Raw genomic sequence first — 115,343 nt, 5'->3', positions numbered from 1 at the left:
AGGTTTTACATTTAGGCCGTCCGCTGCAACGACCGTCATCGGACCGCCTGCAAAATTCAGCCAAAAATAACTGGAGGCGGAACCATTGATAATGCGCAGTTTTACCGTTTGTCCCGGCCCGAACTGTGTAAGTTGCTGGTCTGTTTTACCGTTAACAAGAAAGCGATCGTACTTAACATCCAGCAGATCCATCGCTGGCATGCGCATCCAATCTAGTTTTAAACGGTCACCAAGATAGCCCTGGGCAAATGCACCGCCATAACTCAAGACACTCCCTTTTTGTATCGAGAACCAATCCGTTCCCCGCTTCAGCATTCGGAGCACTTCTTTAGGCTGATAGTTCGTCCAATCCGAAAGCATAAGCACCTGTTCTTTCACCTGATCCTTTTCTGCTTGAGGCTCAATAACAATGGGGCCGTAAAGACCAGCCTGCTCATCCAGTTCCGTATGGGTGTGATACCAGTAAGTACCCGTCTGATGAAGCGGAATGATATTGGTATAGGTTGTGCCAGCCGCTATCGGCACTGTGCTGATGTAGGGCACACCATCGTATTTGTTAGGTACCAACAGCCCATGCCAGTGTATCGAAGTTTCTTTTTTGCGCAGGTTGTGTACCCGGATAACGGCAGTATCTCCCTCAGTGAATCGGAGCACAGGGCCAGGAATCTGACCATTGATGGCAAGCGCTTTTACCTTTTTGCCTGCATAAGCTGCAACCGTGTCATTGATGTAAAGATCGTATGTAACGCGCTTGCCAACATGTATCAGGTGATCATTTAATGAAGAGGAAGTACTCTTAATTGTGTCTCCCGGTCGCGCCTGCATACTTTGCATATTCATCTCCGAAGACTTTTCTGGATGATTCATATCCATCCCTTTCATTGGATGATCCGGCATTGCCATATCCGTATCCATCATATCATGATCTGACATCGGCTTAACACGATTCGATTCGGCTTTAGAGCGTCCGCCCCCGAAATGCTGCATGTTCAGACTTTTCGTATGGCCCATGCTTTTCATTGCTTTGTCAGTCTTCTGTTTTGAAGTACTTTTTTTATTCTTGCCTTTAGCGTAAGGCAGGGGCTTCTTAGCCATTGGAGCCTGCTTGCCACTCATATTCATGCCGGGCATGTTATGCTGCTGTGCATTTGCCTGAGCTGTTAGTACCAGAAGCCATATAGAAATTAACGTTTTAATGCTTTTCATAGTAGTGTCTTTATACTTTATCAAGTGATTTACGGGATGGATCGCCACAGGACTTGTATTGACGGGGACTCATGCCAGTAACACTCTTGAATTGTGCGGATAAGTGTGCACTACTGCTGTAACCCATACTGTAAGCGATCTCCGTAATGTTAAGCTCACCGTATTGTATTAATTCCTTAACCTTCTCTATCTTTTGTTGGATAATAAATTTCTCAATGGTCGTATCCTCTGATTCAGAGAAAAGACGACTGAGATAGGCGTAGTCTTTACATAGTCGATCAGCTATTGATGTCATGATATTTCCCTGGATTTCACTTAGGTCACCCTGGTGTACGATTTCAATAACAACGTTTTTTATTCGCTCAATAAGCTTATCCTTTTCCTTATTGATGAGCTCAAAGCCTGATACCTTAAGCATAGAGGTCAAATGGGATAATTGGCTTTCATCCGGGTCAGGATGAATATTGGCCGTGCCTAGTGTAATAGCATCGACGGATAACCCTAAACTTTCCAGTTGCTGGCGTACGACCATAATGCAACGGTCGCAAACCATATTCTTAATAAATAGTGTCATGTGTTAATTCAAGCTAAATGATAGACCATAGGAGTGTCCCGCCGCAGTTGGGAGTCGCGGCAATGCTTGAATCAAATAAGAAGGGTACGATGGGATATGTATAGCGGAATACTTGGTGAACGCGGGGGTCCGGTTGCATCCGGCCAGCGAACTAATACTTTACTGTATACAGGTACGGGAGGTAACTGTATACCAATATGGTATGATATGATGAACTCCTGGACGATCATTTGAAGTTCATCGTAGTTACTTAGATTTTCTTTTACCACGTACAGGCCATGGTCTTTACTGCAGCAATCACAATCTTTGCCTGATCCGCAATCATCTTTGTGCTTACCCTTTTCCTTAGAATGAATATCCTTGTCATGATCATCATCATGATGTTCATTCACTTCATGCTCGTGGTGTTGTTCGGTAGCTATTTTGGGCCCGATTAAAAAAACTTCAGTGCAATGTAACACGCATGCAAATGCACCTGTTGTTAATAACAGGTAAAACGCAGCGAGACTTATTGCACCTAGTTTTCTCATCCAATAATACTACACAAAATCGTTACAATTGTTCCACTTAATTGAAAAAACTCAGTATTGTCCGATATGAGTTATTCAAATAAAAGGCTGCTTACAAAAGCTAGCCATGATTACAATTTTTCTGCCTGGTAGCCTTTCTCTTTCAATGCACTGATGATTAGTTCAGGGGACAGATCAGTCTGCGCCTGAACTGTTAGGATCTTATCCGGGTTAGTAGTATCTACTTCCCATTTTTCCACACCTTTTAATTTATTCATTGAAGGAGTTACCGTAGCGATACAGCCGCCGCATTTGATATTGGTTTTAAATTTTAAAGTTTCCATGATATTATTCAAATAGTTATTATAAACTGAGTTTAGAAAATCTGAGCCGTAAACTGTTGCTGACCACAGATACAGAGCTTAACGCCATTGCTGCACCTGCAATCATCGGATTCAGTAAAAATCCGTTCAGGGGAAAAAGTATTCCTGCTGCAACCGGAATGCCAATGACGTTATAAATGAATGCCCAAAACAAATTTTGCCGAATCGTTCTAACTGTCAACTTGGACAGCCTTAACGCTTTTGGAACCTGTCGCAAATCAGCCGAGACCAGCGTAATCTTAGATACATCTATTGCGATATCAGAACCTTTGCCCATTGCAATAGAAACATCAGCCTGCACGAGCGCCTGGCTATCATTGATACCATCGCCAATCATGGCTACAGTTTTTTGTTGGGCCTGTAAGGCTTTGATAAACTCTGCTTTATCGTTCGGTAAGGCCTCCGCCTGGAACTGCTCAATGCCTGCTTTGCGTGCAATTGCGGCTGCCGTTTGTGCATTATCACCTGTCAGCATGTATACCTCGATGCCCTGTTTTTTCAACTGGCTGATCGCTTCTGCTGAACCACTTTTAATTTGATCGGCGATGGCCGCAAAGGCAATAATCATTTCGGAATTCATAAAATAGACAACCGTTTTCGCATCATTTAGGTACTCGTCCGCTTTATCCGTTAAATAGGGTGAACATTGCAGGTTTTGCTGTGTGGCCAATTTCGCTGTGCCAACCCGGTATAATTGTCCTTTATGATATCCTTCAACACCATGACCGGTCAGGCTGCTGAATTCGCGTATTTTTACTGCGACAGCTCCATCTGCTTTCAGGTAAGTAACGAGTGCTTCAGCTAGAGGATGTTCTGACTGCTGTTCCAGTCCCAGGAGGATAGCTTTCAGCTCTTCAGTGTTTTCTAGACCTTCTGACCATACAAGGTCGGTCACCACAGGCTTACCTTCTGTTATTGTTCCGGTTTTATCCAGAACAATTGCATTAACTTTATAAGCGAGTTCTAGCCCTTCTGCATCCTTAATGAGAATGCCGGTTTCAGCACCTTTTCCGATACCTACCATAATTGCAGTAGGTGTTGCAAGGCCTAAAGCGCAGGGACAGGCGATGACTAATACCGTTACCATGGACAGCAGTCCATGGGTAAGTGCATGTTGTCCGCCAAAAAGAAGCCATGCTACTAATGTGACAAGTGCGATCAATAGAACGACCGGAACAAAGACGCCTGCAATTTTATCAACCAGCTTTTGAACCGGAGCTTTCGAACCCTGCGCATCCTGTACGAGTTGTATAATCTGAGCAAGCAAGGTGCTGCTACCCACTTTTTCTGCAACAAATTGAAAGCTGCCTTTCTGGTTCACCGTTCCGGCAAATATACGGTCACCGGCATCTTTTTGCACGGGTATCGGTTCTCCTGTAATCATACTTTCATCCACAAAGGAATGCCCTTCCGTTACAGCACCATCTACCGGGATTTTTTCACCTGGTTTAACAAGAAGGCAGTCACCGATCTGCACTTCTGAAACAGGAACCTCTTTTTCTCCTTCTGCTGTAATCAGCGTTACTGTTTTAGGCTGTAAGCCGATAAGTTTTTTAATAGCAGAAGAGGTATTAGATTTAGCCCTTTCCTCTAACAGTTTGCCGAGCATGATGAAGACGATTACCACTGAAGCGGCTTCGTAATAAACATGTGGATGAAGCCCTCGTTGATGCCAAAACTCTGGATTGAACGTATTGAATACGCTGAAAAGAAAAGCAATGCCCGTACTCATTGCGACAAGGGTGTCCATATTTGCACGGCCATGACCAGCCTGGTTCCATGCGTTCACGAAAAAATTACGCCCGGCAATAAACAATACGGGAGCTGTAAGCGCAAGCATGATATAGTTTGCATAAGGTATCGTCATGAAAACCATACCAATTAAAACAACCGGTATTGTTAGTATCGTAGCCCAAAGCAGGTTTCGCTTCAGCTGTTTGTAATGACTCTGCTGGGCTTCCTTTTGTTTTTCCTGAGCATTGATCGTATCAATGATGAGATCGTAACCAATGGACTGGACTGATTGCTGAAGACTGCTTGGTTTAACGACGTCCGGATGAAATGCTACTTTCACGGATTGAGTGGCGTAATTCACTTCCGCCTTTTCAACTCCAGTCTGAGCACCAATCATAGATTCCACACTGGCTGCGCATCCCGCGCAGGTCATGCCTGTAACGGGAAATGTAAGTGTTTCTAATTGTGCTGCCATTTGTATTGTTTAATTAACGTTACAAAAGTACCAGCAGCGGTACGTGTTGACTTTATAGTATTTTGTGAAAAATTTACAGAATTTCTGCTAAACTTTTTTTTAGTCAGCATAATTTTTATAACCTTGATTTGTTAATCCAAGCCGGTTGTAATCAATTTCCTTATTTATGAACAATTACTTTATCACCCAAAAGCCGTATTCAATTCAAGACCGTAAAGAATCCAAAACTATTGACCTCGTCAATAAAGGACTTCGATTTTTAAAAACGGGACTTCACATTAAACAACAGGACACCAGTGTGGACATGAACACCGTTGAACAACGGATCAATTATTACCACCTGATCGATTCCGTTATTGCCTACAACGTACCAGGAGAAGTTATTGAATTGGGTTGTTTCACCGGCCAATGTGCAATATTATTTGAAAAGGTTATCGAGCAAAATGGATCAGACAAGAAGTTGCACCTGTTCGACAGTTTTCACGTTCCCTTTACTTTCAAGGGTAATGTCGAGGAAGAATTAAAAGAAAACTTCCGGCTTGCCGGGCTTAAACAGCCGATCATTCACAAAGGGGACTTCAAGGATACCTTACCGAATGAGTTACCTGAAGGGATCGCATTTGTACACATAGACTGCGGATTTGGGGGCGATAAATATGCTCACCGTGATGTAATGCTTCACTGCTTCGAAAGCATCTACCCGAGGATGGCTAAGAATGCCGTATGCATTCTAATGGATTATTATGACCCAGAGGAGAATGCTCAGGGCATAGATATCAACCCTGGCGTCAAACTAGCCTTCGACATCTTCTTTAAGGATAAACCTGAAAAAATTGTTGCCCTATTCGGTGAGATGTATAATCACGCATACTTCAGAAAAATGTAATTGGCAGAAACGTAATGATTTTGGTATCTTTGAGTAGTCAATAAAGTGGGCACCTAACTAAGCACCTGAAGATTGACTTTCTTTGTAAATAGCTGATAATAAGCACATTTTAGAAATAGGTTCGAGCCCAGGTGGGCGCACAAATCTTACCTTAAAAGGTGTAAAAACCCCGTAAATTGAATGATTTACGGGTTTTTTTGCTTTTAAACTCCTCATTTTATCTCAAAAAAACGCAAGGTTCTCAATACCTATTCCGTAACCTGTTTTGAATTTTTAGCTTTGAGGTATAGAAAAGTGGTTTAAAATTCTGTATATCAATATTTTAAGCTTAATAAAATTGGGGTAAAAATGCGTGATTTTGAACCTTTTCATACCTAAAAAGCTGTGGTTTTTGGGTCAAATTAATACCAATTTAAACAGATAAAATGAAGGTTATGAAAGCAATGAACACTTTCGGGGTTCAGTTCATCATCCGGCTGGACAAGTTAAAGGATGGAAAAGCCCCTATTTATGCACGCATTACGGTAAACGGCGAAATTATTCACTTTGCCGTAAAGCAATGGATTGATCCAAAATGCTGGGATCAACGTAAAGGGGCCGGGAAAGGCAATAAGGACGATGTGAAGATTATCAATGGTGGGCTTGACCAGATCAGATTGAGCCTAGGCAACTGTTATCAGCAAATACTACTCAAAGGTAAGCTTGTGACTGCTGGAGCCATAAAGGATGCATTTTTCGGAAATGATGGAGAAGAACCAAATACACTTACTCGTCTGTTTGAATATCACAACGAGCAGGCTAACCAAACATTAACCTGGAGTACGCTCAAGCACTATTATGTGACGCAGCGTTATCTTCAAAAATTCATTGAGGCCAAACTCCGTAAACGCACAATTCTCCTACAAGAGATAAATTACAAGTTTGTAATAGATTTTGAGCATTTCCTAAGAAGCCACAAACCAGTCGATCATCAAAAGCCTCTAAATAACAATGGTGTGATGAAGCACCTGATCCGTTTAAGGAAGATGACCAGTCTCGCGCTAAGGCTTGACTGGATCAATAACGACCCTTTCAAGAACTACAAAATGAAACACGAACGGGTTGATAAAGACTTTTTGACCTCGAGAGAGTTACAACTGATTGAAGAAAAGGAATTCACTATTGAAAGACTACAGATAGTGAAGGACATTTTTGTTTTCTGCTGTTATACCGGGCTAGCTTACGTAGATGTAGCCAATTTGACGGAGAGTAATGTTGTTAATGGTATAGATGGAGAAGAATGGATAAAAACGCTGAGACAAAAAACTACTATCCCGGTGAACACACCGCTTTTAGGCGTCGCTAAGACAATCATCTGCAAATACCGAACTCATTATCGCTTAACTAAACTGGATCGTGTATTTCCTTTGTTCTCCAATCAAAAAGTTAATAGTTATCTAAAGGAAATTGCAGATACCTGTGGTATCAAGAAGAATTTAACTTTTCATGTAGCCCCGAACCACAGCGATTTGTACTTTACAATAATGCGGTTGTTTCGTACATTTACAATAATTGATACATTTACGCCATGGCAGAGACTTTACACATAGGAAGAAAAATCAGTCGGATTCGAGAGCTTCGCGGAATGAAACAAGAAGCTTTAGCTGCTGAATTAGGTATCAGCCAACAAGCTGTTTCTAAGATTGAGCAAAGCGCTGATGTCGAAGACGTAGCGCTTAATAAAATTGCATCTGCTTTGGGCATTACGAGTGAAGCAATTAAAAGCTTTACTGAAGAGTCTATATTTAATTACTTTAATACTTTTAATGATAACAGTGGCGCAGGTGCCTGGAGTTCAAACGGAACTTTCAATTTCAATCCTATTGATAAATTAGTTGAAGTATTCGAAGAGAACAAAAAACTTTACGAACAGCTGTTAGCTAGTGAGCGAGAAAAAATCGGGCTTCTAAAAAACTCGAAATAGTATCAAGCTCCGCAAGGGGCTTTTTTTATTTGCTATCATGCCCTTCAAGTTCATTTATTAGAAATGCATATTTCTGCATTTCTAACTTTCTTCAATTATAGAAATGTTCATTTCTACAAATGCAGAAATCTATTTTTCTATATCTCTACATTTGCAGGCTACGTATGGAATTAGTTAAATTGTTTGTTGGCGGCTTCCCGCTGGAGATCGACGAACTGGAGCTGGCCAAGTTGTTCGGCCCTCATGGTGACATCAGCACCATCAAGATAGTTCGTGATAAGAAAACGCGTATTTGTAAAGGCTATGCCTTTATCGAAATGAATGACCGGAAAGGAGCTGAAGCGGCTGCTGAAGCACTGGATGGCGCTGATATGAACGGGAAACCGCTCACCGTAAAAATTAATGAGGAACCCGCTGCAAAACCAAGCTATGCGCCTAAGCCCTTTGCTCCGAAAAGACAGCCTGTTTATCAAAAGGTATCGAGGCCAGGCACCGAGGAAAGAAAGAAAAGGCCAAGAAAAGCTTTGTGAACAAAGCCGTTACTAACCTAACCTTTGCCCTTTCCTCTTCTTACGCTTACGCTTGAACTCGTTCAATGCACTTTGATCCATATCACCAGCAGGGTGATCAGTGCCGAGCAAACTCCCGATAAAATCGCTACCAGGTAAAGCCTGATGACCCACCTGCTGCCAACCTTGTTGTTGGCTTTGGATATCTGTTCCGCGCTGTATACGATACTTTTGATTTGGAACGCCATATTGGTTGCCTGGCTGTCCATCAGCTCCAGCCGCCGGCTGGTATCTGCTATCTTTTGCTCTGATCTGATCCTGTAATTTTCCAGCGCTCTGCTGTATATCTTTTCTATTTCCGGCAATAACTTTTGTATCTGCGTGAATTCCGGTTGCTGTTCCTCTTGGGACGGATTTATCTGTTCTTGCTGATCGTTGCCAGTCTGTTGTCCTAACATTTGCCTGGTAAATTGCTGTGCGATCTCTTTCTTGTTCATAACTGATAGCATTTTTAATGGCCTGCCATTTATAAGCATTACCTAATTGAGCGCCTTTGAACTGCATTCCTTCATAGCCGTAGGATATGCCGCTCACAAAGCCGGTGCTGGCTTGGTTAAACAATACGTTGATTCCTTTAGATTCCAGCGCCTGAATGAATTGTGCTGTATCCGGCTTCCTACTGAGCACATCTTTAATGATCTCCTGTAACTGCATTTTGGAGGACGGTAAATTCGTTCGCTTCATCATTTCCAGTTCATTCTTCGTCATAGCCCTTTCCTGCGCTTGCCTGCTTGAGATGACCTCCGTCAGGCTATGCTGCTTTTCCAGCTTTCTTAAGACTTGCTCGCTGCGCTGGTAGTCCTTGCTATCAGATACCACTTGTCCGTCGTAACCAATGCGGTTAACTAGAATATGCAGGTGCGGATGATCGGCATCGTAGTGCCGGAAGATGGCATATTGGTGCTGGTCGAATCCCATGTTGTTCAAATATTCATTTGCAATCATGTTCATTTGTTCATCGCCCAGATTCTCGTTTAGCGGAAAGTTGAGGGAGGTATGATAGAAGTACTTTTGCAGGTTGGGTCTCAGCATTCTGACCAAAGCCACCTCACGCATGATAGAATCCTCTTTGCCCGATGTAAAAGTCATATCCAGGACTTTCGCCTTACCTTGTTCAACCTTTTTCAGATTGTACCGTAATGCGCCCCTAAACCCTTTTCCTTTTACCTGGTCGGCTGTCATTTCATTAAGCAGTTAAGTAGGTCCTTTTGCGTTTTGATCAAAGCGCTCAATATGGTTACGAAAGCTGGTGATAGTTTACCAGTGTTCAGTTGCTTAACCGCCTGGTTCAAGTTAACACCGATCTTGTGCAGCTCCCGGTACAATTCGGCGTTAAGCGGTGACAGCTTGATGGCAGGGAACCTGCCAGTAAAAGCTTTCTGCCTGATCCAGTTCGCCGGTGTCATTGCTGACGCCTGGGCATAGTGGCAAACCATATTGTTCTCTTCTTTTGTCAGTCGGATATTGACCTGTATGATCCTTTTATCCTCTTCCTGTAATGCCGGTCTTCCCATGATCTTTGATTTTAAACGAAGTGCAAAATCTTGTTTACCTCCGAAGGAGCAAGCCGTTTAAGCGTAGCGAAAACATGGCTTGCTCCTAAACGCTGAACACACTTCTATTTACTGAAACTGATCCGTTTGCTTTTCACTTCACCCTTTAATACCTTCATGATATCCTCGTAATTGTAATACAGGATGCCGCCGATCTTGGTGAAGGGAATGGTGCCGTTATCCCTGAGCGTTTGTAAAGTATTGCTGGAAATCTTGAGCAGGTTCTTGACCTGGTAACTTTTTAAAAACTTCCTTGGTTCTTCAGTCGAACCGCCAGTTATCAGCGCTTTCATTTGACTCAGCAGTCGTTCGCCGAACTCCTGCAAGTCTTCCTTCGTGATGATTTCTGCTGCCATAATTATTCATTTACTGATATTAAACTCAAACCTAAATTCCTGTCAGATGCTCCACAAGTACAACTTTAAAGTTGTACCCATCAACAAAGTTGTACCCTTCATTTAGAAACGGCTGACAACCTGCTACAACCTTGTGAGCTTTTTCATCCTGCGTTTGTTTAAGTACAAAGGTGCTGACCTGATATAAATAAATATCACACCTCATGTACGAGGTAGGATGTTTTATACAAAAATGAGTTGAAGAAATTGGAATTTACTCCGAGTTTATCCGAGTCGGATTAGAGCTTTTGATGTTATTAGTCGGCGACATCGCCGGCTTAAGACCACTTCGGTTAGCTGGTGCTAGCGCGTTCCCTGAAAGTATTACTCTTACCGTTGTTCCGGTAGGAATTAATGGACATACTTTTTTTGCTGCTTTTTGTCTTTCTCCAGTTCTCTAAGTTCGGGCTGCCGAGTCCAATCGCCCGGTCAAACGCAGCTGTTACATAAGTTATTCATTACCAGCATTAGCTAAGTAATTTTTCAAATTAATTAAGCGATCAAGTGTCAGATGATCGTTTATAAAGGGCAGTACCATTTAATCACGTTCCGGTAGAGCTATTCAGCCGATCTCAATTGATATTATTCAGCCGGACGCGACCTAGTATATACGTTTAACCGGCCTTTCTTTTCCGGGAAACTGCTGACGTAATAACCCTTGATTTGCAAAGCGCTCAATAGGGATTTATTCAGCAGTGTATCGGCCATTTTAGGCTGGCGGTAGTTCGGTAGCTCCGCGTAATCTTCGCTCATATGGCTAAGCAGTTCTCCTGTTTGTGCTTCGCTCAGCGTGGGCAGGTATTTTAGCAGTAGGTGTTTTCTAAGGTCATTATCCTCACTGTAAGAGAACACCAATAAGAGCTTGGATTGCGCGATCGAAGGCATAAAGCCCGTCCTCAGCAGCAGGCGGGTAACAATAGCGGTGAGTTCCGGGTCGTGCGCGAGTTCACCAAAGTCAAGTTTTTGGATCAAGATTTCGTGTTGTGTGCTCGACAATCGCTCGGAAGCGAGTAACAATCGGTAATCCAAGTCTTTCAGGGCAAGGTTCTCCACTTCATCAAAGAATGATTCCAGGTTGTTTTCCGCATAGACGAGTTGCAGGCCGGCATGACTGGCTTGCAGGAATTGGTACGTTTCAACGCTAAAATTCAGACGGTCCGCGGACAGGATAACTTCCACTTGCTCACGGTTAAGTGCGCTGAGGTCCGGATCGGTGTAATAGAAACCAAGTTGGGGTAATAATTGTCTTTTCGCCGGCACGGCAATGGCCGGACTGACGAGCACCTTTAAGCCAAAAGCTTCTAACATTTTTTCTTCTACGCCGGAAACTTCGGCTAATTTTGCTTTCGCTAACTGCGCATAGTTCTCCGGCAGGTTCATAAAAGCCGCCATTTCTGCGGTAATAGATTTACCGGCCGCATAAACCGGGTAAAGGTTCGCCCAAGTAGCAACGATGCGGGATAGCCGCAAGACCTCAGGCCAAAGTTCCGGTGGCGCCTTGTCAATGGTCCTTAACCGGCGTTCGCTTTTTTCCAACACACGAACCCTTTTTTCTAGGCTGATCTCTTCTTCTTTGATCAGGTACGAAATAGCGGCTTCTGATTCCATGGTATTGTCAGGCAGTTCGTCAAACACATTGTCGACGTAATAACCGGGATATTCATGCACATAATCGAGCAGTACCGGAATATTTGCCACCATTATGGTCGTCAGGTTTTGCGTCCGAAGTTTGACCGGGAGCTCATCCTGCGGGCTAAAGTGCCCCACAATCAGTTCGACCATCATAGGGTTGAGCTGGTACCAGAAATTTTCGAGCACGTCGTTAAATAAAGGCTCCTGCGTAGCCTGGGCATCCAGCATAAAGAAACTAATATTGAAGTGCTTTAGGATCGCTCTAGTCTGATCCTGGACGAGATAAGTCTGGCACCAGGTCAGGAAGTCAGGCATCTCTTCGATCGTGCACTTCAAACAGTCCTGCTGGTTCATAGCCGTTAAAGTGGGCAGGGGTGCCTGCTGCAATAAAAGCCCGAGGTAGTTGCGCCGGGTTTCGCTCGTCAATTGGTCCTCTGCGCTTACCCATAGCAGAAGCGTGGCCAAAGCGCCAGTAGGCGCATGAATGCCGCTTGTTGTTTTCCCAACCTGAAATAATCATGAATAAAGGTCCCTGCAACAGTGTCGGCAGGATTAAAAAGACTGCTAAATTGCAACAGTCGGTCGTTCCCATCAGCGGGTTGGGCTAACAGCGTGTCGACTAGCGTGATATTGAGAATGCTGGGATGCCCGAAGTCGCTGACATCTAACCGGTTGATCAGTTCTTCCGTTTGGCTTAGCGCGGTATCGAAGGACAAACGGCGCTTTTCCTTAACCGCAAAAAAGAAATCATAGTCTCGCTGGGTCAGGCTGCCCGGGTAGAAGTGTGATAAATAATAATTATAATCTTCATTCAGGTAGTCATTCGACACCAGATAATTGAGCAAGCTATTCTTCCCCAATTCGGCATCCAGTTCCGGAAGCGAACGGATGGCAAAAATATCCGCCAGGCGATAAGCCCGGATATGGTCAAGTTGTAATTGGACTTTCTTAAGTTCTTGCTGCAGTTCGTCGCTTTTGTACTTTTGCCGCAGTGCAACTTCGTGTTCCCTTTGCTGGTAGCTGATGATCGGGTCGACTTGTTTCTCGATCACTGCAAAGCTCTGGCCGATATGCTGTGCGTAACCACTGGCTTTGTAATAACGGATATTCGACACCTTCGTAAACTGGGCGAATAATTGGTCATCCTCCGTTAGCGTTTTAAGGTCAAATGAGTTTTGCTCGATATATAATTGTCCACCAAAGTCGGTCAGTGACTCGATGATCCGGCCGATATAAGCTAGGCGCAATTCTTTTTTATCCCGGAGGAACGTGAAGCTCATGGTCTTTATCTGGCCTTCGAGTTGGGCCTTTTTGTCCAGCAGTTCCTGGCTCAAGATCTCAACAAATCTTTCTTTACCGTTGAGCACTTTAAAAGCGATGCCCTTACGCCGGTGTAACTGTGCGAACAGCTTAGGATACTTGTTCTTGAAGATCATCATCGCTAGCAGCTGACCATAGCTGCCTGCCGTAGTATGAAGCCGAGTCCGGTAAAGCTGAAACTCGTTAACGGTGTTGAGAAGCAGGCGCATGTCACTGATGTAGGCAGCGACATCGCTGATGAACGACGCCGGGATATTGCTGCGGTCGATCTCCAGTTCGGCAAGGCGGTCCGAGAACTTTTCGGACGAGTTCTGGTGATCGATCACAGGGATTACTGGAATGATATAGTCGAAAAACTTTGTTCGCTGCTCATCGCGGAAAACATCGTCCTTTAAGGCATAAATAAAGCTTATTTTACGGCCGACCTGGCGGGAATAATTAAGTAAGTTGTTCAGTTCACGCAACTGCACAAAGACCTCAGGGTCATCAAAGCGGTCCAGGTCTTCGATGATCAGGACATTGTATCGGGTCGCTTCAAAAAAATACAAGAGTTCATCCAGGTGGCGGTTAAGGATAGACGCATCGCTGGCCGGGGCGATCTCCACCTCCCCGCTGGTGAGATTGAACTTGTGGAATTTCGAGTTGTTATACAGGCGAAGGACGATGTAGCAGGCATAGCAAGCCCCGCATGCGACGAATGCCAGCAACAACATCTTCCACACATCGGGCGGCCAGGTAAAATAAGCTTTCCACACGGCTGCGGTCGTGAAAATCTTTTCGTGCCAGATTAGGTACGCAACCGTTGCCGCCCAGCACACCATGGCGACCGACCGGAACAGCAGGACACCGCCCGGTAAATTTTTGATTCGTTTAAAGCGCGAGAAAGGAATCTGCTGGTGGCGGACGTGGTAAAACAACTGTTGTAAAATGCTGTATTCGATCGAGGCGATATTCGGTGTTTCGCCGGCGTCACTAATTGCTTTGTTGCCAGGTATCACTGGCTGCGCGGCCTGCTCCTTATTTTCCTTAAAGCTGGCGAGCGAAATATTAAGGTAATGGTATTCCGGGTGGGTGAGCTGAAAAGAGCGCAGGATACTGCTTTTGCCGGATCCATAAGGCCCTGTAAGCGCGATATTTTTCGTGTCCGTATCCTGAACGCATTGTTGCAGTAGCTTGATATAAGGGTCATCGAGATCGACTTTGGCAAAAGCCGCCAGATTGCGAAAGGTCGTAGTGGTTGAACTTCCTGCTTTTTTTGCTAGAAATGCCCCAGCCAGTTGTAACAGCCTGGACGCCCAAAGCAAAAAATTCAAAAACGGAGGCTTCAGCCTTAAAAGGAGATTCTTAAGGACACGGAAATAGCGGAAAATAAGCAGTATAAAAAGGAGATTGATCGACAGAAGGTACAAAAGGTCATGCATAGTGATCGGCTTAGTTGATAAAGATACCAGAATTTTGCTATCAAATACAGCCTTGTTTACGGCGCAAAATTGGCCGTAACTTTTATATGAGGATCTTGAATAAGATGCGGGTGGCCAGAAATCTTTTGTCACAAGCGTTTTCAAGCTGATTGCTCATTAATATGATATTCTGACGAGCTATCGTCGTTAGCAAAATGAAACTTCACGTTAAAAAAAATATTTTGAATTCAGTAAACTCGCTCAAAATGCCGATCGTGCTACTAAATAATATTAAGGTGCTTTAGAGAGAACTGCGCGCAACTGGATTGCAAGCTTAATAAAATTTGCAGTATGTCATGATGAAATCGCAAGACGTATATTGTATGTTTTACTTTTTGTCGATTGAACCGCAATTCTAGGTGTCCGAATTTTCAAAAGACGGTTAGGGCCGGGTTGCGTCTCTGGCGAATATAATCTTAGGAGATTAATCAAAAGTCTGCTCTTTTTTCAGATATTAGACCACCTTATCATTACATATGAAGCCAATTGATAAACTCATAGATCTTTTAAAACAGGACAAAGTAATTCCGGTGATCGGTGCCGGTGTCTCGTATGCTGCTGCTGAGATTCCGGGTTGGACTGGTGCTATCGAGAACGGTTTAAATTTTGCAGAAGATCGCCATGTCAGATCAGAAGAAATCGCTAAAACGCGCGTACTTTTAGCCGCTGGCGATCTGGTCGGAGCTGCAGATGAGTTGAAAAAGGTTTTGAACGCACCTGGTCACCCCTACGCTGATTGGTTGGAGGATCTTTTTGGAAATCCTAAAACTCCATCTTTGAAACTTTTGAACAACATTCATGACCTGTGTCCTTCAATCATATTGACGACTAACTATGACGATCTGCTTTCTGCCCCTTATAAAGTAAACAAGAAGAAAATATTTGACTGGACCCATCATAGTGAAATACCGAGAGCACTTAATAAAAAGGAAGAGTTCATCCTTCATCTTCATGGCGTTTACCAAAAACCTGAATCTATTATTCTCAGTTCGACAGATTACAAAAGCCTGGCTGGTAAGAAGGGTTATAAAACAATCCTGCAGAGACTTTGGTCGGAGTATCACTTTTTATTTATTGGCTGTAGCCGTGATGGTATTTTGGATCCAGACTTTAGCACGGTTATCGATTTTATGAATAAATGGTTCCCGGCCGTGCCACACGAGCATTATATCCTGATGAGGGAACCGGAATTAGCAAATGGCAGCCATTCCGAGTTATTAAAAACAGCGAATGTACACACCATAATTTATGGGAAGGAATACGATGATCTCCCTGTTTTTCTGAAAGACATCAATCCCAACCAGGATAAGATGGTGGGCCGTTTTAAAAAATTCGGAGAAGAAGTGGATGCTACCCTACAAAGGTTATCTGCTTCCGGCAAACTCACAGATGACCAATCCGCTGTCGATCAGTTTGTAAAAAACAGCTTACCTGATAAAGCCTACTGGTTGGATTCAGCAGAGTTAAAAACCCTTGAAGATGCTTTGAGAAATCATAATCTTGAATTAAATAATAAGCGACAACAACTGGCATCTACTCAAGCACTCACCCGAGGCCTGGTGAGTGTTACCAAACTGGAGGAACTCATTGAATTATGGAACCGACACTCTAAAAATATCCCCTTATTGCTAAAAAGTGACATGATAGACACAGCGCTGCTTGCTCACAGTTTCCTGAAAGCTTTTCCTAACGGAATGTTAGATGATATCAAGCACCGCGCCTGGGGAGCGATACACGGTCAGTTCTTCGATCATAATTTTAATCAGTTTATAAGGGAAGCAAAACTTATAAAAAAGAGAACAATACCAGATGCAGAAGAAATATTTGCGGATCGCTACTTTTTCGAAAATCTCAAAAGGATCCTTCAGTCATTAAAAGGTTTACTTGACCTCGATCCTGAAGCGGTTTTCCCTGACCTAGCTAAAGCTATGATCACGCCCGATTCAGATTACCAATTGCTTTTTTTGGCAAAACAGGAGATTAGTTTACGAAAAGCTGATTACCCTTACGAAGTTAAAGCTGCCTTACCGGGTGAAAAAACACTTCCTTTTGAAGATGCTGTTCTAATGCGAATTGGTGATCAGCACTTTGTCGTTGGCCATACTTCGCAGCATTGCTTTCGTTGGGATCCGAACAAAGACCTGTTTCCACAAACTTTTTTTACTGCTGAGGTCGGTGAAGGAATAGGCCATGTGAAGAATTTGCAATCGTCCGGGCGGGTAATCACTTATATTTTTACCGATCACAGACTATTGACTTTTCAAGACATGGAACTTGTTGAGGAATCTAAAATAAACCGAACTTTCGTTAATGTCTTACTATTACCGGACGGGAAAAGCTTTTTAGGATCCAAGTCTGTAGCCTCTAACGTTACGGGTGATTTTATATTTGGTATTGATAGCAATGGTTCCATTTCACCATTGCTATCGATCGTGGAATTATGGAAAAGGCTGTCAGATATGGAGCCGGTAAAAGGCCTTATTGACAGGCTACCTGAAGGGCAAATTCCGTCTTTCACTAAAGCAACGATACATGGCACGAAAACAAGACCGGCAACCTGGTTCGGTGAACAGGTGATCGTTTTGACGGCGACTTTAACGATAGATTATGGCAAATCTTCGTTTATGATCATCTTCCGTTATGAGGAAGGGGAGCTAAAAATATTGTCCCGTGTCTTTTTCCCGGAAAAAATTTGCTACTCCTATGCTTTGATCGAGCAGGCTGACCGAATGGATCTTGTTGCCGGCTACCTTGCTATGGGCAACTTTTCTCTGATTCAATATTTTGAAGGGATCAATACCAAATTGGATACAAAAGCAGAGGGCCAACCCGCTATTTTGAAAAGGGTGGGCTATAAGAATTCGGACATCTTATCCGTTCAACAAATTGCCTCTAACCGGATCGTAGCTATTAAAGAAAGTGACACTTTGTATGAGGTTGACCTGCCATCATTAACGAATCGTTCTATGCCGGTGGAAAATTTGATCCGGGTAAATTTAATAGCGCAGTAGTGTCTGGTAAAAGTTTATGGAAATCAAATTGATCGTAAACAAACCTGACAACATTTCAACGGCGTTGAAAAACGAAGCGATCGATCTGATCGCAAGTGGCGGACAGATCAGATATAACTATGCCAAAGCTGGTTTGCAACGTGCGGGGCTGATCGCGCTTCTTGTGTCGGACGATTTGATCATAGCGACAGCTTGTTTTAAAAACCCAAACGCAAGCTACAGAGATGATATTTTCAATATGGCTATGGTGCCCGATTTAAACAGGTCTTACACTTATGAGTTAGGTTATATTGTTACCAGAAAAGGTTATGAAGGTTGTGGCTCCTGTCAAAAGCTTTTGAAAGAACTATTCCCGCTTATTAGCGGCCATGCTATGTTCGCCACTACCCGAAAACCGGAGATGGTGCATATACTTAAGAAAATGGGGTTCCAACAACGAGGAGGCATCTATAAAGAAGATCTTATTCTGCTTACTTATAAATGATCTTCGATCGCTAAACTTTGATCATCCCTCAAATGAAAAATAATGACGCTCAATTTCAACTGCCTTCAAAGCGAAGGTTCTCTTTTACAGAACGCCTCGAATCCTTAGATACCTGGTTAATTGTTACGATAAGTGCTGTGCTGTATGTCACAGCGGTAATGCTTTTTTCCGGCATTGAATATTCGATCGGGACAAAAGGGAGCTTCAAAGATGAGATATCCGGATTTTGGGAATTGGTCTATTTCAATTTCGTATCCATATTGACGATCGGTTATGGAGATGTATCACCCTTGGGCTATGTCAGAGTGCTAACGATCATTGAAGCGATCATCGGTCTAACCATCTACACTTTGAGCATTTCCGTAATCACACTGAAACTTTTGTTACCCGCCAGGCATACGATCATATTTTCAAAATATGCCTATTACAGCACAGACGATATGGCGTTTATGATCATCTATCTGAATACGGCTAAACGCTTTATAACGAACCTCGAAACATCCTGGTATTTTAAACTGAATGAAGATTGGAAAACTGGTTCACCCAGCCGTGTTCCTTTTATAACAAAATCGGTGCAGACATTTTATCTTGCGTACGGAATGCCGGTCGAACCCTTAGTAGCTCAACTACACTTATTTGACTGTCTTCGAGTTGGCTTATCGGGCGATCTTGGAATGACGCGTTATTCGACCTATGTACAATATGACCTCGAGGATATCTTAGTAATAAAAAACCGGGACGAGCTAAAGAATTACGAAGGTTTTTACCGGGTTGACGAGCATTGGCGTTCTGACGAATTTTCCTCTTATTTTCACTACCGGCCAAAAAATGCGGCAACGCTCGCAGAAAGCTTAAGATCGCGTGCCTCCTGACTTGATCATTAGACAAGCCTGATACGTTGATGAAGTTATTTTGATGACGGAAGATCAAATGATTGAATTAGAAGACACAATAAATAAGAGATTATATCCTTGGAGGCAAAATTTGTATAATGAAAATGTCTAAAATTTGAAGTATTGACGTATAATTAAGTTTGAGTGGTATATTTTATATTCAATTGAGATTATTCATTTGATTTGAGCGGGTCTGTAGCGAGACCTCTTTTTCAAAAGCCGATATATTAGTGCGATAGGGGCTGAAAATGGTCAAGTTACATTTCCTTCCCTTTCTATTCAAAGTGCCCTGTACATTGTTAGTGAACTTTATTACCATCGTTACTTCCGAGATACGCAAGCCAATAATCTTCGCAGTTAATCACAAAGAAGCACTTATAGATATAAACCAAGGCTTTTTTTTAAAGATTAAATGTGTATCTTTAATTATAAAAAAGAGGTGGTTACCTAAGTGAACACCTGCTTTGATTTGTTTCAATTACAACGTTGAAAATAAGCGATTTACAAGCATAGGTTATCGTCCTGCCATTCCGACTGATACCAAATTTAAATGGAGTAAAAACCCGCCAATCACACTGATTTGCGGGTTTTTTGTTTTAATTTCCACCAAAAACACTAATCAATATCAAGGAAGATGTGAGCAAATACGCGAGTAATTTAAAGGCTTTACTTTTACTTACATAAATAGACTTAATATGAGGAGCAGTAATACATTTGGTATCCAGTTTGTAATCAGGCTGTCCAAGCTACAAAAAACCGACTCTGCCACCGTATTAGCGCATATATCTGTTATTAAAACAATGAAATAAATTTAAATTTCTTGTTTACAACGTTTAATCAAATAAGTAAGCGTATATTACCACACCTATCTCTTTTACGACACCTTAGGCGTTACCCTTAACTGATTCAGGTAATTTTTAAGCTTCACACCGAGTCAGCTAAACATTAATGATAAATCCAACTTCATCTGCCGGCAACGCAGATAAAAACCAACCTATCCTGGACAAGCAAATCAACTTATTCTTGTTCGACCTGAAAAACGAAGCAATGGAACTCGGTTTCAAACAGGGAGAACATTGGGCGCTTACCCTTTCTACTGCTCTGGAAATCGCCGATCTGAGAAAAAATAACCACAAGCTGATCATTCTGCGTTTACAACCCGAAGAATTGCTCAATGTGTACCAGCACGTAAAAAGAAAGCTTAATCAGGAGCTATCAAGTACCGACGCAGTATTAACTGCCGGCTATCTTGAACACAATGGCAAGGGCTTTCTGGCAGCTTACCCGGTAAGAAACACCCGTTAGATCCTAATCAAATACTATGGCTTTTTTAGATCATGTGCTGCACCCTCCCTCGTATGGCTGGCAAGACGATAGGGGTGAGTTGCAACGCCCCAGCGTAACCACAATTCTGCGGGAATTTTTCAACAGGCTCAATATATTTGCGGACCGCAAGAACTGGCTGGCTTTTGTAAGCTGGTTCAAGGTCTTTTGCCTGCTTCCGTTCTTTTTACTCTTTGTTTTCCAGTTTTTCAGCTGGTGGATGCTTTTGGCCGCGTTTGTTTACGGAATGGTCATCATGGGCACCCATGGTACGGTGTGGCATCACCGCTATTGCACACATGGTGCCTACCGCTTCAGCAACGGTTTCTGGCGCTTCGTTACGCGACAACTAACGCTCAATATCATACCTGAAGAGATCTACGTGATCTCTCACTATGTGCACCACGCCAAATCAGACCAGCCCGGCGATCCCTATAATGCTGAGGGCGGCTTTTGGTACTGCTTCCTGGCCGATGTCAACCATCAGCCTATCGCAAGAGATCTGAGTGAAAATGATTATAAGCGGGTTACCCGTTTAATGGCGCATACCGGTGTTAAGGGAAATACTTACCGGCAATACCAGTACTGGGGGTCATACGCCAGGCCGCTTGCAACACTCACTACCTGGCTGCTCAACTGGTCATTCTGGTACGGCATATTTTACCTGGCCGGCGGATATGCTTTAGCGTGCTCCTTATTTGCTGCAGCCGGTGTTTGGGCTGTTGGGGTACGAACCTTTAACTACGATGGCCACGGTCATGGAAAGGACAAGCAACGGGAAGGCATCGACTATAACAGGGCCGACCGATCAATCAACCAATTATGGCCCGGACTAGTCGCCGGGGAATGGCATAACAATCACCATCTTTACCCCAAAAGTGCCCGCAGCGGCTTCAAAACTTATCAACTGGACATGGCCTGGCTATACATTCGTCTGCTGCATTGTGTGGGTGCGGTAAGCTATTACCGGGATGATAAACAAAACTTCGTTACTAAGTACCTGAAGCGGTGAGGCAACTCAAGATCACGCCCACGATCACCTCACGCGACAGCCGTGCATTGGAGCAGTATCTGAATGACATCAGCAAGATCGGTATGGTTACGGCTGATGAGGAAGTCACGCTCACCCGCATGATCCGGAAAGGCGATCAGGCAGCACTGCACAAATTAACCGGGGCCAACCTGCGCTTTGTCGTATCTGTATCGAAGAAATTCCAAAATCAAGGTCTTTCCCTTAATGACCTGATCAATGAGGGAAACCTTGGATTGATCAAGGCAGCGCAGAGGTTTGATGAATCGAAAGGTTTCAAATTCATTTCCTATGCGGTATGGTGGATACGTCAGGGCATCATGCAGGCCATTGCCGAACAATCACGGGTGGTGCGTTTGCCAGCCAATCAGATCGGTGCCCTAAGCAGGCTGCATCGTCAGGCCTCGCAACTGGAGCAGGAATTTGAGCGGGAACCCACCATCGAAGAAGTAGCGGTCGTCATGGAGCTACCTGCAGAACGCATTGCTGATCTTATGAGTAAATCACGCCGTTCGCTATCGCTAGATGCTAATCTTAATGATGAAAGTGAAAGTTCCTTGATGGATCTGCTGGCAGCAGAAGGTGAAGCTACTGACGAGCTGCTCATACGGGAGTCCTTGTCTGTCGCCTTGAAAGACGCATTAAAGCACCTGGCGAAACGTGAACAGGAAATTCTCGTCCTTTTTTTCGGTATCGGCCAGGAACAGCCTTATACCCTCGAAGAAATTGCTAACCGTTATCAGCTTACCCGTGAGCGGGTAAGGCAGTTAAAAGATAAAGCACTTCATCAGTTAAGGCACTATGCTAAAAAGCGAGAGATGTTTAAGTATCTTTAAATTGACCTAATGATATGCAGGGCTGTTTATTCGTTGTCTGACGTCTACTACGGCATTTCCAACTGTCCGTATCACTTCCCTGAGCTTGGGCGTCGTAACATTAAACTCCCGGCTCCACATTTCAAATGTGTACTCATCATCAATATCGATCTAACTCTTGTCCGGCGTATTTATTCAAACCTCCTGTTCATATTGGCTAATCTTTAGTATATTTTTATACTACTAGAAATTAGGGATGTATCAAAGAAAACAAACAATAAGTCGCAAGTTTGACCAGCATCTGGACGCGATTGATAACTAAAAATAGCGGATCTTTTTATTGTCTTTTCGATCCTGTCTGCTATCGTCATCAAGAGGACAAACCGCAGCACTATTTGTTTAATAAATAATTTGCAGTAAAGTCTCGAAATACATTCCGGTAAATGCGATCTTCCTCTAATGGGCACAACCTTTAATTTTGAAAACATCCGTTGCTCTAAACTCATTGGCACTTCACTTTCCGATTTGTAAGCATTCAGCATTGTTATGTATTTAAAATGTAAAATACTGAAAATTAGAACATTTGTTCCACCTTGCGTGAAAACTATTGGACAGGCAGATGGTTAGACTTGAATGATAATAGCCATTAATATTCGCGCAGCTTCAATCCTATCAGGTATCTGGAAATGGTTATTGTTTCATGCCTTATTCGTTATAGCCGTTTATTATTGCATGCTGCATTACCAGTTGCAAATATCCATGGCAACGATCATATCGATGATCGGCATAGTGCTATCTATCTTAATGGGTTTTCGCATCAGTTCCGCTTATGACCGCTGGTGGGAAGCACGTAAGATCTGGGGAGCACTGGTGAACGACTCCAGGACATTGATCAGACAACTTATTGTTTTTACGTTAGAAACTAAAGTTACAGGAAAACACTTGCAAAGTATGGCTTATCGCCAGATAGCCTTTCTTTACGCTTTAGGCCAGCGTTTAAGAGGGCAGCCAGACTTTTCTGTGATCGCTTCGTTTTTATATACAGATGAATGGGACGATCTGGTAAAACGGGAAAATTTCCCTAACTTGTTGTTATTGCACAATTTATATGCGTTCAAAAAATTAGAATCAGAAGGCCATATCACCAATTTTGATATGCTGAGATTGGATGAGACTACTGCCCGCTTGACAGACAGTTTAGGGGGCGCTGAACGGATAAAAAATACCCCGTTTCCGATACCTTACAGTCATTTCACCAGCTTTTTGGTACATTTATTTGCTATGTTACTTCCCTTCGGCATGGTAGAGACATTCGGTTACATTGCGATCCCTATAGCAATATGCGTCATTTTTATATTTATGATCATTGAGCAAATTGCCATTGAAATTCAGGATCCCTTTTCAAATAAAGAAAACGATATTCCTGTTACGGCCATTGCCAATGCGCTCGAAATCGATATTAAGGAAATGTTAGGGGACCGAGTATTACCTTTTAGAAATAAGGCGCATGATGGAATTATCATGTGATAGCACCATGCCTTGAACAATGGTCTAACGACCTGATCCCCCTTATAAGCGGACGCTACTTAGTTCTGCTAGAACTACATGTTCTGGTAGCTGTAAAACAAAGAGTCATGATATACCGAACAGGATTTACACTGAACGACAACGGCATTGAACGTTACATCCAGGTGGAAACGATACTTGCTTTTTACGAGCAGCAGTTTGTTAATACCGGTAAACATCTTTTATTTGAAGATGAGATGTTTATAGGGAACGTCACCCTGGATAATGTCGCTTATACGCTTCTGGGTTTCGATAATTTCGATGATGCTGCGAAGGCCGCTATCAAAAAATTTTTGAAAGAATTGATTGTTCCGCACCAGCAAGAACTGATGTCAGCGTTTGGTTTCGGCATACAGTCGGCAGATGAACTGATTTTTTGTGAGGTGATATTGAAAGACAAAGGCATTTATACTGTTTGGATGAATGGATCGCAGGTTGCTGAGTTAACACAGGACAGCAAATGCAATTGGCAACAACTTACGGGTGAAAAATTACGGTCATCTGTGTTCAGAGAGATCACTGAGAAGGTAGAGGGTTATTATAATCAATTTTAGCTTGTTGCCTATGTTGCACATATTAAAAGCCGGCGGCCGAAGAGTAATATATATTTAATGGCGGCCGTAACAAAACGGGCTCCGGCCAGTTGTACTATAACACACGCAGCAGACACTTTCAAATCATCATCGCTGCAGAAAACAATAATTATCATGAGTAAAGACAAAAAGAAAATGCCTAACGTGGTAGGAAAAAAAATGCCGTCAGACTACCAGACAGGTAAATCGGCATCACCTGCACCGCAGATCATTGCAAACAAAAAGAAAAAATAACATGAGCCAATCAAAAAGTCAGCCGGCCCTGATAGGGTCATGAAAATGCAGTATGCGGCAGGCGTATTTTGTGCCTGTTTGTTACTGCCAACCATCATCATAGCGCAAGATGCCTCTAATACCATTCCCAAGCAAAGTCAGCAACGTGATACAGCTCAACAAACTGATCTAATCGATATCGGCAAAGCGCTCTTTCACATCAAACCTCAGAAAACGCGAGTTCAGCGCGGAAAAAAGATATATTTCTCTGTTTTACCTGTACCTGGTGCAGTACCTGGAGGAGCAGGCCGGGCGTTGATCACCAGTACCACCGCCGGAACCTATTTGGGGCCGCAAAGTACTACCAATCTTTCCAGTGCCAACTTTGCACCTTATTGGAATTTTAAAGGACGTTTTGGTATTCCATTACGTACCAGCATTTGGCTGCCCAACAATACCTGGAATATTCAGGGCGATATCCGCTTATTGGTTTATCCACAATACACCTGGGGACTTGGGAGTGCTAATAATTACCAAAATAAAACATTGGTCAATCAGAATTATATCCGCTTCTACCAAACTGCACTCAAAAAAATTACGCCTTATTTTTATGCCGGCGGCGGTTATAATTTAGATTACCACAACAGCATCAGCAGTGACGACCCAGGTATAGACCTTCAGCAATTTACACATTATAACTATGGTACGCAAAGCAGCTCTTTATCCTCAGGGGTAAACCTGTCTTTGCTATACGACACCCGGAACAATTCGATCAATCCGCTACCCGGCTCTTACCTGAATATAGTTTACCGCACAAACCCCACATTTTTAGGGAGCGATCAAAAATGGAACTCGCTTTATATTGATGCAAGAAAGTATCTGCCTTTAGACCGCGACAACCCAACCCGACAAAACACACTTGCTTTTTGGTCTTACTTCTGGACAGTGTTTAACAGTAATGCCCCATATCTGGACCTTCCGGGCATAGGCTCAGACCCTTATAATAGGTCAGGCGAGGGATTAGAGCAAAACAGATACCGAGGCAGATCACTGGTATATCTGGAAAGCGAATACCGGCGCGATATTACCGGCAACGGGCTACTGGGATTTGTTGCGTTTGTTAACGTTACCACAGTAAGCGGTTCGGGTTCTCTTTTAAGATCGTGGCATCCGGCCGCAGGCACTGGCTTGCGCATTAAATTCAATAAAGGCTCCAATACCAATATAGGGATAGATTATGCCTTCAGTAAAGGTTACAGTGCAGTATTGCTGAATCTGGGCGAAAAGTTTTAATAGTAAGTTTAAATAAGTAATACCATGGAAAAAAACTGTTATATAAAATACTTTAAGGTAAGTAAGAACGATACAGCGGTGATGGAAATATCGACTAACGATTTTAAGCCGGTAGCTTTGAACCGTTTTAAGCGGGAAATGCCGGTCTTTGTTCAGCCAGATAATCTTAACATGGGACAAGGGTTTAACTATTCTCTTCTATCTGAAGAGGATAGGTTCTATGGATATTTGGAGAAAGCCGTGGCAATGGAAAGAGCAAAATCGGGAGCACTTATTTACATTAATTCGATGATCCGTGAAATTGAAGCCGGTATTGCCAAGCTTATTAAATACAGGATTGACCACTACGACGACCTTAACAAAAACCTGCTTGATGAGAATATAAGAAAGTTTTGCCAGGCAATGCATATTAAATAATTACGCTGATCTCTGCCGATAGTTCCTTATAAATAAGCGTAGGATTATAGGGTGCAGGTAGTGTCCACCTGATCTAAACTGGTCATTTATAAAATTCGGTTACGGCCGGCTTTTTGCACTATATGTTAAAAATTATACTATGGAAATCAAATCATCATCATTAAAAAGCAAGCAACAGGTCACTAATGATCTAAAAGAAATACTCGAGTTGGTCAACGACGGAAAGGAAGGATATCAATCCGCGGCAGAAGCCACAGAAAACCCTGAATTACAAGCACTGTTTTCCAGGATCTCCGGAGAACGCATTGTCTATGCTGCTGAACTGAAAGAACACATCGCACTGCACGGTGAAGATGCCGATAATGAAAATGGAGGCATATTAGGTGGTTTACATCGTGCCTGGTTAAATGTCAAGCAGGCATTCAGCAGTAGAGAAGACTACGCAATATTGACTGCGATAACCACCGGCGAACGTGCCGCTATTGACAAATATGATATGTGTATCGCTGACTATGCCGATCACGCGGATCACTTAAAGTTGCTTACCGAACAACGGGACGGCATTCAGACTGCGCTAAGAGAAATTGAACAGCAAATCGTTAAAGCGAACAACTGATCGCCATTGCTTTTTAATATTGTAAGGGGTAATCATGAAATGCTGATTAATTTTCTTGCAGATACTTGTTATATAAGCCGAGCAAAAGCCCCGAATGGGGCTTTTTCGCTTACCGAGCGTAAGCCTTTTATGGCCTGATTAATGTTCACTAATTACAATATAAAGGACTTGACAATCATCCATAGATATTTAATTATAATTTGAGTTTTACATTTTTAATTAATTTGTATACCATTAAACAGGCATAGTAGTTTCTTGGCACAAGTACGCTTACACCCTTTATTAATTTAAATGCCAAAAGAAGTCGTAAAAATAAGGTGAATGACGGAATCAATGAATAGGGCTGATAACGGGCTTTGCAATTATCCCTGGCGGGGCAAACTGAAATAAAAAGTACTGCCTTTTCCCAGCTTGCTGTTGACGCCGATCTTGCCCCCATGTCTTTTGATGATCTCCGCACAAATGTATAGCCCCAATCCTAAGCCTGAATACTTACTGCCCTTATTTTCGATTTGGTAATAGCGGTCAAATAAATAAGGTATCTTATCGGTTTCAACGCCTGGCCCTTGGTCGGTCACCTCTACAAATATCTCGTTTGGCTTTCCTGTAATATTTACCAATACCTGTTTGCTGTCTGGCGCATATTTGATCGCGTTGCTGATAAAGTTATTGATCACCTGCTCGATCCGTCCAGCATCGGCAAATATGGTAACGCCTTTGTCACCAACTGTTAAAATTTCATATTGCTGATCAATACGTATGTGATGCACACAATCACCAATTAATTCATCCAGATCAACAAGCGTCTTATTCAAATGCAGCTGGCCATCGTTGAGCTGACTGACATTCAGCAATTCTTCAACGAGGGTATTGACCTTGCCGACATTCCGGTTTGCTTTCTCAATTAAGCCAGGCAGCATTTTATTAGCCGGATCAGCTTTTAGCCGGTCCATTAACTGCAGGATCGCTTTTAAGCTGGTGATCGGTGTTTTCAATTCATGACTGGCGATGTTGATGAAGTCATCCTTCTTCTTCATTGCGTTAATATGGCCATCTATATTTGCGCAAGAGCCGAACCAGTTCGTCAGATTGCCCTGTTCGTCTAAAAACTTTGCACCTCTCAACAGATGCCATTCGTAAGCGCCTTTTGTATTGACCACTCTTACTTTCGCTTCCAAGTCACTGCCGGTGGCCAAACTGGCGCGCCAGCTATTTAAAAAGTTCCGGCGGTCTTCCGGATGCATTTTTGAGAGAATGAAGGATGCGCGTGTTTCCTTACCGTCGCAGTCAAAGTATTGGCAAAATCTGGCATTAACATAATCAAGCGTACCCTTCGCTGTGGCCGTCCAGATGATCTCCGGAATTAGATCGGCCATAAATGCCAGTCGCTTCCTTTCACGTTCAGCGATCCGTTTCGCCTGCAACAGATCTTTCTCATATTGCCTGCGTTCAGCATTGCTATTAAGTACGCAGTTGACCGCCGCCAATTTGCCTGTATTATCCAGGACTGCGGAAGCATTTAGCAATACGGGAATAACCGTGGTGTCTTTTCTGAGGATCTCGTAACTTAATTCTTTAACGGATTTGTCTACGCCTGCCAGCGGCATAAAGAACATCTCGAAATGCATCTGGCCACCTTTGGGCAGCAGTCTGCTGAATTTTTGACCAATTAGCTCAGTTGCATTATAACCCAGCCAGGTAAGTAAAGTACGATTGATCTTGATGATGATGCCTGTGGGTGAAATAGAAAAATACCCGCAGGGCGCTTTATCGTAAAGCTCAGCCACATCGATGAGCGACGCGAGAAATTCCTGTTGCTCACTTTGTGACCGATCCATATTAATTGAATAGAAGATAATTTTTGATAAGCGAAATAGTTTCTGCCGGCTCACTGATATGCGGGCAGTGGCCCGTAGCATTCATTAGCACAAGCGTGTTGCCGGGCATATGCTGCTGCACATAATGTCCTACAGAAGTTGGCGCAATGATATCATCCGCACATTGCAGCGTGAGGCTATCCACCGTTGCGTTGGACAGATCGGCGCGGTTATCTGCGAAGAACGTCGCACGGGCAAAGTCGCGCGCAATATCGGGGTCGTTGGAACAAAAGCTGCCGGTCAGGAACTCACCAAGTTCAGGACGGTCAGGATTACCCATTATCGCAGGTGCCATGGCGCCTGACCAGCCCAGATAATTGCTATCCATGAATTCAAATAAGCCTTCCAAATCTTTTTCTTCGAAACCGCCGGTATAATCTTCGGTGTTCAGATATCTTGGCGAGGGACCGATAAAAATAAGTTTAGCAAATAATTCCGGCCGCTTATTGGCGGCAAGTAAGCCGACCATGCTGCTGACAGAATGGCCAACAAAGACCACTTTGCTCAATTCCAGCGCATCACATACATCCAAAAGATCCTGCACATAACCATCCAGGCTGTTGTACTTGACTTTATCATACTGACTAATATCTGACTTACCGGAACCCGTGTAATCGAAAAGTACAACTTTGTAATCGGAAGTGAAAGAGCCTACCACATACTGCCAGGCATGCTGATCACAGCCAAAGCCATGCGCAAACAATATCACCTGTTCGCTCTCACCGATAACATTCACATTATTACGTTTGAGTACTTTTTCTTTCACGATGTTGTCCGATCCGCTGTTAACTGATAAAGATAAAGTTAATTATTACAAATAAAAGTCAGGCATGGGCAAGTGACCGCACTTTGGAAGACAAGTGATCCATGTCAAATGGCTTTTTAATGTAATCATTTGCCCCGCATTCAGTACACACTGTACTGATGTTCATTTCGGCTGATAGCAGGACAATGGGAATATGGCGGGTTGATTCCTGAGCTTTTAAGCGGAGGCAGATCGCTGCACCTTCCTGGCCACCCGCGCTTAAACGAAGATCCAACAGGATGAGGTGCGGCGCCATTAGCTTCAGATCTTCGATTTCCGCACCTGTTTCAGAACGGAAAACCTTATAACCTTCTAATTGGAAGATCAATTCGAGTATGTCTAAAATATCTGTATCGTCTTCAATGATCAATAGTGTTTTTTGCTGCGGCTCGTTATCCATGTACAGGTAGTCACAATTATCGCTCCACGTAATGTAATTAAAGGTACTAATAAAGAATAAAGCGGAAAGTCCATGTAATGCGCTGCTTCGAAATGACTACGCGACGGATCGATTCAGCTGCTAACAAAAAAAGCACCTGTAGTAACAGGTGCTTTTACGAAAAATTGTATGTTGGGTTTAAATCACTTGTACATTGATCGCATTCAGACCCTTGCGGCCTGTTTCGACTTCATAACTTACGCGGTCGTTCTCATTGATCTGATCTATCAGACCAGTTGAGTGAACGAACAGGTCGTCACGATTGTCGTTTTGTGAAATAAATCCAAACCCTTTTTGAGTGTTGAAGAATTTCACGATTCCTTCTTGTTGCATATTATTTATTTTAGTAAGTGAGCAAGGTAACCATAATAAACGGCAATATGCTTTTATTTTTAAATAAATATTTGAAAATCAATAAATTAATTGAAAAGCGATACGCCTTGTGGCTTTAAGCAACTTCTAATAAGCTAATCGCTTCTTCATTGTCTTGCTGTGCCGCCAGATCAAATACTGATAAACCACGGCTATCCACAATGATCTGGCGCCTGCGCCATCTACAAGTAACCAACGCACCAGTTCGGGAGGTAGGCCAAAACGAACATTAAATTCCCAATTGCGGACAGCAAATCTTTCAAATTCGACAAAGGGGTGAAAATAGATGTTTGACCCGATCATGTTTATCGAACTTAATTATTAAAACCACGAATGCCTTATATAGCATACTTCATTATTTATAAAATATCTAGATTGCATAAATTGATTATCTTAATCAAATTTGCGTCAATCGCTGTTAAAATTATGTGAGTAAAGAAGTGGGTTGTTTTGAAAATATAAATTAACTTATTGATAAGTTGTTATTTGCGTAAAGGATTAATCCTCCTGCCCTAACTAATGATTGCTTTTTCTAGCTTTATCTTAGAACCTCAATAGTCTTCAACAAATTTCGTGCGTTGATTATAAGTTCTGCTTACCTTAAGGGAACTATTGAGCTTAACATCTACCAAACCAGTTAGCTAAAAATTATTACTAATTCCGCGTAAATCATGAACTGCAATAAGGGATGTGCAAAACACTTTTGGGCATTTGTATTTTCGGATGTTATCACTTACCTTGGATTTAGATAGCTATACCCATACATAGTCTTGAAATTCTACATAAGAATAACATTTGAGTTGACTATATTTGTGTCGTAATGGTTACGAAACCTATTCCGTAACCTTGATGTTTTCAAGATATTTAAGTGTTTGATTATCAATTTACTATAAGATAAGGTTCGAGCCCAGGTGGGCGCACAAAAGCAGTTTTTCAAGAATTGCAAACCCTCTAAATCAGCGATTTAGAGGGTTTTTTATTTTATTCTGGTCCTTTTCAGTCCTTACGAATGCACGCTTTGGAACACCAATCCGGCCCCCCGAAAGTAGTTATTACATTTGGGGGTCAAGAACGTGTTAAGTGGCTGCTAGATAAGATATTATATCTTTAAATAAAGATCGTAATGAATCCAAAAGGACTGGAATTCTAACCACACTTTCGCCTTTCCTGGCCCCTGAAAATGACGATTTCGGGATGTAATTAATCATTTATTCATTTAAAAACTGTAAAAGATGAAGACATCACAGTTGTTTGGTGTGCATTTCACCATCAAAAAAGAAAAGGCGAAGGACGGCGTAACGAACGTTTATGCAGCCGTTACCGTCAACAAAGAACGTGTTCGATTCGCATTAAAACATCAAGTGAAGGTCGACAATTGGGACTCGGGTCGTGGCGGTCTAAGGATAAAGGTCCCCGAAGCCAAAGAGACCAACGCTTACCTTGAACAGGTCAAATTCACGATCACAACCTATTACCAGCAATTACAGATCGCTGGCAAGGAAGTTACGCCACAACTACTTAAGGCTATGTTCCTGGGCGAAGATACTGAGCAAACCTATTCGCTCAGCAAATTGATGGACTACCACTACGAGACCGCCTCTGCCGCCCTCACGTGGAGCACACTCAAGCATTATGCTGTAACCCGCCGGTACCTGGAGAAGTTCCTGAAAGAAAAGCGCAATACGACCGACATCAGGATCAATGATGTCGACTACAAGTTCATTATTGACTTTGAGACCTATCTCCGGAACCATAAGCCCAAAGATCATCAACGGCCGATGAACAACAACGGCGTAATGAAACACCTGATCCGCCTGCGTAAAATGACGACGCTCGCGTTAAAATTGACCTGGATATCCCGTGATCCTTTCAAGAATTATAAGTTCAGGTATAAAAAAGTTGAGACCGCCCTCCTCAATCAAAAAGAACTTGATTCCATCAAGGTAAAAGATTTTGCTGTCGACCGGCTGAACATCGTTCGTGATCTATTCGTTTTCAGTTGCTACACCGGGCTATTTTATGTGGACCTGATGAACCTGAAGGAGAACAATATTACTACGGGTGAAGATGGTGCGCAGTGGATCAAGTTATTCCGCCAAAAAAGCGACGAACCGACCAATATCCCTATCCTTCCCGTCGCCCAGCAAATTTTGGAGCGTTACCGTCACGGTGACCGCGCGGAGATCACAGGTACGCTTTTCCCCAATCTGTCTAATCAAAAGGTTAACAGTTACCTGAAAGAGATCGGCTTTATGAACGGGATCAAAAAGGTACTCACATTCGGTGTCCACTACGATAACCCTTTCTAATAATGTTCCGATCGAGACGGTTAGCAAAATGATGGGCCATACCAAGATCGCCACCACCCAGATCTATGCCAGAGTACTGCTGAAGAAGATCAGTGATGATATGGGACAACTTAAAAAGATCATTGAGAACAATCAGGGCAGCACAGATCATGATTGATCAAACCAGTTATTGCGAATAATGCAACAACTGATCCAAAGCAGGCTATGATTAAACCATGGAGACAATCGAATTTCCAGTCCAATTACTCAATAACGAAATTATGCACAACGATCAGATCATTATATATCAGGACGCCGGCGGCGGCGCCACAGTTGAAGTTAAATTGAGGGATGATACCCTATGGTTAACCCTTAACCAGTTAGCAGAACTTTTTGAACGTGACAAATCAGTCATATCCCGACACCTTCGAAATATATTTTTGGAGGGTGAACTTGACCGGAACGCAATTGTTGCAAAAAATGCAACAGTTCAAGCGAGGGAAACCGAAACGTAGTTCGGGATGTGGAGTATTACAATTTAGACGCAATCATATCATTAGGATACCGGGTAAATTCAAAACGGGGAACACAATTCCGCATTTGGGCTAATCAAACCTTAAAAGATCATCTGATTCAGGGTTATACGATTAACGAACGGAAATTGAAGGATCAGTCGGCTCAATTTGATTCTCTTAAACAAGCCGTAAATCTCTTAGGGAATGTTATAAAGAACAAAGAACTTTCCAGTGAAGAAGCTGTCGGTCTTTTAAAGGTGGTTACCGATTACAGTTATGCACTTGACGTACTCGATAAATATGATCACCAACAATTATCACTTGATGGAACGACAGACTACCAGCTATTTGTTGCAACATACGAAGAAGCTATTAAAGCTATTGATGACCTTAAGATCGTTTTTGGGGAAAGTAGTTTGTTCGCAAATGAAAAAGATGATTCCTTTAAAGGATCCATTGGTACAATTTATCAATCATTCGACGGTACAGAGTTTTACCCCACCATTGAAGAGAAAGCAGCCAATCTTTTATATTTCGTTGTCAAAAATTATTCTTTCTCTGACGGGAATAAGAGGATCGCAGCTTACCTTTCGAAGCGATCTTTAGTTCAATGGCAAAGCCACCTTGCAATTGATGCAGGTGGCTTTTGCGGCTTAGATGACGAACTAAGCCGGGGGACCTCTCAAAAAAACAATTGGTTAGTAAAAGCTTTTTATCGCACGATCGCCGTGTTTAAATATTAAAAATCAAAGTCTATAGCCGCCGCTCGCCTCAATTACCTGCGCGGTTACCCAACGGCCCTCATGTGAGGCAAGAAAGGCAACAACAGATGCGATGTCTGAAGTTTCTCCGAAACGGCCAAGTGAAGTATCTGCCTCAATAGATTTGACCATATCCGAATTTTCGCGTACCGCAGCGTTCATATCCGTTTTGGTCCAGCCCGTAGCCACTGAATTAACGGTGATCCCGCGTTTGCCCAATTCCATCGCTAAGGCATGGGTTAGCGTATTGATAGCAGCCTTGGCCATCGAATAGATCGGGACCATTGGCAAGGGGCGTGTGGCGAGACCTGACGAAATATTAATGATACGGCCACCATCTGATAAACGGCTTTGTGCCGCCTGGGTCATAAAAAACGGCGCGCGTGCATGTACTGCGAACATGGTATCAAAGCTTTCCGGTGTGGCGTCAGCCAAACCGCCCCAGCCTGAGTTTCCTGCATTATTTACCAGGATATGCAACACATTGCTGCCAGTACGGCTGGTCAGTTCGGTATCCAGTTGCTCAAATAAGGCTGGTATCGCTGAAGCGTTCACCAGGTCAGCGAAAAGCGCGAATGCTTTGCCGCCCGCTTGCTCGATACCCGCAACCACTTCTTCCGCTGCATCCTTACTTGCATTGTAGGTAACGGCCACCAATGCGCCATCTGCGGCAAGCCTTTCAGCGATCGCACGGCCAATGCCGCGTGAACCGCCTGTTACTAATGCTGTTGTATTGGCTAATACCTTACCATTCTTTAACTCATTTTCTTGTGCCATAATATGTTTTTGATATGTTGTGACAAATTTCCGCAATGCCATGCTTTTCCATTTTGCCGTTTTGCGGGAATACTTTGCCGAATCTGGTATTGCTGCTTTTTAGTACCTGCCTTGCGTGAATTCCTCGTATAACTTTAGATGGATCGGTGGAAGGATATCAAGGCGTCCGCCTACAGGGGTCTTCCGTTCGGTCTCTTTAAGCAGTTGTTGTGCGGCAGTTGGCCTCAGCGGATCAACGAATGTGGTCTGATAGATCCTGCGTGCGTCGGCGTCGTTAGACCCCTCCGGAACAACAGGCGCATATGGCCAGTAATAGATCGGCGTCATCGGTTCAAATCGCCAGCTTTCGGCAAGTGTGCCCGCATCTACGGTATCATAACCGATCTTATTGGTGAACTGCTCGACCGCAGCTTTCGCCGCCTCATCATCACCAGCAATAGGAATTGTCGTACGGCCGGGGTCATTTTTGGGCCTTGCATGCAGGGCGATATGTGGATATGGAATATTGTTGAACGCTTTCACGACCTCCGATCCGATCAGGTGTTGCTGTACCAGTTCACTCGAAGTGAACTTATTATTATCCAGTTCCTCGATATTGTAACCGATGGGATAATAATTCATGGTGTCGATCACGATCTTTCCTGATAGTTTGTCGGCAGGTAATGATCTGTAGTTCGGTAAAGGTATCGTGGCAACAATAATATCCGCTGCTCCGATTGCCTCGCTGATGCTACCGGCTTTTGCCAGCGGACCCAATTCTGCGACAAGTGATTTCAAACTTTCCGGCCCACGCGTGTTACTGAGTACGACGTAAATACCCGCCCTTACCGATAAACGGGCAAGCGTCGTACCGATCTGTCCTGTGCCGATAATGCCTACCGTTCTGATCTGATGATCGTTCTTTGATGTTTTTATTTCCTCTGACATAAGATATGAATTTATAGGATGATAAGAATGAGTAAGCCGGAGAACCTGCGGTTTCCGGCGTTACTGTTTGTTATTGGGGTATCCGGGATATTCCTTTGTACTTACCCGCCAACGGTTTATTTCAAGTGGTACTGGATAAAGCCACCGTCGATCGCGATATCTGCACCGTTGATATAACCGGCAGCTTCGCTGGCCAGGAATACCACAGCGCCTGCGATCTCGTCAGCGGTACCAACACGTTGCAGCGCAGTGGTCGAAGCCAGGTAGGCCTGAGCTTCCGGCGGTGCAACCGAATCAAGACCCGGAGTAGCGATCGGGCCTGGGCTAACGATATTTACACGGATCTTTCTTGGCGCAAGTTCGTTCAATGCTACATCAGCGATCTTATTGATGGCCGCTTTGGTCGCTGAATAAACAGCGGTCGCAATAGCTGAACCTGTTGCCACACCTGAAGAGGTGAACGTGATCGATGCCCCGTCAGCCAAATGCGGGATCAGCTTTTGCAGCGTGAAGAAATGGCCTTTAACGTTGGTATTGAACTGTATGTCAAAGTCCGCTTCGGTAACGTGCTCGATCGGTGCGAAAGCGGCAACACCTGCGTTCAGGAATAATACGTCGATCTTTACGCCGCTATCGGCGATCGCTTTTTCCAAAGCAGCGATTCCGTCGAATTTCGAAGTATCGGAGACAACAGTTTTCAAGTTTGCGCTGCCGATCTCGTCAGCAGCTTTTTTCAGGTTATCTGCATTTCTGCCGGTGATCCAAACATTAGCGCCCTGACCGATAAATTGTTTTGCGGTGGCTAAGCCAATTCCCTGACTACCACCGGTTATTACTACATTTTTGTTTGATGAACTCATTTTCTTGATTATTTAATTAACGATGCAAACATAGGTCAACTCAATTTATTTTCGTTACTTTGTAACCTAAAGTAACGGTATATTTGAGGTAACCAAGTAACTTATGACAGAAGAAATTTGCCACAAACGCGACATCCTTGCTATCCATGATGCGATGGATGTACTCAACGGAAAATGGAAGATCTCCATCATTTCCTCTATGTGTTATTACAATGATCGCCGGTTCTCCGAGATCTTAAATGACCTGCACGGGATCTCCAATAAACAGTTGAGCAAAGAGCTCAAAGACCTGGAGGAGAACAAACTGGTTAAAAGAACAGTCCTGGACACAACGCCTGTATCGGTAAAATATAACCTGACCGAATATGGCTGGTCCCTACAAAACCTGATCTATGATCTTTCCGATTGGGGTAAAACACACCGTCAGGTCGTATTACGCGAGTCTAAGGAAACTCCGCAACAAAACGCAGTAACTGCCTGACAGCAGTATATGGAACAACATGGCGATGGCTGACCCCATGCTGTTCCGTACTTTGGCTAAAAGCGCTTACTGATCAATTCCATAAACACCGCGATCTGTATCTGCGGCAAACGAATGTGGCTTATACCAGGTTCTCGCGGAATATCGGGCCCGGTTGTGCCTGGATTACAGACACGCCGAGGCGGATAAGCGTTTCATCCCCGTTATACTCGTGGTTGGCAACACGGTGCATCAGTACACCCAGTTGCTCAATGGCACGTGCTGATTTCAGTTCGCCAGTATTCAACGGTGTGAAACCGGCATCGACGATCAGTCCGCGTGCTGCTTTTCCGGCTTCCGCATCGTCGCTTGCGTAAAATATGTTGGGTTTTACCGGGTTATCTTTCCATGCTGCCGGTTCCAGTGTTGGTGCCGGTAGGATGTTAAATGCTTTCACCACTTTCGCGGTCGGGATGCGTGACTGCAAGGTTTCAGCGGTCGAACTGTTCTTCATGAATTCCAGGTCGTGATAATGAACGAACTCTTCAGTAACGCCCAGCGGGTTCATGGTCTCGATCACTATCTTGCCGTTGAGGGCATCACCGGCAGCTTCCAGTACAGCTTCCAGGCGCGGCCAGTAAACTGAAAATAGCAGGACATCGCCAAACTCGGCAGCTTCCCGTATCGTGCCATAACGGGCTTTTTCTCCCAATTCTTTTAAAAGTGGTTCCAGGTTCCAGTAATCGCCATCCTGTGCAATGACCAATTCATGTCCGGCTGCTACCCACGCCCTGGCGAGTCTTGAGCCGATGTTTCCGGTATTCAAAATTCCGATCTTCATCTTATTTTTCTTTTGGTTTATTGTGTTCTTACACATGTTCTTTTCTAATGTCAAAGGTCAGCATACCCGCCGTTTCGGATTTTGCCGTTTTGAGGGAATACATTGCCGACTTTTCGAGTTTTGTAAAAACAATGTCATCAGGAAGTTCGCTCATCGGTAGGCGGCTCATGCGCCGCAGTGATCTCCGCTTCCTGCTCGATAGCCTCGACCGTCTGATGGCTTTGCCCCAGGAACAGGAATACCGTCAGGGCGGTTACCAGGGTGATGCCGCTTAACAACCAAAGCGCAGCCGTAAATCCGTTATTGTAACCCAGCAAGAGCGTTGTTTGATCTACCTGCGGGACCAGTGCTGACGCGCCTTTTAAATTTCCCGTAATCAAAAGCTGGGCTACTGCATTGGCCTTGCTATTGACCGCCGTTCTCAGGTTGGTATTGATCAGTGCGGAAAGACACGCTGTTACGATAGCCAGGGCAACGCCTTCGCCAGCTACACGCGAGGTACTGAAGATGCCGGTCGCCATGCCGGCGCGTTCTTTCGGGACCACGCTAACGGCGAGGCCGTCCATCAATCCCCAGGGCAGGCTGATGCCCACACCGACCGTTAACAAGGGGCCGATCAGCGCGACCGGGTCGGTGCCCGCAGGGTGCTGGCTGAGCCAGTAAAGACCGGCAGCAGAGATCGCCAGCCCGGCACCGCAAATGGTCGCCGGGGCGAACCATCTGGTGAGCAGGCCTGCCACGATGGGCAGGATGAGAAAAGGTGCGGACAGGGCGACCATCAACTGGCCGGCGGCAAGTTCATCCATTCCTTCGATACCCACAAAACGAACAGGCAGCAGTACTAAAAGCGCCACGAAAGCGAACGACGGCGCGATCGCCAGTAACTGCGCGCCCACAAAACGCGGGAAAAGGAACAGGGACAGGTCCAGCATCGGGCGTTTGGAAGCCCTTTCTATCAGTACAAAAATGCCGAAGAGTAAGCCTGATCCACCTAAAAGTCCGGCCACCAGCGGATGCGACCATCCGCTTTCCGGTCCTTGTATGATACCGAAGGTAAAAGCTGACAGTGCGAGCGTAAAACTGATCGCACCTTTCCAGTCCAGCCCGGCGGCCTCCGGGTCACGGGATTCCCGCATGAAAATAGCTGCAAATAATAAGGCGAGTACAGCAAGTACCAGCACGAACACAAAAATGGCCGGCCAGCCGAAGTGCGCGATCAGCCATCCGGCGGCGATCGGTCCGAACGCAAGCCCGATGCCGATACTGGTGCCCACGATACTGAAAGCCCTTAACCTTGCTGATCCGTCAAATTCCTGCGCCAGAGAAGCAAAGCCACCTGCGAAGGCAGCAGCTGCACCCAAACCTTGTAAAGCACGTAGTATATCGAACCACAGGATGTTGGCCGAAAATGCAAGACAGATCGAGAAAAAACCAAAGATGGCCAGTCCCCAAAGCAACAGACGTTTACGGCCATAGTTATCTGCTAAAGCGCCCGCAGCCATTAGTGTACTGCCGAAGGTTAGCAGAAAGGAGTTGATCGCCCAGTTCAGTTGTATCGGTGTGCCGCCGAGCGAACGGCTGATCGCCGGTAAGCCGACAGCGATCCCGGTGAAACAAAATGGGGTGGCGACCGCTACGCAGCAGACCGCTATCAGCAATAGATCCCGCGCGGGTTTGGCGATACGGCATCGTTGGCGTTATTATTTTCGGTTGGACTGATCATATTGACATCATTTATTTGAAACGATGTCAAATTTCCGGATGTGGCAACAACAGCATTTTGCCGTATTGAGGTATTACTTTGCCGTAACTCGACGGTAACAAAATAAAAAACCTTCAGGATGGATCATCCCGAAGGTTTAACGCTACACCCGCAGCGTATTTGAAATTGAAAATAGGCCCTTAATTAAAAGACTTTCTGAACTCCAGCGGAGACATATCGGTCTTTGCTTTGAACAATTTCGTAAAGGAAGAAGGGTGACCGAAGCCGAGTTCATAAGCCACTTCACTGACAGACATATTCGTTCCCGACAGCTTTTCCTTTGCTTTCTCAATGATCTTCTGATGGATCACTCCCAACGCGCTCTGACCAGTCACCGAGCGCACCATATCACTGAGATAACTCGGCGAAACATTCAGTTTCTCGGCAAGGAAGTGAACGGTTGGAATGCCTTCGCTCAGTGTTTTATCACCATTCAGGTATCCGTCCAGAATATCATCCATTTTTTGCAGGAGATCATTGTTGACGACCTTGCGCGTAATGAACTGACGTTTATAGAACCTGTTCGCGTAGTTCAGCAACAATTCGATCTGCGCGATGACTACATCCTGGCTGACATCATCGATCCGGCTGTTCAGTTCATCTTCGATGTTCTGAAAAATGGTGATGATCGTATTCCTTTCTTTATCGGAAAGGTGCAGCGCCTCATTCGTATTGTAGGAGAAAAAGCCGTACTGTTTAATGGTTTTCGCGATTGGATAGTTCCACAGAAAATCGGGATGAATCAGCAGCGTATACATCGACCAGTCATCCGCCACATCGTAAACACAAGGGCTGATCACCTGGGTTGGCGCGACGAAGGTCATTCCGCCTTCCGAATAGTCATAATGGCCTTGTCCGTATTTGGACTTACCACTCATGCCAATATTTAAAGTGATACGGTAGAAGCCCGAGACAACGGTACCCGGAAAATTGTTTTTTGGGATCTGGTGTTTCGGCCAGTCGATCAGACTGATCAGCGGATGCGCCGGAACAGGCAGGCCATGGTCCCGGTGGATCTCCGAAAGCGTTCTGGTGTTTACCGTAGCGGTTCTTTCCTTTTTCATGATTTATAAATTTAAAGCATTAACCTTGAATGTTTTAATTGCAGGTTAATATTTACATTTCCTAAACTTATCTGCCGTGGATGTTCGGTCCCTCGATCAGCGCCGGTGGTTTTACTTCTTTCGGCAGATCATAACCTTCGCTGAAAAGGTAGTTGGCCAGATCAAGTGAGTTGTCAGCGGTATCCCAATGCGTCACCAAACCGTTCTCGATACGCAGCAGGAAAGTTTCTACTGAAGTACCGCCCTGACCGCTTGGCTTGATACCGTAAAATTCTTCACCATCATGTTTCCAGTGCAGGTTGACCGTTACTAGGCCTCTGTCACCGGCCACATAATGATCGATCAGGTCGACTGTCGGACGGAAAGCAGCGTGAAATGCTCCGGCAAATGATTTAAGCGTTTCTATTCCTGCTAAGCCGCGACCGGCCGGGCTGTTTAGTTTCACATCCGGGTGTATCACACCATCCCATTGCGCCAGATCATTGTTTGCGAATGCTTTATAGATTTTTAGCGTCAGTTCGTTGTTGTTATTCTCTTTAGCCATGATATCTAAGATTTGTTTATTATCCAAAGGTCTGTATCATAGCACATTTTCATTTTGCCATATTGCGGTATTGCATTGCCAAATTCTGTGATGCCGAGTTGCATTTGCCAGAAAATCGCATAATGCATATTTCTCCTTCTTCTTCCGTGATTTCAAGTTTTGAATTTACATCAATCCTTTTATAATACTCTTCAAGCAAAAAGTTGCACTTCCGCTAATGCAGTTATATTACGGTTTTTATCCAAAAGGCGTAAAAATGCCTGACGCTCCATAATGCCGTTTGTTATAGGTATCAAAAACGCAAACACACCCTACGGTAAAATGAAGGCAACAACAATTTTTCTTATCACATTCCTGGTTATGGGACTTTTCGCAGCCTAGATCAACCCGCATTTTTTGTTTAATTCGTTAAGCTTTATTTACGGTAAGGTGATCAAAACGGACAGGGAGACCGCCGATTCGGTCCTGATGCTGGCTAATATCATGCGCTATGCCCTGGGCAGCAGTGAAAGCCTTGATGGTAAAGTGAATATCATGGATGAACTTGAGCACCTGAAGAATGTGGTGGAAATCAATCAGCGCCGTCACGACCATCATTTGAACATCAGGTACGAAGAGCAGATAGATGACCAGTCAATAAGCATTCTTCCGTTGGTGCTGATCACGCTGGTAGAGAACGCATTCAAGCACGGCTATCTGCATGATCCTGAACATCCCTTACAGATCAGGGTAAACACCGCTGTCAACGGACTCACTTTTGAGATCGGGAACAAGAAAGGCAAAGGGATCAAGGAACTGTCTAACGGCGTCGGCCTGCAAAACATCAGACAACAGCTGAAGCTGACTTACGGTGAAGGCTGTAGCTTTGTGATAGCAGACACCGGCTTAACTTTTAGTGTAACTTTACATATAAAATTCGAGTATGATCGATTGCGTTATTATAGACGATGAGCAGCACGCAATAGATCTGCTTCTTCAACATATCAGCCAGGTGCATTTTCTGCTCGTGGTGGGTACGGCGACAAATCCTGTCAAAGGATTGGCCATGATCACGGATCTGAAACCCGGCCTTGTTTTTTTGGACGTGCAGATGCCTCAGCTTACCGGGATCGAAATGCTTAAGCTTATCAGTAAGGACAGCCATATCATTATGACCACTGCATACAAGGAATATGCTATCGAGGGTTTTGAACACCAGGTTGTCGATTACTTGCTGAAACCCGTTCAGTTCCTTCGATTTTTGAAGGCCGTGAACAGGCTCTGGACAATCCACAGCAGTCTTCGACCGGCAACAGATCAGGATCATTATGTGTTTGTCAAAACCGAACAAAAGGGAAAACTACTTAAGATCGACGCACGCAGGATTACTTATATTGAAGGTCTGAGTAATTACGCGATCATCCATATGGACGATCAAAAAAAGATCATTACTTATCTAAAGCTGAAAGAGCTTTCAGAAAGTCTTTCGGCAAGAGGGTTCGTAAGAGTGCATAAATCCTATATCATTTCGCTCAGCCACCTGACAGCAGTTGAGGGCAACATGGTCAGAATTTTGAACGAAGAGCAACCCATTACGATCGGTGATGCTTACAAAAAGGCTTTCTTTGACTTTATTAATACCAAAATGCTATCGCTGCCGCCGCCGGATAACAGTTTCAATTAATTTAGTGGAGATATTGAACTATCACGTTTAAGAATGCCCTGCGGCTCGCTTAATCTGCACTGCGATCATTACAAAACATCTTTGATACGGGAACCTACGGTGGAACAGCATCCAGTGACTACGCTATGCCCGGCCGTGACCGAAGCATCGATCAATTGCCCGATGACATACCACTATAAAATTTATTAAAATTAAAAAGACGATTAACTATATGAACACATTAATAAGATACGGGAAAACTAACCTAAAAACAATATTGGCGATTACTTTGATGGCCATAAGTACACTTGATGCATCTGCGCAAAAAGATGTCGTTGTCAACGCTTTTAAGAAGTATGGTCTGGATCAGTCAATGTTGGACCCGATGAATTTAAGGTTACCTACAGATCGTACTTTTGAACTTAAAGAGTCGACCACTACCGCTGGTAAAACGAAGGTGCTTATCGCTAATTTCAACCCTGCTGCATCGGGCCGCGAGCAATGGAAAGTTGTTTCTGTTGACGGTAAAACACCCTCCTTGTATGAAAGCAATACTTTCCGCAATGCCAGGAAAAAACCGACCGTTGACAAAGCAGTAGAAACGAGTTTCAAGATCGAAAGCGAAACCGCGGACAATTTGGTGATCAGCTACAAATTGGATGCAGCTTCAATCCCGAAAGATGCAGGATTTTTAAAAGATTGCAGGGCGTCTTTGACGATCGACTTAAAGACCAAAGAACTCCAGCAACAACAGATCATCAATGAAAAGCCGGTCAAGATCGGTGCGCTGACCGCAGATAGATTTCAGATCACAACGAACTATTCATTTGATAAGATAAGCAAGCGATATCTACCACTGAAAGATGCCCTTAACATGGAAGCGAAATTTTTGGGTAGAGCGGTTACTACACAGGTAGAAACCGTTTATTCCAATTATTCCAATGCTCGTTAGAAAAAATACTTCTTCGTACGAATAATATTTGCGCCAGTACTGACCCGATGCCGCCATATGGACATCGGGTTAGCTGGCTTATATCGGAAGGGCTCAGTTTGCTTTAAGCCCAGCGATCCGACCATTGGTAAATTCCGAAGGTTGTTACTACAAAATATCAAGATCCCGGGCTACGAAGTAGCTTGGCACTAAAGGACGGAAACCTGTTCTATTGCGCAGTTTGGAAATATCCTGCACGCCCTGGAACGGATCGTCAAGCGGGCCCTCATCAATACCAAAAGTTCCTTCCATCTGGCCGATAGAATGAGCCAGCTCATATAACGTTATCGGGGCATCGTCGGCCACGTTAAATATCTCTCCGTCCAGGCCTTCGGTGTTCAGCAGTAGGATCAGCGCCTGTGCAACATCGAGATGATGTACCATGTGCATGCGTGAGCCTGAATGCATCTTGAGCTTGCCAATGTAAGGAATGATCTCTGCGATGTGCGGGTCGTTGTCACCGTAAACGAAGCCAAGCCGCAGCACACGAACGTCAAAACTCTGGTTTTGGTGCATACTGATCAACTCCCTTTCTGCGGCTATCTTGCTGGAAGCGTAAGCACGCGGGTCATTGATGTCTACTTGTTCATCTTCTCTTGCTGGCCGACGATAACCTGAACCATACACATTGGAGGTGCTGGTAAATACAAAACGTTTGACACCCGCTTCCTGCGCGGCCTGCGCCAACGCGATACTACCTTCACGATTGGTCTTTATAATACCTTCGTTATCTGTAAAGGTACGGAACAGTGCGGCGAGGTGGATCACCGCATCCATCCCCGCTACCGCAGGTGGCAAGGTCGATGGTTCATACAGATCACCGGTAATGGCTTTTGCACCAAGTCCGATCAATTCTGTTGCTTTCGATCTGTCCCTTACCAGTATAGATACGTCATAGCCTTTGGCTAAAAGGCGCGGCACCAAACGACTGCCTACTTTCCCTGTTGCTCCCGTTACTAAAATTTTCATTTTGAATGATTTATTGTTACAAGGCAAAGTTGCATGCAAAAAAGCCTGGTTGACCAATCAGTATCAATCCAATAATTATGAATTTCAAACCTTACGGAAACTGTTCGGCGTGCTGCCGGTGAGCCGCTTGAAATAATTGTTAAAGTAGGCTGGATAATCAAAACCAAGCGCGTAGGCGATCTCTGCCACACTCCAATCGCTATGCTGTAATAGCGCTTTAGCTTCGGCAATGATTCTCGCCGCTATATGTGCGGTGGTAGACCTGCCGGTCGTTTCTCTGACCGACCTGTTAAGGTAATTGACGTGTACCGTAAGATTGCTGGCGTAATCTTTCGGGCTGCGTAACCTTAATGGCTCGTTGCTCCGTTCTATAGGGAACTGTCTTTCGAGCAGGTCGGTGAATAAATGCGCAATCCGGCTTGCGCCATTCCTGAACGTTAGGGTTGCCTGTGCAGGCTGGATACGCAACGCCTCGTGAATGATTAGCGAGATGCTGCTTCTGATCAGATCGCCTTTGTAAAGGTAGTCGCTTTCGTAAACAGCCAGCATTTTATTAAACAGACCGTTCATAAAGCTTGCTTGTTCCACGTTCAGGGGCACAACCGGATCACCGCCTGTTCTGAAAAGCGGTGAATCGTGTAGCTCTCGGCTATTAAGGAAGGTTTCGGTAAAGATGCAGGCATAACCACTCGTGCGGTTGATACGCCGGACAAGAGCATGCGGTACACGTGGATTAACAAAAAAAAGAACCGTCCCTTTGATGTCGAGTAGCCGGCCACCAAAATCGATGGTCATGTCCCCATCGATCAAACCCATTTTGTAGAAGTCACGCCGTCCGGCTCTGACCGGTACCTCTGTTGAGGCAGGAATGGCATGAACCTTAAAACCTTTTAGTCTCAGGTCGGCAAGATCCAGTCCTGGAATTTCCGCGTTTTCGGGTTTTGACATTTACCAAAGTTACTAAAATCAATCTTTTCCCACTCGCATTTTGAGTACATCAGAAAGCGTGATAAATGTCACGCTCAAATTGCGTCAAACTACTTCGTTTCAGATGTGCCGTTGCTTGCAATTTTGTGTCACGCACTTCATGAGAAGGTGCACATTATTTAACAATAATCATTGAATAGATGAAAACGAGCACAGGCAACAATGCACCTTTATTCTATCAGGATGCAAGCTCCATGGCCGAGCTGATCCGCAAGAAAGAGATATCGCCGGTGGAGGTAGTGAAAGCACACCTTGATCGGATCGCAGCCATCGATCCTGAAATCAATGCCATCGTCGCCATCGCAGATACTGCGATGGATGAAGCAAAAAAGGCCGAAGCAGCGGTATTGCGCGGCGATGAATTAGGCCCCCTGCATGGTGTGCCTTTTACCGTTAAAGACTCCATCGACACGGCTGAGACTTTAACCCAAAGGGGTTCACCGATCTTCAAAGGCCGTATTCCGCAACAAGACGCCACCAGCGTGTCACGTATGAAAAAAGCAGGTGGTATTTTATTGGCAAAGACGAACTTACCAGAGTTTTCTTATTGGATAGAAAGTGATAACCTGCTGTCGGGCAGATCAAATAATCCCTGGGATCTTTCACGTACACCGGGCGGCTCCAGTGGTGGTGAGTCTGCTGCTATAGCGGCAGGGATGTCGCCTTTAGGATTGGGCACAGACTTGGCGATCTCGGTTCGCGGCCCGGCCGCACAAACGGGTATCGTTTCGCTCAAAGCAACCCATGGCCGTATCCCGATGACCGGCATTTGGCCAAGAGCGCCCCGCCGTTTCTGGCATGTGGGTCCTATGGCGAGAAGTATTCGGGACCTCGCATTGGCCTTTTCACAATTAGCAAGACCGGATGGTTTCGATGCCTATTCTTCCAGTACCGCAAACTTTAACAGCGGCATTGCTCAGTATCCATATCGGCCATTGCGCATTGGCTGGATGGTTGGGCCTGGTTTCGGGCCTGTTGATGCAGAAGTTGCAGCTACGGTTAAAGCGGCGGCCAAAGATTTACAGGATCTTGGGCTTACGGTCGAGGCTGTCGGAATACCTGCTTTGGAAAAAGACTTTGCGCTTGACGTTTTCAATCGCTTGCATGTGATGGAAATGAAACCAGCGTTCCGCCAGGCTACTGCCGGCCGTAGTGATAGCGAAATTTACAAGATGGCTAAAACAATGCTTTCATTACCGGATACCTCCATGGATGACTATATCGATGCTGAACAAGCGGCAGAACGCATCCGGGATGGGTATGCTGCATACTTCCAGCATTACGATGCTCTAATAACGCACGTATTGCCAATACCGGCCCACAAACATGGTGAATCTGAATTTGTGATTGACGGCCAAACGGTTGATGCAACCTATTTACAAGGCGCAACCGTGCCGTTGAACGTGACTGGTTTGCCGGGTATCTCGATGCGGTTCGGAACGAGTAAAGAGGGCTTACCCATCAATGTACAGATCGTGGGAAACTGGTTAGCAGAACCTACCATCCTGCATATTGCCTCATTGTTGGAAAGCGTCAGTACGGTGCGTGATCTGCATCCGAATTTCTAAATTTTTTAATTGCATAACATTGTGCGTTATAAGATCCCATAGACCCTTCGGATCAAACCGAAGGGTTTTTATTTCGCTTTACGAAATCTTTCCGAACCCGGCTGAGCGTTTCCCTGGAGATACCCAGATAAGACGCTACCATGTGTAAAGGGACTTTATTGAAAACTTTTGGATATGTTTTTTGATACTCCAGGTATCGTTCTTCAGCGGGGCTGCTGATCAGCGAAAAGATGCGTCGTTGACTCATTTCGAACGCTTTTGCATTCAAACGGTCAAAAAATAGTTTAAACGCCGGGATATCGTTCATTAGCTTCTCCCAGTCATCTTTATTCCAGATGATCAGCGTGCTGGCTGATAATGCTTCAATATTATAATCGGAGGGTGTGCCGTTGTTATAACTTTCAGGGTCAGTCATCCACCAGTGCTCAACACCAAAACGGACAGTATGGTCGGTGCCATTCTTATCGTAACGATAGAGCCTGCAACAGCCGTCAGCAATAAAGCACATGGATCTCCAAACTTCGCCATCGTGCAAAACTGATTGCCATTTGCGGATCTTTTTTATTTGTGCAGCCTGTTCGATCCGGGCCATTTCCTCGTTGGAGACCTCAGCAAACCCGCGCAGATATTTTTCGAAGACCTCGAACATACGCTCAAAAATAAACAATAGCTTGAGTCCCGGAAATGATTAATGAACTTAGATATACTTATCGAAGCGAACAATTCAGGCAATGAAACTGATCGGCATGCGCCTGACCGGCTTTGGATCAATACAACGTAAGTACTGCATAACAAGTAGTTAAGATTAGACTTTTTCTGTAGGTGGCTGTATTGGTGCACTATGTCTGATGAGTAATAAAGGCTGCCGTATTTATTAAATAATTAGAGTAGCGCTTCCTGAACAGCAAGCTTTTGCTCAGTTACGGTCCTATACATGTGTCCCCAGTCAGCCATAGCGTTGATCACATCATGCATCGTTTTTCCTAAATCAGTTGTATGGTATTCCACCCTTGGCGGCACTTCAGGGTAAACTACCCTCGCAATAATGCCATCTTGTTCCAATTCACGCAGTTGCGCGACCAGCATACGTTCAGATATCCCTTCGATTGACTTCTTTAGTTCGTTATAACGCATTGTTCCGTGCATTAAACGACATAAAATAGCTGGCTTCCAGCGACCGCCAATGATGCGCAGTGTATTAGCCATCCCACAACTGTCGGTTATCCGTCTTTCATTTATGGAGTTTGTTGAAGTTTCTTTTCTCATACTTACTTTTTTGTTAGTACCTAACAATTTATGCTTTACTTACAAATATAAAAGGTTGCTTGTACGTTTGTCCATTATTTTATAAAAACAAACATCATCATGAAAAAATTAGCGAACAAAGTAGCATTAGTTACCGGGGGAAGCCGCGGTATAGGAGCTGCCATAGTACAACGATTAGCATCTGAAGGAGCCAGTGTGGCATTCACTTACACCAGCGATAGTTCTGCTGAAAAAGCCAGTGCAATAGTTGCCGACATCCAGGCGTCAGGTGGTCGCGCTTTGGCTATAAAAGCCGACAGCCGCCAACCGGAGGCGGTAACCGGAGCTGTAAAAGCAACCGTAAACGAATTCGGCGGATTGGATATCCTGGTCAGCAACGCCGGCATATTTTTCGCCAAAGATGTCAGCGAACTGAGCGTAAGCGATTATGACGAAATGATGGATATCAATGTCAAAGCTGTCTATGTAGCGGCATTGGAAGCTATTAAGTATCTCAAGCAAGGTAGCCGCATCATCACTATTGGTAGTAATATGGGCGATACCGCCATCATGCCGCAGACCCTATTATATACCATGAGCAAATCTGCATTACAAGGCTTTACCCGGGCATTAGCACGCGACCTTGGACCTAAGGGGATTTCTGTAACCCTTGTTCAGCCTGGGCCGACAACTACCGATATGAATCCTGATAATACGGAGTTTTCAGACTTTTTGCGCTCTAGAATGGCAATGCCTGAATATGGAACTGCCGAAAATATTGGTGCATTAGTGGCCTTCCTGGCTGGTGAGGAGAGTAAATATATTACCGGATCATTCATTACCGCAGACAGTGGTTTTAACGCCTGACGAAATCGGTCGTCTGCGATCATTTTTTTAAAATGAAGGCAGCCTTGCTCAAGGGCCGCCTTTTTTTCAATCATACACTTATATGGAAACAGATACTGTTGACCCTCGCCGGTGGATGGCGCTGGCGGTATTGTTGACCGGCACATTATTACCGCCGCTTGATTTTTTTATCGTTAATGTAGCGCTGCCAACTATTCGGACAGACCTCCATGCATCCACCGGGGATTCCCAGTTGGTGGTATCGGTCTACGCTGCTGCGTATGCCGTCACATTAATACTGGGTGGCCGGTTAGGGGATATATATGGAAGAAAGCGGGTGTTCATTTTCGGCATGCTCGGTTTCGGCGTTACATCTGCTTTATGCGGCTTTGCACCATCGCCGGCCATATTAGTAGCCGGCAGGTTGTTACAAGGCGTGGCGGCAGCCATCATGGGTCCGCAATCGCTGGCATCCATACATGCCCTTTTTCCTCCAAAAGAAAAGAACCGGGCATTGAGCTTTTATGGCGCAACTTTTGGACTGGCATCCGTGGCCGGACAGTTGTTGGGAGGTGTGCTGGTATCGGCTGACCTATTCGGCCTGGGCTGGCGAAGTGTGTTTCTCATCAACTTGCCGGTAGTTGTTCTTGCCATACCGGCCGCCTTAATCTTCCTAAAAGAAAATCGTGCTGAAAAGTCCGATGTACTGGACGTTCCGGGTGCCATATTACTCGCTGCCGGACTGCTGGCATTCGTGCTTCCGCTTATAGGGGGTCGTGAAAATCACTGGCCATGGTGGTGCTTGATCTTGCTGATCATAAGTGTCCCTTTGCTATTGGCATTTTGGTATTATGAAAAAAAGAAGGAATCCAGAGATGCCTCGCCGTTGGTGTACCCATCTTTATTCATGAAGAGCGGATTAAGACGGAATCTGGCTGCAGCCTTCTTTTTTTATGCCCTGGCTTCTTTTTTCTTGATCTTTGCAGTGTATGAGCAGGATGCTCTGGGGCACGACACGCTGGCGACAGGTTTGGCCATTTTACCGCTGGGAATCGGTTTTTTTCTTGGTCCATGGTGCAGTCCCGCAATAGTTAGCCGGCTTGGTTCCCGAACGGCAGCATTCGGAATGATCCTTGAGATTACCGGACTCATTTTCACTGTTGGACTTTCCCTAAATGGAATTACGTCATATCTTTTTCTGCCGCTTTTTATTATAGGGCTTGGACAAGGAATTGCCATCCCGGCGCTAGTGCGCTTGAACGTTGACCAGGTTGATCCACGCTTCTCAGGTTTGGCGGCAGGTCTGGTAAGTGCCACTTTTCAAATAAGCGCTGCCGTCTTCGTTGCGTTGATCGGTGGGCTCTTTTTTACGCTCGCACAGGACGGCGCAAACGCGTCGGAAATTCAATTTAGTTTTGGCATAGCCATTTCAGTCATCGGATTTTCTTTAGCAGCGGCAGCGATGCTATGTTGGAAACGTTAGTGCAGAAAAACATAGGGTCAGAATCCATATTTCAAATTAAAATCACCGTTGGTAAGCTTGTCTACTCAGGAAACCGCCATGTTTTTTTGGCGGTTTCCTAATCGCGGGACTTGGTATTGCAGTAGACCGATAATTACCCGGTCACCTTCAAAGAATCGATGAGATCATTCTTTAGGCCTAAATGAAATTTTAGTACGATCGGGCTTCCGGGAAATGTACCTGAAACCTCGGCGGTTAATACACCGTTCGAGCCCGACTCATCGTATTGAAGCGGTTTCATGACAGATTTATATCTATCATTAGCATCTTCGATCCATGCCCGTATCTCTTCTTTACCAGTATGGACCTTGCCTTCGTCATGAACGATGGCGGTCTCGGTAAAACACTCTTTGTACGCTTCGCTGTCGTAAGTGTTCTGTGTTTCTACAAATTGCGCTACTAATTGCGGTAATTCCATGATCTTTATTTGATTAAATATTTATTTGAATTTTTAAATGGTTGGTACTGTCCCCCCGTCAATAACGAAATTTGTTCCTGTTAAGTAATTGGCCCTCGGTGATACCAGGAAGCCAACCAGCTCGGCTACTTCCTCCGGCTCGGCGGGCCTGCCGTAAGGTATGCCACCCAATGCATCCATCACACCTTGCTGCGCTTCTTCTACCGTGCTATTTGCATTTCTTGCAATTTCGCCCAAAAAGGCTACCGATGCTGCGGTATTGATCCATCCCGGCGAAACCGTCAGCACGCGGACTCCTTTTGGTGTAACTTCTTTTGATAAACTTTTACTATAATTGATCAGTGCTGCTTTTGAAGCTGCATACGGCAAGGTAGAATCGTAAAGCGGCAATATACCCTGAATGGAAGCGATATGAATTATAACACCGCTTTTCTGCTCGATCATTTGCGGTAAAAATCCCCTGTCAAGCCTGACAGGAGCCAGTAAATTAGCTTGCAGGGTTGATAACCAATCCTCATCATTCAATGCAGCAAAACCACCGGCAGGTGTGGATGAAGCACCAAGGTTATTAATCAGGATATCCAGCCTGCCATATTTTGACAGCACTTCGCTGATCACTTTTTGCGTATCTTCTGCCTTGCTCAGATCCGAAGGGATAAAATGCAGGCTGCTGTTCTCTTGTTCCGGAGTGTTCCTCGCAGTTATAATGACCGTTGCACCAGCCTGTAATAGTCTATCTGCAATAGCCTTTCCGGCGCCTTTAGTACCACCTGTTACCAAGGCGATCTTTCCGGATAATTCATTACTGTAATTGATTTCTTGTGTCATGATTTTAATTGTTATTGTTTGATTGTGCAAATCTCAACAGTACACGAGTATCAAACAATTACGGGGTTACGAATCAAATACGGATAAATTTGTCCGTATTGCACACCAATAAAGGCTGTTGTATATTTGTACTTATGTACGTTAAAAAGATCGCCCCGTCTCTTAATTGCGGCCTTGACCTGATAGGTGAGGTGCTGTATGGCAAATGGAAGATCCGCATCCTGTGGTTTATTCATCAAGGCCACTTACGGCCCAGTGAATTGCAGCGGAAGATACCCGACGCAACACGCCGGGTGCTTAATGTACAGTTGAAAGAGTTGGAAGATCATGAACTGGTGACCAGAACCATCTATCCGGTAATGCCTCCCAAAGTAGAATATGGTCTTACAGAATTCGGCAAAACGTTGATCCCCTTGATTGGATCCATCGGCCTTTGGGGCGACGAACATCAGGAGCGACTACGCAGGGTTATTTTAAAACAAAATGCACTATCAGTAAGCGAACCGGAAGTCGATGAGATATTAAGCTGACAGGTGCATTCTGATAAAAGACAGGGAGACTACTGTCACTGCCTTCTAATCAGTACCAACATCTTTCACCTTTGAGCAAATCCATAAATTTTCGGGAACTATTGTATCATTGACGTACCATGATGCTTATCAGGTATGCCTTAACCAGTCCAACACAATGACAAAAAATATATTTGATGCCAGCTTGAAAACCATTGGCCTTTTGCATGTAAACAACGAGAGTCTTGAACTGATCAATTCTGACGCTTATAAAGCTTATATCAAGGCAATGTACTTACCCAAGGGTTGTAAAATAAAAGTAGACTTTCATGTTTACCAAACGGATGGCCCCGCTTTGTTTTTCATAAGCCCGAACCAGGTGCTAAGTATTCAGAATATGTGCAGCGAGTCCGGGTATTTTATATTTTATAACCGGGACTTTTATTGTATCCAGATACACGATGAAGAAGTAGCTTGTGATGGCCTGTTATTCAATAACATCAACAATATGCCAATGACTGCAGTTCCTGATCAGGAGGCCATGTTCATTAAGTATTTATTTACCCAGTTGGAGAGTGAGTTTTTGCTGAAGGAATCCTCCCATGAAGAAATGCTTCGCACGTATCTGAAACAGTTGCTCATTAAGTCAACGCGGTTATGGAAACAACAGCATCTTGGCGGAGCACTTACCGACCAAAATAATGACCCGGATGCATTCCGACACTTTACTCAACTGGTAGAAGCCCATTACAAACAAAAACATACCGTAGCAGATTATGCTGATCTGATGCTCGTTGCACCTAAGACACTTACACACAAATTCAAAAGGATGAATCTTCCTCCGCCAAATGAAGTGATCAAAAATCGCATCATTTTGGAAGCTAAGCGACTTTTAGTCCATACGGCTATGACGGCTAAGGAGATCGCCTATGAACTGGGATACGATGACCCGGCTTATTTCAGCCGGCTGTTTTTTATTAAGACCGGTGACTCACCATCTGCATTTAAAGCTAAATATCTTGGGCAGCGCAATGCTGAGGAGACCAATACCGTTAAACTTAAAGAATTATAAAATAGTCGTTTGTATGCTTACTTTACAGTTGCTTACTGCAATGTATAATATAAATGACCATAGTCGATCCATATGAAAAATATCCGCATAGTCTTAACAGGCTGCATCTGTATCCTATATATTTTTAAAGCTTCGATAAGCCTTGGCCAGGATAAAAGCGAGGATAACAAAACAGACATTTTAGAGGCAGTTCAAAAAAAGTACGGCCTTAATTCGGGCAAGCCCTTAACTCAACGTGTTGAAAAAACGCCTGATGATGTGATCAAAATGTTTCGGGAAGCAGGAATGTCACCTACGGAGCATCAGCTGACCAAAGAAGAAGCAAGTATTGTCGCTTCAGCTTTTGCGGCGCTCCCGCCTTTGCATCAGCGAATACTAAAGCGACATTTGAAAAGTATCAGCTTTTTGGACAACATGCCCAATACCGCGCTGACATCACCCGTCGCTGATAAGGAGAATGTAAACCTGTACCATATCACTTTCCGGGCCGGCATTCTTCACCAAACCGTATCTGAGTGGGTAACTGAAAAGGAGCGCAAAAGCTTCGTCGCAGACCCGTCATTATCTATCTCTGTGCAGGCCGGTCTGTTGAGTGCTTTGACCTATGTATTGATACATGAGGGTACCCATGTAGTAGATGGTTCGGTCCATCTTATTTCGGCGGACACGATAGCCGGCAAGCCGCACATGACCGCTTTCGCCAGGGATTTTTCAAAAGGTGTTTGGCGTAACATTAATTCTCATAGCTGGCCATTTAGGGACTCTCTGGTGGTGAAAAGCATATTCCGGCCGGGCGGGCGTCGTTATCTGCCTGCTGAAGCCACGCAGGTTTACGGCGAACTCATCCGTACACCATTTGTATCTTTATACAGCACGGCCAGCTGGCACGAGGACCTGGCTGAACTTGTTACCCTGTATCACTTAACCAAAATTTTCAAACAACCCTTCCGTATCCAAATAGAAAAAGAAGGGAAAGTATTACAGGATTTTGAGCCCATGAGGTCCGGAACCGTTCAGAAACGGCTGAGGCTAATTCAACACTTTTACGATAAAGGTTAGATCACTGTCCCAAGCGGTGATTTTAACTCTTCAAGTACAGTAACGTCATTCGGTTTAGCAAGCAGCGATCCTGGTAAATGTGGTCTACTGCCTGTAGCAGGCACACAGGTACATGATATACAGCTTTAGCCATGATTTTTTGTTGAGGGATGTATTATTGCTCAAAGTGAAGCTTAGGTAACCCATTTTTATCTCTGAATACGGAACAGGTAACGCTGAACTCATCATCTTTTTTAGCTATCTTAAAAAGTTGATTTGGTGACCTGACAGTACCACGTATACATTATTTCGGGCCTCCGTTTCAAAGTCAAAACTCAGTACTTCAGTATATAAGCATGTCCGCGCCACTCCATATTGAACGGATAATACAGGCTGTACATGATCCCCTGTACATCGATATGCTCGTCTTCAACCTTACAGGTTTTTAATAGTCCATACTATACTTAATGCGTTGCAAAGTTGCAGCAAAGTTAAGTGTCCATCCGTGCCGAATCCGGAATATATCTCTTCTGGATCTTTAAAGCAGCCTTTATAACCTTGCGCACGAAGGCTCCTGGTCAATAAAGTGGCTTGGAAAAATTTGATCGAAGTGGCTATTGGGAAAAATCTGCAAGACACTCAGCTATATATCCATTCCCAGGTCGGGCAGTTCTGCCCACCTTTGTAATGTTAACCGATAGCAATAAAAACATTACATACATCAAAAACTAAAAACAATGAAAACACTTATCTCCACCATCGCCCTTTTAATTGCACTAACTTTTCAAAGCGTTAATGCCCAGGTAAAAAGAACACCCGCCTCAGCCGGACGTGCCGAGTATATTGAAGTAGAAAAAGGCGTAAAGCTACATATCACCGATCTGGGTAATGGGCAACCGATCGTGCTCATCCACGGCTGGCCTCTTAACGATGCGATGTATGAGTATCAATATCAGTACCTGGTGCACAAAGGCTTTAGAGTAATAGGTATCTCCCTGAGAGGTTTCGGCAAATCAGACCGGCCTTACGGCAAATATGATTTTGATGTTTTCTCTGACGACATTAAAGTTGTACTCGAAAAATTAAAAATTGAAAATGCAGTGCTGGGCGGGTTCTCGATGGGTGGCGCAGTGGTGACCCACTATGCAGCAAAGTATAACGGCGCGCACATCAGTAAGCTTGCACTATTCGGTGCTGCAGCACCGTCATGGAAACAACGCGCAGATTATCCTTACGGCATTACCGATGAGGGAGCAGCCGACCTGATCAAAACCATAGAAACCAACAGGCAACAACTGATCGAAGGATTTGGCAAAGGGTTCGGCGCAACTGATACCAGCCTTTCAGCACCTGCCGCCAACTGGCTGGCCAGCATCAGCGCTGATGCATCGCCTTATGCTACTGCACATGCGATCATGGCATTGCGCGACCTGGATCTGCGTCCGGCATTAGGCAAGATCAAGATTCCGGTAGCCATCTTCCATGGCACAAAAGATAGACTGTGTGACTTTGTATTTGCTGAGCAACTGCACAAAGGCCTGAAGAACTCATACATCGTAAAATTCGAGAACAGCGGTCACGCTTTGTTTATCGAAGAGATGGATAAGTTCAATACAGAACTGGAAAAATTCGCCAGATCTTAAAACCACAATCAATAATGATAAAGGGCATAGGCGACATAACGACTGTCTATGCCCGTTTAATTATGTAACCTTTTTCAAATTAATTAATCAACTGATCATGAACCACAAAAAAACAATAATACTCGGTGCTACAACAGAACCAGGCAGGTATGCCAATCTTGCAGCTAACCGGCTTGTTAAACTAGGATATACGATTGTAAATGTTGGCCTCAAATCAGGGGATGTAGCTGGCGTAAACATTGAAAAGCCGGAGATCATTCACAATGACATTGACACGATCTCACTTTATATCAATCCGCTAAATCAAGCTACGCTGTACGATTATATCCTCCTGACGAATCCTAAACGCATTATATTCAATCCCGGCGCAGAAAACCCGGTACTTGAGCTGCTTGCACGTAAAAGAGGTATTCAAACCGAGATAGCATGTACACTGGTATTGCTCAACACAGGGCAATATTGACAGTATAAGGTGCTTACTTACAACCTCTGAAACCTGCTGTTGGCGACTCAGGCCATTATAATCTTGTTAAAATCTACCCGTATTGAGTTACAACGCTCCCGCAATAGGTGATTGTAGCCAAACGGCCATCAAGGCATCTTTGCCTAATCACTTGCAAAAACGATCAGTGAATATAAGCAGGGTAACGCTATCGGTAAGCCGAACAGCTTGTCGACTTGCTGATCTATGCAGTAAAATTCATTAAAAACACTAACATGAAAAATCAACAAAATCGCACCCTGGGTGCATTCGAAAAAACCTTCTGGCTTTTAGATCAGATAGATTCTAAAGACTTTGCATTGGCCGCTGATATTGACGGCATTGAACCAGTTACTGCCTGGCAGCAGGCCATAAGATCCGCACAATTGCGACATCCAAATCTGTCAGTGCGAATCGTTCAAGACCAGTTTTCCAGGCCCGCACTGGAGCATGTTGACCAGTTGCCTATCCCGATCAGGGTTTTAAATGTGGATAAAGACTACCGCTGGGAACAGGAAGTGGAAAAAGAACTTGCTGTTAGATTTATTACGGCAGAAGGTCCGCTTTTACGGGTAGTGCTTATTCAGAAACCTGCTTCCACGGTCTTGATATTGGCGGCCCATCATGCAGTTGCGGATGGAACCTCGCTAAGTTACTTGATTCGTGATATTTTGACCGCTGTTAGTGGAAACGAATTACCGGCAATGAACCCTCAGCCGTCGAACGACGAAAGCCTTGGACTTCCTGAAGATGTAATTACTGCTCTTTCGGACAAGCAATATATATGGACCGATCAAAATAAAGCGGTTGCACCTAAAGTTTTAAGTATAAGAGTAAACAAGGAAATTACTGATAAACTTATTGATAAGGCACGGGAAGAAAAGACAACGGTACATGGTGCCCTTTGTGCTACTGTATTGATCTTATCAAGAAAAATGCGTTCTGAATGGTCTGACAAAAAAATTGAAATGATCTCTCCGATATGCGCCCGACGACCGCTTGGTCTGGATGATAATTACGGCTTAAATATTACTACACATGCGGTATATTTTGAAGGAGAGCAAAACCTGTCTTTTTGGAACGTTGCACGCCTGGCTAAAGACGGACTGTCCGGAACAAATACGGAAGAACATGTAAAAAATTATATTAACTTTTTTAGAGGTATCGCCTTCAACAGTGCCGACATACAACAGATGATCGACATTTTGAAAAATGCTTTCAATCATGAGATCATGGTTACTAATCTCGGGAAAATCAGATACAGCACTGAATTCGGTAAATTGAAATTAAAGGCAGTTTACGGACCTATGGTGCGCTCTGGCAAAGGTAAAGAACAAACTATTGGCGTGATCACAAGCAATGGCTCACTTTGCTTCACCAATACGAGTGATAATCCGATCGATGGTCTTTTAGAAAAGATGGTAAAAATGATCACAGTAGCTTGTGAAACGGCAGCCGATGTAGTGGTCTAAGCTCGAGGAGTTGTTAGATAAATGATTATCCTTGTTTAGATTTCATTTGGTATCCTGATCCATATTTGCAAATAGGCGATCATGGGTCAGTTTATCATTTCAGTGGCGATAATTCGGCGACCAACATTTAACAGGGCTGATATAACAAGGTTTACAAATTTCAACCCCTGTTATGCTGTTAAAAACCATAGATGCCCCAGAAACCGACATTTGCTCGCAGGAGATCCATGCCGCGTCATCCGATGCCAGGAGTCAAAAATTGTCGTAGACGAACACGATCATTTGATCTCATTGATATTCCGAATCCTAACATTTGGCTTGGATCTGAAAATATCCTGCATGTATTTCCGGTGATTGGCCCCTGCTATTACAACTACTTTTTTTGCACCTGCCTTTATCGCCCGGTTAACCACATTATCGCACATCCCCTTATTTCTCATGATCCACCAGTGTATTTTCGATAGCATTTCTTCTTTAGGGAAGTTCTTTAGATCATACATTTCTGGCAAATAAAAATCTCCTGAAGCGGAAATTGCAGCGGCCTCATCAGTATTCAGCCACTCGGTTAGGTTTTTAGAAGAATTTTCTATTTTTTGATATTTTTCAAAACCATTAATCATTTCAGATAGTTGCGATCTTAATTTTTTACCGGCCGCGGAAGAAGTGTCTTTTTTCAATAAATTGTATTTTGCGTCAAAGGCTGCCCAGGCTGCACCCCAGTTGAGGTCATAGTCCTGGCAGTCCATCGCCAGCAATTCACGTATTCCCAGTTCCTGCATCATCGGGAATGCGATCAGTGCATATTCAGAAGTTTTCAACCTTTTCATACTTCGCCCGGTGGTATCTGATCGGGGGCTAAGAACTTCATTAACATACTTCTCCAGATTAGCGTCGGGCTTTTTTTGAAGCTGGTCGAACACCTGCCAGAACTGGTAATGCCCGTTGGCCACGTCCTGATCCAGGTAATAAGCGTAGGCCAGATCAGTCTTAACCCGGTAATCCTGAGGTTTAAGCAAGGCGAGCTTTTTTAAGCTGTCGATGGTCTTTGGCAGCAAATCAGCTGCGATTTTACGGTTGCTTTTCAAGATAGTTAATCGCTTTATATTGTCCTGTTTACACCAGTAATCCATCACCAGACGCTCGTCTTCCTTGCTTAAAAATTCGCCGAAAAAAGCGTCCGGTTGAAAGTTCCTGATCTTGGCGTAGATACCGGAAAGATCTTGTGTAGGGCATTTGCTGTAATTATGGGAAACGCCGATAATGAGTATATCCACCTGCTGAGCACGTGCTTTAATGGATATTAATAAGAGCAAAAAAATTAAATACTTCATAATTGAACCAGTTGGTTAAAGTTTTTATAATCTATGATTATCTTGCTTCCAGATTAGTTATTTAAAGGCTTAAACCCCCGCATGACAGATTTTACCTCACTTGCAACACATATTCAGAAACGCATCAGAGTAGCCGATGACGAACTTGATGAGTTCTGCCAAAGCTTTAAACTAGTTAAAGTTAAGAAACGGCAGTTCATTGTCCAGCCTGAATTTGTCGCTAAATACAGATTCTATGTCGTTCAGGGAAGTTTCAGGGCATATGTCATAGGCGATGAGGGGCAGGAGCATACCATACAATTCGCCATAGATGATTGGTGGATATCCGATTATAACAGCTATATTTTTCAGCAGCCTGCATCCATGTTTGTGATGGCCTTGGAGGACAGCGTAGTGCTACAGATCAGTTACGAAGCAGAACAAGAACTTAAAAAACGCAAGCATATATATGAAACCTTCTTCCGCATATTGGCAGAGAACACTGCCGCTCATATGGCGCGCAGGGTTATCGTAAATCTGACCAAAACGGCTGAACAACGCTATGAACTTTTTCTGGAGCGTTATCCTGCCATTGTAAGTAAAGTGCCGCAATACGCCCTGGCATCTTTTCTCGGCATGACTACCGAGTACCTTTCCAAACTCCGGAATAAGCGGGTATCTCGGGAAAGTTAATCTGGTTCAACATCTTTTGTTGATCCAGTTTGCCCTTATTTCCTAAACCAGTTCATTGGTGCAAAGCACTCGTTGTTGCCAACTTTGTATTGTTTGATCAGGATAAATAAAACAATACAATAACAACAAGTAGCAATGAAATATTTAACACGAACCCAGATTTTAATTATGGCGGCTACCGCCGGGATTGCCGTAGCGAATGTTTATTACAGCCAGCCTATACTGCATGCGATCGCGCAGAAATTTCACATCACCGCCGAAAAGGCTGGTACCATATCTGTATTATCTCAAGTTGGCTACGGCTTAGGCTTGTTTTTCCTGACCCCCATTGGGGATATGATCGAGCGCAAAAAGCTCATTCTTTATCTCCAAACAGGTTTGATCCTTTCCTTATTGCTGGTTGCCTATTCGCCAACACTTACTATCCTGTACGCCGGAAGCCTTTTGATAGGTGTATTTTCGGTTGTGGCGCAGGTTATACTACCTATGGCCGCCAGCCTGGTTAAAGAGAACCGGGGCAAAATAGTTGGGCAAATATTTACAGGTATATTGATAGGCATTTTGGTGGCCCGGGTTTACAGCGGTTTTATTACCGGATGGTTGGGCTGGCAGTATGTATACCTGATATCGGCTGCTATGGTATTTTGTACCGCCATACTAATGCAGGTTGATTTCCCATCAACAAACGAACGTTTTACCGGGACTTACGGTGGCCTGCTTAAATCAACAGTAGCCCAGTTATGCAGATTTTCGCTGCTGCGCCGTAGTGCTTTAACCGGCATGCTTGCTTTTGGTACACTCAGTGCTTTTTGGGTAACCCTTACTTTTTATCTGAGTGATGCGCCGTTTAATTATTCTGCATCGCATATCGGCTTGTTTGGATTACTTGCTGCAGCAGGGGCTTTGATAGCGCCCGTATTTGGTAAACTGGCAGACAAGGGTACACCTCGCAGGTCTTTACTATTTGCCACTGGCTTAACATTAGTAAGTATCCTCGTGTTAATACTATTTCCCGGTGCTATTGCCGCTATCTGGATCACCGTTATCCTGCTGGATATCGGCGTTCAGGCTACCCAGGTTACCAACATAGCCGTTATCTATACACTGGATCATCTGGCTAATAGCCGCATTAATACCGTTTACATGACGAGTTATTTCATCGGCGGCGCTTTGGGGTCCTTTATCGCCATACAGCTTTATAATGCAGGCGGCTGGTGCTGGTCAACCTCTTTTATAGCGCTGTTAGCAGTTGCAGCAATTGTAAATGTGGTTACAGGCAAATCTATATCTAAATAATTAATAGCGTGAATATCATCATAATAGGCGGTTCCATCGGCGGACTATGCGCAGGTATTGCATTGCAAGAAAAAGGAAATCAGGTAAACATCTATGAACGCTCACCCGGCGATATGAAAGACCGTGGTGCCGGGTTGGTGATTCAGCCCGATCTGATGGATTACCTGATAGAAAAAGGCATAGCGCCACGGGAGGTATTTGGCGTACCGGCCACGCAGCGGCAGGTACTAGATGATAACGGTAATACAGCATTGATCTATCCTAATGATACTATATTTACATCCTGGAATTATTTGTGGCGTAGGCTAAAAGATTTCTTTCCATCGGCTAATTACTTCAACGGATTTGAACTGGATAAGATAAACGATGAAAATGGCAGCGTAAGGGCTATATTTAAAAACGGCGAGGAAAGAACTGCCGATTTGCTGATTGGTGCCGATGGCTTTAACTCGGTGGTGAGAGAATATGTAGCCCCCAACATTCACCCGCTATATGCCGGCTACGTTGCTTACCGGGGGCTGATTCCAGAAAGTGAATTAACTAAGGAAGAGGTGGCTTTCTTCGGCGACAAGTTTTCTATCTATTCTTATGAAAACTCACATCTGTTATGTTACCCGGTTCCGGGGCCTAATGGCGAATTAACAGAGGGTAAAAGATTATACAATTGGGTTTGGTATCAAAATAAAACACAGAAGGAATTAGACCACTTATTAACAGGTAAAAATGGCCTGAAACGTGATTTTACAGTTCCGGCCGGTTACTTGAGTAAGGCAAGTCAGGAAGACCTGAACCGAACTGCTTATGAACAACTGCCGACCGTATTGCGTAACCGCGTGCTGCAAACAAGGCAGCCATTTGTACAGGTGATCCTGGATATGGCCGTAGCCCAAATGTACAAGGGCAATGTTGTAGTTTTGGGAGATGCAGCAAGCCTGGTCAGGCCTCATACCGCTTCCGGAACGGCTAAGGCTTACCGGGATGCGATCACTTTAGCTATGAATCTTGAAGAACATCTGGATACGCAAGCAGCACTGCGGTTTTGGAGTGAACAGCAACTCCGCCATGCAAAAGCACTGACCATACATGGTCAGCAACTGGCTGCACGAAGTGGATTAGGGAATTGATCAAATATGTTGCTGAATTTCAGAAGCATTCTTTGGTGTCCGATCGGAAGCCTATCCATCTGCTTTATCGAAAACAGACTAGGTAATTTTTTCATTGCATAAAGGAAAGTTAAGAAAATCAAACAAGACCTGTTCTTTAGTGATTATAAGCCGCATAATAAAAATTCGATTTTAAATTACTGACAACAGACCGTTACTTTCCCCGGAGCCTTGCTTTGATGCGATAGTGACAGAATTTATTCCCTGAGTATAACGGAACGCGTGATAGAATAATAAAAGGTGGTGGCATCAAATGTGGAATCGGCTTTTCTTATGTCTGGCATCATATGAAAGAACTTATTCTGAAGATATCATGCCATAGGCCGGCGTAAAATTGAAGCCTCATATGAAGGTAAAGATCGAAGTTTGATACGGAACCAACATCAGGGTTCAAACCTGAATACTCCAAAATAGTTACTCAAAAATTAAATTTTCAGAGCAAGGCGTAACCAAGATGAGATATTTAGATATTTTCCATGATGCTTTGTAAGAATGGGATATAATAAAAGGATTTGATGGTAACCCTGCGTAGGCTCAAACCATTCTGCATTTATCTGCAATTCTCGGTGCTTGTATCAGTCAGCGTTTGTAGGACCTGTTTCCTGTAGAACCACCAAACGTATCAGGCCGCTTGCGACATTGATTTCTTCATGCGTGTACGAACTATCTTGTTAGTCGCTATTATAAAAGATCGGTGCACCCGAATAATTGAGGTCCCCGGCAGCATTGCTTCTAATGCTGCTATGGCATATTGGTAATCAGGGTGCCGACGCTGCTGGTGCTTACTAAAGCCGCCTTTATCCTTTGACCAGATCGAACTTCATCTTTATTTAGTTTAATTCTAAATAATATTATATTTGCCGCTTCAAACTACATTCACAATGAAGAGACCTCTATTTTTTAAGCTATTCAGCATGATTCTTGCAGCCGTTACGCTGCTTACATTTACAGCCCAAGCACAAAACGCCGCCTCTATAAGCGGGACAGTTAAGACCGCCGACGGTAAGCCCTTAGAAGGGGTTACCGTATCCGTAACCGAACTAAAGTTATCCACCTCTACTACTGACCGGGGAGAGTTTCGCTTCAAGCGCCTTCCCGCCGGTACCCATAAAATCACGACCAAGTATTTGAGTTTGCAAAGTGATGCTAAAGAGGTCACTGTAGCAGCCGGACAGAATACTCAGGTGGATTTCGTGATGGTAGAGACTTTACAACAATTAGAGGAGGTAAGTATCTCATCGGGCAGAACAAAAACGATAGCCAGTAAAAGAAGCGATTATATTGCCCGTATGCCTTTGAAAAATCTTGAGAACCCGCAGGTTTATACGGTTATCAGCAAGGAGCTTTTAAAAGAGCAGTTATCGATCGATATTGTCAGCGCTGTACAAAACACGCCTGGTGCGGTCGCTTATACTTTTCCTGCCGGCGGTGTCGGTATCGCTTTCAGAGGTTTTGTAAGCGGAGTTAACGCCAGAAATGGTATGGAAACCTCAGCCAGTCGTTCATCACTGGATATTTCGAATGTAGAAAGGATCGAAGTCTTGAAAGGCCCATCAGGAACCCTATTCGGTGCTGCGGTCTCCTCATTTGGTGGTGTGGTCAACCTCGTGACTAAAAAGCCTTTTGATACCACAAGCGTGGAAGTGTCTTACACCGCAGGCAGCTATAACCTGAACAGGCTTACCGCTGATGTGAATACGCCGCTTAATAAAGATAAGACGGTTTTGTTCCGGGTGAACTTAGCTGCCAATAAAGAAGCGAGTTTTTTAAGCTATGGCTTCAACAATACCTACACCATCGCTCCGAGCCTTATCTACAAATCTTCTGACAAGCTCACCTTTCATTTTGACGCGGAACTTTTTAATGCCAAAGGCACACGTCGTACCTATAATACTTATGCCGCCGCTTCGGGGTTGAGAACGCCGGCCGAACTTCAATTGGACTATACGACATCTATGTTCCACGATGATAATAATGGTAAAACCTCCGCTTCCAAATTTTTCGCGCAGGCAGAATACGTTATCTCCGATAATTGGAAATCAACGACCCTGTTTTCATTTGTTGGTGAAGATGTAGATTACAGTTATCAATCCTATGCTAACTGGCTTTCGCCAACCCGTGCCATCAGGCAGGTGGGTATGTGGGGGCCGATATCCAATAACTTCACCAATTTGCAGCAAAACTTTAATGGTAAATTTTCAACAGGGATTATCAAACACAACTTCCTTGGTGGATTGAATTACAGGTATTACGATGGCAGCCGCCGGGCAGGTGGCAATGTCGTTACGCTTGATACGATAAACGTGACTTCCACTTTTGCACCGATCAGGCGGAAAGCGGTTGACGCCATCATGCCGCTTTATACGACAGCCATCGCAGACCAGCAAACGATGAGCGCCTATGCGTCTGACGTCATCAGCTTTACCGACAGGCTTTCAGTCATGTTGAGTTTGCGCTTGGAACGGTTCGAGCGCAAAAAGGTGGGTAATACCGAAGGCTATAAGCAAACGGCCCTGTCTCCCAAATTAGGGTTAGTCTACCAGGTCGTAAAAGATAAGGTTTCCCTGTTTGGGAATTACATGAACGGCTTTCAGAATCTCGCCCCGGTAACTCAGCCGGATGGCAATGTGCTGGTTTTGGACCCGGTTTACGCAAAGCAGTATGAAGGTGGCGTGAAAGCCGAACTGATCGATAAAAAGCTGAGCATGACCGCGAGCTATTATAATATAGATATCGACAATGCCACCCGAACTGAGGCAAACTTCACCGTTCAGGATGGTAAGCAAAGAAGCAAGGGTGTTGACATCGAGCTGATCGGCAACCCTGTTGCCGGCTTAACCCTGGTTGCCGGGTACGCCTATAATGATAACCGCATCATTAAATCATCTAACCCTGCTATCGAGGGTAATAAAGCCACGACCTCTCCTGAAAACGTCGCTAATTTCTGGGCGACTTATACCCTGCAAAACAGGTTGAAAGGTTTGGGCCTGGGTTTTGGGGTTAATTATGCTGACAAGAACTTCTTTACAGCTGATAATACCTTTTATATGCCATCCTATACCGTTTACAGTGGTACCGTGTTTTACGATCAAAGCAAGTGGAGACTGGGTGTTAAGCTTAATAATATCTCCGGGAAGAAATATTGGGACATTGGCGGTAACTCACAGGCACCAAGAAATGTAATGGCAAGCTTATCATTCAGATTTTAACGAACAAGGGGAGGGTTGCCTCCCCTTATCCTAACTATGCTTACCGCAACAAAAAGAAGATCCCCAAAAGAAAAAAAATCCGGCTTTCGTAAAGTATCCGAATGGCTGCATCTCTGGCTGGGTTTAACATCGGGCATTATTGTATTCATCGTTTGTTTTACAGGTGGCATTTGGGTATGGCGATACGAGGTCTGGCGATTTACTGAAAAGCACTGGTACGTCCAGGCGCAGCAGAAACCATACCTGCCCCCGTCGGAACTATTAGCCCGGTCAAGAGTTTATTTTAAGACCCAACACATCACCAACGATACGCTAACCAGCATCAAATACTGGAAGGCAGGTCGCTCCGTGACACTTAATTTTACCTTGCCGGAACAGCAACAGGCGGAAATATATTTAAATCCATATACAGGTGAAATCTTAAAAGACCAACGCGAGCAGAGTGCGGCTGATAACTTTTTCATATTTATCCGTGCGGGCCACCGGTTTCTATGGCTCCCAAGGAATATTGGAAGCCCGGTCGTGGGTTCCGCTTGTATCATTTTTGTTATTACTATTATAACCGGTTTAATTTGGTGGTATCCCAAAAGGTGGACTAAGAAAATCGTTAAAGACTCGTTTACTGTAAAATGGCGGGCGAAATGGAAACGGCTGAATATAGACATTCACAATGTGATCGGCTTCTATTCCGTGCTGTTTGTTTTGGCCTTAACCTTATCCGGGATATTCTTTACGTTTGAGTGGTTCCAGCAAGGCACTTACAAGGTATTGACGTGGAAGGCCCTGGATGAAGAACATCTGGATCCAAGATCGGATACGACGGCGACCATTGCTAAATTTAACCATCCGGAAGACTTTATATGGAACAAGTTGAGCCGGAAACATGACGGTAGGTTTGGAAGCATATCCATAAACATACCCGATAAACCATCAGCAGCTTATGAAGCGACCGTTTATTTCGGTGATGGAACTTTGCTCTACAACAGGGCTGTTCATTTTTTTGATCAAAAAACGCTCAGGGAATTACCGCCACTTGGACAACATGACCAACCCTATGCTAATTTATCAACAGGTGAAAAAATGTTCCGGATGAATTTTGATATACATACTGGCCAGATCTTAGGGCTGCCTACAAAGATTTTAGCCTTCTTGGCATGTATGATCGGCGCGAGTATGCCGGTAACCGGGTTTATCATTTGGTATAACCGTAAATGGGGAAGAAAAATCAAGAAACGCCAGGTTTGACTGACTGCTCATGATCAAAAGGGATCTTAGGTAAGTGGCTGTTTGATGTTGTATGTTAATGTTTAAACTGATCTAAGTATTATTTTTAGTAGACCAACTAGGTATTCCATAGATCGTGTGGAACAACCCCAATACGAACAGAAACGGCAACCCGGGTCTCAACGAAAAAATCAAAAAAGAATCTTTTAAGGATGTATTAAGCTGCTAACAATTACCGCTCCTCCATCCAACTCAAAAAACTGTGCGATTTTTCTTTATTGATCAGCAGCTTTTCAGGCGTATCAATTACGAGTTTTACATAAAGTTTGCGCAGAAAATAATGCTCGACCTCTTTAATTGCTTTGAAGTTGACCAGATACTGACGGTTAACCCGAAAAAACTGCTTTGATGAAACCGAAGCGGCAATATTATCAAGCGACTGGCTCAGCGCATATTCCTGCCTGTCAAAACACATCAAAAAAGTAGAATCATTGCGTATATAGAAAAAGGCAATATTGTCTGTTTGAATAGTAGTGTACTTCTGATTTTTAAATACAAGGAAGCTCGTTTTGCCGCTTTGCGGACTAAGGCGCTGTAGCAGACTTTCGATGTCAGGCATCGTTTTCTGTTGAAAAAAGTTCTTGAGGTTATCCACCTTTCGCAAGGCTTCTTCAATGTCATCCTTAGAAAAAGGCTTTAAAACATAGTCTACGCCATTACTTTTAAATGCTTCCAGTGAATACTCATCAAATGCCGTACAGAATACTACCGGGCAGGTGATCCTTACTAATTTAAATATTTCGAAAGACAAACCGTCTGCCAGCTGAATATCCATAAAAATCAGATCGGGTTGTGCAGCCTCTGAAAGCGCCGCAACCGAGTCTTCCACGCTTTGATATTGGCCGGTGATGCGGGCATTTGGCTTGATATCCTTAATAATGGTTTCCAGGGAGCGGGCTGTCCGCAGTTCGTCTTCAATGATTATGATGTTCATAAATAAGTGGCAGTTTTACCTTAAAAGTTTTTTCGTCGTTTGTGATCTCAATATTCTTATCAAGCAGGTGGCTGTAACGTAAACCTATATTTTTCAGTCCGACACCTGTTGAACTCACATCTCCTTTTTTTACCTGCAATAAATTTTCTACAATGATGTATTCACCGTCTTCGTAAATGGTGATGTGTAAAGGGCGGCTTAAGGAAACAACATTGTGCTTGATGCAATTTTCTATCAACAGTTGCAGTGTAAATGGTGGTATCAGGGTCTTCAGTGTACCTTCGGTAAGCGCTGAGGTAAATTTCAAACCTTCCTCAAAGCGGGCTTTTTGCAGAAAGAGGTAGGCATTCATAATTTCCATTTCTTCATGCACATGTATCAGGTCGAGCTTGCGGCTTTCCAGTGTAAAGCGGTAGAAGTTGGAAAGCTTAAGGATAAAGTCAACCGCTTCTTTGTCGCCCGTTTCTACCATGGCCTTTAATGTATTCAAGCTGTTAAATAGAAAGTGCGGGTTGATCTGCTGTTTCAACAATTCATACTGAGCTGCCAGGTTATCGCTTTTGATCTTGTCTAATTCCATACTGACATGCTGGTTTTCGTAGTTCTGCTGCAGAAGATTTAAAAACATATAAAATACCAGGTTGATGAGTATGCCCCGTACCTCAACCATCAGCATGGTGGGGCCGAAATTGATATGAGAAAGTATCAGTTGCTGGACCCATGCCAATCCGAACATTATCACAAGCCCGAATAGCAACGAACTAAGCAATTTGGTGTAAGATATGCTTTGCACGCGTTTACTATCTTTTTTTCGTGATAGCATGTAGATATTGAAATACCACATCAACACGGCAAAGGCAGCGGTAATCCCCGCGTTGACCGCCGCCTCGGCAACATTAAATTTATGAGAGGCCAGTTGCGGTACTGATGAAAGCAAACCAAGGGTAACAGCGCTGACCCAGATAGTGGTATGTGATATATGTAGTGGTGATCTTTTCATTAACATTATATTAATCAGCCAACGGGTTGATAATGAACAAAGCTATTTATTTAGCTCTAGTTACAGAACTGCTATGGAAACAGCAAGGCCCGGTGCGAGGTAATGCTTTTTATTCTTATACCGGCATTACCCGAAATATGGCCTTGGGTTATCTCATATTTAAAAGCGATGTCATTTTTATCTGCAATATATGAAGTGACCCGTTCGATACTTTGAACCGCACCATTAATGTAACTGCCATACCAGTATTTATTGTCAGCCTGCTTAAATGTTACCAATTCAAATAACTCTCCCTTATCGTGTATGCCTGTTTTGGCACTTTGTAAGGCGGGTGCATTACCATACAAAAGGGAAATGGTTTGCTGTTTACGGTCAGAAAAAGAGGTGATCACTTTCAGGCCATGAGCGTTGTGAATAATTCTTTTTTGGCCATCATTTGATGTATTATTGGCGCATCCGTATGATCCGGCAATCACACATAGCAACATTGCAAATGTCTTCATTTTTATCATTTTATTTAAGATCTTTATTTTCTAATGGAATGCTGAACACATAGCCCGTTTCATCAGCTATCTTGTGGCAATTGTAGCATGCAGTGTTGAATGCCGCAGTTTCACCGTAAGGTTTAAGACCGGTACCATTAAATTTACCAAATCCCCAGCCTTTACTCTCAGGGAAACGCTTTTCATCTTTGATCATGATCTGGATGTTATTAAATGCTCCCGGATGAACTTTACCATCCCTTTCCTCAATGATGTTATAAACTACTTTAACAATTGCTGCACCATCCGGAAAGGGTTTGATACGCCCGCTTCGGATGGCATTAACGGTTACTTTGTTCCCGTATATCACACGCATAGTATGGTTATCAAAGCGGCTGGTCGTACTGATCACCTCCCAGTTTTTGTAATCCGGGATGAACCGGACGCCGTTGGGCGCTACCGGTATATTTTCAGAAGCAGTTAATCTCTCTCCCAAAACATTTTGCTCTTCTTCAGCGCTTTTGATCTGCGTACTATCATGGTATTTTGTCGGGCTGATGCTCACTACATAATTTTTTAGTACTTCTACATCGTGCGGCGTAAGCTTAGCCCCAGGATGTAGTGTGGTATAAGTGTTCAGCGGCATTTTACCTGCAAGTACCATGTTCACCATTTCCCATAAACGCACTTGCTGATCTGTTACGCTAAGCGTGTCAAAGGTGGAAAAGTTGAAGCGTGAACGAGCTTCCTTAACATCATGATTGACCAGCCATGATACCGGAGCTACCTTATCGTACCAGCTTAGTTTCGTTTCGTTGGAATGACAGTCATAGCAGGCTTTCCTGAAAATTTTGGTCACTTCTTCCGGTGCATTGATCGGGTGTGTTACTTCATCATTTTGCACCGGAACCTGCATAAACTGTATGGAAACGATTCCCACAAATAATATTCCGGCTATCGGCCAAAGCCTCTTAAGTGTTTTTGAACTTACCATGCTGCGTAATTTTTAACTAAACTACAGCTTGGCTTCATTTTAGACCACCAATATTGGCGCGAACCGGACATAACCGATCCTGAATTAGACAAGCCAGTATACGAACGTTTCAATCAAATTTATTTAAACAATTTTGTTGAACAAAAAAGATGACATACTTTTGCATCTTTATGAGCATAATTGTCAACTCCGTAAGTTATAGTCATACTGACCGGACACAACTCTTTCGCGACATTACATTTTCCATCGACAAAGGTGATAAAGCTGCATTGGTAGGTAATAATGGCGTTGGTAAGTCTACCTTACTGCAAATTGTAGCAGGTATTATTGCTCCGACAACAGGGCACGTGAGCATTCCGGCCAGACCATGGTATGTGCCGCAGCATTTAGGACAATATGATGAGATGACCATTGCCCGGGCTTTAACAGTCGACTTGAAATTAGCGGCTCTGAAAGCTATAACTGAGGGCAGTGTCGACATTCAACACTTTAATGACCTGAACGATGACTGGGAGATCGAAGATAAATTACACTTAGCTATGGCGGAATGGCATCTTGAGCATTTATCGCCTTCACAAAGACTGCATGAATTAAGCGGCGGTGAAAAGACTAAAGTCTTTTTAGCCGGGATCACGCTCCATGATCCTGATATCATCTTACTTGACGAACCTTCTAACCATTTAGATACAGGCAGCCGCGATCAGTTGTACCGGCTGATCAGTGATAGCCGGGCGACAATTGTGGTAATAAGTCACGACCGTGCTTTGCTTAACTTGTTACCGTTAACGCTTGAGCTAAGTTTTTCTAAGGCAGAGGTTTACGGCGGCAACTTTAATTTCTACCAGGCACAAAAATATCTAAAGTTGAATGCCCTGGAAAATGACCTGCATGAGCAGACCAAAACCATGAAGCAAAGCCAGGCACAAGCAAGAGAAGTTGCAGAAAAACGGCAGCGGATGGAGAGCCGAGGCAAGGCAGAAGGCAAATCCGGATCGCTGCCCCGCATCATTGCGGGTGGACTGAGAAGCCAGGCTCAAGGCAGTACAGCAAAGGCCTTGAACGCGCAAAACGAAAAGCTAAACCATATCAGCGATAACATCAGGCAAATACGCAGTCAAATTCAACAATATCAGGTTCTCAAAATAGATATTACCTCGTCAGGAATGCATAAAGGCAAAGTGTTGGTTGACGCAAAAGAGATCACTTATGCATTTGACAGGCATCCTTTATGGGATGCGCTGACGTTTCAAATACGTTCGGGCGACCGCGTGCACATCAAAGGTGCCAATGGTGCAGGAAAGACAACTTTACTTAAGATCGTTACTGGCATGCTGCAACCAACGGACGGACGACTGGAACGGGCGAATTTTAATTATTTGTACCTCGACCAGGATTACACCATACTCGATCCTGAGAAAAGCGTTTTTGAACAGTTACAGGATTTTGACAGCCGGCAATTGCAGGAGCACGAACTGAGGTCGTTGCTGATATATGCTCAGTTTGATCGTAATGCCTGGAACAAAAGGAGCGGTGTGTTAAGTGGTGGTGAAAAAATGAAGTTGGCATTATGCTGCTTATCCGTATCCGATCATGCGCCTGATATGTTGATCCTGGATGAGCCGACCAATAACCTGGATATTAAAAGCATGGAAGTATTGACAGCCGCGGTTAAGGATTTCGAAGGAACTTTGTTATTGATCTCACACGACGCGTATTTTGTAAAGGAAATTGCCGTAGATAAAATGATAGAACTTAAAAAGTACGATAAAATATAATGCCAGCAAAAGATACAGGAACTGAAGAGCTTATTAAATCGACCGCAAAAAAACTATTTTTTAAAGAAGGAAAATTGCACGCCACCACGCAGGACATCGCTGATGCTGCAGGAATGAACAGGTCGGCTGTACATTATTATTTCAGAACAAGGGATCAGTTGATCGCTTTGGTCTTCGCTGAATCTATGCAAGCCTTGAGCCTGCGATTGGGAGAAGTAATGTCGTCTAACATGCCTTTCAGAAAAAAAATAAAGGAGTTGATCGACGTGTTTACAAAAGATATGATGGAATACCCTTTTCAGGAAGTGTTCTTGGTTACCGAGATTAACACTGCCGGGCAAAACTTGGTAACTAAAATTGATGAAGGCCCGGTATCGTCCTTTCTGAGTGAAATTGAAAAAGAAATGCAGTTGGGGACGATCGAAAAAACAGATCCTAAACATTTCCTGATCAACCTTTTCTCATTACTATCCTACCCAATTATGATGTCGCCCATATACCGGCAATTTTTCGCGATGGATGAACAGCAATTTGCTAAGCTCATCTCCGAGCGCAGGGAACTGATCTTGCGCATGTTGTTCAAATAAAATGCAGAGTACTTGCTCTTAAGTGCTCCGCATTGATTGTAATTTACTACCTGCTTATACGGCTACATTGATCTCCAAGTTGATATTCCCATGGGTAGCTTTGGAGTACGGACACGTTTGGTGAGCTGCTTCTACCACGGTTTTTGCTTGCTCTGCTGATAAACCGGGTAGCTTCACATTCAAGCGTGCTTGCAGATAAAAACCACCTTCGCTGGTTCCCAGGTCAACTTCTGCATCAACAGCCAGGTCTTTGGGTAGCGGTATCTGCAGGCTTGAGGCGTTATGACGCATCGCCCCGATGAAACAGGCTGACCATCCGGCGGCAAATAACTGTTCGGGATTGGTGCCATTGCCGGGACCGCCCGGTGTAGAAAGACTTATGTTTAAGCGCTTATCATCGCTGGTAGCATTACCTTCCCTGCCACCTGTAATATGCACTTTAGCGGTATACAGCATTTTTTTGATGGCTATGCTGGCAATTTTTTCACTGCTGATTACATTTTGATTTTCCATTTTATTTAACGTTTACTTGTGTGTTTTTGTTGAATATTATTTGGCAAGGCTATCCGCCTCAATAATAGCATCAGCAAATGCTTGTGGCGCTTCCTGTGGCAGGTTATGGCCAATGCCGCCGGCCAGGGTATGATGAATGTATTTGCCGGTAAAGCGCTTTGCATAATCTGCAGGAGCCGGGTGAGGCGCGCCGTTCGCATCGCCTTCCAATGTCACCGTGGGCACGGTTATGGCGGGCGCTAAAGCCAGTTGTTTTTCCAGGGCGTCATATTTTGCTTCACCTTTTGCGAGCCCCAACCTCCACCTGTAATTATGAATAACGATGGCCACATGGTCTGGATTATCAAAAGCTGCGGCAGAGCGGTTATAATCGTTATCAGTAAACTTCCAATCTGGTGAGGCGGTTCGCCATATCAATCTGTCGAATTCTTTAGTATTTGCTGTGTAGCCCGCTTTTCCACGTTCGGTAGCGAAATAATACTGGTACCACCAGGCTTGTTCTGCCTTTGGCGGCAGCGGAGCTTTATTACCTTGCTGGCTACCGATAAGATAACCACTTACTGACACCAGCGCATTAACCCGTTGAGGATATAAGGCTGCGACAATGTCCGCAGTACGCGCTCCCCAGTCAAAGCCGCCAAGCGTGGCCTTTTGTATATGCAAGGCATCCATCAATGCAATCACATCTTCAGCTAATGCGGCCTGCTGTCCGTTGCGCGGTGTTTTGTCAGAAAGGAAACGGGTACTTCCGTAACCCCGCAAGTAAGGAACGATAACCCGGTATCCTTTCGCCGCCAGTAGTGGTGCAACCTCTGCGTAACTGTTAATGTCATACGGCCAGCCGTGTAGTAATATTACCGGTTTACCGTTTACCGGTCCAACTTCAGCGTAACCTATATTAAGCACCCCAGCCTTTATTTGCTTAATTGTTGCAAAAGCGGTGTCGGAAGGGCTTGTTTGCCGAGCAGTGCTTTGATCAGCAACAGGCTGTGCCTGTAACAGATGTGAACTGGTTTGCAATATAATGGCGATTATGGCAGCCGCAATGATGAAGATGCGATGGGCGATAGATGTAATCTCTTTCATAACAATTGAAATTTATAGTGCAATGATGATTATTCTATTAAACCTTTTCCAAATTGTTAACCACTTGTTCTGAACCGGCTTTTGTATAGATTGCCAGATAAAGTTTCCTGAACATAATGTAAGTGATGGAAATGGCTGTAAAAGCAATGATGGCGTCAATGGTAGGAGCAAATCCTAATACAGCAAGTTTGGAGAAGAACGCAAAAGTTATATCGAAAAAGATACCGGCGAAAACCCACTCTTTTAGTCTAAGAAAGCGGTTAGGAGTTAACAATACGGCTACGCCTAAAAGTTTGGCTACGCCGAGAATGTAAATGAAGTGCGGCGGATAACCCAGTTTTACGGTGATGTCCCAAACAATAGGGTTTTTAGTGAGTTCGAAGAGGCCGCTCGCGCCAAACCAAAGTGAGATAAAGATGGCACCTGACCAATAAATTGTTTTTGATGTTTTTAAGTTCATGACGTTTTGTTTTTGATTGTTGACACAAAGTTGTGGCAAAACAAACCCCGCCATGAGCAGATAATGATTAAACCGGACATACTGAAACGCCAGTTAGACATTTGAGGTTTTGAACTTAATCGGAGTATTCAAACAACCTTTCAAAACAGAAAGGCAATCAAAAACAATATCATAAAATTAGTCTTCCTTTAAACGTTGCCTATGTTCCTTACCCCATTTAATCATATGTAAAATAATATCGGCAAAAGAATGACAATAATCGCTGGGCGAATATTCAACCGTTACAGGGCTGGTCGGTGTAACGGTACGTTTCAACAATTTATTAGCTTCCATATCTTTCAGTTCGCGCGATAACATGCGGGTGGTAATACCTGGTATGCTTCTTTCGATCTCTCTGAAGCGCCTGTTTCCATTACAGATGGAATTAATGATAGGCAGTTTCCACTTGCCGCCTATTACATAAATAGTGTCCTGCAAAGCCTGGATTTCTTCCTTCTGATTTCGGGGTGCCGATAGAACCTCTTTAACTAAATGTTCATCCATGTTGGTATACTCTGTGATACTGGTATCAATATTATATCAAATATAACATACGTTTGCAGAAACAAAAAATATATGTCATGAAAAATTTAGAAGGAAAGGTTGCTGTAGTAACCGGTGGCAATAGCGGTATTGGATACGCTGCCGCAAAAGAATTAAAAGTACAAGGCGCTCAGGTGATCATTACCGGCCGCAGACAGGAAGCTGTTGAAACCGCCGCCCAACAATTAGGCGTTACGGGCTTAGTGGCCGATCAAGGCAACATTCACGCAATCGACCAGTTAGCTACTGAAGTCAGCCAACAATACGGTAAGGTAGATATTCTGTTCATCAATGCGGGGATCGTTGGCGGTGCTTCTATTGAAACAGCTACCGAAGAGGTATTTGACCAGGTCATCAATATTAACTACAAGGGCGCCTACTTCACCTTGAGTAAATTCATTCCATTATTCAATGATGGCGCATCAGTGGTATTCCTGTCATCAAATACAGCCAGCATGCATGGTGCTAACGCATCGGTATATTCGTCAAGCAAGGCAGCATTGAACTCCGTAATGAAAGCTGCTGCAATTGAACTGGCCCCACGGAAGATCAGAGTCAACTCCGTAAGTCCGGGACCGACACAGACCGAAATACTCAACAAATTAGGCTTGGATGAAGAAGCAAGGAAAAACCTGGATGCCTGGATGCTGGAACGTGTTCCTTTAAAGCAGTTTGGTGAAGCGGATGACGTAGCTAAAATGGTGGCCTATTTTTCAAGCGATGCAGCCAAATTCATTACTGGGGCAGAAATTGTGATGGATGGCGGAATGAGCTTATAAATTTTCGCGATCGCAATTGTAGGGTTGAGCAGGGATTACGTCCGGTTCAACCCTTTTTTGTGCTTGGGCCGGTCATTTTGCCGATAGTTTTGGTCATATCAAATAAAGATCAAACCATGAAAATAACAAGATTAATTACCCTCTGCGCCGCCGTTGTTCTCCTGTTAACATCAGCGGCGTATGTAAAAACCATCAGCAGTTTCAATAAGCGTAACCCGGTAAATTTAGGTTCGGGTAAAGGTTTTGCCGTATTAGAATTATTTACTTCTGAAGGCTGCTCCAGTTGCCCGCCTGCCGACGAGCTATTGGAACGCATTCAGAAAGAAGCCGGCAACAAACCTGTTTATATTTTGGCCTACCATGTGGATTATTGGAATCGGCTGGGCTGGAAAGATATATTCAGCAATCCTGATTTTTCAAAAAGGCAATACTGGTACCAAAGCAAATTCACCAGTCAGGTATATACACCGCAATTGATAGTGAATGGCACGCAGGAGTTTGTAGGTTCAGATGATAGAGCAATTAGAAATTCGTTATCTACTGCCCTAAATGAAAAAGCAAGTACTGCGTTAAACTTAAGGGCGCAACAAAAACCTCAAGGCATTAACATTCACTATCAGTTAGCCGGTTTGCCGACACAAGGTCAATTGGTGGTTGCATTAGTACAAAAACATGCGGTAAACAAAATTAAAGCCGGTGAAAACGAAGGACGAACCCTTAATCATGCTCAGATAGTACGGCAGTTACACAAATTTTCTTTAAGCCCCCAGAGACAAGGCGACGAGGCAATTGCTTTGCCGAAGGAATTTGATTCACAAAACTGGGAGCTTATCGGCTTTATACAGAACCCGGATACAGGCGAAATATTAGCCGCTGCCAAAACATCTGTTCCTTCAACTTCTGGTAATCTCTAACTCATGTTCAACAATTAAAACATTTATAATCATGAAAACATCATTTAAATCTTCAGAAAACCGTCGTTTTTTAATGTTCGCCATCCTATTAATTGTTGGGCTTTTCAACTTAGGCATAGATGTCGCAAATGCCCAGCCGCCGGCTGTAAAAAATATCGTATTGGTGCACGGCGCTTTTGCCGACGGTTCCGGCTGGAAGCCGGTTTACGACATTCTGGTAAAAAAAGGATATAACGTCAGTATTGTACAGAACCCTTTAACCTCATTGAAAGCCGATGTGGAAATTACGAATAGTGTGATCAACCGGCAAGATGGAAAGGTCATTTTAGTAGGCCATTCCTGGGGCGGAACCGTGATCACGGAAGCAGGTGTAAATGAGAAAGTAGCCGCATTAGTATACGTTGCCGCATTTATGCCGGATAGTGGTGAGACAACAGGGAAATGGGTAGCCGCGGCACCTGCTGCGCCAGAGGCTGGCTTCACTGACCCCGACCAGTTCGGTTATGTTTACTTCGATCCGGCTAAATTTCATGGTGGCTTTGCCGGTGATCTAAGCCAGGCACAAAGCGACTTTATGAATGCTTCGCAAGTGCCAATTATTGGCAAATGCTTTGAAGAACCTGTGGATAATGTAGCCTGGAAAAGTAAGCCAAGTTACGGCATTATCGCTACAAAGGATAAAGCATTGAATCCAATGACCGAACGTAAGATGTATGAAAGGGGCAAAGCTCAGATTACAGAGATTGAAGGCAGTCATGTCGTGTTCATTTCCCAGGCGGAGGCGGTGGCTAAAGTAATCATCAAAGCAGCAAATGCTCAATAATAGAGTTGAATCATTGTTAATCATTAAACGTTGATATAGTAATGATAGAAGTTATTTAAGTTTGGGATAGACCGCCAAAACAGCGCTATCAGATTTACCGAATTTTCAGAGCTTAGTCGGGACTCAAACCTGTATTCCAGTAATTTAGCACCTGTTCTTGTGGTATTTTTAGTGTTTTTAAATGCAAAACGGTACTTTTATATCTACCGGCGAGGTGAGTCGCCAAAAAAGGCTACCAGGCTTTTCGTTCACTTCGTAAGTGATTGATATTCAGTTTTAAATAAAGTTATGGGTGTGCCCAGGTGGCGCATCCAACTGGGCAAGCATGATTTATCATCGCTTGCCCTTTCTTTTTTCGTAAATTATTGTAAATTAGATAAATAAACCTTGATATTTCATAACTCTCGCAGTTCGATGTTTTCGCCGTCAAAATGCAATTTTTCAGGGTACATCGAACCGATATTACCATTGTTCTAATTGATATATCCAATTTTTGAACTATTCGGATTATTTTTTTAACTGAATCATTCAGGCGTCAATTGGAACTTATAGAAATTTAACTGATATAATGTTTTGAAACATGTTCGCGATGCTTGAGCGGTAGATGGTTAAAGGTGCTGGTTCAACTTTAGGACGGTCTTATCATTAAAGGGCTTACTCATATTCAAATCAAGTATTAATTTCTATATCGTCTGATGGTATCAACATGCGCATATCAAACATGCAACGCGGCCGGACCTTTCCACCCTTCAGGGCTTGACACCCAGCTGACGTTAACGGTACCTGCATTGTCCACTAAGAAAACATCCAGTTGTTCCGAACCATGTTGCTTTGATGCGGCGAGTGCCGCCCCGGCGGGTGCAAAGCCACCCGGAGTAAGAGGGGCTGGTCCGTTCCAGGCACCGCCGCCGCCAACCCATAAAACATTGAGCGCCCCGTTGTTGCCGACCACAAAAACATCTGTCTGCGCACCGGCGCCAAATTGTTGCGAAGCAGTAATACCCGCACCCGGTGACGTAAATCCGGCGGGTGAAAGTGCTGCTGGTCCGGCCCATGCACCGCCGCCGCCAGCCCATAATACATTTACTGCACCAGCGTTATCGGCAACAAAAACCACGGTTTGGTCTAAACCAAACTGCTGCGATGCAGCCAGCGCACCACCTGGAGGGGCAAATCCGGCAGGTGATATTGGCGCCGGACCAGCCCAAGGGCCACTCCCGCCAGCCCACAGTACGTGCACAGCCCCTGAATTACCTATCACAAACACGACGGTTTGCTCTAACCCAAATTGTTTTGATGCGGCAAGCTGTGCACCTGCAGGCGCAAAACCGGCTGGCGAAATAGGCACCGGGCCATTCCATGCACCACCGCCAGTAGCCCATAGCACATGAATAGCCCCGTTGTTACCGACTGCGAAAACATCGGTTTGATCAAGGCCAAACTGACGCGATACGGCAAGGGCTGCACCTGCCGGCGCAAATCCTGAGGGTGAAATAGCCTGCGGCCCCTTCCATGAACCACCTGCATTAACCCAAAGTACATTCACCGCGCCGTTGTTATCCACAAAAAACACATCGGTTTGGCCATGTACACCCCATTGCGGAGAAGCCACCACTTTTGCACCCACCGGCGCTGCGCCCGGTGCAGTGATGGCATAAGGGCCATTCCATGGCCGGCCGCCGTTTACCCAAAATACATTAACAGCCCCGGTACCATCAACCACGAACACATCGGTTTGATCATCAATACCATATTGTTGAGATGCCGCTAATGCAGCCCCTGCCGGCGGACGAACAGCAAAGCTTGAAGCCGGGCGAGTAGTACACTCTACCACGGGTGACCACTCCCAGCAGTTATTGCTCAAAAGGCCAAAAAATGATTTGGTACATCCCTGCACCTGAACAAGATAAGTGGTTTTCGGCTTCAGATCGTCCACCCGTTGAAAGCCCCATTCCCCGTCATCACCATGATGAATGGTTCGGGGCGCGTTTGGCGGTTGTCCCGGCAAGGCTTTTTCCGTAATATTAATAAAGTAAGAATCAAAATTATAGCCGGCCTGCCAGTGTACTCCTATATGTGTGGGGCCAATATCATCGAAAGGTAAAACCAAGGGTGCCGGTGGTTTTTCGGGACTGGCACTTCCTTCGGCAGCCAGCGCAAGCGGCGTAAGCTGCACGCTAAACGTTTCCCAATATTGTTCAAAACCTGCATCATCAGGCATCTTATCGTTTAACACATTATTGCTGAGAGTACGTGGCGATACAACGAACGATAAGACATTGGGTGCAGGTACTTCAAATTCCGTAAAAGCGGGGCTTTTTGCACTTTTATTAACTTTGACCGAAGCCGCTAATACTGGCGGTGTTACGGAGTCAGCAGGTATTCTGACCTCAATCGCGTCTGGTAGCTGGTTGCCAAAAACCCATTGAATGCGGACCTTTGCTATTGCTTTGCCCTTGCTAACCTGCTGTGCCGAAGCTTGATTTAAATACGCCATCTATTAATATTTTTTAAGTAGTAGGTTTAACGTTCTAAAAAGTAAATCTTCATTCATAGAAGAATTGACCTCACAAATAAGGGGCATTTATCCTTTAATTAAAATTTATTGCCTTATTAGCCAAGGCGTAACACCTTTCGGCCCGTACCATTCGAAGGTACTCAATGAAGTAGTGATTCTGGAGCCTCTAAAATCGTAAGCGTCCACATATAAAATCTTCCCATCGCTGGAGAGAACACCATAGTAAGGAATAATGGTTACTAAAGGCGCGGCAACATCTGGATTAATACCAGAGAACGTAATGCGTGAACCATCCTGTTTATAGTTCTCTTTCCAAAGGATTTTGTCATCATAAACGTAATAGACAGGCTTGCCGCCCTGGTTATAATTGGTTTGCCCGTTTTTATCAAATGCGATCACGTTTACATCAGGGAACCAATCCGGATGCTGGGGTTGCGACCATACACCAACGATGCCTGGAGCATCTTTAGAGAATAGTTTCATATCAACCATAGAGATAATTGGCGAGGTTCCACCTGTGATTTTAGACTTATCGGCAGAAATTGTATATACTTGCGGGGAGTTGAATTGCTCATCTCCGGGCAGGTCAAAAAGTATAGTAACCGTTGTTTGCCCCTGGGCATCCTCTTCCACTTTTGTTATTTTTCCTTTAACATCGCCACGACGCCATACAGTAAGCGTTAAGTGCGACCAGGCGGTTACCTCGTCACCCGCCCCGAACCTCAGGGAAAGCGGCCTGGCATAATAATGATTGCCTACCCTGGCAAGGCCTGTATACTCTGTATTTGAAAAGCTGTAGCTCCCTTTTAGGTCTTTATCAGGATTTTTCTGACTGCTATCCTTTTTACATCCTGCGCTGATCAGTAGTGTGTTTAGCGCGATAAATACAAGAATAAATTGTGTTGCTTTTTTCATTGTTATATTGTTAAGGTTTAATGTTTGTGTTAATAGGGAATAACTTCTCATCAACCTGAGTGCCCTGGCCGGCTACCCGGCACCAACTACCTGCATTTTTACGATATACTTCAAGGCGGCGAACCTTGATATTGAGATCGCGTCCATCGACAACGATGTTCACATTGAGCAATGTGTTAACCACCGCTGTTGTACCATCATAAATGCGTATGATTTCATTGCCGGGCACCGGTCTTACCGACTTAAATACCAGTTTTTCCGTTTTTTGCGCCTCGACCCACTGCTGATGAGAAAAGGAAATGTCGCCTTTAGGACCTACGGCAACCATATCTTTACAATCTATAACCGTACCCGGCTTTTGGCTATGTAAAAGTTGCCTGATCTCCTGACGTTCCTTGGGATAACTTGTAGTATCTGTTTGGGCAAGTGCCGGAATAGAAAGCAACAAAATCGCAATCAGTAATTGTATGTTTTTCATCGTGTTGTTACAGGTATTAATTTGCAGAGGGTTTAAGATTTGGGAACAAAAACTATAAGTACCAAAACTCAGAGGCAAATAAATGGCACAGGTGCGAAAAAAACTTTCGAATTTTTGTCAAATACTTTCGATTTTGTTGCACATTCTTTAGTGTAGGTTGATATCTGAGTTCAAATGCGGTATAAACAGAGACATTGGTTTTCTAAAGCTCACTTGTAACCATCTAAAAAGATGAATAACTTGTAAGCAAATTGAGAGAATACTATTGAGCAGATTCATCTTATAAAAATTTACTTACTGCTTTTATGATGGTATTCGCACTATGAAAACTTCGTTTGTGATGATGAGGCTTAATTTATGGAGATTGTTTGCTGTAATACAGCCTTACCATGTATCGTTGGCTTTTATGCTGATTTTATCACTCCCGGTAAAGGCTCAGGAGGTTATTACACTTAGTGAAAGGAGCTTTACCCAACTGAATGAAATTACTTTGGGGAATTCATCATGGTATTTTCAGCCTATAAGTACAGGCAGGCATCAACGCCCTCCGGTTGATACCAAATGGTGGACGCATATCAGGTATACGGCCTTTGGTAATACAAACGCGCCCAAAAACTGGTATGGCGAGGGTTGGTTCGGCGCGTGGGTAAAGGCCGACACAACACTTATAAATAAGAAACTATCACTACGCATAAATCATGATGGCGCATCAGAGATCTTTATTGATGGTCGGCCCATAGGTGGTTATGGCAAGGTGGGGCATACCATAGCCTCAACCGAAAACGCACGTGCGCCAAGGCAAATAATACCTATTTGGTTAAGCGATGCAAAACCACACCTTTTAAGTATACATTATGCCAACCACAAGGCAGTATATGCTGATTTTGCCGGATTTGAGGTTTGGATAGGTAATTACGAGAGAATTTCGGCCCGCTTAAGCCGGAGCTCGTTCTTATTAAATGCTATACCACTTTGCGCCGCCGCGCAGATCGTGCTTGCTTTGCTGCATTTCCTACTGTATCTTTTTTACCGGAAGCGCGGCATCTACCTATATTACGCAGCCTTTGTGTTTTTTGTAGGCGTCAGTGCAATCGGCGTATATTTTTTTTACCAGGCACCAACCCCTCAACTGCAGTGGATAGCCGAACTGTCAGGCAGCCTTTGCAAAGTATTGCAGCTTTGGACGGGAGTAATGCTGCTGTACAAGATCGGTTTAGGCAGGCCACCAAGAGTAAGAGCCATAGCGCTTTTGGCAATGTGTGCCGGCTATTTGGTTATGTATATTATTAAAGCAATCTATTTTGCCGAAGCTATTTGGAACGATTACTTTTATGTAGTGTACCTGTTTTGGATGCTTGATGCATTCAGGTCTGTATTGCACATGATCCGCAGGCGCGATAAGGGCGCAGGGCTTATTTTGGCCGGAGTTATTGTAGTTATGCTTACCTACTTTCTTACTTGGGAGGATGTATTTGGCTTGTGGCCTTATTATTCATGGGCCATGCGTTCTTTTGTTATGAATACCGCCGGATTGGTGCTGCCGCTTTGCTTGTCGCTTTATCTGGCCTTAGATTTTAGCCGGACCAACCAGGAGCTATCGGCAAAACTTAACGAGGTTGAAACGCTATCGGCATTAGCCCTCACTCAGGAAGCCGAGAAAATTGAATTGATTGCGGGAGAAGCCCGACGGCTGGAGACATTGGTTGCCGAGCGGACGGCAGAGCTCAAACTGCAGGCAGAAAGGCTTAGGGAAATGGATGTAGTAAAATCACGCTTTTTTACTAACATCACGCATGAATTTAAAACACCGCTTACACTTATACTCAACCCTGCAGAGGAACTCATGGCATCTACAGCCTTGCAAACGCAGGCCTATGCACATTTAATTTATAACAATGCTACCCGCCTGCTTCAGCTGATCAATCAGTTACTTGATATGAGCAAGATCGAGAATGGCGCCATGGAAGTAGCATATAACCCGCTTGATCTAGTGGCTTTGATCGGTATTAGCTTAAACCCTTATAAAATACCGGCAGCAAAGAAAGATGTTTTGCTAACCTTTACATCACCGTTTGATGAGCTTTGGATAAAGGGTGATCAAGACAAGCTAAGTAAAATAATATCCAACCTGCTATCAAATGCGGTAAAATTCACTGATCGGGGAAGCGTTAATATCAATTTGAAAAAGGTTATTGAAGATGATACCGAATTCTTATGCTTAACAGTAATTGATACTGGCAAAGGCATTCCTAAAGATAAGTTAGCTTACATATTCACCCGCTTTTATCAGGCCGATCCCTTTGATATCCGCTCGGCCGAAGGATCAGGTATCGGTTTGGCATTAACCCGTGAGTTGACAGAATTGCTGGGCGGTCATATTAAAGCCACGAGCAGCGTTAATGCAGGTACTGAGATAAATGTATTGCTACCGTACCATCCGGCATCGCCTGTAAATGAGGTTACCGGAACCGATGAAGCAAAGAAAACGCAAATTATCGGTAACCCGGCAAATATTACACGAAGCGCCGACCCCGACAAGTTGCTTATTTTGCTGGTTGAGGATAATGAAGAATTGCGTAACTATTTACACGGTTTATTAAACGACCATTACCTTGTAATAAGTGCTGCTAATGGGCAACAGGGGCTTGAAATGGGTATGGAGTGTATACCAACAGTTATTATAACCGATATTATGATGCCGCAGGTAAACGGCTATGAACTGGCAGAGCAGTTTAAAAGGGATGTAAAAACCAGTCATATTCCTATTATTATGCTAACTGCTAAGGCAGATACCGATAGCCGGATACAAGGTATAGAAACAGGCGCCGATGCTTACCTCGCAAAACCATTCAATAAACGCGAATTGATAGCAACCATTGAAAACCTGATTGATTCCCGAAAGCGCCTTCGCGAACACTATACACAGGAGCGCACATGGCTGCATAACAATGCAATGATGCCAGCCATGGAGCGCGATTTCATTGGTCGCATTCGTCAAATTGTACTTGACAATGTTGATGATGAATCTTTTACGGCAGATAAGCTTGCTACTTATATGGGGTTAAGCCGCACACAGTTACACCGCAAGTTAAAGGATATTGCCGGACAAGGAGCCGGCGAGTTGATAAGGCTGGTCAGGCTCGAGAAAGCTTACTTGCTTCTTCAAAAAGAAAATTTAAATGTGGCAGAAGTGGCTTACAGAGTAGGTTTTAGTAGCCCGGCAAGTTTTTCTGCCAGTTTTTCCAGACATTATGGCTTTCCGCCTAAAGAGGTAAGCAATATCATCTAATCTTCCCTCAAAACAGGAAAATACTTGCTTACTTTGCTTGTCTTACCAACGGTCGGCTAGAGAGATACCAGGTTTAACACGAGCGCCTAATTCAGAAGGTATGTTAAATAGAAGGATATTTAACATATAGAAACAATCAAACTTATCGCAGGCTTTTATGTAATGTATGATGAAATTTCAAATGGCGCTTTTTGGTATTCTAATTTCAAAAATCGCTCCATTATTATTAGAAACTACAATATCTCCGCCATGGGCAGTTACATATTGTTTAACAATGGCCAAGCCCAAACCCGTACCACTGCTCTTGTTTTTGGTAACAAATGGCTCAAATAATGTTCGTAATAAATCCGGAGGTATTCCAGGTCCGTTATCCCTTATCTTAAACAGAACATGGTTAGCATCCTCCCACGCACTGATCTCGATCCGGGGGGTGTTCGCATACGTATTCAAGAGTGCCTCAGCAGCATTGTTTATCAAATTAACCATGACACGTTTAAGCTTACTCTGATCACCCATTACAGTCAATTTATCAGCAGCTTTGATATCGACATGGACTTTTTCAAACCCTTCTTTTCCAGCCAGCGATAATAACGCGGTTTCTAAAAGCGGCTTAAGCTCTACAGGTTGTTTTTTAACAGGTGTATCCCTGATGAAATCCAAAAAATCTTCAAATATTTCAGAGGCCTGCTCCGCCGAACCATCGATCAGATCCAGCCATTCGCTTGCCTCGCCTTCTTCGCGCATAAGCCCGGTGATGAGTTGTATGTTTTTGATAGGTACGCGTAGGTCATGCATAACCATGCCAATGGCTTTACCCACCGCAGATAGTTTTTCTTTGCGCATCAATTCTTCGTTCATTTCGGCATTGCGAATGGCTTGAGCTGCGTTTTGTACAAAGAGCTTTAACAGATACATTTTTTCGGTCTTTAACCGCCCTTGCTTTTTAAGCACAGCAAACACAGAATAGCCGTTCAGGCGGGCAAGTACCAGCTCATCTATCTGAATTACTTCGTCAGTTGAAATATCAATACCCTTAATTCGGGTTACCAGTTCATTAACGTTAATCCTTTCTTCCATAGCACCGATAGACAATACTTTTTCGTACGAAAAATCGTCATGCAGCTTGCCAAGCAATGCCATGTCAGTATCTATCGTCGTTGCTAACTGATCTAAAATATTTTTCAGTAGAGACGTTAACTGCCGTTCATTTAAGCCGATAGAGGATATAGATTCGATAAGGCTTTCCAGGTTACGCAGCCGGCTATAGTCGGTAACGCCTTTGGTTGCAAGCTGAATAATTTCTTCAGAGGCGTAGGGTTTGCAATGATAGCCTACGTTTTGCCCGGCCTGTTCCACAATCTCCTCAATTGAGCGGTCAGTAAAGGCCGTTATAAATATGATCTCGGCTTTGCTGTCAACTTTCCTGATCTGCATAGCCGTTTCGAGGCCATCCCATCCCGGCATGCGCATGTCCAAAAATATGACCGCATAAGGGCTTCTATTTTCAATAGATGTCATTACTTTTTCGAGCCCTTCTTTACCGTTAGAGGCTTTTTGTACGCTGAAAACGGGAATATTACTGGTTCGGGGAGCAAGTATAGGGGAGGGTTCATCAAACAGGATGCTGGCCGCATGATTAATCTGATGACTTTCAATGCTTTGCTTACGTGGCACTAAAATCTCTTCAATATTGTCTCTTACCAGTTCTTCATCATCAATGATCAATACCGAGGTGTTTACGTCGTTCATTTTGTTTATGCTTTCAGAAAAAAATTATTTTTTAAATTCAATAGTGGTTTTGCTGCCTTTATCGATGCCGTTACTTTGAATAGAAATACTGCCTGAGTGGCTTTCGATAATCGCTTTACAATTATAGAGCCCTAATCCTGTACCGGTTGTTTTGGTAGTATAACCCCGATCAAATAAATGCGCTGCAGTCTCATCGTCGAATCCCTTGCCGGTATCGGTTATCGTTAATGCTGCGGTATCGCCCAAATCCTGAAGTGTTATGCCGATGTTCTTTTCGCCAATATCCATTTCTATCGCCTCAATGCTGTTTTTTAAAATATTCAGTAAAACCTGCATTAGCTTGGTACGGTCACCTTTGATCTCGACCGGAGATAGCGGAACATTTAAGGATAAACTGATTGCTTTCTTTTCCATGTTCGCAAACACCATTGAGCGGCAATCATTAATAATCTCTTTTAGGTTCACCAGTTTTCGTTCCTGTGATTCGTGCCCGGTCACATATTGCCGCTGGATGTTCAATATGTCCTGAATGTGGGTAATGATCTGTAGCTGCTCGGTGACTGATCGCTGCAGTTCATCCTGACTATCGCTTAAGGATTTGCTTATGGCCTCCATCATATCTATAAGTGCCGCTGCTTTGGGTGCGCCGATGGCGCTACCAATGGGCTCCTGTTGCTGCTTTAAAAAAACGGCTACTTTATGTAAGTTATCTTGGTTATAATGTTCCAGCATGCGGTTAATGCGGGTTAAATACGAACCAAAACCGACTATGGCGTTGCCTATATCATGAATAACTTCAGACGCAATCTCGTATTTTCCTTGCGCGACGGCTTTTTCTTGCTGTGCAATTTTTAGCGCCTGCTCTTCTTTAAGCTTATCGGTCAGGTCGTCCATACTCACGATAACGCAGTCTTCAAACATCTTGGTAACCGTAATCTGGAAGTGTTTGTTGCCCCCCGTTGGATATGAGAAGCTGTATTGCAGGTTATGCACAATTAAACCAGCCGGTTCACTAAAGCCGCGTATGCGGTTACTAAGGTCTGGGTTTATGAGGTTTAAGCACGGAAATAGATTTGAGCCGACTGCCAACTCTTCGGAGGACAATGGGTTAAGTAATTTTTCGCCGACCAGGTTTATGCTTACAATCCTGCCATTTTCTTCTATTTCAAATAACGCTATCGGGGCGTGCTGCATAATTGAACGCAGCTTATGCTCAGAAGGGCTGATCCCATGCTCCATGTATTATTGGTTTTAGTGCACTTTTACGAAGTCAACGCGAAAAAGTTGATAAAGGATCATATTCACCTCAAATTATGTTTTTTATGCTATTGCCTTTATCAGTTCTATCGTTATGCCGAGGTCTTATTAAGTTATGTCAAAGCGCAGAATGAAGCTTCCGGGCCTGATCCCGCTGTTTGCGATGCGGTAACCAGGGTCCGTGCTGGGGGTATTGTTGCCGGCGGTTCCGGCAGGTATCGGTCAGGCAGATCTTCGTACGCTGATAACAATGGCCGTAACGAGTTGCTGGTTACCTTTTGCCTTAACTTTACAGGTTGCGCCGATGTATCGCCATGTACTAATAACCGTACCGATCCATATTACTACCAGTTAAAGGCGGTGCGCATTCCTTACGCCAGGAGGTATCTAAGTTTATTTTACCGTAGCAATGTGTTAAGTTTTGCCTCGGTTTTCGCTTGAAAAATAGATTTGCAAAAATTTGCTAAATCAATTTTATGCTGATGCCGAATAATATATATTTGGCGTAGCCAATATATTTACAACGCATCCTTTATCAGGATTGATCACGCATATCATATTGAAAAAAGTTTACTCATTTCTTGTTTTAAGTAAGCTGTACAATTGCGCATCCTCACAGCAAATAACCCCATTTAAGGAGGGCGACGGGAACTATAGAAATTGAACAACATTAATGAAGCCAGTAACCAAAAGCCGGATAAAACTTTTTTATACCACAATTGCCCTTGCTCTTGGTGTTAACAGCCATGCGCAACAAGCGTATTTTATTGATGGTTACCATGGCGGTGTTTGGGGCCATTATCCCGACTGGAATACCCGCTTTATGGTGGATATGCTCAACAAAAATCCTTACTGGAAAATAAATCTGGAGATAGAACCCGAAACCTGGGATCGCGCCGCCAAGATTGACCCACAGGCCTTTACTGAGTTTAAAGCCCTAATGGATGATCAGTCGGCTAACGGGCGCGTGGAATATGTTAATCCGGCCTATGCCCAAAGCTATATGTATAATATTGATGGCGAAAGCATTATCCGTCAGCTGGGTTATGGAATCAAAAAATTACAGGCTACCTTCCCGGGTATACAATTCAATACATATTCATCCGAAGAACCTTGTTTTACCAATGCCTTGCCGGGGATATTACTGTCGTATGGGTTTAAATATGCATCGCTAAAAAACCCCAACACCTGTTTTGGTGGATATACCAAAGCTTTTGGAGGTGAACTGGTTAACTGGATCGGTCCGGATGGTAGCAGCATTACCACGGTACCACGTTATGCTATTGAAAAGCTCGAACCAAGATCAACCTGGCAAACCATCGGTTGGAATAATAGTCCTGACTATATTAACGCCGCCCTTAAATACGGCATAAAGCACCCAATCGGCATGACCTTGCAAGATGCAGGCTGGAAGAACGGGCCTTTTTTGGATCAAAAAGATACGGTAACGCGAAAGCAATATACCACCTGGCGCAACTATTTTGAGCAGATTGTAAAAGGTGAAGGGGCAACAGATTGGCGGTTAAGCCAAGAAGATATTTTGGTGAACCTGGTTTGGGGGTCGCAGGTTACACAGCAGTTGGCACGAAGGGTTCGTGCTGCCGAGAACAAGATATTACAGGCCGAGAAAGTTGCAGCGATAACCGCGTTAAGCAGCAACAGCAAGCCAACCGCTAACTTTGATGACGCCTGGCGTACCCTCATGCTATCGCAGCATCATGATTGTTGGATAGTACCCTACAATGGCGACAAGGGTGATACCTGGGCCGACAAGGTAAAAAGCTGGACTGCCAACACCATCAGGCAAAGTGACAGTATAGTGCAGGCATCATTCAACAAAACAAATGGTAATGCCGGTAATAACATCATTGTATATAATACCCAGGGCCACAGCAGGCAACAGGCTGTAAATGTGGCTATCCCGGCAGGTATGGTGATCAGAGATGCAAAGGGCAATGCCATTCCATCGCAAGTAAATGGCGATAGCGTGCTGTTTGTAGCCAATGTACCCTCATTTGGTTATGCCACTTATAGCTTTGAAAAAGGTAAAGCAAAGCCATCAGCAGGCGTAAAGGTTACAAAGTCGGCAGATGGTAAGTACGTTCTTGAATCGGATATTTATAGCTTGACTATAGATGCTAATAACGGTGGTAGTATTACCGGTTGGTACGATAAGCGTTATAAAAAAGAACTGGTAGATAAAGGCAATGTTAACAACTTTAACTCGCTTCGCGGCAATTTTTATGAGGATGGAGGGTTTAAAACTACAAAAAATTCTCAGGCTCAAATTACCATTGCCGAGCAAGGCCCCGTGCGAGCTACGGTGCTGATAGCTACAAGCATTGCCGGTACCAAGGTAAAGCAGCGCATCAGCCTGACCGCCAATGACCCCGTTGTTGATATGCGTGTAAATATCGACTGGCAGCGCAACGTTAGGGTAGGCGAGTATGTTGATAAAAGCAATTACAAATGGACCGACTATAAAAAGCCTTTTTATAACGATAGCAATAAACTGCTTACCGTGTTCCCGCTGGCTTTAAAAGATCAAAAGGTTTATAAAAATGCGCCTTTTGAGGTAACTACAAGTAAGCTTAAAAATACCTTTTTTAACAGTTGGGACAGCATCAAAAATAATGTGATACTCAACTGGGTTGATGTAATGGCCGGCGATGGCAGCTATGGCGTAGCCCTGTTTACTGATCATACCACCAGCTACACGCATGGCAATAATTTTCCGCTGGGTTTGGTTACGCAGTACTCGGGCATGGGTTTATGGGGGCGGGATTATTTTACAGATGGGCCAACATCTATACACTATGCCTTGCTACCGCATGTGGGTTTGTGGGATAAGGCTGGCATCTGGTCGGCCTCCGCAGGTTGGAATGAGCCATTGCTTGCATTGGTATCAAATGCTAAACTTGCATCAGCAAATCGATCACTAATTGAGATTGAGAAGAATGGTTTAGCAATTACCTCGGTAACTGCCGATGATAAAGGGTTGCTTTTACGAGTATTCAATGCCGGAGGCGCATCGGGTAATAAGGCTTTAAAGCTAAATTTCGCAGTAACTCAAGCGCAATTAGTTGAGCTTGATGATCGTGATGCCGGGAAGGTGAATGTTAAAAAGCTAAGTAATGGCAGTTCGCAAGTTGAATTTTCGGTGCCAAAATTAGGTTTCCGTACGTTGCGTTTAGTAAGATGATACCTTGTTTGGAAATAAAGTGAGCCGATGCGTCCGGTGAAATAAAGTATCGTGTAAAATGAGGCTAACCAGCAGGCAAACAGCCATTACCTATGCCAGATGGCCGGACAGTTTGGAGTATACCATCGTATACTCCTTGACAGGCGATAACAGTATGATCATAGCAAATAACGGCAAACACCAGCGTGGTTTGCATTGAGTGCAATATTTCACGCGTGAATTATAAAGATGGTCAGCCCGAGTTCTGCCTGACCATCCCCATAGCCTCATCCTGCATTATTGTAACAGCCATTGTGCGGCTACATTTTTCTTGTCAAAAAAGGCAACCTGTACGATATCGTATTCATCCGGCAGACTCTTGCCTGCCGCAATACGGCTGAATGTACTGGGTGAATAAATCCAGGCAAACTTTTTCAAGCCCGCTTTGGCCATTGCCGGGAACCACACTTCCGCACCCCAGTCCGATGCTTCTGACCAATTGCCTTTTACTGAGGTGTTATCATTCAGCACCAGGTGGCAATTATTCTTTTGCATCAGATCCAGCATAATCTCGCAACCCTTGGTTACCGATTCATAGTTCTGGTAACCTTTCCAGTCCACATCCATGTAGCGGTCTTGCGGCTGATAACGGATTGTAATGAAATCGCCCTCATAGAACGTGCGGTTGTCTGTGGCGATATCCTTGAACTCTTGCACGCCGCTCAATGGCAGCAAAAAGAAAAAAGTAGATCCTTGGTCAGGCTGGCTCTCGATCCAGAAACTGCCGCCATGCCTTTTAACGATCTCAGCTGCGATGAAGAGGCCTAATCCTAATCCTTGGAAGCGGGCCGACGAATTATCTACACGGTAAAATCGGTCGAATAAGCCTTTAAGGTGCTCTTCTGCTATACCAATGCCGAAATCCTGTACAGACACGATCAGATTCTGGTTTTCCTTTTCGCAATGAACCATGATTTTATCAGCGCCCGGAGAATACTTGATCGCGTTATTGAGCAGGTTGGTCATTACCTGTTCAATACGATGCTGGTCTCCGCGGTAAGTTACATCACAATCCATCTGTACATCGATGTGGTGCTGGATGGAGGTTTGCTGAATGCTTTCTGCCACATCCAGTAGCATCTGTCTGAAATCGAAATTTTCTTTATTGTAGGTCATCTTGCCGGCATTGATACGGGAAACGTCCAAAAGATCCTCGATCAGGCGGCCCAGGCGTTCCAATTGCCGGTCTGCCTTGACAATGAAAGGCTCCAGCTTAGGCTGCTGGCTGATCTCGCGTTTAGCCAGCTGGAAAAAGGCTTTAACAGTGGTCAGCGGTGTTTTCAGCTCGTGGCTGGCAATGCTGATGAACTCATCTTTTTTATACTCATTCGTTTTTTGCTGGTGTATATTGGTGTTAGTACCAAGCCACATTACTATCTGATCGTTTTCAACTAATGGCAGCGCCCTTGCCAGGTGCCAGTAATACTCTCCGTCCGCAAATTTAAGGCGAAATTCTGTAAGGTACTCGCGCCCATTGTGCAGTGATCGCGTCCATTTTTCCAGCGCGCCTGGCAAATCATCGGGATGTACATAAGCCTGCCAACCTAAACCGGTTATCGTTTCACTGGATTCCTCACCGAAATCTGTACAAATGATGTCGTTAACATAATTCAATGCCCCGTCAGGTGTTGCCGTCCAAACCTGCTGTGGTATGGCGTTCAGCATAAAGCGGAATCGCTGCTCACTGGCCTGTATATGCTGCTTTGCCTTCACCTGCTCGGTCACTTCCTGGCACAAGACCATCACGCCGGTAACGCCTTTGTCCTGTTCACGGTAAGGCTGGTATATCACATTCAGGAATATATTTATCAGTTCACCATTTTTGAAGAGGCTAAAAGGCTGGTCATACAGGTAGCGGGCTTTACCGCTTAACCGTACCCCATCGATAATTGGCCGGAAAACTTCCTCTGTTTCAGGGATCAGTTCAAATAGTGGGCGGCCGGTGATCTCATCTGTTGAACGCCCGATCAGGTTCGCGTAAGCTTCATTGACGATCTCTGTCCGCATCTCCGGTCCGGTCAACAGGATGATACCTGTTGATGCATTGCGAATCAGGTTGCGAAAGCGACCTTCGCTTTCTTGCAGGCCGCCTATAGTGCGCTCCAATAATTGCTGGGTTTCACTAAGTTCTTCGTTGGTTGTTGCCAGTTCTTCGTTCGTAGCAGCAATCTCTTCGTTAAGCGACTGCTGCTCTGCATTACTGTCTTCAAGTAACTGCCGAGACCTGACCATCTCGGTAATGTCTGATGCTGTAACAATAATACCGTTGATCACGCCCTTGCTGTCCCGTATCGGATCATAATAAAAACTGACATATTTGATCAACCGCCCTTCTTCCGTGTCAACAAAGAACACTTCTTCTTCCTGACCGTAGGGTTCGCCCGTATCGTAAACTTTTTTAAGTAAAGCCGGAAATGGTTGATCGACGAGTTCGGGCAGAATATCCAGCAGTTTACGACCAATGATTTCTTCCAGCGATTTATGCCATAAAGTTGCCAATTGTTTGTTAGCTACTTCAATCACATATTCGGGGCCACGCAATATGATCAGCGGGTAATGTGAGGTCATAACCAATTCCCGGAGGTCAGCCTCGACCTTTTCCGTATGTTTTCGGCTTTCCACCAGTTCGGTAACTTCATAAACAAACGCAATGATGCCTTCTACATTGCCGTTCGCATCCTGCGTTGGCTGGTAATAAAAATTGAAATAGCGATCGACCAGTTCGGTGCTTCCCGGCGATGTGAGCGGAATCAATACTTCTCTGCCTTCATACGGTTCACCGGAGCTATACACGTTCCGCAAAATATCGCCAATAGGCTGACCTTCGATTTCAGGCACGGCCTCAAAAATCGGCCGTCCAAGCAGTTCGCGCTGTGGTAGAAGTTCCTGGTAAGGTTGATTGACCAGTTCGAACACCAGCTCGCGCCCGGAAAGGATGCAGATACCCGCAGGCGCCTGCATTAAAAAGCGTTGCATTTTATCGCGTTCACCTATCACTTCCCTGGTTCGTTGCTGTATCCTTTCTTCCAATTGATCGTTAAGTTTGTTCAAATGGTCCTGTGTTAGCTGTAATTCTTCATTTACAGCGGCCAGTTCTTCATTGGCTGAGCTTAACTCCTCATTTAAAGCCAGTATATTGTTATACGCTTCCCCTAACTCATATGCTAACGCGTTATTAAGAATAGTGCCGGCATGAAGCGCCACACTTTCTAAAAAATGACGGTAGTCTTCATCCAGACGTTTGCGGGCGGAGATGCCGCAAAGCAGGTATCCTTTTAATTCTGCTTCATCTTTAGCAAGAGGTGCAGCAAATGCTTCTTCAACAGGTTCTGGCCAAAAATTAGTGATCGGCTCGGGAAAGCTCGCCGTAACATCCGGCACTAAGCCTTTCAATTGCGTAGTTATATGTTCTATATCCACACGAAAAACCACCGGTTCGTTTGCCGGCGAGAGACCTTCTGTGGAAAGAACGTGCAAGTCCTCATTATTCCGCTGGCCGTAAATCGCAAAAAAAGGAATATCAGCCTGCGAAGATTTCAAAATATCAGTTACGAGTGTAACAGCCTCATTCAAATTACGCGAGACATTCTTATTGTTCATCAGCGCGGTTAACAGCTTGTTTCGCCGGTCGTTAATAACACGGAAGGTCGTCTCGATGACCGCATTGAAAACGCCGCCAATTGAACCGTCTACAGCCTTGATGGGTGAAAGGGTATAATCAAAGTAACACTCTTCCGTATAACCATGACGATGCATGTACAAGGGGGCGTCCGGACGGCGGTAAGAGGCGCCCTGGTATAGTACCGATTCAAATTCTTCCCGTAATCCGGCCCATATTTCCGGCCAAACTACCTCACCGGGTTTGCCCAACGCCCAGGGATGTTTCTTACCCGGTATTGCGCTCCAAGGTTCGTTATAGATCAGGCTGAACGCAGGCCCCCAATAGATCGCGATTGGAAAGCCGGAGCCAAGTACGATGCTCACTGCTGAACGCAGGCTTTCCGGCCACGTATCTGGGTCGCCCAAAATTGTTGCCGACCAATCGGTCGTTCGTATCAATTCGCCATGTTCGCCGTCGCTGTGTAAAAACGTATATTCCTTAGCCACCTGATGTTATTTGTAAACGATGTGTTTATTAAAAACTAAAACAAAAACAATTTGTTGGCGTAGGCGCAAGTAAAATAAACTTAACTTTAGATTAAATTAAATTAAATGGCATTGCTTATTTAAATACTGCTGACTTAATCAAATTTAATTAAAAAAACTGCATTCCGCGTTTGCTATTTCAGTAACTATAGTAGCAACTGGCTGCGTTCGGTATGATCCTGTATAGTTGCCAGTGCAAGGTTTGTAAGGTGCTTAATATGCACATCACTGCTGGAGTTGTTATAGGCGGTAACCGCATCCTACCGGTAAATGTATCCTGATCGCGATGCGGTTCTGGCAAATGAAATAATCCGAGAACAGGCGTAAATAAAATGAAGCCTGGTCAATACTGATTTAACTTTTTTGACAATGAAGGATACCTTTACACCAATGGTCGCCCTAAGAAAGCATTAATAAGCAGGAGCATAACTATGGTGAAATAACTCAACGAAAATATTATAGTTGGCTTGGCACTTTTAAACCCGGTTAATAAAATAAACAGGGGTATGGCCTGTAACGCATGCATTCCCACAAAATGTGCTATACGTAAATCACCGGCAGTACGGCTCCAGTTAATTAAGGGGAGCCCGCGGCCGCCGTCAGCAGCGCCTACGGTGTGTGCCATTTTTGCAGCCATTACACCGCCCTCCAGTGCAAAAAAGCAGGCCATGATAATGCCCAGCCTGATTGCCCACAGCATAGCCGGGGTAACTTGTACTGCCTTCACCTTAAAAAAGCGAATGCCAATGTATAAGGCAAATAGGGTTTGTAAAATGATTACCGCACCCATCAGGTTAAATACTAACAGATTATACGCGCTGGAGTGGTTGTAATGCGACAACTGCCCCCGGGCCGCTTGTGAGGCGATCGCTACCATTTCGAAGGTCATGGCAAATACCGTAAACCAGGCAAAGCGCCTTTTTAAACGCTCAAAGGGCAGATACTGTAAAAGCAGCGGCCAGGTTAAACAATAGATGCCTATGGATAGGGCAAATTTGATCGGTTTTATCCACAAGTTTATACCTGACAAATGCCGCTGATCGAATTGTGAAATGATGATCAGCACAAATAACAGCGATAGGTGTGCAATGCCACAATAATAAAAAACAGGGCTACCGGCCTTTATGCGGTTAAATAAGGTTTTCATGATTGTTTTTTGAAATTTTTGAAGATCTGATATAGCAGAAAGCCGCATGGTCCGAACATAAAGGTTGATATCAGGCATGGAATGATCAGCCAGTGTGAAATGTGCTTTTCTTGTGAGGATTTAATTATGGCAAAGCCTATAAGCAGATCGAACGCCAGATAATGCACCCAACCGGCCAGCAAAAGATGGTCATCGGCAAAAAGGGTACGTACTTGCTGCAAAGAATTATACCCGCCGCCCGGCGTGTTAAAAAAGCCAACGATGTAGATGCAATAGACAACAGACAAGAATACAGGTACTACAGGACGCCTGATCAGCCACTGCGTTATCTTCCATTTAGGAAGAATGATCAATATCGCCCATTGCAATGCAGCTATTGTACCTGCCAGCGAAAAAATTTGTGATGTGTTCATGTAATTGTTTTGAGGGCGCGTATAAATGCGCATCACAAAACTGCACTGAACAAGGCGCTGAAAAAATATGGCGGGGTTAAGAAATGATTGAATTTTGTTAACCTATGTTAACTTCATCTTAGCTACATCGGCGCGGATACGGCTCAGGCTTTGCGGTTGTATGCCCAGGTAGGATGCGATGAGGTGCTGGGGCAACCTTTCGAAGATATGTGGCTGGCTGGTTAACAGTGCTATGTAGCGTTCTTTAGCGGTCTGGATCATGAGGTTACTTTTACTCTTAGCCGTAGCTAAAAAAAGCTGTTCGGCTATGATGCGGCCAAATCTTTCAAAACGCTGGCTATGCTGGTAAAGGGCCTGCATGTCCGGATAGCTCAGGGTAAAAAGTTCGCAATCTTCAAGTGCTTCAATCAGGCAGCCGGAAGCGGTTTGCAGTAAAAAGCTTTCATAATCTCCAAGCCATTCGCCTTCAAAAGCAAACCCAAGAGTGTGATCTCCTTTTGCACCCCTTGAAAAGTATCTGAGGCCGCCTTTGTGTACCAGTACCATGTATTTACATACCTGGCCTTCCCTCAAACAAAGTTCATGCTTTTTTAGGTTCAACGGTTTAAGCTTTTGCATAAACAAAAAAAGCTCTTCATCGGTGAAATCAACCAGTTTGCGTAATGATCGTGTAATTACCTCGTACATTTATAGCTACCTTTCAAACGGCCCCCAAATATAAATGAAACTTGTTTGTGTTGCCATATTTATGCTATGGGCGTAAGAGTTATACTTGTGGCGTGTTAAACCTTCTTTCTGATCCTGCTTAAATGCTCGGGCGTTACGCCTAAATACGAGGCAATGTAATACTGAGGTACCTGCTGAACAATTTGCGGGTATGCGGCCGCAAAATCACGGTACTGTTCTTCATGTGTAGTGGCAATGATCTTTTTGCGTTTTGCCTCCACGCCGCAAAACACGCGTTCTATAATCAATCTGCCGAAGCGTTCCCAAATTTTATACCGGTCGAAGAGTGAATTGATACCGTCTTTCCTTAAGATCAGCAATTCAGCGTCGGTTAGCGCTTCCAGGTATTGCATGGTTGGCGTTTGCATAATAAAGCTTTGATAATCGGTTATAAACTGGTTTTCTGAAACGAAATCAACGGTGGTTTCCTTGCCATTCTGAAACGAATATTCCCTGATAACGCCGGAATTGATAAAGGCGATAAAATTGCAGGTTTGCCCTTCCTGTAAAAGCAGCTCTTTCTTCTTTAGTTTCTTGAATTTTATGATATCCGCGAAAGCCGCCCATTCTTCCGCATTGGGCTGAACGATCTGTTTGATGAACATTTCTATTTTTTTCAGATATTGAGGATCGTTCATGTGAGCTGATTATGATTGGGTTGAACGGTACGATCTGTCCATTCAACGTAGCTGCAATATACAAATTGAATGAGACAAGTCATCAAAACATAAAAACAGGCCGTTAGCATTAATGCTGATCGACCCGTTTAAAATACCGGTTGCTTAGGTAGGAAATACTTACTAATTTTTGATGGTTGTTTTGATCGTTCCTAAAAAGTTGATGGAGGTTTCGATGTGATCGTCAGGCTGGAGATAACGGGGGTTAGAGCGTTCTTTTTTTAAATATTGCTGCAAAATATAAGGGTGCATTTTATTACCAAAAAAGCCGCCGGTAAAAATGTATTTGGCGACGGCGCCAAAAATGAACCCTTTTGCTGGTGCGTTAAACACCACACCCGAAGGTGTACCTGTGATAATGATACTGTTAGCCGGGATACAGTCACCCTCGAATAGCTTTACCATTTTATCCTGGTAATAACTTTTTCGCTCACCTTTAACTGACAGGGATCGCTCAATGATCTTATCGATGTTCCAAACCATATCTTTCGCATACCCGCTCTGGCGAATATGACCATTGACTGAAAGCGTCAAATGTAGTTCGTTCACAAACGCCCTCCAGTTTTTGGGGATAACCATATAAGGGCCGGTTGGTAAAAATCCGTTTTTACTTTTCGCATCAGGGAAACCTTTGCCGCCAGTTACGTTTCGGCTATCCATTTTGCGCATCAGCGTAGCCCGATCGGTGAAATCATTCACAACAAGGAAGCCTATCATGCTGTGATTCAGATCGGTAGCATAGCATACTGCTGAAGGGAAAACTATGCCCAGTTCCACCTCGTGGTCAAGTAGCCAGCCCTTAGTATATTTTAATTGATGGATAGCCGGATCTGTCTCTACGATCTTAGGGAACATGAAAGGCCTGACCTGCCCGGTTTCTTTACCATGTTCCGCATAATTGATCCCGATGGCTAAATGCGCCTCGCCTACAACGCTTGGCAGCAGATCCTGATACGGAACAATAGTGTTTGCAGTATCTGAACGTATGATCTTCACCACGTCGTCAAATGCCAGACCGCTGATTACATCGAAAGCATTTTGGTTGTATCGCTTCAATGCAGCGCTAAGGTCAACGCCTGAAACCTGTTCGCCATTGTCGCTCAATACAGCAAGGGTGTGAATCTGCCCGTCTTTGCTGAACCGGCTTAACGTGAGCGCTTCTTCCGGTTTTTTAAGCATCGGTTTTTTTTTTGCCAGGGCTATCTGCAAGCATAACCATGCGGTCATCACTGTCGACGGGCAATCTGCCGACTTTCAAAGTATTCCAGTGAGACAAAATTTCTGCGTAGGCGGGATAAATGTTTATGATTGTCAGGAAGCAGCCAGCCACCAAACCAATAATTATTCTGGTCGTGATCATGATAAAATTTTTGCTTACTTTTTACCTGGAATTATGCGATAGCTCAGCCCGATCTTAAACGCTAATCCGGTAGATACTTCCGGGTTGATCGGATCTTTACGGTCACCTAACTCATAGAAGTCAATAAAGCCTTTGGCCTTATCTGTTTTATTGTAGATCTCCATATTACGGATCAGCGTATAAGCGGCGGTGACCCTTACCGCCCATTTAGGTGAAATATAACGCTCGACAAAAAGGCCTGGGTTAACCGTGTTATATTCAAAATAACGGTCCTGCTTGTTTAACCCGTAAGTTGAATTTTGCACGAAAAGGTTGAAGCCGGCATTCACCTTTTCGTTGACGCCATAGCTTGCTGTGAGACTATGCGGTACATCGCCGAATATTTGCCATTTATCGTTTACCTTCCAATCCATACCGACCAAAACAACATACTGCGGACCATAAAATTGCCGACGATAACCTAATATCGCTTTCCAGCTGATATTGTCGCTCGCTTTCCACGTTCCGCGAAGTATCGCGCCAAACTTGATGTCAGAGCCTTTTATGTCCTTATAGTCACTGTTCATGGTGGGTGTGAGCAAGGCGGTAAGGTTAAAGGATTTGCTGACCATGGTGCTGTAACCAAATGTGGGCGAGATGCTGTAAACGCGTTTCACATCAAAGTCGGGATGTGTTCCTGAGAAATTGAAAGCTTCGAGGTTGCCGCCTACGATCAGGTACTCGGACTTATTGGGTGTCAGAAATATGGGTACCGAGGTGCCGATCTTGAGATTGTTACCGGTAAATTTCTGTTCACCGTTTAGTGTTTCGATCTTCATCGGCATGTGCTCGTAGCTAATGGTTACGCCTTCTACATAACCCTGGCCAAAGCTTGCTTCAGCAGTTAAAAGTACCAACAGAAATGCTGTTGCAGAATAAAGGAAATGCCTGATCAGATGGGTTGATTTAAGGCAGCGAGTGCTGAGTTTCATTTGTTACGATATTAAATGTTGTCATCCTTATTGGATTGCAACAAAACTATTGTGACCGGTCTCAGAACTCATTGATGTTTATCAATAACGAAAATAGTGGATGTGAACTTATTTTCGATGGCTCCAATTAAGCCCATGGTAAATTGGAGCTGGTGGCATGTTATAACTTCTTAATTGATCTGTAGGCGCAATGCTATATCGTCGTTATTCAGGTTATTTGTTTTTTATTCGCTGATTACTTTTTACCGATGCTGAATTTCCCATAGATACCAAATCCATTCAAAAAAATCGAGGCAGAAAGTTAAGCTGCTGTACCACGCAAGCTAAAAGCCATACATATGAGCGCTGGCCCCCGCTTTATGCTTATATTTAATAATGAGTTTACATTCAATCTTTTTCTTTGCGGTTACTTAGCCACTGAAATGCCGAACCATAATGCTCTTTCAGACAAGCAATTGCTTCATTTGCTTAAAAGCAATGATGAAACGGCTTTCACAGAAATATTTGATCGTTATTGGTCTGTATTATTCATCCAGGCATGTAAGCTGGTAAGGGATGAGGATGATGCTGCCGACCTGGTACAGGAAGTGTTTGTAAAGATTTGGGATCATCGGGAAACAATTATTATACAGGGAGGGCTGTTGCCCTATCTGGCACGCGCTGTCCGTTATCGTTTCTTTGATTTTTTAGATAGGAAAAAAGTACGTCAGGATTATGCCGACTCGCTCCGTATCTTTATGCAAGAAGGGCGGGCAATAACCGATGAGCAATTAAGGGAAAAAGAATTACTCCGAACAATAGATGAATTAGTGAGCACACTGCCTCCCAAACAAAAGCAAATCTATGAAATGAGCCGAAAAGACAGTATGAGCACGGCTGAAATTGCCCTTGCCCTAAACGTCTCAGAAAAAACGGTTCAGAATCAAGTGAGTTTAGCTTTAAGGGAACTTAAGCTGAAACTTAACATGCTCCAAATCTCCGGAGCCTTATTCGGCAGCGAACTAATTTCGGAAGTTTTAAAAAAAATCTAAAAAGCTTCGGGAAAGTAACCCAACTTAACCTACATGTATATAAAACGCTTATAGCGGGTACATGGAAGAAAAGCAATCACCTGAAGAATTGATACGCCGGTATGTGGCCGGAGAAGCAACAGCCAAGGAAAAAGCCTGGGTTGAAAGTTGGTATCTTAACGAATTAGAAAAATGCCAATATTACCCGACTGAGGAAACGATTAATAACAAAAGTGCCGAAATTCGTGCCACTATATTGAGCCGAACGGCGAAGCAGAGAACTGTTAACATATGGCCGCGCATTGCCGCTGCCGCCGCCATTTTATTCTTCATTTGCGCAGGCGGTTATTTATTCTTTAATAAAACAAATTTCCGGTCTGTTCACGTTGCTCAGGTTAAACCAGATATATCGCCTGGCGATCAATCGGCTATTCTATTATTATCTGATGGAAGGAAGATAAATCTTCACGATGCAAAAACCGGTAATATAGCAAGCGAGGGTAAAACAAAAATCATTAAAACAGCTGATAACCAAATAATTTATAAAGCTGATGCTCCTGCCAGCAGCACGCAATACAATGTAGTGGTTACCCGCGCGGGTAACTTTTATCCGCTTAAGCTAGCAGATGGAACAGTTGCAATACTGGATGCAGGTTCGTCAATTAAATATCCCGTAAACTTTACCGGTCGCCAGCGCCGCGTAGAAATTACCGGCCAGGTTTATTTTGAGGTTAAGCATAACGCCGCCATGCCATTCAGGGTAAGCGTTAAAGGCAACGTTATTGAAGACCTCGGCACCAGCTTTAATATCAATGCATATGATGACGAACCAAATATTAAAGCTACGTTGATAGAGGGGAGTATGCGGGTAAACGACCAGGTTACTTTAACACCGGGTAAACAGGCAACCATAAACAAAGGCAGGATAAAAGTATCTAAAACGGATATTGAGCAGGTTATTGCCTGGAAAAACGGGCTATTCAAATTTAATACCACTCCAATAGATCAGGGAATGCGGCAGCTTTCACGCTGGTATAACGTAACTGTTGAATATCCGAACGGTATTCCTGACGTCACTTTTAACGGCGAGATCCATCGTAGCACCAATGCATCGCAGGTGCTGGAGATACTTAGTTTCAGCAAAGTGAAATTTCAAATCGTAAATACGCCTTATGGCAAAAAAATTATTGTGAAACCGTAACTAAAATAATCAGATAAAAATTTAATAAATCAAAAATGAAGTATCATCTATCTTGAAACTAAGCTACAAGAACGCTCACAAAAAAGCCGCAGCAGTGCTTGGAACCACTGATACGGCAAATGTACGGAGCTAACGACCCAATAACGGGAACATCAATTTTGCGAATTAATTAGTTAACCCAAACATTCAAAGTTAATGATTTTTACTGCCGTTTCAGCAGCATGGCGATGTTATGACCGCCGCTCATTCAAACAAATTAACCGTGTGATGAAAATTTCGACCCTGCTCATCATACTGGCCTTGGTACAGGTCAGCGCGAAAAGCTTAAGCCAGCAAATTACCTTGCAGGAAACCAATGCGCCGCTTGAAAAAGTTACCAATCTGATTAAAAAACAAACCGGGTTTGTATTTTTTTTCACAGAGCAGGAACTTAAAAATGAACGAATAACTGTAAAAGTAAGTAATGCGAGCTTACAAAACGCACTTAAAGCATGTTTTACCCGTGGAGATATCGAATACAAAATTATTGGAAATAACATTGTACTGAAACGCGGCAATGCCGCAGTAAGCTTTCAACAAGCTAAAGTTCAGCCAGGCTGGGTTAGCGGAAAGGTTACTGATGCGAAAAACGGCGAAACGCTGGTTGGTGTTAGTATAACTTTAATCGGACGGACCATTGGTACAACATCAAAAACTGATGGTAGCTACAGCATTTCGCTTGAATCAGGAACTTATACTATACAAGCCAGTTTTGTTGGATATAAAACGCTGATTCATGAACAGGTAATTATTAAGGATGGACAATTAACCGCTTTAGATTTTGCGCTGCAACCCGGAGAAAACGCCTTATCTGAAGTGGTGATATCAGGCAGTTTCAGAACGAGCCCAACTTATCACACTAATGAACGTCAAATAGTTGAACTAATCCAAAAGGCGCCCACCATTGTTTCGGCTATCTCTAACGAACAGATTATTAAATCGTTCGACAGAAGTTCGGCTGAGGTAATGCGCAGGTTTGCCGGCATAATCCTTTCTGACAATCGCTTTATACAGGTACGCGGATTAGACCCCCGATATTCGGTTACGTTTTTAAATGGTTTGCCAGCACCAAGTGCTGAGAGTGACAGACGGTCATTCTCTTACGATATGATCAACTCCAACGTAATTGACCGTATTGTAAGCTACAAATCTCAGTCGCCGGAATTGTATGGAGAATTATCTGGCGGTTTAGTCAATATTTCCACCAAGCATGCAGTTGACAAAAAGCAGTTCGACATCCAGATATCATCGCAATACCGGCCAGGGTCAACCGGCAAAAATTACTATACTTACGCAGGCAGTGCCATGGACTTACTGGCGTTTGGCGCTAACGACCGTGATTTACCAAAAGATTTGCCGCCTGCATCGTTAGAACTTGCCACGCCGATACCCGATGAGTTTGGCAGAAAAATCATCAGGCCAAATTTTGACCTGCAAACAAAAACAGCCCGACCAGACGTGCGTTTGGTAATGACATACCTTAACCGGTTCAACGTAGGAAGCCAGTATTTAAACAGTATTTCGTTGTTGAGTTACACAAATGCTAATGCTCAAAATACGCCCACGCTAATTCGTTCAAATTCTTCATCGGGTACGCTGCCTACATATTTTCAGTTTCAAAACTTTGACCAGTCGGTATCGCTTAGTGCCATTCAAAATTTTATGTACCCCGTTAGTAAACGGGTTAATATCGAGTGGAAAAATCTGTTTACACAGGATGCTGATAACGCGGTAAGTGTTAGTGATGGAATAGTAATGGGTGGCAATTACGCGGGTCGCACCATTTTTGATCAATACACCCAGCGCAGTTTGTATTCCTCGCAGCTCAGCACTAACATTTTACTAAACGATGCAGGAACATCTTTTATAAATGCTATTGCCGGTTATGCCTATACTAATGAACGCATACCGGGCCAACGCGATTTTTTTTATAGTAATTATTTAGAAGCCTACCGCGACGGCAGTTCGGGCAAAAAGCCTTGGGAGCTAAACCCTATTGATTCTACTGGTTATTATGATGTGGTTTTTTTTCAAGGCCGAAACGGGACCGCCGGTAGCAATGCCGGGATTACGCGCAATGCCATGCGCTATTATCGTACCGGCGAAAAAGCCTGGAGCGGAACCATTAACTATAATACTCAATTGCCTGCCGGTATAAAGCTGCTTGCCGGAGGTTTTATGGAATTGCGTAACCGGGATAATATGTCCAGGGTAATAGGTATACGTAAAACCCAACCCTCGCTTGGCGACCTGGAGGGAAAGTTTTATATGCCTTTTGAGCGGATGTCTGATTGGGTTAACCCAGATCGTATTGGCAATGGCCTGTCTATGGTAGATGTTAACCTGGCAGCCAGCGGCTATAACGGCAACAGTAAGGTTTTTGCCGGTTATACTACGTTAACTATACCTTTGTTTAACAATAAAGTGATGGTTTATGGCGGTTTAAGAGCCGATTACAATCGATACACAGTTGAAAATCTTAAAGCCGACGGCACACCCAAGGCTCGGTTAAATCCTATTACCAATACGCTTGACAGTATCAACACCAAACTTAATATTGACAAACTATATTGGTTGCCCAGCCTGAATGTTACCTGGCATGTAACCGATAAATTACAGATACGCGGCTCATACGGAAAATCGATCAACAGGCCGGAGTTCAGAGAAAGCGCTGAATTGAGTTATTATGACAACCGCCTTGATGCTAATATCGCCGGGAATAGTCAGCTGAAATTTGCAACGCTCGACAATTACGACCTGCGGGTTGAATATTATCCGGCTGAAGGGCAGCAATGGACTTTAGGCGGGTATTATAAAAAGATTACCAATGCCATTGAACGATATTCAGTCGCGGCATCAAATTTTGAAAGCGATGCTTTGACTTTTCGTAACACGCCAAACAGTAAGGTTTATGGCATAGAAGCTGAAATGCGCCAAAGCCTGCGTTTTATTCCTGTTGATTTTATGCGCTATTTCTCGGTGATAGCTAACGGCAGTTATCTGTTTACTGAAACGGTACGCCGGTTGAGTGCAGAAGAACCGAAATACGAAACTGCTTCCGAAAAACGGCCTATGCAAGGCGCTACCCCCTTCCTTATCAACGGCGGGTTGTACTTTGATCGTTCAAAATCAGGCACATCGGTCTCGCTGCTGTGTAATATTACCGGCCAGAAACTTGCATTTGTAGGCGGAACGTTTAATGCAGACCGCTATGAACTTGGCCGCGCGGTATTGGATGTTTCGATTACGCAGCGCCTTAACAAAAGGATCACGCTCAGGGCAGGCGTGCAAGACCTGTTTAACCAGCCAATACAACTTGGCCGCGACGCGGATGGCGATAACAAGTACACCAAAAGTGGGCCCGTATTAACGGCAAACGGCGGCCAGGTGCAGGATTACATTGAATATAGGTATCGTCTGGGCGCTTATTATTCACTTGGCCTAAACTTTAAACTTTAACCTTATAAAAATACTATGAAGTTGTTCAAATACATATTGTTTCCGGTTTCGCTGCTTGCGATGGTTATATTTTCCGGATGTAAAAAAGAGTATGACGAGATATCCACGGTATCTCTTGGGCTACCTATTATTTTTGAACGCTTTGCTCCGGGCGATAGCCTGCTTGCAGGGCAGGTTTTAAGTATAAGAGGGCAGGGTATGCGCAGGTTAACAGAGGTATCAGCCAATGGTAATGCACTTGCCTATGAAGAAATGCCTAACGGCATCGATGTAAAAATCGATCCGTTCTACTTCCCTGATGGTAGTTATACTTTTAAATTGAAGCGTTTTGATGGTGAGCAGTTAATTTCGTCGCCACCGGTACATGTGTTTGGTTATCAATTATCTGTAAACAGCGGTCGGGCGGGTGATGAAATGACTATTACCGCAGCAGGAGCTTTAAATAAAGTACAAAAGGTGTTATTTACAGCTGCAGGTGGCACAACAGAAGCGATGGTAATCAGTAAAAACGCACAAGAAATAAAGTTTAAAGTTCCGCAAAAGGCTGTTAACGGTAACTTATACCTGCAATTAATTAACCCGTCTGACCCGGAAAAACCGGTTATGCTTGCAACAGGCCGGTTCAACGTGGTTATTGATGCGCCTAATATCACCTCAGTCACCCCGGCCTCTGCAAGTTATGGCTCCGTTATTACCATCACCGGACGGAATTTTGGCGACGTGGGGGCCAACGGAGAACTTTTTTACAATCGGCGGGTGCTTTTTACGGCACAAGATGGCACTCAATTAGAAGGTACCCTGGTTAACGGTAATGGAGCGCAAACGGCAACAAAAATTAGTGTAGTTGTGCCATACTTTATACAAAGTACTATTAGCGTGGAGATTGAAGGACTGGCATCAAACTTGGCTGCCATTAGTGCGAACAGTACGGTAACCGATAAGCGTTTACTTTATATAATTAATGGCGTACAGCTTAATGCGCTCACTTTGAAAGCGGGTGCTCCGCTGGCGTCGGCTAATGTGTTACCCAATGTGTCAACCTTTGCTACCAATAAATCCAACAATCGCGTTTATTACACCTCAGACGGTATGTCTTTAAATTACGTGGATATGGCTACCGGACAGTCAACTACTGCCTTTAGTGATGCCAATGGGTTTTCCCTGATTGAAATACAGGGTAACCGGATATTTTGGAAAGATCTGTATAACACTATCCATTGTGCTGGTGTTGATGGTAGTAATTTGCAAACCCTAAAGGTTTATGAGAGTAATGTTGTTGCAATAACCGGCACGCCGGATGGCAGGTTATTATATGTATTGTATGAGTTTTATGATAGTCAGACAGGTGAATATTCATTGAATATTGACCGTATAAATGCGATTAGCGGCTTAGTAAGCACTGTGGTTACTAGGATAGGAGGTGCTTTTACATTACAATTTGTAAATGATCAGCTTTACTACGCAGCTTCTGAGAGCGAGCCTGCCGGCGGCACAGTGTTTAGTATATTAAGCGTAAATGCCAACGGCGGATCAGCTCCTAAAAAGATACACACGCTTGAGCCGCTGCACCTATTGAATAATATGGTGGTTGACGCACAAGCTAACAGGATATATTGGATAGACGCGGCGGGAGCCCGTGATAACATATTACAAAGTATTAATATTGACGGTGGTAATCCTCAAAACTCAGGTACCTTAAAGGACGGTATAAACAGTAAAATATTTGTTTGGTAATTTTAAGTACCGGCTTGGTTGGTGTAAAGCGAGCCGGTACTTAATCCAGATAATTGGAAAATAGAAAGTAGCATGAGTAACACGAAAGACAAACATCAAATTATGAAGTAGTGAGACCATTTACTCAATCAAGCAACAATTAGGGTGCCACCCGCTGGATCTGCAGGGATGCCTTGACTCAAATAACAGATCATTATATAAACCAATAATCAATTTTGGTTTATATTTTATCATGAAGCTGGGCAAATGTTATCACATGAAAAAAAGATGTCATTATCAAAAATTGAGGGTGTGAAGATTACAGTAAGAAAGAACAGGAGACTAATGATTTTGCTCGTTATTGTATATTATATTTCAAGCTTAAATATTGTGCGGAACAAGATCTTACCGCATTTGCTCTCAATTAATAGGTGAGCCAAATCTTATCAAGTTGCAGGAGCTGATTTGCGCGCGGTTTATCTAACCTTAGCTTTTAGAATATTTGAAAAAACCTTCACCAATAACGTGTTTCAGATAAGTTCAGTTGCACAAGCAAATGGTTTTTTGATCGTTGACCCGGAGAAGAAACTGCAAAAAGGACCTTTTCACGTAGTTAAAACTCAAAACTCAAAACGATCATTAAACGTTTATGAGGCAAATGGCCAGAGATATTAAAGCGATCAAGTGCCCGCATTGCGGCAGCGTAGAAAAAACAGAAGTAAAGCCAGATTTTTACCGCTGCGAAAACTGCGGTACAGAGTACTTTTTGGATAGCAATGATGTGCATATTTATCACCATCAGGCGCGGTCGGTGCCGCAATACAGCAGTTCACCACCTATTAGTACCAAATTGCCGCTGCTTATTCTGGTAGGCGCAGTGGTGTTTATTGCGGTAGCCTATTTTGCAGTAATGATGTTTCAACCAAAACGGCAAAATATTTACAGTTCTAACGTTACCTATAAAACACCCCGCATGCAGTACAGCAACGTGGTTTATCAAAGTACTGCTACCGGCGATCCGGTTTACCTGCGGATTGGAGCGGACCATATCGACAAAGGCAATGGCAAAAGCGAATTGGAAATGCACGCACAATTCGTAAATGCCGCCAACGGAAAGGTGATTGAAGACCGGGTAATGGAAGGCGACTATCGCACCAGTTTACGTTGCGGGTTAACTTTTAAAACGTACCGGCCTGATCTGACCTATGCTATTGGCTGTAATACCAATATTTTTCAGTTGGATGCCCGTAATAACAATATCAATGACGTAACTAAAAGTCTTTTTAAGGATTACCCACAATTAAGCTCCGGCATTGCGCGCCTGGAATTTGATTTTTATAAGGACATGATTAACATCATGAATAATGAAGGCAGTAGTTATTACTATTTTCCAACCTTAAAATTGTTAGCAACTGATAAAGATGAGGCTGAGAAGGTATGGAAAACAAAATTTGATCGACAATTTTTTGAGTTTGGTTATTTAGGCAATTGGACCGACGAGAATAAATATCACCAGTTGATAGAAAATAAATATTCGAGCACGACCGGAAAACTGACACAGCGTGACCTTACCCCAGGCAGGAAATATTTTGATCCGAAGATCATTTATCAGGATGCCGAAAACCTGCTGATCACTGTTAACACAACTGCCTCAACCAGTTCGCCCATTACCGTACAAAGCATTAATGTACAAAACGGTAAGATAAACTGGGCCTTACCACCAGACAAGTATTACCTGTACACCACCACCAAATGCAAACAAGGCTTTGCCATTGAGTACCGCAAAGATGAAGAAGCTGATTATGTGCATGGGGTGATTGTGGTTTCAAACACCGGCAAAATGATAAACGATTACCAACTAAGCCGGACAGAATAATGATTTAGAATCAAACCATTGATTTCCAGCCGCTGTTATCATTACAATTTTTGACCCTGCCGTTGCTTAAAGAAATTAAAACGAATCCGCCTTTTTAAGATCAGACAGTTTCATATAGCCTGCAGTATCCTTACCGTTTTTTCCGGTAAAATAAACGTATAGCCAGTTACCCTTACTTGCGGTAATGCGATCCATGTCAAGCGTTACCTTGTCGCCTTTTAGCACGTAAGCTTTTAGTTTTGTTCCTGCATCAGGCTTTCTGTAAAAATAAGCCTTAGGTATAGTCACCACATATTCACCGGGCACGGCATCGGTGAACTTAGTGTATAATCCGTTAAAGTCTTCGGTGAGGTGGTCGGTCGCGCAGCCTGAAAACTTTGCTTCTATCTTTTCATCAACTACGGTTAATGTAACGTTACATCCCGGGTCATTTTCGTCGCTACGCAGTACGCATACATTGCCTTGTAATATGCCGCTCCCGCTATAATAGCCCATTTGTGCGTTATGTGTATTCCACCAGGTAAATATCTCAGCATTCACCCGGTTGCCCTTTCGCTGGAACGAAACGGCGCCGTAAGCCCCGTTGTCGATTTTCTTTTGATAGGTTCCGGTTTGGCCAAATAATGATGTTGAGCATACAAGCATCAACAATAATGAGCAACCTGTTATGATATGGTTTGTAATTATTCTGACACCGTACATAATCTGTTTCTTATAAGTTGACTTAACGATAAGGCTTTCACGGTTGAGCAAACACTTATTTATTAACCACAACAATCTTTCTAATAAGTGCATCATTATTACCGTTGGTCAGGTTAACCGCAGTTCCATTTTTCCAGTATGTGGCTGTAGATGCCTTTCCTGCCTGGCTATTTTCCTGCCATCCGGCTACATAAATGTCGTTGTCAGCTAACGCAATACTCAATGCAAATGCACTACCCTGTTTATTACCAAGCAAAACAGGGGCGCCATTTTTCCAGTATTTTGCTGATAGGAGATTATTGCCTGATGCCGGTCCCCAACCTGCCACGTAGATGTCGTTGCCACTGGCTGCTATGGCAGTTCCGGTAACATCTTCGGTTCCATCAACTATCTTTACCGGGTTACCCAAATTCTTGGAATAATTGGTTTGAAGCTTCCCAAATTGATTGTAGGCTCCCGACCAAATCATATAAATGTCGCTGCCTGAAACAGAAATGGCCTGATATGCCGCGCTGGTCTTGGCGTTAGACAGATCGGCGCGGTTACCATTCTTCCAATAACATGCCAACGATGTATTAATATCAGGGTTGCGTTCGCCAATAAGGTAAACATCATTACCAACTACAGCTACGCCACTCGCAATGCTGCCAGCCCGATCTGGCATTAATGCAACCGGTGTTCCGTTTTTCCAGTACTTTGCCTGCCAACGGCCATTAACCCGTTCCTGTCCGGCAATGTAGATATCATCGCCCTTAATAAAAATGTCATTGGCCATGGCATCGTTAGTTCCGTTTGAAAGGTTGGTAGCTATACCATTTCTCCAATATTTGGCTACGTATTTGTTATTGATTTCGTATCCGGCCACGTACACATCATTACCTGAAATAGCCAGCCCGTTGGCATCAGAACTTCCCGGCCCTTTACCCAAAGTGACAGTAGCGCCATTTTTCCAATAGGTAGCCCTGTAACCGTCGCGACCGGCTGCATATACATCTGAACGGGCTTCAGGTGCAGGCTCATCTTTTTCCTTTTTACGGCACGCGGTTAATGTTTGACTAATTACAAGCAGCACAATGGCGTAAAATAACAAGTATTTGATTTTCATAGGAGTAAAGTAAATCCACGAATGTTGAGTGTATTAAGCAAGCATGCATTTGCTTAAAAAGCGTCCAGTCGGAAATGGAGTAAGTGTGTTAACGTTCTCTGTAAATATTGAATTTTTCAAACGGTACTTTACCAAAGTTTTTCACAGTTTCAATTTTCGATACAGGCTTATCCGGCTCAGTGGCATCAAAATACTCGTGCCCGTCTTTATGCAGCAGCCAATTTTTAGCAGCAGGGTTATATTTGAAAGTAATAATGCGCGTCCATCGCTGCCCCGAACCGCCATAATGCTCAACTGAGAAGTATCCGTTTTTAACAGTAATGCCGGTAAAAGGGTCGCCCATTTGCCCGCCGCAATCAACACAGTAAACTGCGTTATCGCTTCGATTGGCTACTTTGTAAGTTTTATCAGCCTGCCCAAACAAAATCAGCAACGGCCTTTTCTCAGGGTGATCGATAACGTCTGAGGTTTTCTCTTCTCCCTTTTTGTAAAGCACCATAATTGCATCCGGGTAAGCATCCCGGTTCAAATCGCCTTTGGTAATGTCGAGCACCTTGTAACCCTTTAAAACAAATTGTTTCATGCTAGCCGGAACGGCTACGGTCAATTTAGGCGTTTGTGCAAAGGCAGGTACACTGGTTGCTGCAAGTAATAAGATAAGTAGATGTTGTAAACGCATTATTAATACTTTAATATGTTCAGTTGCATTATAAAACATTTCTTTCTTAAAATGTTTGAATGCGTGCCTGCATATTGTGCAAACCTTAGCCCGTATCTGCTGTTTAAATACCGAAAGTAAAATGTTAACCTCATGTCACTAAAAAGCCTGGCCAAAACCCGTTGGAAAATAGAACCTGATCGCGTGTTGATTTACCCTATTGGTGTGTTTTACATTTTTGTGCCCATTATGGCTGTATTAGGTACTGGCCTTTTATTTCTTTATATGCACTATCAAAATGTTTCCATCACGGATTCCTTGCCTATAGTATTACTCATACTGCTAATCGTTATTCTGTTTTGGGGTGCGGCAAACACTTATATTGAATTTGATAACCGCCGGGGCCGTATGCGCAAACTATTTATGGGTTTTTTACCGACCAAGACTATTCCGTTTGCCGAATTGCATGGCATAGATGTAGTTAGCGGTATTGCCACCGGCAGTTACAACTACAGCTTATACCGTAAAAAATCCCGTTATGGCAAGGGTATTATCGTGTCATCAGCATATACCCGGAGTGATGACCCTAACGCTATTGCTTTTGTAGAGGAAGCTGTACCGGTTATTCATGGCTACCTGGACAAGCATGACAGTCCGGCTGACTTTGTTGCTGAGCCTATTACTTCTTATAAATACTTTGAGCAAACAGGAGGCACATATGTGGTTAAAAGCAATAAAATTGGCGCACTTATAACCGGGATAATTTTGTTAGGTGCAGGTTTATGGCTGTTTACCGTACCAACTGATAATTTTCTCGCGATTTTAATCTGCATTGCATTGTTCTTCTTGTTTGGACTGGTGTTTCTCAATGCGGCTTTTACAAGGTTGATATTTGACCCGCAGGCTGGAACAGTAAAGCGGACCGGACTATTCAAGTTTTTCCATAAAGAGTACAATTTTGTAAACTTTGCGGGTATACAAACTATACGGCATACCGTTAACCTGATCTATGTACGTACATCGGTCAACTTGATATTTGTAGTGCCCGAAAAGAACAATAAAGAGGTTCCTTTTACGGTTGCTTCTCTCTTCAGGGAAAAAAGTATTGACCGCTTTATTAAAGAGTTTTATAGTATAATGGATATTTAAAAATACCTAAGATACTATTTATAGGCTTTATTGCGTTGTTTACGCCATTCTGTTAAACTATACTGGCGGTTAGTCTTGGCATTGTAATAAAATATCTCATACGTTTTAGGGTCAACGGCAAACTGATAATAATTATCATATGAGGGCGCGTTATCGTTCACGTTAACCTGATAATATGGAATATTTATATCAGGTTGTGCACTAACCATTAGCGTAATTTGCGTTTTGCCTTTGCTTTTTAACCTGATTTCCCTCGCCCTTTGCTGAACCTCCGGCAAAGCGGCAACTTTGGAAAGCACTATTTTTTCTTTGGGGCTATTCGCTCTTAACTCCTGCGAATAAGCACTGGTCATGAAGATTACAGAAACGATAGTTGCTAAAAAAGTTGATCTTATAATTTTCGCGGTTGGCAGCATGGTATTTAATTAATTTTTCTTGATTTACATAGGCCCATAATTCAGGCTTACTTCAACGGCAAAATGCTGATTATGCTTTATCCTGTCGTAAACGTGATGACAGCTTATTCAACGCCGCGGTAACGTTAAGTGGCATTCAACTCTTTCTGTATTTCAGGCATGAACAAAAGCGCAGCACCGCTCAAGTAAGGTATATATGCATTTAAACTTTCATTAGGCCGGTTATCCGGCAAACAATATTTTATCAAATTTCAGATATTTATTATCGGCAACTTTAAAGAAGTATATAACTGCCGACTCGCCCTCACTCATTTCATCGCCGTTTTCATCTTTCCATCCGGAAAACATAACAGATAATTGCAATGAGGCCGTTGCCTTGTCGTAGCGAGCAAGCATATAAAAGCTTTGATCTCCTTTTTTTATTGATGGTGTGGTATACTCGCCAGTCTGGTATAATTGCTCGCTTTTAACTTTTAGCAGGCTTTGAAGGAAGGCGATGTTAAATAGTTGCTTGTAATGCTTTTCAAAATCTGCTTCTGTAAATGTAGCCGGATTAGTTTGCGGGCGTTTGCTTTCCTCTACACTTTCATAAATAGTTTCCCAAATTTGCGTGGTGTCGGCAACGACAGGGAAGTTGAAGTACGTCTTCATATTGGCAACATCCTGTTGATAAACCGCTGTTCTGAAGTTTTTAAAATCGTCAATCCATGTATTCACCTGTGTAAAAGGCGATTTAGCTTTGGCCTTTGGGCTGGAAGCCGCTTTTTTTACAGCTTTGTTGTTATTTGAATCATGCTGATTACAAGCA

At 43.9% G+C, this 115,343-nt stretch carries 109 protein-coding genes and 1 pseudogene (1 of these 110 only partly in view); 52 read left to right on the top strand and 58 right to left on the bottom strand.

The window, feature by feature from the left end:
• From ABD960_RS12480 to ABD960_RS12460, 5 genes are all read right to left on the bottom strand, one after another.
• Positions 1–1,206, bottom strand: the start of a protein-coding gene (locus tag ABD960_RS12480) for a multicopper oxidase domain-containing protein (RefSeq protein WP_345331489.1). Its footprint begins 1,548 nt before the window's first position; 1,206 of the gene's 2,754 nt are visible here — the first part of the coding sequence; it begins with the start codon at positions 1,204–1,206; its stop codon lies beyond the left edge, outside the window.
• A 10-nt stretch (positions 1,207–1,216) separates the two neighbouring features.
• Complete coding sequence (locus ABD960_RS12475; protein ID WP_169611323.1) at positions 1,217–1,780, bottom strand: helix-turn-helix domain-containing protein; 564 nt, start codon at positions 1,778–1,780, stop codon at positions 1,217–1,219.
• Between the two features lie 71 nt (positions 1,781–1,851).
• Positions 1,852–2,310: an HYC_CC_PP family protein gene (locus ABD960_RS12470; RefSeq protein ID WP_486348235.1), complete on the bottom strand. Its 459-nt coding sequence runs from the start codon at positions 2,308–2,310 to the stop codon at positions 1,852–1,854.
• 110 nt (positions 2,311–2,420) lie between these two features.
• Complete coding sequence (locus ABD960_RS12465) at positions 2,421–2,633, bottom strand: heavy-metal-associated domain-containing protein (protein WP_345331487.1); 213 nt, start codon at positions 2,631–2,633, stop codon at positions 2,421–2,423.
• Between the two features lie 19 nt (positions 2,634–2,652).
• Positions 2,653–4,881, bottom strand: coding sequence for a heavy metal translocating P-type ATPase (locus ABD960_RS12460; RefSeq protein ID WP_345331486.1), 2,229 nt, complete (start codon positions 4,879–4,881; stop codon positions 2,653–2,655).
• A gap of 166 nt (positions 4,882–5,047) precedes the next feature.
• Between ABD960_RS12460 and ABD960_RS12455 the strand changes: the two genes are divergently transcribed.
• From ABD960_RS12455 to ABD960_RS12440, 4 genes are all read left to right on the top strand, one after another.
• The gene (locus tag ABD960_RS12455; RefSeq protein ID WP_345331485.1) at positions 5,048–5,767 is read left to right on the top strand and encodes a TylF/MycF/NovP-related O-methyltransferase; all 720 of its coding nucleotides are present in this window, start codon (positions 5,048–5,050) and stop codon (positions 5,765–5,767) included.
• 425 nt (positions 5,768–6,192) lie between these two features.
• Positions 6,193–7,356, top strand: coding sequence for a site-specific integrase (locus ABD960_RS12450; protein ID WP_345331484.1), 1,164 nt, complete (start codon positions 6,193–6,195; stop codon positions 7,354–7,356).
• The gene (locus tag ABD960_RS12445; protein ID WP_345331483.1) at positions 7,335–7,730 is read left to right on the top strand and encodes a helix-turn-helix domain-containing protein; all 396 of its coding nucleotides are present in this window, start codon (positions 7,335–7,337) and stop codon (positions 7,728–7,730) included. The genes ABD960_RS12450 and ABD960_RS12445 overlap by 22 nt, the downstream gene beginning before the upstream one ends.
• Before the next feature lie 164 nt (positions 7,731–7,894).
• Positions 7,895–8,260 carry an RNA recognition motif domain-containing protein gene (locus ABD960_RS12440; protein WP_345331482.1) on the top strand — a complete coding sequence of 122 codons (366 nt, stop codon included), beginning with the start codon at positions 7,895–7,897 and terminating at the stop codon, positions 8,258–8,260.
• Between the two features lie 12 nt (positions 8,261–8,272).
• Here ABD960_RS12440 and ABD960_RS12435 read toward each other — a convergent pair whose 3' ends face one another.
• From ABD960_RS12435 to ABD960_RS12415, 5 genes are all read right to left on the bottom strand, one after another.
• Positions 8,273–9,481 carry a relaxase/mobilization nuclease domain-containing protein gene (locus tag ABD960_RS12435; RefSeq protein ID WP_345331481.1) on the bottom strand — a complete coding sequence of 403 codons (1,209 nt, stop codon included), beginning with the start codon at positions 9,479–9,481 and terminating at the stop codon, positions 8,273–8,275.
• Positions 9,478–9,813, bottom strand: coding sequence for a plasmid mobilization protein (locus ABD960_RS12430; RefSeq protein ID WP_345331480.1), 336 nt, complete (start codon positions 9,811–9,813; stop codon positions 9,478–9,480). Before ABD960_RS12430 ends, ABD960_RS12435 begins: the two co-directional genes overlap by 4 nt.
• A gap of 104 nt (positions 9,814–9,917) precedes the next feature.
• The gene (locus ABD960_RS12425) at positions 9,918–10,208 is read right to left on the bottom strand and encodes a helix-turn-helix domain-containing protein (protein WP_345331479.1); all 291 of its coding nucleotides are present in this window, start codon (positions 10,206–10,208) and stop codon (positions 9,918–9,920) included.
• A gap of 621 nt (positions 10,209–10,829) precedes the next feature.
• Positions 10,830–12,233, bottom strand: a complete 1,404-nt coding sequence (locus ABD960_RS12420) for a hypothetical protein (RefSeq protein WP_345331478.1) — start codon at positions 12,231–12,233, stop codon at positions 10,830–10,832.
• An 86-nt stretch (positions 12,234–12,319) separates the two neighbouring features.
• The gene (locus tag ABD960_RS12415; protein ID WP_345331477.1) at positions 12,320–14,764 is read right to left on the bottom strand and encodes a YobI family P-loop NTPase; all 2,445 of its coding nucleotides are present in this window, start codon (positions 14,762–14,764) and stop codon (positions 12,320–12,322) included.
• Positions 14,765–15,135: 371 nt separating this feature from the next.
• Here ABD960_RS12415 and ABD960_RS12410 point away from each other — a divergent pair, with 371 nt between their 5' ends.
• The 6 genes from ABD960_RS12410 (at position 15,136) to ABD960_RS12385 (ending at position 22,236) form a co-directional block, all read left to right on the top strand.
• Positions 15,136–17,670 carry an SIR2 family NAD-dependent protein deacylase gene (locus tag ABD960_RS12410; RefSeq protein WP_345331476.1) on the top strand — a complete coding sequence of 845 codons (2,535 nt, stop codon included), beginning with the start codon at positions 15,136–15,138 and terminating at the stop codon, positions 17,668–17,670.
• Positions 17,671–17,686: 16 nt separating this feature from the next.
• On the top strand, positions 17,687–18,154 hold the full coding sequence (locus ABD960_RS12405) for a hypothetical protein (protein ID WP_345331475.1): 468 nt from the start codon (positions 17,687–17,689) through the stop codon (positions 18,152–18,154).
• Positions 18,155–18,186: 32 nt separating this feature from the next.
• Entirely contained in the window at positions 18,187–19,026 is an 840-nt protein-coding gene (locus ABD960_RS12400; protein WP_345331474.1) for a potassium channel family protein, read from the top strand.
• 969 nt (positions 19,027–19,995) lie between these two features.
• Positions 19,996–20,352, top strand: coding sequence for a hypothetical protein (locus ABD960_RS12395; protein WP_345331473.1), 357 nt, complete (start codon positions 19,996–19,998; stop codon positions 20,350–20,352).
• Between the two features lie 16 nt (positions 20,353–20,368).
• Positions 20,369–21,382 carry a fatty acid desaturase gene (locus tag ABD960_RS12390; RefSeq protein ID WP_345331472.1) on the top strand — a complete coding sequence of 338 codons (1,014 nt, stop codon included), beginning with the start codon at positions 20,369–20,371 and terminating at the stop codon, positions 21,380–21,382.
• A complete protein-coding gene (locus tag ABD960_RS12385) occupies positions 21,379–22,236 on the top strand; it encodes a sigma-70 family RNA polymerase sigma factor (protein ID WP_345331471.1) in 858 nt (285 codons plus the stop codon). Before ABD960_RS12390 ends, ABD960_RS12385 begins: the two co-directional genes overlap by 4 nt.
• A gap of 6 nt (positions 22,237–22,242) precedes the next feature.
• Here ABD960_RS12385 and ABD960_RS21015 read toward each other — a convergent pair whose 3' ends face one another.
• Positions 22,243–22,380 (bottom strand): DUF3606 domain-containing protein, encoded by a 138-nt coding sequence (locus ABD960_RS21015; RefSeq protein ID WP_425563482.1) that lies wholly within the window; start codon positions 22,378–22,380, stop codon positions 22,243–22,245.
• Between the two features lie 468 nt (positions 22,381–22,848).
• Here ABD960_RS21015 and ABD960_RS12380 point away from each other — a divergent pair, with 468 nt between their 5' ends.
• From ABD960_RS12380 to ABD960_RS12360, 5 genes are all read left to right on the top strand, one after another.
• The gene (locus ABD960_RS12380) at positions 22,849–23,742 is read left to right on the top strand and encodes a bestrophin family protein (protein WP_345331470.1); all 894 of its coding nucleotides are present in this window, start codon (positions 22,849–22,851) and stop codon (positions 23,740–23,742) included.
• Between the two features lie 107 nt (positions 23,743–23,849).
• A complete protein-coding gene (locus ABD960_RS12375; protein WP_345331469.1) occupies positions 23,850–24,335 on the top strand; it encodes a hypothetical protein in 486 nt (161 codons plus the stop codon).
• Positions 24,336–24,647: 312 nt separating this feature from the next.
• Positions 24,648–25,880 carry a BamA/TamA family outer membrane protein gene (locus ABD960_RS12370; RefSeq protein WP_345331468.1) on the top strand — a complete coding sequence of 411 codons (1,233 nt, stop codon included), beginning with the start codon at positions 24,648–24,650 and terminating at the stop codon, positions 25,878–25,880.
• Between the two features lie 24 nt (positions 25,881–25,904).
• Positions 25,905–26,297: a hypothetical protein gene (locus ABD960_RS12365; RefSeq protein WP_345331467.1), complete on the top strand. Its 393-nt coding sequence runs from the start codon at positions 25,905–25,907 to the stop codon at positions 26,295–26,297.
• A gap of 139 nt (positions 26,298–26,436) precedes the next feature.
• A complete protein-coding gene (locus ABD960_RS12360; RefSeq protein ID WP_345331466.1) occupies positions 26,437–26,913 on the top strand; it encodes a ferritin-like domain-containing protein in 477 nt (158 codons plus the stop codon).
• Between the two features lie 362 nt (positions 26,914–27,275).
• On the opposite strand, the gene ABD960_RS12355 is transcribed toward ABD960_RS12360, so the two are convergent.
• The 5 genes from ABD960_RS12355 to ABD960_RS12335 form a co-directional block, all read right to left on the bottom strand.
• The gene (locus tag ABD960_RS12355; protein WP_345331465.1) at positions 27,276–28,751 is read right to left on the bottom strand and encodes a sensor histidine kinase; all 1,476 of its coding nucleotides are present in this window, start codon (positions 28,749–28,751) and stop codon (positions 27,276–27,278) included.
• A gap of 1 nt (position 28,752) precedes the next feature.
• Positions 28,753–29,556, bottom strand: a complete 804-nt coding sequence (locus tag ABD960_RS12350; RefSeq protein ID WP_345331464.1) for an alpha/beta fold hydrolase — start codon at positions 29,554–29,556, stop codon at positions 28,753–28,755.
• Positions 29,557–29,614: 58 nt separating this feature from the next.
• Positions 29,615–29,995 (bottom strand): response regulator transcription factor, encoded by a 381-nt coding sequence (locus ABD960_RS12345; protein ID WP_345331463.1) that lies wholly within the window; start codon positions 29,993–29,995, stop codon positions 29,615–29,617.
• Positions 29,996–30,172: 177 nt separating this feature from the next.
• Positions 30,173–30,367 (bottom strand): cold-shock protein, encoded by a 195-nt coding sequence (locus tag ABD960_RS12340; protein ID WP_345331462.1) that lies wholly within the window; start codon positions 30,365–30,367, stop codon positions 30,173–30,175.
• A gap of 126 nt (positions 30,368–30,493) precedes the next feature.
• A complete protein-coding gene (locus ABD960_RS12335) occupies positions 30,494–30,709 on the bottom strand; it encodes a hypothetical protein (RefSeq protein WP_345331461.1) in 216 nt (71 codons plus the stop codon).
• 929 nt (positions 30,710–31,638) lie between these two features.
• Here ABD960_RS12335 and ABD960_RS12330 point away from each other — a divergent pair.
• From ABD960_RS12330 to rhuM, 4 genes are read left to right on the top strand one after another with little or no spacing between them, the layout of a single operon-like run.
• Positions 31,639–32,715 (top strand): phage integrase SAM-like domain-containing protein, encoded by a 1,077-nt coding sequence (locus ABD960_RS12330; RefSeq protein WP_345331460.1) that lies wholly within the window; start codon positions 31,639–31,641, stop codon positions 32,713–32,715.
• Positions 32,690–32,872 (top strand): site-specific integrase, encoded by a 183-nt coding sequence (locus tag ABD960_RS12325; protein WP_345331459.1) that lies wholly within the window; start codon positions 32,690–32,692, stop codon positions 32,870–32,872. Before ABD960_RS12330 ends, ABD960_RS12325 begins: the two co-directional genes overlap by 26 nt.
• A 58-nt stretch (positions 32,873–32,930) precedes the next feature.
• A complete protein-coding gene (locus ABD960_RS12320; RefSeq protein ID WP_345331458.1) occupies positions 32,931–33,209 on the top strand; it encodes a virulence RhuM family protein in 279 nt (92 codons plus the stop codon).
• An 8-nt stretch (positions 33,210–33,217) separates the two neighbouring features.
• Entirely contained in the window at positions 33,218–33,952 is a 735-nt protein-coding gene (gene rhuM / locus ABD960_RS12315) for a RhuM family protein (protein WP_345331457.1), read from the top strand.
• Between the two features lie 3 nt (positions 33,953–33,955).
• On the opposite strand, the gene ABD960_RS12310 is transcribed toward rhuM, so the two are convergent.
• The 3 genes and pseudogenes from ABD960_RS12310 to ABD960_RS12300 form a co-directional block, all read right to left on the bottom strand.
• Positions 33,956–34,747 carry an SDR family oxidoreductase gene (locus tag ABD960_RS12310; protein WP_345331456.1) on the bottom strand — a complete coding sequence of 264 codons (792 nt, stop codon included), beginning with the start codon at positions 34,745–34,747 and terminating at the stop codon, positions 33,956–33,958.
• Between the two features lie 99 nt (positions 34,748–34,846).
• Positions 34,847–35,704: pseudogene (locus tag ABD960_RS12305) on the bottom strand (NADPH-dependent F420 reductase); the annotation flags it as partial.
• Between the two features lie 86 nt (positions 35,705–35,790).
• On the bottom strand, positions 35,791–36,534 hold the full coding sequence (locus tag ABD960_RS12300) for an SDR family oxidoreductase (RefSeq protein ID WP_345331455.1): 744 nt from the start codon (positions 36,532–36,534) through the stop codon (positions 35,791–35,793).
• A gap of 154 nt (positions 36,535–36,688) precedes the next feature.
• Here ABD960_RS12300 and ABD960_RS12295 point away from each other — a divergent pair, with 154 nt between their 5' ends.
• A complete protein-coding gene (locus ABD960_RS12295; protein ID WP_345331454.1) occupies positions 36,689–37,015 on the top strand; it encodes a winged helix-turn-helix transcriptional regulator in 327 nt (108 codons plus the stop codon).
• A gap of 121 nt (positions 37,016–37,136) precedes the next feature.
• Here the strand turns inward: ABD960_RS12295 and ABD960_RS12290 are convergent, their stop codons facing one another.
• The 5 genes from ABD960_RS12290 to ABD960_RS12270 all read right to left on the bottom strand — a co-directional run bounded on the left by ABD960_RS12290 (position 37,137) and on the right by ABD960_RS12270 (position 41,205).
• Entirely contained in the window at positions 37,137–37,835 is a 699-nt protein-coding gene (locus ABD960_RS12290) for an NADPH-dependent F420 reductase (protein WP_345331453.1), read from the bottom strand.
• A 28-nt stretch (positions 37,836–37,863) separates the two neighbouring features.
• The gene (locus tag ABD960_RS12285; protein ID WP_345331452.1) at positions 37,864–37,989 is read right to left on the bottom strand and encodes a hypothetical protein; all 126 of its coding nucleotides are present in this window, start codon (positions 37,987–37,989) and stop codon (positions 37,864–37,866) included.
• Entirely contained in the window at positions 37,973–39,493 is a 1,521-nt protein-coding gene (locus tag ABD960_RS12280) for an MFS transporter (RefSeq protein WP_345331451.1), read from the bottom strand. Before ABD960_RS12280 ends, ABD960_RS12285 begins: the two co-directional genes overlap by 17 nt.
• Before the next feature lie 244 nt (positions 39,494–39,737).
• Complete coding sequence (locus ABD960_RS12275; RefSeq protein ID WP_345331450.1) at positions 39,738–40,661, bottom strand: helix-turn-helix domain-containing protein; 924 nt, start codon at positions 40,659–40,661, stop codon at positions 39,738–39,740.
• 67 nt (positions 40,662–40,728) lie between these two features.
• Complete coding sequence (locus ABD960_RS12270) at positions 40,729–41,205, bottom strand: nuclear transport factor 2 family protein (protein ID WP_345331449.1); 477 nt, start codon at positions 41,203–41,205, stop codon at positions 40,729–40,731.
• Positions 41,206–41,586: 381 nt separating this feature from the next.
• On the opposite strand from ABD960_RS12270, the gene ABD960_RS12265 reads away from it, so the two are divergent.
• The 3 genes from ABD960_RS12265 to ABD960_RS12255 all read left to right on the top strand — a co-directional run bounded on the left by ABD960_RS12265 (position 41,587) and on the right by ABD960_RS12255 (position 43,799).
• Positions 41,587–42,156, top strand: a complete 570-nt coding sequence (locus tag ABD960_RS12265) for a sensor histidine kinase (RefSeq protein ID WP_345332814.1) — start codon at positions 41,587–41,589, stop codon at positions 42,154–42,156.
• Complete coding sequence (locus ABD960_RS12260) at positions 42,128–42,868, top strand: LytR/AlgR family response regulator transcription factor (RefSeq protein WP_345331448.1); 741 nt, start codon at positions 42,128–42,130, stop codon at positions 42,866–42,868. Before ABD960_RS12265 ends, ABD960_RS12260 begins: the two co-directional genes overlap by 29 nt.
• A gap of 211 nt (positions 42,869–43,079) precedes the next feature.
• A complete protein-coding gene (locus ABD960_RS12255; RefSeq protein ID WP_345331447.1) occupies positions 43,080–43,799 on the top strand; it encodes a hypothetical protein in 720 nt (239 codons plus the stop codon).
• Positions 43,800–43,946: 147 nt separating this feature from the next.
• On the opposite strand, the gene ABD960_RS12250 is transcribed toward ABD960_RS12255, so the two are convergent.
• A complete protein-coding gene (locus tag ABD960_RS12250; protein WP_345331446.1) occupies positions 43,947–44,807 on the bottom strand; it encodes an NAD-dependent epimerase/dehydratase family protein in 861 nt (286 codons plus the stop codon).
• 84 nt (positions 44,808–44,891) lie between these two features.
• The gene (locus ABD960_RS12245; RefSeq protein ID WP_345331445.1) at positions 44,892–45,623 is read right to left on the bottom strand and encodes a helix-turn-helix domain-containing protein; all 732 of its coding nucleotides are present in this window, start codon (positions 45,621–45,623) and stop codon (positions 44,892–44,894) included.
• A 311-nt stretch (positions 45,624–45,934) separates the two neighbouring features.
• Here ABD960_RS12245 and ABD960_RS12240 point away from each other — a divergent pair, with 311 nt between their 5' ends.
• The gene (locus ABD960_RS12240; RefSeq protein WP_345331444.1) at positions 45,935–47,362 is read left to right on the top strand and encodes an amidase; all 1,428 of its coding nucleotides are present in this window, start codon (positions 45,935–45,937) and stop codon (positions 47,360–47,362) included.
• Between the two features lie 52 nt (positions 47,363–47,414).
• On the opposite strand, the gene ABD960_RS12235 is transcribed toward ABD960_RS12240, so the two are convergent.
• Both ABD960_RS12235 and ABD960_RS12230 read right to left on the bottom strand, forming a co-directional pair.
• Positions 47,415–48,011 (bottom strand): Crp/Fnr family transcriptional regulator, encoded by a 597-nt coding sequence (locus ABD960_RS12235; protein WP_345331443.1) that lies wholly within the window; start codon positions 48,009–48,011, stop codon positions 47,415–47,417.
• Positions 48,012–48,244: 233 nt separating this feature from the next.
• Positions 48,245–48,628 (bottom strand): winged helix-turn-helix transcriptional regulator, encoded by a 384-nt coding sequence (locus ABD960_RS12230; RefSeq protein ID WP_345331442.1) that lies wholly within the window; start codon positions 48,626–48,628, stop codon positions 48,245–48,247.
• Positions 48,629–48,727: 99 nt separating this feature from the next.
• Here ABD960_RS12230 and ABD960_RS12225 point away from each other — a divergent pair, with 99 nt between their 5' ends.
• Positions 48,728–49,474 carry an SDR family NAD(P)-dependent oxidoreductase gene (locus ABD960_RS12225; protein ID WP_345331441.1) on the top strand — a complete coding sequence of 249 codons (747 nt, stop codon included), beginning with the start codon at positions 48,728–48,730 and terminating at the stop codon, positions 49,472–49,474.
• Positions 49,475–49,556: 82 nt separating this feature from the next.
• Positions 49,557–50,936 carry an MFS transporter gene (locus ABD960_RS12220; protein ID WP_345331440.1) on the top strand — a complete coding sequence of 460 codons (1,380 nt, stop codon included), beginning with the start codon at positions 49,557–49,559 and terminating at the stop codon, positions 50,934–50,936.
• A 133-nt stretch (positions 50,937–51,069) separates the two neighbouring features.
• On the opposite strand, the gene ABD960_RS12215 is transcribed toward ABD960_RS12220, so the two are convergent.
• Both ABD960_RS12215 and ABD960_RS12210 read right to left on the bottom strand, forming a co-directional pair.
• Entirely contained in the window at positions 51,070–51,393 is a 324-nt protein-coding gene (locus ABD960_RS12215; RefSeq protein ID WP_345331439.1) for a nuclear transport factor 2 family protein, read from the bottom strand.
• Positions 51,394–51,426: 33 nt separating this feature from the next.
• Complete coding sequence (locus ABD960_RS12210; RefSeq protein WP_345331438.1) at positions 51,427–52,221, bottom strand: SDR family oxidoreductase; 795 nt, start codon at positions 52,219–52,221, stop codon at positions 51,427–51,429.
• Positions 52,222–52,355: 134 nt separating this feature from the next.
• On the opposite strand from ABD960_RS12210, the gene ABD960_RS12205 reads away from it, so the two are divergent.
• The 6 genes from ABD960_RS12205 to ABD960_RS12180 all read left to right on the top strand — a co-directional run bounded on the left by ABD960_RS12205 (position 52,356) and on the right by ABD960_RS12180 (position 58,436).
• Complete coding sequence (locus ABD960_RS12205; protein ID WP_345331437.1) at positions 52,356–52,751, top strand: winged helix-turn-helix transcriptional regulator; 396 nt, start codon at positions 52,356–52,358, stop codon at positions 52,749–52,751.
• Positions 52,752–52,908: 157 nt separating this feature from the next.
• A complete protein-coding gene (locus tag ABD960_RS12200; RefSeq protein ID WP_345331436.1) occupies positions 52,909–53,802 on the top strand; it encodes a helix-turn-helix domain-containing protein in 894 nt (297 codons plus the stop codon).
• 72 nt (positions 53,803–53,874) lie between these two features.
• Positions 53,875–54,861, top strand: a complete 987-nt coding sequence (locus ABD960_RS12195; RefSeq protein WP_345331435.1) for a hypothetical protein — start codon at positions 53,875–53,877, stop codon at positions 54,859–54,861.
• Positions 54,862–55,577: 716 nt separating this feature from the next.
• The gene (locus ABD960_RS12190) at positions 55,578–56,483 is read left to right on the top strand and encodes an alpha/beta fold hydrolase (RefSeq protein WP_345331434.1); all 906 of its coding nucleotides are present in this window, start codon (positions 55,578–55,580) and stop codon (positions 56,481–56,483) included.
• 97 nt (positions 56,484–56,580) lie between these two features.
• Positions 56,581–56,946, top strand: coding sequence for a CoA-binding protein (locus tag ABD960_RS12185; RefSeq protein WP_345331433.1), 366 nt, complete (start codon positions 56,581–56,583; stop codon positions 56,944–56,946).
• Positions 56,947–57,200: 254 nt separating this feature from the next.
• Positions 57,201–58,436: a condensation domain-containing protein gene (locus tag ABD960_RS12180; RefSeq protein WP_345331432.1), complete on the top strand. Its 1,236-nt coding sequence runs from the start codon at positions 57,201–57,203 to the stop codon at positions 58,434–58,436.
• Positions 58,437–58,714: 278 nt separating this feature from the next.
• Here the strand turns inward: ABD960_RS12180 and ABD960_RS12175 are convergent, their stop codons facing one another.
• A complete protein-coding gene (locus ABD960_RS12175) occupies positions 58,715–59,767 on the bottom strand; it encodes a DUF5694 domain-containing protein (protein ID WP_345331431.1) in 1,053 nt (350 codons plus the stop codon).
• 81 nt (positions 59,768–59,848) lie between these two features.
• Here ABD960_RS12175 and ABD960_RS12170 point away from each other — a divergent pair, with 81 nt between their 5' ends.
• The 3 genes from ABD960_RS12170 (at position 59,849) to ABD960_RS12160 (ending at position 62,859) form a co-directional block, all read left to right on the top strand.
• The gene (locus ABD960_RS12170) at positions 59,849–60,439 is read left to right on the top strand and encodes a Crp/Fnr family transcriptional regulator (RefSeq protein ID WP_345331430.1); all 591 of its coding nucleotides are present in this window, start codon (positions 59,849–59,851) and stop codon (positions 60,437–60,439) included.
• A gap of 135 nt (positions 60,440–60,574) precedes the next feature.
• A complete protein-coding gene (locus tag ABD960_RS12165; protein ID WP_345331429.1) occupies positions 60,575–61,735 on the top strand; it encodes an MFS transporter in 1,161 nt (386 codons plus the stop codon).
• Between the two features lie 8 nt (positions 61,736–61,743).
• Positions 61,744–62,859, top strand: a complete 1,116-nt coding sequence (locus ABD960_RS12160) for an FAD binding domain-containing protein (RefSeq protein WP_345331428.1) — start codon at positions 61,744–61,746, stop codon at positions 62,857–62,859.
• Positions 62,860–63,520: 661 nt separating this feature from the next.
• Here the strand turns inward: ABD960_RS12160 and ABD960_RS21010 are convergent.
• Entirely contained in the window at positions 63,521–63,712 is a 192-nt protein-coding gene (locus ABD960_RS21010) for a LytTR family transcriptional regulator DNA-binding domain-containing protein (protein WP_425563481.1), read from the bottom strand.
• A gap of 67 nt (positions 63,713–63,779) precedes the next feature.
• On the opposite strand from ABD960_RS21010, the gene ABD960_RS12155 reads away from it, so the two are divergent.
• On the top strand, positions 63,780–66,107 hold the full coding sequence (locus ABD960_RS12155; RefSeq protein ID WP_345331427.1) for a TonB-dependent siderophore receptor: 2,328 nt from the start codon (positions 63,780–63,782) through the stop codon (positions 66,105–66,107).
• Positions 66,108–66,143: 36 nt separating this feature from the next.
• Positions 66,144–67,352, top strand: coding sequence for a PepSY-associated TM helix domain-containing protein (locus tag ABD960_RS12150; protein ID WP_345331426.1), 1,209 nt, complete (start codon positions 66,144–66,146; stop codon positions 67,350–67,352).
• 211 nt (positions 67,353–67,563) lie between these two features.
• Here the strand turns inward: ABD960_RS12150 and ABD960_RS12145 are convergent, their stop codons facing one another.
• From ABD960_RS12145 to ABD960_RS12130, 4 genes are all read right to left on the bottom strand, one after another.
• Complete coding sequence (locus ABD960_RS12145; protein ID WP_345331425.1) at positions 67,564–68,325, bottom strand: LytR/AlgR family response regulator transcription factor; 762 nt, start codon at positions 68,323–68,325, stop codon at positions 67,564–67,566.
• Positions 68,306–69,325 carry a sensor histidine kinase gene (locus ABD960_RS12140; RefSeq protein ID WP_345331424.1) on the bottom strand — a complete coding sequence of 340 codons (1,020 nt, stop codon included), beginning with the start codon at positions 69,323–69,325 and terminating at the stop codon, positions 68,306–68,308. The genes ABD960_RS12145 and ABD960_RS12140 overlap by 20 nt, the downstream gene beginning before the upstream one ends.
• Before the next feature lie 71 nt (positions 69,326–69,396).
• Positions 69,397–69,828 carry a hypothetical protein gene (locus tag ABD960_RS12135; protein WP_345331423.1) on the bottom strand — a complete coding sequence of 144 codons (432 nt, stop codon included), beginning with the start codon at positions 69,826–69,828 and terminating at the stop codon, positions 69,397–69,399.
• 10 nt (positions 69,829–69,838) lie between these two features.
• The gene (locus ABD960_RS12130; protein WP_345331422.1) at positions 69,839–70,801 is read right to left on the bottom strand and encodes a heme-binding domain-containing protein; all 963 of its coding nucleotides are present in this window, start codon (positions 70,799–70,801) and stop codon (positions 69,839–69,841) included.
• Positions 70,802–70,971: 170 nt separating this feature from the next.
• Between ABD960_RS12130 and ABD960_RS12125 the strand changes: the two genes are divergently transcribed.
• Both ABD960_RS12125 and ABD960_RS12120 read left to right on the top strand, forming a co-directional pair.
• Positions 70,972–72,576, top strand: coding sequence for an ABC-F family ATP-binding cassette domain-containing protein (locus ABD960_RS12125; protein ID WP_345331421.1), 1,605 nt, complete (start codon positions 70,972–70,974; stop codon positions 72,574–72,576).
• Positions 72,576–73,163, top strand: a complete 588-nt coding sequence (locus tag ABD960_RS12120) for a TetR/AcrR family transcriptional regulator (RefSeq protein ID WP_345331420.1) — start codon at positions 72,576–72,578, stop codon at positions 73,161–73,163. Before ABD960_RS12125 ends, ABD960_RS12120 begins: the two co-directional genes overlap by 1 nt.
• 54 nt (positions 73,164–73,217) lie before the next feature.
• Here ABD960_RS12120 and ABD960_RS12115 read toward each other — a convergent pair whose 3' ends face one another.
• The 4 genes from ABD960_RS12115 to ABD960_RS12100 form a co-directional block, all read right to left on the bottom strand.
• Positions 73,218–73,676, bottom strand: a complete 459-nt coding sequence (locus ABD960_RS12115; protein ID WP_345331419.1) for an organic hydroperoxide resistance protein — start codon at positions 73,674–73,676, stop codon at positions 73,218–73,220.
• Between the two features lie 36 nt (positions 73,677–73,712).
• The gene (locus tag ABD960_RS12110; protein WP_345331418.1) at positions 73,713–74,762 is read right to left on the bottom strand and encodes an alpha/beta fold hydrolase; all 1,050 of its coding nucleotides are present in this window, start codon (positions 74,760–74,762) and stop codon (positions 73,713–73,715) included.
• A 37-nt stretch (positions 74,763–74,799) separates the two neighbouring features.
• Entirely contained in the window at positions 74,800–75,222 is a 423-nt protein-coding gene (locus ABD960_RS12105; protein WP_345331417.1) for a DoxX family protein, read from the bottom strand.
• Positions 75,223–75,399: 177 nt separating this feature from the next.
• Positions 75,400–75,765 (bottom strand): winged helix-turn-helix transcriptional regulator, encoded by a 366-nt coding sequence (locus tag ABD960_RS12100; RefSeq protein ID WP_345331416.1) that lies wholly within the window; start codon positions 75,763–75,765, stop codon positions 75,400–75,402.
• Positions 75,766–75,842: 77 nt separating this feature from the next.
• Here ABD960_RS12100 and ABD960_RS12095 point away from each other — a divergent pair, with 77 nt between their 5' ends.
• From ABD960_RS12095 to ABD960_RS12085, 3 genes are all read left to right on the top strand, one after another.
• A complete protein-coding gene (locus ABD960_RS12095; protein ID WP_345331415.1) occupies positions 75,843–76,583 on the top strand; it encodes an SDR family oxidoreductase in 741 nt (246 codons plus the stop codon).
• A 116-nt stretch (positions 76,584–76,699) separates the two neighbouring features.
• Positions 76,700–77,497 (top strand): DUF1223 domain-containing protein, encoded by a 798-nt coding sequence (locus ABD960_RS12090; protein ID WP_345331414.1) that lies wholly within the window; start codon positions 76,700–76,702, stop codon positions 77,495–77,497.
• Positions 77,498–77,528: 31 nt separating this feature from the next.
• Positions 77,529–78,320, top strand: a complete 792-nt coding sequence (locus ABD960_RS12085) for an alpha/beta hydrolase (RefSeq protein ID WP_345331413.1) — start codon at positions 77,529–77,531, stop codon at positions 78,318–78,320.
• A 715-nt stretch (positions 78,321–79,035) separates the two neighbouring features.
• On the opposite strand, the gene ABD960_RS12080 is transcribed toward ABD960_RS12085, so the two are convergent.
• The 3 genes from ABD960_RS12080 to ABD960_RS12070 all read right to left on the bottom strand — a co-directional run bounded on the left by ABD960_RS12080 (position 79,036) and on the right by ABD960_RS12070 (position 82,231).
• Positions 79,036–80,817: a beta propeller lectin gene (locus tag ABD960_RS12080; RefSeq protein WP_345331412.1), complete on the bottom strand. Its 1,782-nt coding sequence runs from the start codon at positions 80,815–80,817 to the stop codon at positions 79,036–79,038.
• A gap of 105 nt (positions 80,818–80,922) precedes the next feature.
• Positions 80,923–81,753, bottom strand: coding sequence for a hypothetical protein (locus ABD960_RS12075; protein ID WP_345331411.1), 831 nt, complete (start codon positions 81,751–81,753; stop codon positions 80,923–80,925).
• A 10-nt stretch (positions 81,754–81,763) separates the two neighbouring features.
• Positions 81,764–82,231 carry a nuclear transport factor 2 family protein gene (locus ABD960_RS12070; protein ID WP_345331410.1) on the bottom strand — a complete coding sequence of 156 codons (468 nt, stop codon included), beginning with the start codon at positions 82,229–82,231 and terminating at the stop codon, positions 81,764–81,766.
• A 322-nt stretch (positions 82,232–82,553) separates the two neighbouring features.
• Here ABD960_RS12070 and ABD960_RS12065 point away from each other — a divergent pair, with 322 nt between their 5' ends.
• Positions 82,554–85,520, top strand: coding sequence for a hybrid sensor histidine kinase/response regulator transcription factor (locus ABD960_RS12065; RefSeq protein WP_345331409.1), 2,967 nt, complete (start codon positions 82,554–82,556; stop codon positions 85,518–85,520).
• 177 nt (positions 85,521–85,697) lie between these two features.
• Here the strand turns inward: ABD960_RS12065 and ABD960_RS12060 are convergent, their stop codons facing one another.
• Both ABD960_RS12060 and ABD960_RS12055 read right to left on the bottom strand, forming a co-directional pair.
• Positions 85,698–87,269 carry an ATP-binding protein gene (locus ABD960_RS12060; RefSeq protein WP_345331408.1) on the bottom strand — a complete coding sequence of 524 codons (1,572 nt, stop codon included), beginning with the start codon at positions 87,267–87,269 and terminating at the stop codon, positions 85,698–85,700.
• 24 nt (positions 87,270–87,293) lie between these two features.
• Complete coding sequence (locus ABD960_RS12055) at positions 87,294–88,508, bottom strand: ATP-binding protein (RefSeq protein ID WP_345331407.1); 1,215 nt, start codon at positions 88,506–88,508, stop codon at positions 87,294–87,296.
• Between ABD960_RS12055 and ABD960_RS12050 the strand changes: the two genes are divergently transcribed.
• From ABD960_RS12050 to ABD960_RS12040, 3 genes are all read left to right on the top strand, one after another.
• The gene (locus ABD960_RS12050; protein WP_345331406.1) at positions 88,500–88,967 is read left to right on the top strand and encodes a hypothetical protein; all 468 of its coding nucleotides are present in this window, start codon (positions 88,500–88,502) and stop codon (positions 88,965–88,967) included. The genes ABD960_RS12055 and ABD960_RS12050 overlap by 9 nt on opposite strands.
• A gap of 232 nt (positions 88,968–89,199) precedes the next feature.
• Complete coding sequence (locus tag ABD960_RS12045) at positions 89,200–91,728, top strand: glycoside hydrolase family 38 C-terminal domain-containing protein (RefSeq protein ID WP_345331405.1); 2,529 nt, start codon at positions 89,200–89,202, stop codon at positions 91,726–91,728.
• A 58-nt stretch (positions 91,729–91,786) separates the two neighbouring features.
• Positions 91,787–91,927, top strand: a complete 141-nt coding sequence (locus tag ABD960_RS12040) for a hypothetical protein (RefSeq protein ID WP_345331404.1) — start codon at positions 91,787–91,789, stop codon at positions 91,925–91,927.
• Between the two features lie 77 nt (positions 91,928–92,004).
• On the opposite strand, the gene ABD960_RS12035 is transcribed toward ABD960_RS12040, so the two are convergent.
• The 8 genes from ABD960_RS12035 to ABD960_RS12000 all read right to left on the bottom strand — a co-directional run bounded on the left by ABD960_RS12035 (position 92,005) and on the right by ABD960_RS12000 (position 101,207).
• Positions 92,005–95,874, bottom strand: a complete 3,870-nt coding sequence (locus ABD960_RS12035) for a PAS domain-containing protein (protein WP_345331403.1) — start codon at positions 95,872–95,874, stop codon at positions 92,005–92,007.
• 421 nt (positions 95,875–96,295) lie between these two features.
• Positions 96,296–97,060: a hypothetical protein gene (locus ABD960_RS12030; protein WP_345331402.1), complete on the bottom strand. Its 765-nt coding sequence runs from the start codon at positions 97,058–97,060 to the stop codon at positions 96,296–96,298.
• Complete coding sequence (locus ABD960_RS12025) at positions 97,057–97,473, bottom strand: ABA4-like family protein (protein WP_345331401.1); 417 nt, start codon at positions 97,471–97,473, stop codon at positions 97,057–97,059. The genes ABD960_RS12030 and ABD960_RS12025 overlap by 4 nt, the downstream gene beginning before the upstream one ends.
• Before the next feature lie 102 nt (positions 97,474–97,575).
• Complete coding sequence (locus tag ABD960_RS12020; RefSeq protein WP_345331400.1) at positions 97,576–98,160, bottom strand: Crp/Fnr family transcriptional regulator; 585 nt, start codon at positions 98,158–98,160, stop codon at positions 97,576–97,578.
• A gap of 95 nt (positions 98,161–98,255) precedes the next feature.
• The gene (locus ABD960_RS12015; protein ID WP_345331399.1) at positions 98,256–98,837 is read right to left on the bottom strand and encodes a Crp/Fnr family transcriptional regulator; all 582 of its coding nucleotides are present in this window, start codon (positions 98,835–98,837) and stop codon (positions 98,256–98,258) included.
• Between the two features lie 162 nt (positions 98,838–98,999).
• The gene (locus tag ABD960_RS12010) at positions 99,000–100,055 is read right to left on the bottom strand and encodes a fumarylacetoacetate hydrolase family protein (RefSeq protein WP_345331398.1); all 1,056 of its coding nucleotides are present in this window, start codon (positions 100,053–100,055) and stop codon (positions 99,000–99,002) included.
• Complete coding sequence (locus ABD960_RS12005; protein ID WP_345331397.1) at positions 100,048–100,236, bottom strand: hypothetical protein; 189 nt, start codon at positions 100,234–100,236, stop codon at positions 100,048–100,050. The genes ABD960_RS12010 and ABD960_RS12005 overlap by 8 nt, the downstream gene beginning before the upstream one ends.
• Before the next feature lie 14 nt (positions 100,237–100,250).
• Positions 100,251–101,207, bottom strand: coding sequence for a DUF6268 family outer membrane beta-barrel protein (locus tag ABD960_RS12000; RefSeq protein ID WP_345331396.1), 957 nt, complete (start codon positions 101,205–101,207; stop codon positions 100,251–100,253).
• A gap of 338 nt (positions 101,208–101,545) precedes the next feature.
• Between ABD960_RS12000 and ABD960_RS11995 the strand changes: the two genes are divergently transcribed.
• The 5 genes from ABD960_RS11995 to ABD960_RS11975 all read left to right on the top strand — a co-directional run bounded on the left by ABD960_RS11995 (position 101,546) and on the right by ABD960_RS11975 (position 110,505).
• A complete protein-coding gene (locus ABD960_RS11995) occupies positions 101,546–102,238 on the top strand; it encodes an RNA polymerase sigma-70 factor (protein ID WP_345331395.1) in 693 nt (230 codons plus the stop codon).
• 61 nt (positions 102,239–102,299) lie between these two features.
• The gene (locus ABD960_RS11990) at positions 102,300–103,418 is read left to right on the top strand and encodes a FecR family protein (protein ID WP_345331394.1); all 1,119 of its coding nucleotides are present in this window, start codon (positions 102,300–102,302) and stop codon (positions 103,416–103,418) included.
• A gap of 267 nt (positions 103,419–103,685) precedes the next feature.
• Entirely contained in the window at positions 103,686–106,916 is a 3,231-nt protein-coding gene (locus ABD960_RS11985) for a TonB-dependent receptor domain-containing protein (RefSeq protein ID WP_345331393.1), read from the top strand.
• A 15-nt stretch (positions 106,917–106,931) separates the two neighbouring features.
• Positions 106,932–108,650 (top strand): IPT/TIG domain-containing protein, encoded by a 1,719-nt coding sequence (locus ABD960_RS11980; protein WP_345331392.1) that lies wholly within the window; start codon positions 106,932–106,934, stop codon positions 108,648–108,650.
• 637 nt (positions 108,651–109,287) lie between these two features.
• The gene (locus tag ABD960_RS11975; RefSeq protein ID WP_345331391.1) at positions 109,288–110,505 is read left to right on the top strand and encodes a hypothetical protein; all 1,218 of its coding nucleotides are present in this window, start codon (positions 109,288–109,290) and stop codon (positions 110,503–110,505) included.
• 75 nt (positions 110,506–110,580) lie between these two features.
• On the opposite strand, the gene ABD960_RS11970 is transcribed toward ABD960_RS11975, so the two are convergent.
• From ABD960_RS11970 to ABD960_RS11960, 3 genes are all read right to left on the bottom strand, one after another.
• Positions 110,581–111,150 carry a hypothetical protein gene (locus ABD960_RS11970; protein WP_345331390.1) on the bottom strand — a complete coding sequence of 190 codons (570 nt, stop codon included), beginning with the start codon at positions 111,148–111,150 and terminating at the stop codon, positions 110,581–110,583.
• 112 nt (positions 111,151–111,262) lie between these two features.
• A complete protein-coding gene (locus ABD960_RS11965; RefSeq protein WP_345331389.1) occupies positions 111,263–112,312 on the bottom strand; it encodes a hypothetical protein in 1,050 nt (349 codons plus the stop codon).
• A gap of 88 nt (positions 112,313–112,400) precedes the next feature.
• Positions 112,401–112,991, bottom strand: a complete 591-nt coding sequence (locus ABD960_RS11960; RefSeq protein ID WP_345331388.1) for a hypothetical protein — start codon at positions 112,989–112,991, stop codon at positions 112,401–112,403.
• Between the two features lie 132 nt (positions 112,992–113,123).
• Here ABD960_RS11960 and ABD960_RS11955 point away from each other — a divergent pair, with 132 nt between their 5' ends.
• Positions 113,124–114,119 (top strand): hypothetical protein, encoded by a 996-nt coding sequence (locus ABD960_RS11955; protein WP_345331387.1) that lies wholly within the window; start codon positions 113,124–113,126, stop codon positions 114,117–114,119.
• A gap of 14 nt (positions 114,120–114,133) precedes the next feature.
• Here ABD960_RS11955 and ABD960_RS11950 read toward each other — a convergent pair whose 3' ends face one another.
• Together ABD960_RS11950 and ABD960_RS11945 are read right to left on the bottom strand one after the other, a co-directional pair.
• Positions 114,134–114,535 (bottom strand): hypothetical protein, encoded by a 402-nt coding sequence (locus ABD960_RS11950; protein ID WP_345331386.1) that lies wholly within the window; start codon positions 114,533–114,535, stop codon positions 114,134–114,136.
• Positions 114,536–114,757: 222 nt separating this feature from the next.
• On the bottom strand, positions 114,758–115,252 hold the full coding sequence (locus ABD960_RS11945; RefSeq protein WP_345331385.1) for a hypothetical protein: 495 nt from the start codon (positions 115,250–115,252) through the stop codon (positions 114,758–114,760).
• Positions 115,253–115,343: the final 91 nt, after the last annotated feature.

The organism is Mucilaginibacter defluvii (assembly GCF_039543225.1).
GTDB classification, from domain to species: domain Bacteria; phylum Bacteroidota; class Bacteroidia; order Sphingobacteriales; family Sphingobacteriaceae; genus Mucilaginibacter; species Mucilaginibacter defluvii.
Note: the sequence above shows the minus strand (reverse complement) of the source record. Positions and strands in the feature narration are given on the sequence as shown.

What these genes read in the sequence shown, in the direction of transcription:
- ABD960_RS12105 (WP_345331417.1), bottom strand. Translation starts at nt 75,222, where the DNA reads ATGAACTTAAAAACATCAAAAACAATTTATTGGTCAGGTGCCATCTTT.
- ABD960_RS12090 (WP_345331414.1), top strand. Translation starts at nt 76,700, where the DNA reads ATGAAAATAACAAGATTAATTACCCTCTGCGCCGCCGTTGTTCTCCTG.
- ABD960_RS12435 (WP_345331481.1), bottom strand. Translation starts at nt 9,481, where the DNA reads ATGACAGCCGACCAGGTAAAAGGAAAAGGGTTTAGGGGCGCATTACGG.
- ABD960_RS12345 (WP_345331463.1), bottom strand. Translation starts at nt 29,995, where the DNA reads ATGGATAACGAGCCGCAGCAAAAAACACTATTGATCATTGAAGACGAT.
- ABD960_RS12130 (WP_345331422.1), bottom strand. Translation starts at nt 70,801, where the DNA reads ATGGTAAGTTCAAAAACACTTAAGAGGCTTTGGCCGATAGCCGGAATA.
- ABD960_RS12025 (WP_345331401.1), bottom strand. Translation starts at nt 97,473, where the DNA reads ATGAACACATCACAAATTTTTTCGCTGGCAGGTACAATAGCTGCATTG.
- ABD960_RS12270 (WP_345331449.1), bottom strand. Translation starts at nt 41,205, where the DNA reads ATGGCTAAAGAGAATAACAACAACGAACTGACGCTAAAAATCTATAAA.
- ABD960_RS12235 (WP_345331443.1), bottom strand. Translation starts at nt 48,011, where the DNA reads ATGTTCGAGGTCTTCGAAAAATATCTGCGCGGGTTTGCTGAGGTCTCC.
- ABD960_RS12000 (WP_345331396.1), bottom strand. Translation starts at nt 101,207, where the DNA reads ATGAAACTCAGCACTCGCTGCCTTAAATCAACCCATCTGATCAGGCAT.
- ABD960_RS12045 (WP_345331405.1), top strand. Translation starts at nt 89,200, where the DNA reads ATGAAGCCAGTAACCAAAAGCCGGATAAAACTTTTTTATACCACAATT.
- ABD960_RS12060 (WP_345331408.1), bottom strand. Translation starts at nt 87,269, where the DNA reads ATGAACGACGTAAACACCTCGGTATTGATCATTGATGATGAAGAACTG.
- ABD960_RS12040 (WP_345331404.1), top strand. Translation starts at nt 91,787, where the DNA reads ATGAGGCTAACCAGCAGGCAAACAGCCATTACCTATGCCAGATGGCCG.
- ABD960_RS12070 (WP_345331410.1), bottom strand. Translation starts at nt 82,231, where the DNA reads ATGAAAAACATACAATTACTGATTGCGATTTTGTTGCTTTCTATTCCG.
- ABD960_RS12260 (WP_345331448.1), top strand. Translation starts at nt 42,128, where the DNA reads ATGATCGATTGCGTTATTATAGACGATGAGCAGCACGCAATAGATCTG.
- ABD960_RS12465 (WP_345331487.1), bottom strand. Translation starts at nt 2,633, where the DNA reads ATGGAAACTTTAAAATTTAAAACCAATATCAAATGCGGCGGCTGTATC.
- ABD960_RS12095 (WP_345331415.1), top strand. Translation starts at nt 75,843, where the DNA reads ATGAAAAATTTAGAAGGAAAGGTTGCTGTAGTAACCGGTGGCAATAGC.
- ABD960_RS12190 (WP_345331434.1), top strand. Translation starts at nt 55,578, where the DNA reads ATGAAAACACTTATCTCCACCATCGCCCTTTTAATTGCACTAACTTTT.
- ABD960_RS12370 (WP_345331468.1), top strand. Translation starts at nt 24,648, where the DNA reads ATGAAAATGCAGTATGCGGCAGGCGTATTTTGTGCCTGTTTGTTACTG.
- ABD960_RS12135 (WP_345331423.1), bottom strand. Translation starts at nt 69,828, where the DNA reads ATGAAGACATTTGCAATGTTGCTATGTGTGATTGCCGGATCATACGGA.
- ABD960_RS12020 (WP_345331400.1), bottom strand. Translation starts at nt 98,160, where the DNA reads ATGTACGAGGTAATTACACGATCATTACGCAAACTGGTTGATTTCACC.
- ABD960_RS12335 (WP_345331461.1), bottom strand. Translation starts at nt 30,709, where the DNA reads ATGATCGGGTCAAACATCTATTTTCACCCCTTTGTCGAATTTGAAAGA.
- ABD960_RS12395 (WP_345331473.1), top strand. Translation starts at nt 19,996, where the DNA reads ATGATAAATCCAACTTCATCTGCCGGCAACGCAGATAAAAACCAACCT.
- ABD960_RS12420 (WP_345331478.1), bottom strand. Translation starts at nt 12,233, where the DNA reads ATGAACCAGCAGGACTGTTTGAAGTGCACGATCGAAGAGATGCCTGAC.
- ABD960_RS11960 (WP_345331388.1), bottom strand. Translation starts at nt 112,991, where the DNA reads ATGCGTTTACAACATCTACTTATCTTATTACTTGCAGCAACCAGTGTA.
- ABD960_RS11965 (WP_345331389.1), bottom strand. Translation starts at nt 112,312, where the DNA reads ATGAAAATCAAATACTTGTTATTTTACGCCATTGTGCTGCTTGTAATT.
- ABD960_RS12220 (WP_345331440.1), top strand. Translation starts at nt 49,557, where the DNA reads ATGGAAACAGATACTGTTGACCCTCGCCGGTGGATGGCGCTGGCGGTA.
- ABD960_RS12290 (WP_345331453.1), bottom strand. Translation starts at nt 37,835, where the DNA reads ATGAAGATCGGAATTTTGAATACCGGAAACATCGGCTCAAGACTCGCC.
- ABD960_RS12425 (WP_345331479.1), bottom strand. Translation starts at nt 10,208, where the DNA reads ATGGCAGCAGAAATCATCACGAAGGAAGACTTGCAGGAGTTCGGCGAA.
- ABD960_RS12050 (WP_345331406.1), top strand. Translation starts at nt 88,500, where the DNA reads ATGCTCCATGTATTATTGGTTTTAGTGCACTTTTACGAAGTCAACGCG.
- ABD960_RS12405 (WP_345331475.1), top strand. Translation starts at nt 17,687, where the DNA reads ATGGAAATCAAATTGATCGTAAACAAACCTGACAACATTTCAACGGCG.
- ABD960_RS12250 (WP_345331446.1), bottom strand. Translation starts at nt 44,807, where the DNA reads ATGAAAATTTTAGTAACGGGAGCAACAGGGAAAGTAGGCAGTCGTTTG.
- ABD960_RS12320 (WP_345331458.1), top strand. Translation starts at nt 32,931, where the DNA reads ATGGAGACAATCGAATTTCCAGTCCAATTACTCAATAACGAAATTATG.
- ABD960_RS12075 (WP_345331411.1), bottom strand. Translation starts at nt 81,753, where the DNA reads ATGAAAAAAGCAACACAATTTATTCTTGTATTTATCGCGCTAAACACA.
- ABD960_RS12180 (WP_345331432.1), top strand. Translation starts at nt 57,201, where the DNA reads ATGAAAAATCAACAAAATCGCACCCTGGGTGCATTCGAAAAAACCTTC.
- ABD960_RS12185 (WP_345331433.1), top strand. Translation starts at nt 56,581, where the DNA reads ATGAACCACAAAAAAACAATAATACTCGGTGCTACAACAGAACCAGGC.
- ABD960_RS12475 (WP_169611323.1), bottom strand. Translation starts at nt 1,780, where the DNA reads ATGACACTATTTATTAAGAATATGGTTTGCGACCGTTGCATTATGGTC.
- ABD960_RS12340 (WP_345331462.1), bottom strand. Translation starts at nt 30,367, where the DNA reads ATGCAACAAGAAGGAATCGTGAAATTCTTCAACACTCAAAAAGGGTTT.
- ABD960_RS12430 (WP_345331480.1), bottom strand. Translation starts at nt 9,813, where the DNA reads ATGGGAAGACCGGCATTACAGGAAGAGGATAAAAGGATCATACAGGTC.
- ABD960_RS12245 (WP_345331445.1), bottom strand. Translation starts at nt 45,623, where the DNA reads ATGGGTTTGATCGATGGGGACATGACCATCGATTTTGGTGGCCGGCTA.
- ABD960_RS12300 (WP_345331455.1), bottom strand. Translation starts at nt 36,534, where the DNA reads ATGAGTTCATCAAACAAAAATGTAGTAATAACCGGTGGTAGTCAGGGA.
- ABD960_RS12440 (WP_345331482.1), top strand. Translation starts at nt 7,895, where the DNA reads ATGGAATTAGTTAAATTGTTTGTTGGCGGCTTCCCGCTGGAGATCGAC.
- ABD960_RS11975 (WP_345331391.1), top strand. Translation starts at nt 109,288, where the DNA reads ATGGCCAGAGATATTAAAGCGATCAAGTGCCCGCATTGCGGCAGCGTA.
- ABD960_RS12030 (WP_345331402.1), bottom strand. Translation starts at nt 97,060, where the DNA reads ATGAAAACCTTATTTAACCGCATAAAGGCCGGTAGCCCTGTTTTTTAT.
- ABD960_RS12365 (WP_345331467.1), top strand. Translation starts at nt 25,905, where the DNA reads ATGGAAAAAAACTGTTATATAAAATACTTTAAGGTAAGTAAGAACGAT.
- ABD960_RS12015 (WP_345331399.1), bottom strand. Translation starts at nt 98,837, where the DNA reads ATGAACGATCCTCAATATCTGAAAAAAATAGAAATGTTCATCAAACAG.
- ABD960_RS11970 (WP_345331390.1), bottom strand. Translation starts at nt 111,150, where the DNA reads ATGCTTGTATGCTCAACATCATTATTTGGCCAAACCGGAACCTATCAA.
- ABD960_RS12005 (WP_345331397.1), bottom strand. Translation starts at nt 100,236, where the DNA reads ATGATCACGACCAGAATAATTATTGGTTTGGTGGCTGGCTGCTTCCTG.
- ABD960_RS12170 (WP_345331430.1), top strand. Translation starts at nt 59,849, where the DNA reads ATGACAGATTTTACCTCACTTGCAACACATATTCAGAAACGCATCAGA.
- ABD960_RS11985 (WP_345331393.1), top strand. Translation starts at nt 103,686, where the DNA reads ATGAAAATTTCGACCCTGCTCATCATACTGGCCTTGGTACAGGTCAGC.
- ABD960_RS12295 (WP_345331454.1), top strand. Translation starts at nt 36,689, where the DNA reads ATGGATGTACTCAACGGAAAATGGAAGATCTCCATCATTTCCTCTATG.
- ABD960_RS12100 (WP_345331416.1), bottom strand. Translation starts at nt 75,765, where the DNA reads ATGGATGAACATTTAGTTAAAGAGGTTCTATCGGCACCCCGAAATCAG.
- ABD960_RS12240 (WP_345331444.1), top strand. Translation starts at nt 45,935, where the DNA reads ATGAAAACGAGCACAGGCAACAATGCACCTTTATTCTATCAGGATGCA.
- ABD960_RS12055 (WP_345331407.1), bottom strand. Translation starts at nt 88,508, where the DNA reads ATGGAGCATGGGATCAGCCCTTCTGAGCATAAGCTGCGTTCAATTATG.
- ABD960_RS12470 (WP_486348235.1), bottom strand. Translation starts at nt 2,310, where the DNA reads ATGAGAAAACTAGGTGCAATAAGTCTCGCTGCGTTTTACCTGTTATTA.
- ABD960_RS12125 (WP_345331421.1), top strand. Translation starts at nt 70,972, where the DNA reads ATGAGCATAATTGTCAACTCCGTAAGTTATAGTCATACTGACCGGACA.
- ABD960_RS12400 (WP_345331474.1), top strand. Translation starts at nt 18,187, where the DNA reads ATGAAAAATAATGACGCTCAATTTCAACTGCCTTCAAAGCGAAGGTTC.
- ABD960_RS12120 (WP_345331420.1), top strand. Translation starts at nt 72,576, where the DNA reads ATGCCAGCAAAAGATACAGGAACTGAAGAGCTTATTAAATCGACCGCA.
- ABD960_RS12150 (WP_345331426.1), top strand. Translation starts at nt 66,144, where the DNA reads ATGCTTACCGCAACAAAAAGAAGATCCCCAAAAGAAAAAAAATCCGGC.
- ABD960_RS12230 (WP_345331442.1), bottom strand. Translation starts at nt 48,628, where the DNA reads ATGAGAAAAGAAACTTCAACAAACTCCATAAATGAAAGACGGATAACC.
- ABD960_RS12155 (WP_345331427.1), top strand. Translation starts at nt 63,780, where the DNA reads ATGAAGAGACCTCTATTTTTTAAGCTATTCAGCATGATTCTTGCAGCC.
- ABD960_RS12455 (WP_345331485.1), top strand. Translation starts at nt 5,048, where the DNA reads ATGAACAATTACTTTATCACCCAAAAGCCGTATTCAATTCAAGACCGT.
- ABD960_RS12375 (WP_345331469.1), top strand. Translation starts at nt 23,850, where the DNA reads ATGATATACCGAACAGGATTTACACTGAACGACAACGGCATTGAACGT.
- ABD960_RS12255 (WP_345331447.1), top strand. Translation starts at nt 43,080, where the DNA reads ATGAACACATTAATAAGATACGGGAAAACTAACCTAAAAACAATATTG.
- ABD960_RS12215 (WP_345331439.1), bottom strand. Translation starts at nt 51,393, where the DNA reads ATGGAATTACCGCAATTAGTAGCGCAATTTGTAGAAACACAGAACACT.
- ABD960_RS12175 (WP_345331431.1), bottom strand. Translation starts at nt 59,767, where the DNA reads ATGAAGTATTTAATTTTTTTGCTCTTATTAATATCCATTAAAGCACGT.
- ABD960_RS12195 (WP_345331435.1), top strand. Translation starts at nt 53,875, where the DNA reads ATGAAAAATATCCGCATAGTCTTAACAGGCTGCATCTGTATCCTATAT.
- ABD960_RS12200 (WP_345331436.1), top strand. Translation starts at nt 52,909, where the DNA reads ATGACAAAAAATATATTTGATGCCAGCTTGAAAACCATTGGCCTTTTG.
- ABD960_RS11980 (WP_345331392.1), top strand. Translation starts at nt 106,932, where the DNA reads ATGAAGTTGTTCAAATACATATTGTTTCCGGTTTCGCTGCTTGCGATG.
- ABD960_RS12380 (WP_345331470.1), top strand. Translation starts at nt 22,849, where the DNA reads ATGATAATAGCCATTAATATTCGCGCAGCTTCAATCCTATCAGGTATC.
- ABD960_RS11995 (WP_345331395.1), top strand. Translation starts at nt 101,546, where the DNA reads ATGAGCGCTGGCCCCCGCTTTATGCTTATATTTAATAATGAGTTTACA.
- ABD960_RS12010 (WP_345331398.1), bottom strand. Translation starts at nt 100,055, where the DNA reads ATGCTTAAAAAACCGGAAGAAGCGCTCACGTTAAGCCGGTTCAGCAAA.
- ABD960_RS12450 (WP_345331484.1), top strand. Translation starts at nt 6,193, where the DNA reads ATGAAGGTTATGAAAGCAATGAACACTTTCGGGGTTCAGTTCATCATC.
- ABD960_RS12210 (WP_345331438.1), bottom strand. Translation starts at nt 52,221, where the DNA reads ATGACACAAGAAATCAATTACAGTAATGAATTATCCGGAAAGATCGCC.
- ABD960_RS12390 (WP_345331472.1), top strand. Translation starts at nt 20,369, where the DNA reads ATGGCTTTTTTAGATCATGTGCTGCACCCTCCCTCGTATGGCTGGCAA.
- ABD960_RS12355 (WP_345331465.1), bottom strand. Translation starts at nt 28,751, where the DNA reads ATGGATCGGTCACAAAGTGAGCAACAGGAATTTCTCGCGTCGCTCATC.
- ABD960_RS11950 (WP_345331386.1), bottom strand. Translation starts at nt 114,535, where the DNA reads ATGCTGCCAACCGCGAAAATTATAAGATCAACTTTTTTAGCAACTATC.
- ABD960_RS12110 (WP_345331418.1), bottom strand. Translation starts at nt 74,762, where the DNA reads ATGAAAGAGATTACATCTATCGCCCATCGCATCTTCATCATTGCGGCT.
- ABD960_RS12285 (WP_345331452.1), bottom strand. Translation starts at nt 37,989, where the DNA reads ATGAGCGAACTTCCTGATGACATTGTTTTTACAAAACTCGAAAAGTCG.
- ABD960_RS12140 (WP_345331424.1), bottom strand. Translation starts at nt 69,325, where the DNA reads ATGAAAAGATCACCACTACATATATCACATACCACTATCTGGGTCAGC.
- ABD960_RS12085 (WP_345331413.1), top strand. Translation starts at nt 77,529, where the DNA reads ATGAAAACATCATTTAAATCTTCAGAAAACCGTCGTTTTTTAATGTTC.
- ABD960_RS12445 (WP_345331483.1), top strand. Translation starts at nt 7,335, where the DNA reads ATGGCAGAGACTTTACACATAGGAAGAAAAATCAGTCGGATTCGAGAG.
- ABD960_RS12410 (WP_345331476.1), top strand. Translation starts at nt 15,136, where the DNA reads ATGAAGCCAATTGATAAACTCATAGATCTTTTAAAACAGGACAAAGTA.
- ABD960_RS12310 (WP_345331456.1), bottom strand. Translation starts at nt 34,747, where the DNA reads ATGGCACAAGAAAATGAGTTAAAGAATGGTAAGGTATTAGCCAATACA.
- ABD960_RS12275 (WP_345331450.1), bottom strand. Translation starts at nt 40,661, where the DNA reads ATGAAAAAGGAAAGAACCGCTACGGTAAACACCAGAACGCTTTCGGAG.
- ABD960_RS12145 (WP_345331425.1), bottom strand. Translation starts at nt 68,325, where the DNA reads ATGAACATCATAATCATTGAAGACGAACTGCGGACAGCCCGCTCCCTG.
- ABD960_RS11990 (WP_345331394.1), top strand. Translation starts at nt 102,300, where the DNA reads ATGGAAGAAAAGCAATCACCTGAAGAATTGATACGCCGGTATGTGGCC.
- ABD960_RS12205 (WP_345331437.1), top strand. Translation starts at nt 52,356, where the DNA reads ATGTACGTTAAAAAGATCGCCCCGTCTCTTAATTGCGGCCTTGACCTG.
- ABD960_RS12225 (WP_345331441.1), top strand. Translation starts at nt 48,728, where the DNA reads ATGAAAAAATTAGCGAACAAAGTAGCATTAGTTACCGGGGGAAGCCGC.
- ABD960_RS12330 (WP_345331460.1), top strand. Translation starts at nt 31,639, where the DNA reads ATGAAGACATCACAGTTGTTTGGTGTGCATTTCACCATCAAAAAAGAA.
- ABD960_RS12360 (WP_345331466.1), top strand. Translation starts at nt 26,437, where the DNA reads ATGGAAATCAAATCATCATCATTAAAAAGCAAGCAACAGGTCACTAAT.
- ABD960_RS12065 (WP_345331409.1), top strand. Translation starts at nt 82,554, where the DNA reads ATGAAAACTTCGTTTGTGATGATGAGGCTTAATTTATGGAGATTGTTT.
- ABD960_RS12115 (WP_345331419.1), bottom strand. Translation starts at nt 73,676, where the DNA reads ATGGAAAATCAAAATGTAATCAGCAGTGAAAAAATTGCCAGCATAGCC.
- ABD960_RS12460 (WP_345331486.1), bottom strand. Translation starts at nt 4,881, where the DNA reads ATGGCAGCACAATTAGAAACACTTACATTTCCCGTTACAGGCATGACC.
- ABD960_RS12080 (WP_345331412.1), bottom strand. Translation starts at nt 80,817, where the DNA reads ATGGCGTATTTAAATCAAGCTTCGGCACAGCAGGTTAGCAAGGGCAAA.
- ABD960_RS11955 (WP_345331387.1), top strand. Translation starts at nt 113,124, where the DNA reads ATGTCACTAAAAAGCCTGGCCAAAACCCGTTGGAAAATAGAACCTGAT.
- ABD960_RS12165 (WP_345331429.1), top strand. Translation starts at nt 60,575, where the DNA reads ATGAAATATTTAACACGAACCCAGATTTTAATTATGGCGGCTACCGCC.